The organism is Paenibacillus sp. J22R232 (assembly GCF_056269165.1).
Window position 1 is genome coordinate 57,672 of the sequence record NZ_JBWDNK010000011.1, and the last position, 115,343, is coordinate 173,014.

At 47.0% G+C, this 115,343-nt stretch carries 68 protein-coding genes and 5 pseudogenes (2 of these 73 cut by a window edge); 12 read left to right on the forward strand and 61 right to left on the reverse strand.

Annotated elements, in window-relative coordinates:
• The 3 genes from AC0YN3_RS24840 to AC0YN3_RS24850 form a co-directional block, all read right to left on the reverse strand.
• On the reverse strand, positions 1-409 hold the 5' portion of the coding sequence (locus AC0YN3_RS24840; protein ID WP_475777618.1) for a sugar phosphate isomerase/epimerase family protein. It extends 386 nt beyond the left edge of the window; only the first 409 of its 795 coding nucleotides appear in the window; it begins with the start codon at positions 407-409; its stop codon lies off the left edge, out of view.
• Between the two features lie 115 nt (positions 410-524).
• Positions 525-1,523: a phytanoyl-CoA dioxygenase family protein gene (locus AC0YN3_RS24845; protein ID WP_475777619.1), complete on the reverse strand. Its 999-nt coding sequence runs from the start codon at positions 1,521-1,523 to the stop codon at positions 525-527.
• A 94-nt stretch (positions 1,524-1,617) separates the two neighbouring features.
• The gene (locus AC0YN3_RS24850) at positions 1,618-2,520 is read right to left on the reverse strand and encodes a helix-turn-helix domain-containing protein (RefSeq protein ID WP_475777620.1); all 903 of its coding nucleotides are present in this window, start codon (positions 2,518-2,520) and stop codon (positions 1,618-1,620) included.
• A gap of 350 nt (positions 2,521-2,870) precedes the next feature.
• Between AC0YN3_RS24850 and AC0YN3_RS24855 the strand changes: the two genes are divergently transcribed.
• Complete coding sequence (locus tag AC0YN3_RS24855) at positions 2,871-3,122, forward strand: LacI family DNA-binding transcriptional regulator (protein ID WP_475777704.1); 252 nt, start codon at positions 2,871-2,873, stop codon at positions 3,120-3,122.
• 9 nt (positions 3,123-3,131) lie between these two features.
• Positions 3,132-3,470 (forward strand): substrate-binding domain-containing protein, encoded by a 339-nt coding sequence (locus AC0YN3_RS24860; protein ID WP_475777705.1) that lies wholly within the window; start codon positions 3,132-3,134, stop codon positions 3,468-3,470.
• Between the two features lie 623 nt (positions 3,471-4,093).
• Here the strand turns inward: AC0YN3_RS24860 and AC0YN3_RS24865 are convergent.
• Positions 4,094-6,538 carry a glycoside hydrolase family 27 protein gene (locus tag AC0YN3_RS24865; RefSeq protein ID WP_475777621.1) on the reverse strand — a complete coding sequence of 815 codons (2,445 nt, stop codon included), beginning with the start codon at positions 6,536-6,538 and terminating at the stop codon, positions 4,094-4,096.
• A 385-nt stretch (positions 6,539-6,923) separates the two neighbouring features.
• Here AC0YN3_RS24865 and AC0YN3_RS24870 point away from each other — a divergent pair, with 385 nt between their 5' ends.
• Positions 6,924-8,972, forward strand: a complete 2,049-nt coding sequence (locus AC0YN3_RS24870) for a Na+/H+ antiporter (protein WP_475777622.1) — start codon at positions 6,924-6,926, stop codon at positions 8,970-8,972.
• A 151-nt stretch (positions 8,973-9,123) separates the two neighbouring features.
• Here the strand turns inward: AC0YN3_RS24870 and AC0YN3_RS24875 are convergent, their stop codons facing one another.
• From AC0YN3_RS24875 to AC0YN3_RS24970, 20 genes are all read right to left on the reverse strand, one after another.
• Complete coding sequence (locus tag AC0YN3_RS24875; protein WP_475777623.1) at positions 9,124-9,438, reverse strand: cupin domain-containing protein; 315 nt, start codon at positions 9,436-9,438, stop codon at positions 9,124-9,126.
• A 34-nt stretch (positions 9,439-9,472) separates the two neighbouring features.
• Positions 9,473-11,896 (reverse strand): hypothetical protein, encoded by a 2,424-nt coding sequence (locus AC0YN3_RS24880; protein WP_475777624.1) that lies wholly within the window; start codon positions 11,894-11,896, stop codon positions 9,473-9,475.
• Entirely contained in the window at positions 11,893-13,758 is a 1,866-nt protein-coding gene (locus AC0YN3_RS24885; protein WP_475777625.1) for a heparinase II/III family protein, read from the reverse strand. Before AC0YN3_RS24885 ends, AC0YN3_RS24880 begins: the two co-directional genes overlap by 4 nt.
• An 87-nt stretch (positions 13,759-13,845) precedes the next feature.
• Complete coding sequence (locus AC0YN3_RS24890) at positions 13,846-15,252, reverse strand: ABC transporter substrate-binding protein (protein WP_475777626.1); 1,407 nt, start codon at positions 15,250-15,252, stop codon at positions 13,846-13,848.
• A 141-nt stretch (positions 15,253-15,393) separates the two neighbouring features.
• Entirely contained in the window at positions 15,394-17,022 is a 1,629-nt protein-coding gene (locus tag AC0YN3_RS24895; RefSeq protein ID WP_475777627.1) for a response regulator transcription factor, read from the reverse strand.
• Positions 17,019-18,785 carry a cache domain-containing sensor histidine kinase gene (locus AC0YN3_RS24900; protein ID WP_475777628.1) on the reverse strand — a complete coding sequence of 589 codons (1,767 nt, stop codon included), beginning with the start codon at positions 18,783-18,785 and terminating at the stop codon, positions 17,019-17,021. The genes AC0YN3_RS24895 and AC0YN3_RS24900 overlap by 4 nt, the downstream gene beginning before the upstream one ends.
• Before the next feature lie 29 nt (positions 18,786-18,814).
• The gene (locus AC0YN3_RS24905) at positions 18,815-19,651 is read right to left on the reverse strand and encodes a carbohydrate ABC transporter permease (RefSeq protein WP_475777629.1); all 837 of its coding nucleotides are present in this window, start codon (positions 19,649-19,651) and stop codon (positions 18,815-18,817) included.
• 13 nt (positions 19,652-19,664) lie between these two features.
• On the reverse strand, positions 19,665-20,555 hold the full coding sequence (locus AC0YN3_RS24910) for a carbohydrate ABC transporter permease (protein WP_475777630.1): 891 nt from the start codon (positions 20,553-20,555) through the stop codon (positions 19,665-19,667).
• Between the two features lie 267 nt (positions 20,556-20,822).
• Positions 20,823-21,818: an NAD(P)/FAD-dependent oxidoreductase gene (locus tag AC0YN3_RS24915; RefSeq protein ID WP_475777631.1), complete on the reverse strand. Its 996-nt coding sequence runs from the start codon at positions 21,816-21,818 to the stop codon at positions 20,823-20,825.
• A 107-nt stretch (positions 21,819-21,925) separates the two neighbouring features.
• On the reverse strand, positions 21,926-23,440 hold the full coding sequence (locus AC0YN3_RS24920; RefSeq protein WP_475777632.1) for an extracellular solute-binding protein: 1,515 nt from the start codon (positions 23,438-23,440) through the stop codon (positions 21,926-21,928).
• Positions 23,441-23,493: 53 nt separating this feature from the next.
• Positions 23,494-24,360 carry a carbohydrate ABC transporter permease gene (locus AC0YN3_RS24925; protein ID WP_475777633.1) on the reverse strand — a complete coding sequence of 289 codons (867 nt, stop codon included), beginning with the start codon at positions 24,358-24,360 and terminating at the stop codon, positions 23,494-23,496.
• A gap of 24 nt (positions 24,361-24,384) precedes the next feature.
• Complete coding sequence (locus AC0YN3_RS24930) at positions 24,385-25,335, reverse strand: ABC transporter permease (RefSeq protein WP_475777634.1); 951 nt, start codon at positions 25,333-25,335, stop codon at positions 24,385-24,387.
• Between the two features lie 169 nt (positions 25,336-25,504).
• Entirely contained in the window at positions 25,505-27,103 is a 1,599-nt protein-coding gene (locus tag AC0YN3_RS24935) for a response regulator transcription factor (RefSeq protein WP_475777635.1), read from the reverse strand.
• Positions 27,084-28,838, reverse strand: a complete 1,755-nt coding sequence (locus AC0YN3_RS24940) for a sensor histidine kinase (RefSeq protein ID WP_475777636.1) — start codon at positions 28,836-28,838, stop codon at positions 27,084-27,086. The genes AC0YN3_RS24935 and AC0YN3_RS24940 overlap by 20 nt, the downstream gene beginning before the upstream one ends.
• Complete coding sequence (locus AC0YN3_RS24945) at positions 28,835-29,707, reverse strand: helix-turn-helix transcriptional regulator (RefSeq protein ID WP_475777637.1); 873 nt, start codon at positions 29,705-29,707, stop codon at positions 28,835-28,837. Before AC0YN3_RS24945 ends, AC0YN3_RS24940 begins: the two co-directional genes overlap by 4 nt.
• Before the next feature lie 134 nt (positions 29,708-29,841).
• Positions 29,842-30,222: a Rieske (2Fe-2S) protein gene (locus AC0YN3_RS24950; RefSeq protein ID WP_475777638.1), complete on the reverse strand. Its 381-nt coding sequence runs from the start codon at positions 30,220-30,222 to the stop codon at positions 29,842-29,844.
• Entirely contained in the window at positions 30,219-31,349 is a 1,131-nt protein-coding gene (locus AC0YN3_RS24955; protein ID WP_475777639.1) for an amidohydrolase family protein, read from the reverse strand. The genes AC0YN3_RS24950 and AC0YN3_RS24955 overlap by 4 nt, the downstream gene beginning before the upstream one ends.
• 160 nt (positions 31,350-31,509) lie before the next feature.
• Positions 31,510-34,638, reverse strand: coding sequence for a fibronectin type III domain-containing protein (locus AC0YN3_RS24960; RefSeq protein WP_475777640.1), 3,129 nt, complete (start codon positions 34,636-34,638; stop codon positions 31,510-31,512).
• A gap of 306 nt (positions 34,639-34,944) precedes the next feature.
• Positions 34,945-36,351 (reverse strand): ADP-ribosylglycohydrolase family protein, encoded by a 1,407-nt coding sequence (locus AC0YN3_RS24965; protein ID WP_475777641.1) that lies wholly within the window; start codon positions 36,349-36,351, stop codon positions 34,945-34,947.
• A gap of 83 nt (positions 36,352-36,434) precedes the next feature.
• Complete coding sequence (locus AC0YN3_RS24970; protein WP_475777642.1) at positions 36,435-37,289, reverse strand: helix-turn-helix domain-containing protein; 855 nt, start codon at positions 37,287-37,289, stop codon at positions 36,435-36,437.
• A 573-nt stretch (positions 37,290-37,862) separates the two neighbouring features.
• Between AC0YN3_RS24970 and AC0YN3_RS24975 the strand changes: the two genes are divergently transcribed.
• On the forward strand, positions 37,863-38,408 hold the full coding sequence (locus AC0YN3_RS24975; protein WP_475777643.1) for a TetR/AcrR family transcriptional regulator: 546 nt from the start codon (positions 37,863-37,865) through the stop codon (positions 38,406-38,408).
• A 7-nt stretch (positions 38,409-38,415) separates the two neighbouring features.
• The gene (gene map / locus AC0YN3_RS24980; RefSeq protein WP_475777644.1) at positions 38,416-39,162 is read left to right on the forward strand and encodes a type I methionyl aminopeptidase; all 747 of its coding nucleotides are present in this window, start codon (positions 38,416-38,418) and stop codon (positions 39,160-39,162) included.
• A gap of 188 nt (positions 39,163-39,350) precedes the next feature.
• Here the strand turns inward: map and AC0YN3_RS24985 are convergent, their stop codons facing one another.
• From AC0YN3_RS24985 to AC0YN3_RS25020, 8 genes and pseudogenes are all read right to left on the reverse strand, one after another.
• Positions 39,351-40,541 carry a Ger(x)C family spore germination protein gene (locus AC0YN3_RS24985; RefSeq protein WP_475777645.1) on the reverse strand — a complete coding sequence of 397 codons (1,191 nt, stop codon included), beginning with the start codon at positions 40,539-40,541 and terminating at the stop codon, positions 39,351-39,353.
• On the reverse strand, positions 40,534-41,637 hold the full coding sequence (locus tag AC0YN3_RS24990) for a GerAB/ArcD/ProY family transporter (RefSeq protein WP_475777646.1): 1,104 nt from the start codon (positions 41,635-41,637) through the stop codon (positions 40,534-40,536). Before AC0YN3_RS24990 ends, AC0YN3_RS24985 begins: the two co-directional genes overlap by 8 nt.
• A 23-nt stretch (positions 41,638-41,660) precedes the next feature.
• Complete coding sequence (locus AC0YN3_RS24995; RefSeq protein ID WP_475777706.1) at positions 41,661-43,304, reverse strand: spore germination protein; 1,644 nt, start codon at positions 43,302-43,304, stop codon at positions 41,661-41,663.
• A 251-nt stretch (positions 43,305-43,555) separates the two neighbouring features.
• A complete protein-coding gene (locus tag AC0YN3_RS25000) occupies positions 43,556-44,491 on the reverse strand; it encodes an NHL repeat-containing protein (RefSeq protein WP_475777647.1) in 936 nt (311 codons plus the stop codon).
• 353 nt (positions 44,492-44,844) lie between these two features.
• Positions 44,845-45,317, reverse strand: a pseudogene (locus tag AC0YN3_RS25005) (IS3 family transposase); the annotation flags it as partial.
• Between the two features lie 119 nt (positions 45,318-45,436).
• Complete coding sequence (locus AC0YN3_RS25010; RefSeq protein WP_475777648.1) at positions 45,437-45,688, reverse strand: hypothetical protein; 252 nt, start codon at positions 45,686-45,688, stop codon at positions 45,437-45,439.
• 119 nt (positions 45,689-45,807) lie between these two features.
• Positions 45,808-46,260: a hypothetical protein gene (locus tag AC0YN3_RS25015; RefSeq protein WP_475777649.1), complete on the reverse strand. Its 453-nt coding sequence runs from the start codon at positions 46,258-46,260 to the stop codon at positions 45,808-45,810.
• A gap of 138 nt (positions 46,261-46,398) precedes the next feature.
• Positions 46,399-47,091, reverse strand: coding sequence for a hypothetical protein (locus tag AC0YN3_RS25020; protein ID WP_475777650.1), 693 nt, complete (start codon positions 47,089-47,091; stop codon positions 46,399-46,401).
• A gap of 134 nt (positions 47,092-47,225) precedes the next feature.
• Here AC0YN3_RS25020 and AC0YN3_RS25025 point away from each other — a divergent pair.
• Positions 47,226-47,631 (forward strand): annotated as a pseudogene (locus AC0YN3_RS25025) (amidohydrolase family protein); the annotation flags it as partial.
• 390 nt (positions 47,632-48,021) lie between these two features.
• On the opposite strand, the gene AC0YN3_RS25030 reads toward AC0YN3_RS25025, so the two are convergent.
• Positions 48,022-52,281 carry an InlB B-repeat-containing protein gene (locus AC0YN3_RS25030; protein WP_475777707.1) on the reverse strand — a complete coding sequence of 1,420 codons (4,260 nt, stop codon included), beginning with the start codon at positions 52,279-52,281 and terminating at the stop codon, positions 48,022-48,024.
• Positions 52,282-52,509: 228 nt separating this feature from the next.
• On the opposite strand from AC0YN3_RS25030, the pseudogene AC0YN3_RS25035 reads away from it, so the two are divergent.
• The 4 genes and pseudogenes from AC0YN3_RS25035 to AC0YN3_RS25050 all read left to right on the forward strand — a co-directional run.
• A pseudogene (locus AC0YN3_RS25035) lies at positions 52,510-52,734 on the forward strand (response regulator); the annotation flags it as partial.
• Positions 52,714-52,816, forward strand: a pseudogene (locus AC0YN3_RS25040) (DNA-binding response regulator); the annotation flags it as partial. The pseudogenes AC0YN3_RS25035 and AC0YN3_RS25040, both read left to right, overlap by 21 nt.
• 68 nt (positions 52,817-52,884) lie before the next feature.
• Complete coding sequence (locus AC0YN3_RS25045; protein ID WP_376769720.1) at positions 52,885-53,148, forward strand: helix-turn-helix domain-containing protein; 264 nt, start codon at positions 52,885-52,887, stop codon at positions 53,146-53,148.
• On the forward strand, positions 53,145-54,623 hold the full coding sequence (locus AC0YN3_RS25050; protein ID WP_475777651.1) for a HAMP domain-containing sensor histidine kinase: 1,479 nt from the start codon (positions 53,145-53,147) through the stop codon (positions 54,621-54,623). The genes AC0YN3_RS25045 and AC0YN3_RS25050 overlap by 4 nt, the downstream gene beginning before the upstream one ends.
• Positions 54,624-55,006: 383 nt before the next feature.
• Here the strand turns inward: AC0YN3_RS25050 and AC0YN3_RS25055 are convergent, their stop codons facing one another.
• The 3 genes from AC0YN3_RS25055 to AC0YN3_RS25065 all read right to left on the reverse strand — a co-directional run bounded on the left by AC0YN3_RS25055 (position 55,007) and on the right by AC0YN3_RS25065 (position 57,710).
• Complete coding sequence (locus AC0YN3_RS25055) at positions 55,007-55,948, reverse strand: group II intron maturase-specific domain-containing protein (protein WP_475777652.1); 942 nt, start codon at positions 55,946-55,948, stop codon at positions 55,007-55,009.
• 231 nt (positions 55,949-56,179) lie between these two features.
• On the reverse strand, positions 56,180-56,512 hold the full coding sequence (locus AC0YN3_RS25060; protein ID WP_475777653.1) for a hypothetical protein: 333 nt from the start codon (positions 56,510-56,512) through the stop codon (positions 56,180-56,182).
• 586 nt (positions 56,513-57,098) lie between these two features.
• On the reverse strand, positions 57,099-57,710 hold the full coding sequence (locus AC0YN3_RS25065) for a dihydrofolate reductase family protein (protein ID WP_475777654.1): 612 nt from the start codon (positions 57,708-57,710) through the stop codon (positions 57,099-57,101).
• 426 nt (positions 57,711-58,136) lie between these two features.
• On the opposite strand from AC0YN3_RS25065, the pseudogene AC0YN3_RS25070 reads away from it, so the two are divergent.
• Both AC0YN3_RS25070 and AC0YN3_RS25075 read left to right on the forward strand, forming a co-directional pair.
• Positions 58,137-59,057 (forward strand): annotated as a pseudogene (locus AC0YN3_RS25070) (IS110 family transposase).
• 595 nt (positions 59,058-59,652) lie between these two features.
• Entirely contained in the window at positions 59,653-61,584 is a 1,932-nt protein-coding gene (locus tag AC0YN3_RS25075) for a family 43 glycosylhydrolase (RefSeq protein ID WP_475777655.1), read from the forward strand.
• A 137-nt stretch (positions 61,585-61,721) separates the two neighbouring features.
• Here the strand turns inward: AC0YN3_RS25075 and AC0YN3_RS25080 are convergent, their stop codons facing one another.
• The 25 genes from AC0YN3_RS25080 to AC0YN3_RS25200 all read right to left on the reverse strand — a co-directional run.
• Positions 61,722-64,478, reverse strand: coding sequence for a family 78 glycoside hydrolase catalytic domain (locus AC0YN3_RS25080; RefSeq protein ID WP_475777656.1), 2,757 nt, complete (start codon positions 64,476-64,478; stop codon positions 61,722-61,724).
• 82 nt (positions 64,479-64,560) lie between these two features.
• Positions 64,561-65,388, reverse strand: coding sequence for a carbohydrate ABC transporter permease (locus AC0YN3_RS25085; RefSeq protein ID WP_475777657.1), 828 nt, complete (start codon positions 65,386-65,388; stop codon positions 64,561-64,563).
• Positions 65,388-66,260, reverse strand: coding sequence for a carbohydrate ABC transporter permease (locus AC0YN3_RS25090; RefSeq protein ID WP_475777658.1), 873 nt, complete (start codon positions 66,258-66,260; stop codon positions 65,388-65,390). Before AC0YN3_RS25090 ends, AC0YN3_RS25085 begins: the two co-directional genes overlap by 1 nt.
• Before the next feature lie 76 nt (positions 66,261-66,336).
• Positions 66,337-67,662 carry an ABC transporter substrate-binding protein gene (locus AC0YN3_RS25095; RefSeq protein WP_475777659.1) on the reverse strand — a complete coding sequence of 442 codons (1,326 nt, stop codon included), beginning with the start codon at positions 67,660-67,662 and terminating at the stop codon, positions 66,337-66,339.
• 133 nt (positions 67,663-67,795) lie between these two features.
• Positions 67,796-69,100 carry an ABC transporter substrate-binding protein gene (locus AC0YN3_RS25100; RefSeq protein WP_475777660.1) on the reverse strand — a complete coding sequence of 435 codons (1,305 nt, stop codon included), beginning with the start codon at positions 69,098-69,100 and terminating at the stop codon, positions 67,796-67,798.
• Between the two features lie 15 nt (positions 69,101-69,115).
• Positions 69,116-70,609, reverse strand: coding sequence for a response regulator transcription factor (locus AC0YN3_RS25105; RefSeq protein WP_475777661.1), 1,494 nt, complete (start codon positions 70,607-70,609; stop codon positions 69,116-69,118).
• Complete coding sequence (locus tag AC0YN3_RS25110; protein WP_475777662.1) at positions 70,590-72,491, reverse strand: cache domain-containing sensor histidine kinase; 1,902 nt, start codon at positions 72,489-72,491, stop codon at positions 70,590-70,592. The genes AC0YN3_RS25105 and AC0YN3_RS25110 overlap by 20 nt, the downstream gene beginning before the upstream one ends.
• A 282-nt stretch (positions 72,492-72,773) precedes the next feature.
• Positions 72,774-73,757, reverse strand: a complete 984-nt coding sequence (locus AC0YN3_RS25115) for a nucleotidyltransferase domain-containing protein (protein ID WP_475777663.1) — start codon at positions 73,755-73,757, stop codon at positions 72,774-72,776.
• A 222-nt stretch (positions 73,758-73,979) separates the two neighbouring features.
• Positions 73,980-76,349 carry a glycoside hydrolase family 95 protein gene (locus AC0YN3_RS25120; protein ID WP_475777664.1) on the reverse strand — a complete coding sequence of 790 codons (2,370 nt, stop codon included), beginning with the start codon at positions 76,347-76,349 and terminating at the stop codon, positions 73,980-73,982.
• A 181-nt stretch (positions 76,350-76,530) separates the two neighbouring features.
• Positions 76,531-78,411, reverse strand: a complete 1,881-nt coding sequence (locus tag AC0YN3_RS25125; RefSeq protein WP_475777665.1) for a hypothetical protein — start codon at positions 78,409-78,411, stop codon at positions 76,531-76,533.
• Between the two features lie 194 nt (positions 78,412-78,605).
• Positions 78,606-80,273, reverse strand: a complete 1,668-nt coding sequence (locus tag AC0YN3_RS25130; protein WP_475777666.1) for a type 2 periplasmic-binding domain-containing protein — start codon at positions 80,271-80,273, stop codon at positions 78,606-78,608.
• Between the two features lie 103 nt (positions 80,274-80,376).
• Complete coding sequence (locus tag AC0YN3_RS25135; protein ID WP_475777667.1) at positions 80,377-81,273, reverse strand: carbohydrate ABC transporter permease; 897 nt, start codon at positions 81,271-81,273, stop codon at positions 80,377-80,379.
• Between the two features lie 25 nt (positions 81,274-81,298).
• On the reverse strand, positions 81,299-82,156 hold the full coding sequence (locus AC0YN3_RS25140) for an ABC transporter permease (protein WP_475777668.1): 858 nt from the start codon (positions 82,154-82,156) through the stop codon (positions 81,299-81,301).
• Positions 82,157-82,477: 321 nt separating this feature from the next.
• Complete coding sequence (locus AC0YN3_RS25145; protein ID WP_475777669.1) at positions 82,478-84,772, reverse strand: helix-turn-helix domain-containing protein; 2,295 nt, start codon at positions 84,770-84,772, stop codon at positions 82,478-82,480.
• A gap of 343 nt (positions 84,773-85,115) precedes the next feature.
• Positions 85,116-87,839, reverse strand: coding sequence for a family 78 glycoside hydrolase catalytic domain (locus AC0YN3_RS25150; protein WP_475777670.1), 2,724 nt, complete (start codon positions 87,837-87,839; stop codon positions 85,116-85,118).
• A gap of 76 nt (positions 87,840-87,915) precedes the next feature.
• On the reverse strand, positions 87,916-89,592 hold the full coding sequence (locus tag AC0YN3_RS25155; protein WP_475777671.1) for an extracellular solute-binding protein: 1,677 nt from the start codon (positions 89,590-89,592) through the stop codon (positions 87,916-87,918).
• A gap of 100 nt (positions 89,593-89,692) precedes the next feature.
• Positions 89,693-91,363 carry a response regulator gene (locus AC0YN3_RS25160; RefSeq protein ID WP_475777672.1) on the reverse strand — a complete coding sequence of 557 codons (1,671 nt, stop codon included), beginning with the start codon at positions 91,361-91,363 and terminating at the stop codon, positions 89,693-89,695.
• The gene (locus AC0YN3_RS25165) at positions 91,341-93,104 is read right to left on the reverse strand and encodes a sensor histidine kinase (protein WP_475777673.1); all 1,764 of its coding nucleotides are present in this window, start codon (positions 93,102-93,104) and stop codon (positions 91,341-91,343) included. Before AC0YN3_RS25165 ends, AC0YN3_RS25160 begins: the two co-directional genes overlap by 23 nt.
• A gap of 65 nt (positions 93,105-93,169) precedes the next feature.
• Positions 93,170-94,051 (reverse strand): carbohydrate ABC transporter permease, encoded by an 882-nt coding sequence (locus AC0YN3_RS25170; protein WP_475777674.1) that lies wholly within the window; start codon positions 94,049-94,051, stop codon positions 93,170-93,172.
• A 19-nt stretch (positions 94,052-94,070) separates the two neighbouring features.
• A complete protein-coding gene (locus AC0YN3_RS25175) occupies positions 94,071-94,982 on the reverse strand; it encodes an ABC transporter permease (protein ID WP_475777675.1) in 912 nt (303 codons plus the stop codon).
• A gap of 167 nt (positions 94,983-95,149) precedes the next feature.
• On the reverse strand, positions 95,150-103,795 hold the full coding sequence (locus tag AC0YN3_RS25180) for an immunoglobulin-like domain-containing protein (protein ID WP_475777676.1): 8,646 nt from the start codon (positions 103,793-103,795) through the stop codon (positions 95,150-95,152).
• Between the two features lie 353 nt (positions 103,796-104,148).
• Complete coding sequence (locus AC0YN3_RS25185) at positions 104,149-108,372, reverse strand: LamG-like jellyroll fold domain-containing protein (protein WP_475777677.1); 4,224 nt, start codon at positions 108,370-108,372, stop codon at positions 104,149-104,151.
• A 208-nt stretch (positions 108,373-108,580) separates the two neighbouring features.
• Positions 108,581-112,306 carry a glycosyl hydrolase gene (locus tag AC0YN3_RS25190; protein ID WP_475777678.1) on the reverse strand — a complete coding sequence of 1,242 codons (3,726 nt, stop codon included), beginning with the start codon at positions 112,304-112,306 and terminating at the stop codon, positions 108,581-108,583.
• Positions 112,307-112,360: 54 nt separating this feature from the next.
• Positions 112,361-114,343: an alpha-amylase family protein gene (locus AC0YN3_RS25195; protein WP_475777679.1), complete on the reverse strand. Its 1,983-nt coding sequence runs from the start codon at positions 114,341-114,343 to the stop codon at positions 112,361-112,363.
• Positions 114,344-114,420: 77 nt separating this feature from the next.
• Positions 114,421-115,343: the 3' portion of an alpha-L-fucosidase gene (locus AC0YN3_RS25200; RefSeq protein ID WP_475777680.1), read on the reverse strand. 394 nt of this gene lie beyond the right edge of the window; only the last 923 of its 1,317 coding nucleotides appear in the window; its start codon lies beyond the right edge, outside the window; it ends in the stop codon at positions 114,421-114,423.

A 115,343-nucleotide genomic window follows, 5' to 3' on the forward strand; every position in this document is an offset into this window, starting at 1 on the left:
TAAGCAGCTTTGCGGTCGCACTCGGAGTAAACATTGCGCGCCCACGGTGGGTTTCATGCGCAACGGCTATACCAAGCTCTTCTTCCTTCCTCAAAGCAAAGGCAAATAAAGACAGCTGCTCTTCCTCTGACATATAATCTTTGCCGGTATGCGAATTTATGAAAACTGGTGAAAATGCCCGCGCTTGCTCTAATTGCTCCTGGAACGTTTCCTCATGATTGCCGTAAGTAAAGATCTGCGGTATGTATAATAGCTTGTATTCTTCCAGCAGCTCCTGAAACTCATTCTTGTCTTGATCCTGTGGAAGGGCTGTTTCAACACCTTGATAACCATGGTGGGCTGCACGCTCGAATTTCTCCCGCAATGAGCCTTCCATGCCCCAAAAAGCATGGAATAGTTGCAATTTCATTTGAATCCACCTTTCTTCATCTATCTCCTTACTACAAAAGGAAACCATATAAGTTGATAAGTATGATCTACTCGCGCAGCGCCTAGAACATAATTTTCTAGTTCTACTTATATTATTAGCTATCTTTCTCCATGCCCATAGGCAACATCATACCATTATCCATCCCCATCATCGTTACGCTGCTTGATTCTTCTTCTTCAGATGCCAAGTACACCTCTGTTCCGAATGCAGGCTCTGCGTAAGGTAGGCTAGTTTTCCCGCGGGCTAAAATTTGACGGTAATTCCCTGAATGGCCTTCGAATCCGTCATGGTCCCATGGCACCCACGAACGAGCGTTGCAATAATGACAAACATATGAGCGGCGATATCGGTCTTGTGTACGGTTCGGATAGGAGCGATGAAGCAAATGGGAATGGAAAAACAAAACATCTCCCGGACTTAGTGGAACGGGTATGGCTGGAGGATAATGGGCGACAACCTTAGAAAGCGTATTCACATTATCGTCCAAATGACTCACGTTTTGCACGCCGTTCAGATCTTCGAATGCATCCACCGCATGCACATTGCCTCCCCCCACGCCATCGGGAGGATAGATCGGTTCGTGGTTCGAACCGGGGACTACCCATAAACAGCCATTATCTTCATCGGCTTCCTCTAAGGCAATCCATGCTCCGATTAGCGTATCCGGATGCGTCTTAATATAACATGCATCCTGATGCCACCCTTGGCCGCCTTTTCCTGGAGGATTCAAAAAAAGCATGGATTGAAGAGCATATACATCCGGACCGACCAACGCCTCCGTAACATCGACAATTCGAGGGTTAAGCATCCCCCTCTCCGCTGCCGCGTTTAAACGAGACATCATATGGATCCGTGTCGCCTTTGCAAATTCCTCTTTGAGAGGATCTTGATTATCGGCATCTGCCTGCTTATCTAACTGCAGGCTACTAAGTCTTGATTGCTCAGCTAATTCATAGAGCTCTGCGATGTCTTCTTTTGACAATAGGTTTCGGACAATTAAGTAGCCTTCTCTATGATAATGGGAATATTCTTTCACGCTTACTAGATAGCGATTATTCCTTATACGTGATTTAGGTACGTAAAACTTACCCATCAGCCGGCTCACTCCCTACGTTGAGTTGCTTACCCGCTTATTGTAGCTTAATGCAGCAGCTCGCTCCATAGTTTAAAACCGGGAAATGATGTGTTTATTTGACCAAGGCATTCACCAAAATATTACGGTTCAAAGGATAAGATGTGTACGGGTCTACTACGGATACCGTGTGCCGGAACAATGGATCCTGACATCTTTTTATGTAATCCGAAGCCGTTATTCCACGAACTTTTTTATACATTTTCGAAAAATGGTGTTCATCCCTAAATCCGACCGAATAGGAGATTTGCTTCACTGTGCTTGAGCCTTTCATCATCAATAACTCAGCACGCCGAAATCGCAACTCCAGAAGCATCCGTTTTGGGGATATGCCTGTTGCAGTAACAAACATCCGTGTGAAGTATTCATGTGACCAGCCTGATGTTGAAGCAACCTCCTCTATCGTTACCGGATCTGTCAAATGCTCTTCCATATAGGTGATTGCATGTTGAATCGGAACTGGCAATGAGATCGTTTCTCCTTCGGCGACTTGGGCGGAAAAAGAAGAAAGTTCCTCTAGAGAAGCGGAAACCAATACGGAAAGCCTCCTGCGCCAATGCTCTGGCTGATGGTTCGCAATCCAAAGCATCTTCTCCATTAAGCCTGCTACGAGCATATGCCGCGCAGCCGGGAACATATGACCTTCACGGAGCAATGGCCCAAATCTATCGTCCGCTTCCCTTAAAGAGGCATAATCGAAATGTACGAACAAATGTCTTACGTTTTTTTTCGGCGCGAACCGGTAGGTATGCGATTCCCCGGGTCTGGTGAATATGAAGCACGGCTCATTAAGGACGAATAAGCTTCCGCCTATCTCGTATTCCGTTTGGGTACCATCGGGAAAGTAGACTAATTCGAAATCGTCAATTTCCCTGGGCCCGAGCACAAATCCGGCTTGAATCACGAAGTCTCCAGCATTATGTACAGAGGGCAAGTAGCTAAGCTCCTGTTCGCTCATGTTCTTCAGCTGCCTCTCTTTTGATTTATACTGACCCTTGTATTTTATCCGATTATCTTTTGCGGTGCCAACTTGTAGCCAAATAGGTGGACTCTAGTTCCCGCTTGGATCCGGCGCCTAGGCGTAGCCGGCCGCAAGCACATAACGAAGCGATTTGGTAAATGGCCTCGAAGATGAAAGATGAGAGAATTCAGAAGATTTACCCGTATTCCCCCTCATATTGACAACACGCCTAGGTGTCACTAGTATTTAAAGCATATAATAACGGACCGCCGAATCGCGGAATAAGGAATGATGAAATGGAATAAAAGAATGAACGAAACAGCGAAAAAGCTACCACGCTAAAGGATATCGCTGAGCAAACTGGATTTACGGTTAATACCGTTTCTCGTGCGCTTAAAAATAAAGAGGATATTTCCGCGTCCACCATCAAGCTTATCCAAAACAAAGCTCAAGAGCTCGGCTATATCGGCAATACGTTAGCCAGCTCACTTCGTTCGGGTATGACAAAAACAATTGCAGTAATCGTGGCCGATGTTTCGAATCCCCATTTCTCCATTGCTTTGAAAGAAATCGAAAAAGCAGCGAGAATGCAGGACTAAACGACGATCATTTTAAATTCTTATGAGGACCAAGACGCCGAGAAAAAAGCAATTCTGTCCGCTTTGTCCAAGAACGTAGACGGTATTATTATCTGTCCCTCGCAAGGAAATGACGATAATATGGAAATCCTTCAACGTAAGGGAACGCCTTTCGTGCTGCTCGGGCGCCATTTGGAGAATGAAACGATGGATTATGTCGTTAGCGATGATGAGAAAGGTGGCTATTTAGCTACCATGCACCTACTGGAACAAGGTCACATGGATATCCTGTTTCTGAATGCCCATCATACGATTTCTAGTGCTCGCGAACGGCTGGTTGGCTACAAGCGCGCATTGGAAGAGTACTGAAACCGAGTACGTAATAAAAATATGATGCTGTAAGCTTACTTCTCATCCTGTTCTCGCCCCTTCAAATTATGATATCGGGTATCCATGGATTCTTCCTCCAAAATGATACCGCTTACATTAAAAATGTTATCATATTCATTTGGAGCGGATAATGGATCACCCTTACATTTATAGTCTTACGATGACTATATCCACGCATATTTTGTCACAAAGGGAGTTTCTCTGTTATAGGCGGGGTTGATGAACCTCAAGGCTCCCTTGATAGTAGTTGCAATTGCATATCCCTCCGTAAAATTTCTGTATGAAGTTTATCATCCACTTCATACAACATAAAAAAGCCACCTTTAAAGGTGGCTTGCATTAACGGAAGAGATGGCGCACTCAACTTGACATTCCATCATGGAATAAAACGAAATTAATCAATCTGGCTATGTCTTTACATCAAGCTTAGATGGTCATGCTCTCCCCCTTCCACAAGCCGAAACAAACAATAAACACGCCCCCCGCCGAATTGCTTAGAATCAATTCGGCAAGTTGCGTGTAGCTTACTCCTAGAGTCCGCTTATAGGGGCTTTGAAACCACTTGTTCCACTTATTCCCATCCTTCTAAACCAAAACGGCGCTTACGGCGTTACCCGGATGGAATCCAGCAGCATGAATGTGCCCGATTTCTTCACCGCCTTAAGCGTATGGCTGCCATTTGTCAGGCCAGTCGCTTTATAAATGACCTGATTGGTCAGCCGCGTCGGATTGGCAGTGTTGACCGTGGTTTGCAGCACATTGTCCAAGTAGATGTCCACGTTGCCTTGCGAGACGTCCTTCTCCGTAATCAACTCTACGCCAGTTCCTGTGAAGGAGAATTGGAAGTAGTCGTTATTTGTTTGGGTGAAGTGGACGTCGTTGTTGAAGTCCCCGAATCCGCGGTTGCCGTTAAGCGACCATGAGCCCGTGTAGGAGATGCCGGCATCCGTATTATTGTATTGCTTCTGGCTGCTCTTGAACCGCAGTTGATCGAGCAGCATGTACGTGCCCGATTTCTTAACGACTTTGATGGTATGCGAGCCGCTTGCAAGCCCGTCGATGCTATACACGGTTTGTGCGGCTAATCGCGTGGCGTTGTACGTATTGACGGTTTGCTTGAAGACGTTGTCGATGTAGATATCGATATTGCCTTGGGAAGCCTCCTTCTCGGTGACGAGGTCAATGCCCGTTCCGTTAAACGTGTATTGGAAATAATCGTTGTTCGTCTGCGTGTAGTGGACGTCGTCCTGATAATCGCCGTAGCCTCTGGCGCTGCTCGTCGTCCACGTACCCGTATACGTTACGCCGGGATCCGTATCGTTCACGAGAATCGGCGAGGGCACGCTGAACTGCAATTTGTCCACTAGCATGAAGGTACCCGATTTCTTGACGGCTTTTATCGTATGCGGACCATTGGAAAGGCCCGTAATGCTGTAGACGGTCTGCTGTGCCTGTCGGGTCGCGTTATAGGTGTTGACCGTTTGTTTAAAGACGTTGTCAACGTATATGTCGATATTGCCCTGGGAAGAATCTTTCTCCGTAATGAGATCAATGCCTGTGCCCCGGAAAGTGTATTCAAACGCGTCGTTATTCGTCTGCGTGTAATGGACATCGTCCCCGTAGTCGCCAAACCCCCGGCTGTAGCTACGCTGCCACGCGCCTGTATATTTCATGCCGGTGTCGTCGTCGTTCACCGAAACGGAGCCGCCCGTCGCTGTCACTTTGAGGAGCCGGGAAGCATGTGCGGGCAAATTGACGGAGCTATAGCCGGTATTAAACGACCCGAGATCGCTGTGGGTCCACAAATCCCGAACCGTCGCGGCGCCGTTCAGTCCGATGTCGCTCCAGTTCACAGAGACTGTCGCGGCGGTACTGCCTAGATTGAACAAGCCAACGGTATACGTGCCATCCCCGTTATTGGCATACCACGCCTGTTGATTCGAAGCGATAGATACCGGATGGGCTGGCCGGCCCGCTTGGTTCACGGCAATAACTTCGTCATTCGTGAGCAAGGAGAGTCCGAAAGCGTCCAAATTGGTCAAGTCGTTGCCTGTGTAGAGCTGCGCCGATGACATCGCCCATAACGACATGGCGGTCCTCCGTTCATCCTGCGTCAAGCCGTCCATGGAGCCGTTCCCGACATTGAGCGAATCGAAGTCGTTCCAGCCGCCGGGTCCCGCATCGCGCCACCAGATCGCGGCCTTCGGGAACAGCCTGTCGATGTTCGCCCAGGCCGTCAGCGCGGTGTTGGTGCAATAGCATTCAACGTCCCAATCCACGCGCCAGCCGTTGGCATATTGTTTCCACGTGTCGACGTAGTTGTGGTCCAGCGCCCAAGAAAGCTCGAACCAAATATTGTGCGCGCTCAGCGCCTGCGACCAGGCAGCGACGTCGCCGCGCGAGTCGATTGAAGTGTCGTTGTGTCCGGAGCCCGGAGTGACGCTGTCGAATTTCACGAAGTCGACTCCCCAAGCAGCGAATAAGTCGGCAATCGAATTGATGTAGCTCTGCGCGCACGAGTTGCCGAAATCAATCTTATAGCCCAAATTCCAATAGTCCGCCGTCCTCAGCGGCTGAGCCGCGATGTCCTGCATCGAACAGCCGGGTGCGCCGTAGATTGGCAGATCGGCGTTATATGCCTGCGGCGAAATGCCCGGAATCATATAGAGGCCGAACTTCTGCCCGTTCGCATGCACGTAATTGATCAGCGACGTGAATCCGCCAGGATACAGCGTGGTGCTCGGAACCGGTCTGCCGTAGCCATCAATGCCGCCGTTCCAGCCTGCGTCAATATTGATGTAATTGTAGCCGTGCGATTGCAGGTTCGCATGCATGGCGTCGGACTGCGCCTTGATCTGCGTTTCGTTAATCCAAGCGGGATTGCCGGAGTACACTTGCATGCTGTAGCTGCTCCAGCCCATTAGCGGCTTGAGCGCAAGCCCGTTGTTGGCCGCGTTTGCGGTCTGTTTCCCTGGGATCGCGAAGCCCGCGAATGCCAGCCATAATGCAAATGCGAGATAGCCAGTTCTTCTTAATGCCGTCTTCATCAATTCATCTCCTTTATAATGGACGTGCGCGAATCAAGAGCGAGCGCCGCGGGCGAGGAGCAGAAGTTATGTAAAATGATAGCGCTTTCTTTGATCCGATCATAGCGGATTGCCGAAGCCGCGAACAAGGTACAATTAGGCATATTCAGGTACAACTTTCCATTTTTTCGTGATATTCAGCAGTTTATCCAGCAACTCGGCGGCTCGAAATATCGCGACCCGTATCGCAAGCTTTGTTAGAACTTTATTAACTGATGTTCAACGCAAACAAACAAATATATAATAATGATTAACTTTTCATAAACCCTTTCAGGAAATAGTTTGCATGAGTATTGCCAATTCAGACCATAATTAGTACGATCACACATCAGAAAGCAGGTAGTAAATGGAGTTTTTAATTTCCTTTTTAGCGTTAATTGCCGTCATTGTTATTGCTACCGTACTTAATAAAAAATATCCCAAAATACCGTTAGCTTTGTTTCAAATTGTTTTAGGCGCGCTCGTATCCTGGCTTCCGCTGCATATTTCCCTTGCATTTGAACCTGAGGTATTTATGATCTGCCTGATCGCTCCCCTGCTGTTCGGCGATGCCCGCGTCATCTCGCGCAAAGAACTTTGGACTTACAAGAAACCGATTCTAATGCTGGCAATTGGGCTCGTCATCATTACCGTTGTTGGGCTTGGCTACTTTATCCATCTCTTGCTTCCCTCTCTGCCTCTTGCAGCAGCCTTCGCTCTCGCCGCTGTATTATCGCCGACGGATGCGGTCGCGGTTAAGTCGATTACGAAAGGGCTCACTTTGCCGAAAGGCTTGATGTCCATTCTAGAGGGAGAGTCCTTGCTGAACGATGCGGCAGGCATCGTCTCCTTTAAGGTCGCTCTGGCTGTCGTGCTAACCAGTGTCTTCTCCATTCAGTCGGCGGCACTGAACTTTGCGTTTGTATCGATTGGAGGTTTTTTTGCCGGCCTCGTTCTCGGGTTTCTATTCGTAAAGCTAAGACTTACCCTTCGGCAGCGCGGATTTGAAGAAGTCAACTCGCTGGTCGCGATTCAGCTGGTTACTCCCTTCATCATCTTTATCATTGCGGAGGAGCTATCCGTGTCCGGTATCTTGGCTGTCGTTGCTGCAGGAATCATCCATGGCATCGAGAGGGACAGGCTGCAGCAGACATCGACCAAAATCCAACTCACGTCCATAACGACATGGTCTGTGCTGGGTTACATTTTAAACGGATTTGTCTTTGTTCTGCTTGGCTTTCTGCTGCCCGAAGTGCTTCAAGGTTTGATTGAAAGCAAAGAGATCACCATCGGTAAGGCGCTCGGATTGACCTTTATTATCGCAATATGCCTCTTTCTCATTCGTTACTTATGGATCTTCTTGCTCTATCGTAACTTTGCCGCGCGTGAAACGGATTCCCGAGGAAAAAGATTGAAGGCTAAGCTGGGCTCCAAGGGCCGCTACGCATTCTTGGCAGCGACTTGCGGCATTCACGGAACGATTACGCTGGCTACCGCATTGTCCGTTCCTTTTGAAATTTCGGAGGGCACTCCCTTTCCGCTTCGCAATACCTTTTTATTTATAGCCTCTGGCGTCATTCTGATCAGCTTAGTTTTTGCGACGGTCGTACTGCCTTTCATCAGCAGAAATTCGGAGGAGAAGGAAGCAGAGGAAATGCCGCTAACGGCGGAGGATGCACATAAGCTTATTATTAAAAAAACGATTCAGCACCTAAAGGCCGAATACTCTCCCAGTCAGCCCGGAGCCACTGCAAAGGTTATTGCCGATTTGGAAGAACAGCTGCGCTATATCAAAACAGGCAAGGCACTTCAATATTCCAGCTCCAAAATTAAAGAATTTCAACGCATCGGGCGCGAGGCCGAGCTGGACAAGCTGAATCAAATGATTGAAGAGGGGCTTTTGTCCCCGCAATTGAAGGTGCTGTTCCCGCTTTTCCATCAGCCGCAGGAGCTGTTTACGCTTCGCTCTATTTTCAGAAAGCTGTGGTACAACTTCAAAATGTACTGGATCAAACGCAATCTGAAGCGGCTGGATCAGGTCGATCCTTCATCGGATTTGTACAAAAAAGCAAAAGAAGCCAAGGATTTAATCGTGGAGTTAAAAGGTGTAGAGGACAAGCTGCAGCAAGCTGCCGTTGAAAAAATCCGAAGCCTGGCCGCAGAGGATGACCGATTCGAAGCGATGCTCGTCATTCGGCACTATAGCCGCCGAGTCGAGCAAGCCAAAGCCAATAAAATGGATAGCGAGCAATTCCAGCACGAAGTCAAAAGCATCCAGCTGAGGAGCATTCAAGTCAAACGCGACCAGATTCAAGAGCTGGAGGAAACGAAACAAATCTCTTCCGAAATGGTTTTTGAGCTGCTGCAGACAATCAACTTCGACGAAATGCTGCTGCTGGATAACGGCGAGGAATAAGGATGAATGCAAAGAGGTTCTGGATTATATTTTCAGAACCTCTTTGCGTTCAGACAAGCATGTCGGGACTTCTCTACTAGTCATTCGATTTTATGTGCTCTACAAATGGGCTAACTAGCGCCATCCGCTCTGCCGCCTCATATTAATTGCACTAAGTGATTAAATCCTGTCTTAGCGGAGTAAAGGTGTCCAGCAGCTTGCTCTTTTGAAGGGCACGGCAGCCATGCTCGGCAAGACTTGGAATATAAATCGTATCTCCAGCTGCTATGACCGTTTTCTCGCCATTAATCGTAAATTCCAGCTGCCCCTCTAAACAATAGGATAACTGCTCGTGCACATGGCTATGCAGATACCCTTCCGCACCCTCCTCGAAATGAACCTCCATCATCATGATCGTCTCGCCAGGCGCGAAAATTTTGCGCTTGACGCCCGGCTCGGCATTTTCCCATACGTTTATTCGGCTCATGAAGCACTCTCCTCTTCTATTCCATTAAACCATTTCAAATATATTGCGTCTTATTCTCGCATCGATTAAAGGTCAGTTCATATCCGTTCGAAGCAGAAAGCGTAAGGGTAGATCGGTCAAATACAGGAGAAAGCTCCTCGCAATAGCGCATGAAGCGGCTCAGGCTTTTAAACTCTTCTTTGGAGCCACATTGGCATAAATAGGCCGTTTGGCTGCCATATACCCGATATTCGCACTCAAACAAAAGACCGTTAAAAGGCACTTTGATGTCACTGCTCCAAATAGCTGCATAACCGTCATCCTTTTGACCGAACAACCACGAGCCTACCTGTGATACCGTATCAAATTTGCTTTTCGGGAAAAAGAGATGCGTGAACGAAACCGGGTGGTCTTCACCAATATCATAGACGGCTCCAAGCAGCTGGCCCTGCTGCTTAATCGCAGGCATGATGCCGTTCCCGTACCAATATCCCGGGCGCATGCCTCCATCATCTGACATCTCGCCTGGATGGTTCGTGAACACTACCGTATCATTATCCAGCGCGGCATACCACATATGCTGCTGATAGCCCTGCACGCCCGGTTCAAAGCGGGAGGTGCCGTGAAAACGCTCGTTAAAAGATTTGATATAATCATTGGATTCGATGTCGGCTTCGTCATCAAAGCTTATATTTTCCCAATAGGCCGGAAGCTCATCCGATCTCGGCGACTGCACGGAGGTAAGCATGTAATCCTTATGCTTTTTGAGCTTTATCCACGCGTTTCCTGTCTGATATCCCTTCTCCAAAGGCTCATTCATTAGACCGAGTAACGAATCTGGCAGCCGATACTTGCTGTTCATTAGGAAAACCATCCATTCACTGTTGCCGATTGGCGCTTTTTCATCCAGCAAACTTATTATGGATTGTGCCGCTTGGGTAAATGGCAGAATCACGGAACGGTATATTCTAGCCTGCGGCGCAATGATAGACCCGCGGAAAGTATGCCATGCAAAGGTTTCCAGCATCTTATCGACTAACCGGGCGGCTCGGGATGATTCCTCTTCCTCCATATAATCGACTACGTTCAGTAATGCACCTAGCGTCACGCACATATAATCCGTGCTTAGAAACTCCTCAAAGCCGTAATCCTCGATATCTTCCAGCCATTGCTGAATTCTAGCCTTAGCCACCTTGCTCACTTCCACCCCTGTGCGCCCTGACCTTGGGAAATTCTGATCCGGGTATTCGCGGCCTGCCATATAAGCGCATATATAGAACATTAACGCATGATTCTCGCTCCAAAAGCACATCCCGTCCGAGCCGTTCTCGGTCATCCAGTACCGGTAGTTCAGAATCGCTTGTTCTGCACGCCCAGATAGGACAGTGTTCAGCTTGTGGGACTGCATCAGGCGAAGCAATCCTGCTAGGAAAAAGTCCGAGCAATCTTCCCTTCTCTCTATTTGTTCCAATGCCTGTTCGATGTGAGCTTCATCATGTGCCGCCTTCTGCCCGAGCTCCCAGCGTGCTAGCACATAGAACAAGCCGAATCGCAGCGGCTTGAACGTTTGGCCAGCGCCCATACCCGCGAGCTCCTCGTACATTCTACTGCTTCGTTCCGAGAATGCTGCTGAATCTAGATAAACGGGCTTGTGGTTTTGCAGCAATTCGATTTTGCGTGACAGCTTTTTTTGTCCAATCTCTCCGTATACGAAGGCCATCAGCCCGTCCTCTTGTACGTCAATAAAGCTCAAGCCGCTAATATCCGTACGCTGCCCGTCATGCTGAAGATCACGATAAGCCAAATAGACGGGACAAGGCGGATTCGCAGGAAGGTGAATTCGCCTTCCGCTCATTTCGATTCCGGATAACCAGTGGTCCAGCGCGAGAAACGGCTGCACATTCTCCAGGTCAGGTAGCGAGGTATCGATCAAGTCCCACTTGTCCAATAATTGAACGCCGAATATGTTCCGGGTATCTCGCACCGCCAAATTTTGCATGCGAATCGTTAAAGCGTTATACCCTTTTTGAAGCATCAAGGTGATTTCTTTCTTGACGATCGGCTTGTACACCGGCTCCGTAACGGAGCATACCTTAATGTCGCCAAGCCACACATCAACGGCTGCGTATGTCCAAATCACTGCCCGTACCCTAATCGCTTCCTTTGCAACCAGTCCCGCAGATGCCAGCAGCTCGACTTTTTGCGGCGTGACCGAAAACTGACTAATGTTCACGAAACCGCTGCGCGGATAATAATACTCCCAAGGAAGTCCCAATTCGCTCTGGCTGCCTATTCGAATCTGATCGGATGGGGCAGGCATATCCCTTTCCGCAACGATGGATCTCAAATATTTCTCATAGCGAATCTGGTTTTTATCTGTTTTATCCGCTATAAAAGGCGTTAATTTCGGTCCTGATATGAGATAATGAGAAATAAATCCGTTGAAGCCCTCCACAGCCTTCACCTCCGTTGAATTCATTCAGGCATCACAAAACGGGTATGTCGATCCGCTCTTTTCAAGCTAAGCATGGGCGGATTCCAATCATCCAATTGGATGCTCCACTCTGCAGGCTGCCACTCGCCGCTTCCTTGACGAGGCCTCATTACGGTAATAAACCAGGTTCCCTCATTCGATGTCATCAAGCTCTGAAACACCTTCAGCGGCTGCATCGTCATCGGTAGAACAGATTCCCAGCTATCCTCCACGTCCACGGACATCGATTCGGGCCCAAAAACCAGCATCTCGCATGTAATGGGCGAATCTTTTCCCATCAGGCGGCTGCCAATTGCGTAATAGAGAGCTGACTCGGCGCCTGCTTGCTTCTCCACCTTCCAATCCAGCAGCCTGGTATGAAGCCGGTGCTGAAACGTATGCTCTCCCGTTCCAGTCAGACGATCGTAAATGACCCATTCGCCGCTTTCTAGGAACCAAACGGCGCGCCGATGCTTAATGCCGCGCACTTCGTAGCCGTCATGCTCTGCACAAATCATTTGCTGATCCGGTTCCCACGCGAGCAAAGTAACATTCGCCTCAGGCATTCCCCAGCTCTGCGTTCGCAAATATGGCGTTTGGTCCTGCCCGTCGACAAGAACGGTATTATGCGCAGATGTGCTTTTGAAATAACGTCTCCACGGGTTTTCCATGTACGTATAAGTGCCTGGGTCTACAAATAACGCTTCTCCGAATGCGCACCACTCGAAGGAAAGGGCATCCGCATGCCCATGCGGCCCGCCCATAGCAGCAGCGTCAAAGATCAGCTTCTGCTCGCTGTTGCCCAGCCCGTAATATCCCGCTTCCGGGAAAGAAAAGGGCAGCTTCGCGGCTGGCAGCTTCCCTTCTCCCCGTGCGGCAAGAAGCTGCTTTATCGCATCTGGGCCGACCGTCCAGAACTGCTCATGCAACTGCTCGGCAAGCATGAATTCCGGTATATTCATATAAAGCGCTGCCGCATTAAGATCAGGCGGATGCGTGGCATACGAATCCGCGAATGGCGCCATGCTGCCGTCCTGCCTCGTCATGCAACTCGCGAAGCGTACCATTCCCGCCACAATCCGCTCGTATTCGGCGGAGAACGCAAGGCCGCGCTTTTGCAGCATGACCGCACAATCGACAAACAGCTCAAGCGATACCATATGGTAATGCGGAGTAAGCTCGGAATGGACGCCATCGGACAGCACCTGCACGCGAATGCAATCCTCCAGCCGCTCAATCGCCTTGTTGCGCCATTCCGGACTTTCCTCCCATGAAATAAACGTAAGACCCGCGCTAAGCAATCCGATCATATGCATGATCGAATGATTGATTTCGATGCTTGCCGTGTAGGTCGATAGGAACCACGCATGCTCCTTCACCGAATCAAAAAACCGCTGTTCCAATTCACCTGTCCAGCTCGTTGACCCATGGAAGAAATGATAGGCATAGACCCATTGCCGCAGTCTCAGCCCCGTCTCCAGCAGCCGCCATGGACCCGGTCTTTGGAAATAGGCGAGCTCCTCCGCAGGCACACCGCGCGGACATGGCTGGGTGTCGATCCATCCCGTAATATGCGCTATAGCTCTAGCTGCATATTTCTCGTTGCCTGTGCACGCGTAAGCGATGCCTAAGCTGCGAAGATGCTTGAATCGATTAATGCCCCACGTAAATTCCTTGTCCCCGGTAGGATTATGAAGCCAGTCGATAGGATCGCCTAAGTCGATATTCAAGTTTTTCCAAACCAGGCGGTTTCCTGTACACCAACGGTCTGCCTCCGCAATCGCTTCCAATGCGTTCGCGGGAAATTGCCGATTAAATTGCTCTCCCCATTCCCTCCTCTGCCCGATGGTGAAAAATAAATGATCCATCCCTATCCCGCTCCTCTTCGCTCCGGATTAGATTCTGATAAAAAACAGAGGCTGCCCATGCAGGCAGACTCTATTTCCCTTGAATGGCTATTCGCCGAGCGAGCCTTGCAGACTCTTCGCGCTGAATGATGGATTAGCTTGTACATTCGTTAATCCTTCTTTGCGTGCCGTTGCCAGCGCTTTCTCATATCTCGTGTTCAAATCTGTGATAGCGGCATCCAGCTCTTGGTTTCCTGTCAAAATAAATTCAATGAAAACATCGCTGAACTTCTTGCCTTCTAGCTTCGTCTCTGTGATCGATAACGGCGTGGCTGGATAAATGCCGTCATATTTCGTTGGAAGAAATCCATCAATGCCGGCCAATTCCGGCTTGCCTGCCGCCTCGTTCACGTAAGGCAAGACCGAAAGGCCAAGACCCTTCTCCTGGTATTCTGAACGAAGCTCGAGGTTGTACAAATATTCCAGAAATTTGACTGCTGCTTCCTGCTTGGTCGATTTGGCGCTTATTCCAATATATCCACCCGCATTGACCCAAGAAACGCCGTTAATCTGACCATCCTTCGTCGGCACTAGCGCTGATGCCCAGCGGATGTCGGTCGGGAACTGCGAAGTATACACGGCTGGCTCACTGGAATGGTTAACATACATTCCGATTTTGCCTTGTGCGAATTGAGCGCGCAGCGGATCGATATCAAGCGACTCCGCTCCCGGAATCATGCTTCCGTCGGTTTTAATTTGGCGCAGCGCCTCCGCAATGTCGCGGTACATTTCAAAGTCGAACTCTCCCGTTTGGAAATTAAAGCCTTCATGGCTGGATTCGGAGCCTAACGAGCCAGCCGCGAACGCAGGGCGAGTAAAGCCCGATCCGTTTTTGAAATTGCTCGCAAAGCCATATACGCCTTCCGACTTGCCCATTTCCGTAATTTTCTTAGCCATTTGGACCATTTCATCCAGCGTCTTCGGCGGCTCTGTAAAACCGGCCTTCTCCATCAAATCAACATTATATAACAAGCGCCAGAACTGGCCGGTATTCGGCAGTGTGTAGACATGTCCATCCTTCGTGTAAATATCCTCAACCAGCAGACCTTCAAACTTCGCTAGGAACTCATCGCTTAGCAGCGTATCCAGCTGTGCATAGTAGCCCTTGTTCACATAGGTTTGGAAATCGCCGCTTCGGAAAATGTCAGGAGCCTGGTTGCTTGCGAACGCAACCTCTACCGCCTGATTGTAGTTGTCGGCCATAACCTTCATTTCAACTTCAATATTGTCGGTGTTTGTTGCGTTATAGTTATCAACCTGCTGCTGCATGTAATCCATGTCGTGACGATCAATGGTCCAATAAGCGATCTTCGTCTTAGCCGTTCCACTGCTGCCCTCTGATGCATTCGGCTTCTCGCTCGATCCATTATTCGTCGAGCATGCTGCCAGCATTAAAGCCATAACCAGTAAATAACAGACCGAAAGTGTACTCTTCGTTGCGAACCTTTTGTTCATCTGTCGTACCTCCCCTTTGTTTGGCAAGCGGCGTTCCTTTCGGGATAACCCGTCCGGCTCGCTTTGCTGACCTCATTGTAGCACCTAAGCTCGCCATGCCATGAAGGACAAAATCACGATTCTGGGAGGGGAAAATCACTCTTATTCGCCTTTTGAACCCGAGCTTTCATATTTGCCGCGAAATTCCGTCGGTGTCAGCCCCGTATGCTTCTTGAACAGCTCGCTGAAATACGGCCGGTCGCGATAGCCAAGCTCGAAGGTAATATCCTGTACCTGCATGCCTTCAAGCAGTAGCTTCTTCGCCTTCTCCATCCGCTCGCTCGTGACGTATTGCATAAACGTCATTCCAACTTCCTTTTTGAACAAATTCGAGAAATAGCTAGGGCTCAAATGTACGACTCCGGCACATTCCTGCACCGTGAGATCGCTTCCCAGCCGGCTGCTTACATAATTCACTGCTTGGTGAATAAGCTGGCCTACGTCGTTCTTCTGACGTTTCTGAACCCATTCACTCCCTGTTATTCCAAGGTCCTTCACATCTTGTATCAGCTCTGCCGTGGATAGATAGCGCCCTTTCTTCATCGCGCTTAACCGTTCGTCAAGCCAGAACCGTTGCTTTTCGTCCGCTTTCTCCGCAATGACGCGATACATGGAGAAAGCCAACCCATAGAATAAATTCGTCAGCACGTCGGGATCAGGCGGGGCCGGATAGCGCAGGCATTCCTCGGCAATGCTTGCCAGCAGGCGCTCTGTCCCTTCTTTGTTGCCCGAACGCAGGCAATAGAGCAGCTCAGTTTCCTTGTCCGCTGAGTATTGAGGTGTAATGTGGTCCTGCCGTTCAATGTCGCGATAAGAAATAACGCAGCCGCTTCCCGAATAAAATTGATAGCTGAGCGCTGTCTTTGCCTGTTCATAGGATAGGGCAATCTCCCCGATTCCCGCTACCCAGCCACCGACACCGACTGAAATATCTCGTTTGGCATACTGATTCACATGATGCCTGCAGTCTTCTGCAAGAGCAAGCACATCTACGTCCTTATCCGGATTCAGCAGGACGACGAATTGGCCCAAATGCTCGCGAAATACGATGCCCTTAGCTTGCTTTTTGATCGTTTCTTCCATAATATTCTGAACCGCGAACCTTGTAAGCTCAACCTCTCTGACTGGCAAAGGCGTACGCTCATTCATCAAGCCTTCTATTTGTACAGCCATAGCGACAAAACCGTACGTACCCATATCGATTCCGAGAAAATCCCACTTCTCGTACGCCCGTTCCGGAAGCTCGTCATGGCGGATCAGCAGCCGGAAGTACTCCTGGCGCAAATACGGCAGGCTCTCCCTCACCTTTCTCTCAAGCGCCATCTTATCCAATTGCTCCAGCCTCTGCGTCTCAATCTTGGCTTTGGCGCGAAGCACCGCATCTACCACCTGCTGCGACGTAAAAGGTTTCACTAAATAATCAAACGCGCCGAGGCGCACCGATTCCTGAGCATAGGTGAAATCGGAATATCCGCTGAAAAATATGATTTGCGGACCATGCTCTCCGCTCTCCTTCAGCTCGCGAATCATATCGATTCCGCTCTGCATCGGCATGCGGATATCCGTCAATACGATATCCGGATGCTTATCCTTAATAAGCTGAAGACCATCCTTGCCGTTCATTGCCGTACCGGCAATAGCAATTCCATGCTCCGACCATGGAATCTTTTTGAGAATGCCCTCGATTACCGTCCTCACATCATCAATGACGCACATCGTTATGCCGTTCATTCGTTGATCACCTCTTGAATAGGAATAATCAGCTTAACGGACGTTCTAATGCCCGGCTCGCTTTCAAGCTTCATGGAAGCCTTGTACCCGTAATATAGCGCTAATCTCGCTGCAACGTTGGATAGCGCGTAGCTCGTATGCTCCGTATCCGCTCCGTTCAGCATCTTTTCCACGCGAGCTGTATCCATCCCGCTTCCGTTATCCGTTACCGTCAGCATCAACAATTCTTCAGCCACGGCAACCTCAATGCGAATCATTCCCTTGTGCGGCAGATCCTGAAAGCCGTGCAGAATCGAATTTTCAACGAGCGGCTGGAGCATGATTTTGAGAACCGGAATATCCATCAGCTTCTCGTCGGCTGCCGCCAGCTCGTATTCAAACAAGTCGGGATAACACATCACCTGCAGCTTCAAGTATTGCGCGACATGGTCAAGTTCCTGCCGCAAGGTCGTGATTTCTTTGCCATTGTTGAGGCCTAGCCGGAACAGCAGGGAGAGCGAGACGATCATGCCGCTGACATCCTGCTGTTCCTCCATTTCGCTCTTCCAATAAATCGTATTCAGCGTATTGTATAAGAAATGGGGATCGATCTGAGCTTGCAGCGCCTTGATTTCGGATTTGCGCTTGGATTGCTCAGATACTTTAACCTCTTGGATTAACTCGCCAATTTGCTCCAGCATCCGGTTGAATTTATGCCCTACCTGGCTGATCTCATCTTCAAACACACTCTCAAATCGAACGTCAAGCTGGTTCTGCTCGACCTTAAACATAAGGTTTCGAAGCTTGAACAGCGGTTTTAGCAACAGTTCCGACAGCATGCTCGACATAATAAGCGCGAGCACGACGCATACGCCCATAATCGTAAGAATGGTCCAGCGCATGCGCTGAACGGGTGCAAGAAGCTCCGACTTTGATTGGTAGCCAATGAGAACCCAGTCCGGATTCATGCCCAACGCCACGTAATTGACCAAGTAAGGCTTATTGCTCTCGGTCGAATATTCAAAGTGGCCTCTGTCGCTGGCGGCGAACCGTTCATACAGCTCCTTGTCATGGCTTGGCAGATCAGCCTCGGAGGTGAAAACGGCGTTCCCGCTGCTTCGGTCAACAACGAGCTGTCTGAGACTGCCCTCCTGAAGATGAGCCTGGATCAGGTCCTGCAAATAATCTTCCCTAATATTAACAACAACATAAACGCCAGGCAGCTGCATCTCAAAGAGCGGTTTGATGATTAAGGATATCACCGCGTTTTTTCTGCTGAACAGCTGATCGGCATGACCGCCTGCCCATAACGTAGCCCACTGCTTCTGTGTATCAAGGGTCATGGCACTAAGCGCTGTATCGGTGAACGCAAACATGCTGCGCTTGCTCTCCGTAGGATAGAAGTCGCCTATTGGCGTATGCACCAGCACGGAATCGATTGATTGCTCCGCAATCATCATTTGGGCGAACGGGGTTTGCAGCTGCGAAAGCCGGTTATAATATTCGTTACCGTTGCCAGCTTGGACATCTCGCATCGCATGCTGGAACGGCTCACCCATCATGAGCGTGGAAACCGACACGACGATATTCCGAAGACGCTCATCGAACACCTGCGCCGTTTTGTTCAAGGTGTCCTGGCTTGTCTTGTTCGCTTGGGCTTTCATTTCACGAGAAAAAAACACGGAAACATAAGTTCCCGTGACAGATATACAAACGACAGTTAGCATAACAAAAGAGATCCATATTCGTTTTTTTAGCGACATCTTTCTAAATATATGTTTCATAACGTCCATCGCCTCAATATATGAAAGGATCAGCCCTTAACAGAGCCCATAGTAACTTGCATGAAGGAACGGTTGGCAAACAGGTAAACGATCAATAGCGGTAAAATCGAAATGCATGCGCCTGCAAGCATCAATTGGTTTTCTACGGCTGCCCCTGCTCCATATCTCAAATTCGCGAGGCCAACGGGGAGCGTTTGCAAATCAGGACGGGACAACGAGAAGACGAGCGGGAGAATGTATTCATTCCAGGCATTCCTAAAGGTAAAGAGTGCCACGACAGCTAAAGCAGGTCTAAGGAGCGGCAAAATGATTCGCCAGAAGGTGGAGTAAAAGTTGCAGCCGTCAATGAGCGCCGCTTCGTCCAAATCCTTCGGAATACCTCTGAAAAAGCCAATAATCATGAAAAAGGCGGTGGCATGCGCACTAATTAGAATGATTATGACACCCCATAATGATTTCTGCAAACCGATGGCAACCATAAGATTAAACTGCGGTTTTAGCACCACGGCTCCGATAGAGATAAACAGGGTGAACGATTGAAGAAATATGAATAGTTTCTTGCCTCTGAAAGCAACGCGGTCGACTGCATAAGCCGCCATTGCGGATACGAGCAGCGTTCCGATCGTAGCGAACACGGCTACATAAATACTATTGAATGTGAAGCCCGAGAAATCGGCTTTGCTCCATGCCTCGACGTAGTTCTGGAATTGCCACTTCAAGGGAAGCACCGTCGCTCCCGTCGTCAGCTCTAGATTAGTTTTGAACGAGCCGAGCAGCGCGATCACAATCGGGAACAGCATCAATCCTGCCGTGACGAGCAATAGTAACCATACCGGCGTACGGATCAGCATTTTACGAATCGTCATGTTCCTTCCCCCTTTAATAAATATTGTTCAGTTTTTTCGACATCCAGAAGTAGAGCCAAGTGACCAGGCCAACGATGATCGCTGTAGTGAATCCGACCGCGCTGCCGTAGCCGATATTCTGAACAGAGGTGCCTGTCGTGGTGAGCGGGAAAAACAGCTTGTATAAATAGAGATACATGACTTCCGTTTTGCCGAAAGGTCCACCTTCCGTCAAAACCATGATGCTCTCGTAGCCCTTCAAAGAAGTCGTGATAGCGAGCATGACGATCATCTGCAGCACAGGCCCAAGCATTGGAATCGTGATGTACCATAGGCGCTGCGCCGGATTTACGCCATCCAGCGAAGCCGCTTCGTAAACATCCTCGGGAATGCTCTGAAGCCCCGCGATAAAGAGCAGCATGTAGTTGCCTACGGCCCCCCAAACGGCAATGATAATAATCGTCAGCATCGCGTGGGCTGCGCCAAGCCAATCAACCGGTCCGGATACGACATTCAGCTTGATTAAGTATTGGTTGATAATGCCGTTGTAAGAATTGAATACGATATAGAAAACGATAGACATAACCGATGCACTGAAGATGGTCGGCAGGAAAAAGATAGCCCGGAAGGCATGCCGCCCCCGCAGCTTGCGATTTAAAATAACGGCAAGAATAAGCGATAACGGCAGCGTTATGATCAGTTTGCCTCCCGCGTACACGAACGTATTCACGACAGACTGCCAAAACTCAGTATCCCTTGCGACTCTGGCAAAATTTTCTAAACCAATGAATGTTGGAGTCCCATACCCCTGATAATCGTAAAACATATAGCGAAGCGCCCAAAACACAGGATATATGCCGAGGGCCATCGTCAGAAAAAAACTGGGAAGGCTGAACAAATAGGCACCTATTCGATTTCTTTGCATGAATCCATCTCCTCCCGTCTAATAGCTTCATTGTATAAGAAGCCAGCCTGATAACGGGATGGGACAATCCATCAACCTGGGGGGACGATACTACTTTTATGCCTTAAAAAATAACGTCTCCCCTGTAGTGCCCGAACAAGCAGCAAAAGAAAACGGCCATCCAAAATCGGCTGGCCGTTTCTATCGGAATTCCTTTTAACAATTAATTGCATGAGATGGGATGATTTCCAACTTTAATCGAATCGGTCGGGCATACAACCCGTGCATTTAAAATAGCTGTGGGATTTTCATGTGGCTGCTATGTCCGGGAGATAGCTTAGCTCCCGGGTCAATGTACGTCATCGCGTTATTAACAGCCGTTGGCGCTTCCCCGAATCCTACTGCTATCAATTTCACTTTCCCTTGATACGACGCGATGTCTCCCGCTGCAAAAAAGCCAGCAATATTCGTTTGCATCCGGCTGTCTACTTTAACAGCGTTTTGTTCAAGAGCAATGCCCCATTCCACAATTGGGCCAAGGGATGATACAAAACCATAATTGACGATAACGGCATCAACATCCATTTTCTCTACGATTCCCGAATGACAGTGCTGAAGCTGTACTTGTTGGATGCGGTCTTCACCATCCAAAGATAATACTTCCCACGGTGTGCGAATATGAACTGTTGAATGTCTAAGCCGTTCAACACTATGTTCATGGGCACGGAATTTATCCCGTCGATGGATTAGCGTTACCTGGTCAGCTATCGATTCAAGCATTAATGCCCAATCGACTGCCGAATCACCGCCTCCACTAAGCAATACTTTCTTCCCCTTGAATTTGTTGAGGTCGTTTACAAAATAGTGAAGATTCTCCTTCTCGAAACGCTCCGCATTGGGCAGCTCTATCCGCCGAGGCTGGAAGGCTCCTGCTCCCCCGGATAGAATGATCGCTTTGGCGTAATGCTCTCCTTTGTCTGTTACCACTTTAAACAGTCGCTCTTCAAGCTTCGTTACACTAAGTACTTGCTGGTTCAAGCAAACATCTATTGGGAATGGCTTTATTTGCTCGGCTAGTCGATCAACAAGTTCTTGAGCAGTAACCTTCGAAAACCCAGCAACGTCATAGATATGCTTCTCTGGGTATAAAGCTGCCAGCTGGCCTCCCAGTTGCGGCATGCTTTCGATCAGTTTTACGCTCGCTTTACGCATCCCGCCATAGAAACAGCTAAACATGCCCACCGGACCTCCGCCAATGACGAGAAGATCTGTCATATCGCTCATCTCATTTTCCCTTTCTATTCGTCATCTAACATCGACCTGTTCCTCGGGCTCCTATCGCACGGCAAGGAATCCCAAGGAACTTGCAACTGGTCTATAATGTCACTTTGTTATTTATTCGAATACCATTCATTCACCGCATCAATCGCAGCCTTCCCGCCCTTAGCATCAAACTCCTGTGTGAATTTATCGAACTCCGACAAGTCACGTTTGCCCATAATAAATTTCATGGCGTTTTCTTCGGCGAAATTACGTAATTCTGCGAATTTCGAATCAAACGCTTCAATGGATGGCGCAAAATTCGTTTCCTCACGCGATTTTTTGAATGCAAGCTGAGGCTCGTAATACGGCAACAAGCTTTTGGCTTTTAGCCTTGCATCAATGCCAAAATCCGTATCCCCTAAGCCGTACATCGAACGCCAGCTAATGTTGTCGCTCTGCTCTTTCGACTGCGTGTATTCCCCATTCGCTTCCGTGTAATCCTCGTCCTTAATACCGTAGTTTATCAAAATATCGGTTTCCGGCTGGTACAAGAAATTTAGATATTGGGCTGCACCCAGCTTGTTTTTAGCTTGCTTGGGAATAATAATGTATTGCGTTGAAATCGAAGCATCTTGAATCCCTGATTGTCCGTTGATCCCAACTGGAGGCGCGATAAACTGAACGGATCCGCCAGCCGTCTTTTCCTGCAAAGCCTTATCAACGTCAATGCCAGATGAAAAATACAAGGTATTAAATACGGCTGTTCCGTTAATCAGCTTATCTTTGCTATCTTTATTGACTGCAAATTCCGGATCTAATAATCCTTCGTCATACCACTTTTTGAGAGTTGTTATGAATTCCTTGTATTCCGGCTGCACCCAGGAGAAATGCAATTTACCGTCTTTTACGACTGTAGGCGTGGAAACGCCAAAGGCAGCCGCGAACGGGAAAAATCCATCGATAAACGATCCCGCGCTTGAAGTAGCCATGGTCAATGGCGTAATATTTTTCTTCTCTTTAATCGTCTTCATTGTGGAATAAAACTCATCGATCGTTGTTGGCGCATTCAAGTTTAATTCCTTCAGGATATCTGTGCGCGCGATAAGGCCGTTCCCTACCTTTAACGCATTCCGATAGGGAATCGCATATATTTTCCCTTCATATCTCAAAGCATCTAGCGACTCATTGCTTGCCATCGTGGACAAATTAGGAATTTGATTTGCGATTAAATCATCAAGAGGCTCGAGCGCACCTTGTTTGGCCAGCTTAAAGTAGTCGGATTTGCCAGAAACCATCATTAAATCGGGCACATCACCTGAAGCAAAGATAATGGATATTTTTTGCGATGGATTTTCGTTTGGAAGCGACTCATATTGAATATTAAAGCCTGAGTTCTCCCTTAGCTTATTAATGATTTTATTATCGTTCATCGTGTCCGAATCTTTGAATTGCTCCATGACGCCGTGATAGAGCCGGGTAATTTTCAAATCCTTAATCGCTTTGGCTTCTCCCCCGCTCGCACTCGTTGCCTCTGCCTTTTCAGTCCCGTCCTGGCCTGCTTCCTTGCTCGTGCTGCACCCCGACATTAAAACGATACACATGAATACGCTGATACTAATTGCCGCTGCTTTTCTAAAAACCATGATTACGACCCCCTTATTTAATTATACATATGAAAGTCCGGATTGGAGATGGATTATCCCTTGACCGCACCTAACATAACGCCTTTAACAAAATATTTTTGAATGAAGGGATATACACAAAGGATAGGAAATACCACGCAGATAATTGCCGCAGCCGTCGTAGATTCTGGTGTGAGTTCACTTAAAACTCCCCCCGTCGTCATGTCTCCTGTCTTGGAGTTCGTCACGATTTGCATGAGAAATACTTGTAATGGCATCAAAGCTCTATCAGTGATATACATCATCGCTTGAAAAAAGCTATTCCAATAACCTACCGCATAAAACATTGCGATCGTTGCAATAGTCGGTAGGGACAAAGGCAGGTAGATCCAAGCAAGAACCCGTATATTAGAAGCCCCATCCATAATCGCCGACTCTTCCAAAGCCTCAGGTAGGCTCAAAAAATAGTTGCGGATTAGAATTAGATTAAACGGTGCCAAGGCCATTGGCAGCATAACCGACCAGAGCGTGTTCAATAATCCTAATTGCTTCACAACCAGGTAGGTAGGAATGAGTCCACCGCTGAAGAACATCGTGATGACGAAGAACAGCATAAACCCTCTTTTAAAAGGAAATTTTTTCCTAGAGAGAGCAAACGCGGCCAGTATGGTGACAGCCATGCTGATTGCCGTTCCGACTACGGTAATAATCAAGGAATTCCAAAATGAAATGTAAAACTGTTTATATGAGAGTACATATTCATAGGATGCAATGTTGAATCCCTTCGGCCATAGCCATATTTCTTTGGCTAGAAGATACGTTTCGCTACTTAATGATTTCGCTACAATATGAATCAAAGGTACAACCGTTGATATGGAGAGCAACGACAATACGATGACATTTACGTAATTAAATATGGATTCTCTCCGAATTTTTCTCATTACGAGCCCTCTACTTTCTCTGCCTTAGAAAATTCCTTCTTCTCCCATCTTCCTCGCAAAAACATTGGCTAACACCAGAAGCACACAGCCAATGGCTGACTTGAATAACCCCGCTGCTGTAGTTAGACCGAATTGCATAGAGCCTAGTCCAACTCGAAACACATACGTATCAATGATATCCGCCACATCATAGACGGTTGGGTTATACATCACCAGTACTTGCTCAAAACCTGCATCTAAAATATACCCGATTCGCAATAAGAGAATGATAATAATGGTGGACTTAAGGCCAGGTAGAGAAATATGCCAAATTTGCCGAAACCGGTTCGCCCCGTCCACGGTAGCCGCTTGATACAGCTCCTCATTAATTCCAATCAGTGCAGCGAGATAAATGATAGCGCCCCAACCCGCTTCTTTCCAAATATCTGATCCCACGAGAATCCAGCGGAAAAGTCTTTCATCCGACATAAAGAAGATCGGCTGGAAGCCTAGCATTTCGATGATTCTATTAATGACCCCGCTGCTTGGAGAGAGCATGTCAATGGCGAGGCCGCCAATAATCACCCAAGAAATAAAGTGAGGCAGATAAGTGATCGTCTGCACCATTCGTTTGAACTTGACGAGTTTGAGTTCATTCAGCAGCAAGGCCAAAATAATGGGGAGGGGGAACCCTACGAGCAGTTTCATCAAGCTGATCATAACGGTATTTCTTACTACCCTCGGGAATTCATCAAAAGTAAATAATTCACGAAAATATTGAAGTCCAACCCATTCGCTCCCCCACACGCCTTGCATCAAATTGTAATCTTTGAAGGCAATGATGACGCCATACATCGGCATATATTTCAAGAGGAGGATAAGGATGACCGCAGGCAATACCATCAGATACAAATCCCAATACTTTAGATGTTTCACTAACCTCCCTTTTGTTAATTTCACTTCCTTGCTTACCGTCAATGAATTTGTCTTCATCATTTGTGATCTCCTTAGGTATCGTGCTCTTCTCTTGTATTAACTATATCCCTACAGGTAATGAAAATGTAGACTAATCCTTCTACTTTAATGACAACAAATTCTACGTTTTAAACACGCAAAAAAAGACACCAACAGTTTGTGTTGAATGCCTTTTTTCATCAAAAACGTATCACTTGTTCATTTCACTCGGCTTGATTCCCCAATACTTCTGAAAGCTCCGCGAAAAATAATTCCCATTCTTATACCCGACCCGTTCCGCTACTTCATACACTTTGCTCCCAGCTGCCAGCAGCTCCTTTGCCTTTTCCATCCGCAGTCTCAGCACGCTTTCCGAAAAAGTGCTGCCGGTCACCTCCTTAAAAATCCGGCTCGCATAGGCATAATTCATATACATCTTCTCAGCTACGAAATATAAACTAAGCTCTTCCTCATATAAATGGCGATCAACGAAAGCCAAAATTTCACTCACCGTAATATGCGTTCCAGATTTCCGCCGTTCGCTAATCGACCTGCTTATCCGCGTCATCATGCGATGCAGCCATTCCATAAGCTGTTCCTTCGCCAGCAACTGATTAAAGTTCATAAAATCCGAGTAATCCTCGGCAAGCGTTTCGCGCAAACTCCACCCATGTGAATTAACAATTCGCGTCAGTAATGCCGTAATGCGAAGAAGCATCTCTTTCGCATCGGCAATGGGATGGTACGGGGAGAAGCCGATGTCCATTACCTTGCTGATGAGCTCCGAGCGCTTACTCTCATTGCCCGTCTCCACGGCTATTTCAATGTCCTTCTCCAGATCATTCATATTCAGCCACGCTGTCTTTGATGGCGCATCGTTCCGATACGGAATGACGGTTTCATTGCCAAGCACGATGCGTTCCTGAAGTGCCATTCTACTCTGCTTATAGGCAATCGGAAGCAAGGCTTGATCTTCCACGCAAGTTCCAATGCCGGCGCTTGCTGACAGCTTCAAGCAGGATTTTACCGTGCTAAGCAGTCTGCCGAGCTGCTGATTGACTTTGAGTTGAAATCCTGATATTTCTACGCTTGAGGGAGCAAAGAAGATCATTGCCGTCAACCCGTCATCATCATGCAGGACGATACCATCCATATCCTCCGCGACATCCCGGGCAATGTTAAAGAGCGAATACTGAATTAAAGGCCGCTCGCCCGCATGAAAACGAATATCGGTTTCGGCAATCGGATCCATATCGAGCGTGACGGGCAAATACATGTTGCCTGCGAGGGAAATGCCGATCTCATGGCTGCTTTTCTCTAATTCCCAGGTAGACAAACGCCCGTTCAACCAATTTTTATAAAATGATTGTTTAAGATGCGGCAGATGCTCTTTCCATCTCTGCTTTAGAAGCGCTATATTGTGAATGCCATTCAATTCCTGTTCACGAAGCTGTTTGGCTCTTAACACCGTTTCCAGTACAAGCTCATTCTCCGCCGGCTTTACAAGATATTTAACAACGCCATAATCGATGCTGTCACGCGCATATTCGAAATGGTCAAAGCCCGTTAATATGATGACCTTCACATGCGGATATTCACGCTTCAGTACCTGCGCAAGCTCGAGACCGCTCATATCGGGCATGTGGATATCAGTAATGACGATATCAATGCATTCCTTTTCTACAGCCATGATGGCTTCCCTGCCGTTTCCCACGGCACCGGCAATTTCAATGTCATAGCTTACCCATGAAATCCCATAGGCAATCCGCTCTCTAACTTGAAATTCATCTTCAACGACGAGCAGCTTCATGATCTTTTTCTTCCTCCACTCGTATAGGAATGATTAAGGTGACCTTTGTGCCGAGTCCCTCTTCGCTTTCAATCAGGACGTCCGCTTCTTCTCCATAATAAAGCTTCATTCTCGATTTCACATTTTTCATTCCAAAAAATTGACTCGACGGGCTTTCTTGCGGCATTCGGTAAAGCTTGCTTGTCAGCATACCTAGCTCCAGTTGAATTTGCTTCAGCAAGTCGCTTGGCATTCCCATGCCCGTATCCTCTACATCAATAAATAAGAAATGCTGTTGAAGCCTGGAGCGAATTCGCAGTTCGCCTTCAAACGGGCATTTCTCGAGTCCATGAATAATAGCGTTTTCTACAACGGGCTGCAGCAGCAATTTGAGCACAGGGATCTCTTCCGAACCTTTTTCCAAATCAATCTCAACTGAAAAGTGCGCTGTTCGCGACTGTTGGACACGAATGTAATACAGCAGATGCTGCATCGTTTCTTCTAACGTAAAATGATTCCTTCCCTTTCCCAAGCTAACTCTGAAAAATTTGGCCAAATTCAACACCATTTCGCTGATTTCATTGATTTTGAATTTGACAGCAACTGAATAGATGGAATCCAGCGTATTATAAAGAAAATGAGGATTGATCTGCGATTGCAGCAAGCTAAACTCCGACTTGGCTAAGCGCAGCTCCTTCTCATAATCCTCCTCGATCATCATTCTCTGGGACTCCGCCATCTGATTAAAACCATTCATTACGAGTCCGAATTCATCTCTTCGATCATGCCTGATTTGATAGTTCAGATCTCCCTTGCGCACGAATTTGAAAGCGCTTGACAATTGACGCAAAGGTTTTAAAATTTGAATGTATAACAGCCAAGCCGTCCACACGGCAAGAAGCATGCTAAGTAGAATAATAAGGTAGGTAAAGAGTTGGAGCCGATGCGATTGCTTGAATATTTCATCCTTTGGCTGCTCTAATTGAATAGACCACGCACCGTTTGTTTCTTTCATTGAAAACATATCGGAAGCATAGTCTTGCTTAGCAGCGGAATTAGTCTCCAGAATCAGCCTGTTATTATAAAATAAAGAAATATTCATCCGTTCAGTCGTTTGGAGATGTTGAATCATACTTTGAAGCGACGACTTATTTACAGCAAAGATCAAAACATTCGGCTCTGGGTTATCTCTTAATACGTCAAGCAGTCGGATGTAGTAAATGTTGGAATCCCTTAAATATAGGTTCTGATCCCCGCTGGAATCCACAGTAGGAATATAAATGACCAAAGAACCAATTCCTTGAACGACTTGCTGGAACCAGCCTTCTTCTTTCACCTGAGGCCATCTGAATCCTCCCAGCGCTGTCGAAACGCCATTGCCGCTAGCTCCATGGACAATATATGCCTTTTGAATGGCTCCGTTAATATTGGCAAGTGAACTGAGCTGCTGCATAACGGTATGAATATCATATAAATGAGAGGGGTTAAGCGGATCTTCAATATCCCGAAAGATGTTTACGATACTAGGATTGGAGCTAATCAGTAGGGTTTGCTGATCCATCGTATTCGCAATTTGCTCCATATAAGCAAGTGACGTCAGGAGCGCGCCTTTCGTACGGTCACTAATTTGCACTTTCATGATGCCTTGCGAGTAATTATTTGCAAATATACTTACACTGACCAGCGGAATGAGAATAAGCAAAAAAGTTAAGGTAAGCTTGAGCTGTAAGGATATTGCACCCCGTGTGCTTTTCAAGGCTGTACCTTCCCCTCTATGCCTGAACCTCGTTGCGCGGCTCTCCAGCTGCCTGGGGGCCTGCCGAAATATTTGCTGAAGGCATGCGTGAAAGCATAGGAATCGGAATAACCAAGCATGGAGGAAACTTCACTGATCATAAAATGAGAGGAAAGTAACTCGGCCGCTTTTTCCATTCGCAATCGATGCAAATACTGGACAGGTGATACCCCCATTTCCTCCGAAAACATCTTCGAGAAATAAGTGCGATGAAGGGATAAGTAGTCGGCAACATCACGAACCGTAATATGTTCCATATAATACGTGTCCATAAAAGCAACGCTTTTAGGAATCCAGTTCTCTTTGCCGTTCTGATTCTTCTCGGACGGGTCCGTTGAAATCATAAGACCGAATATGCGGTATAGAAGCGAACAAATCTCATTATGCCGTTTTAAATCGTATTTCTGAGGAAGAAATAGCTGTCGGAACGTGGTTTCAAGCTCCTTGGACAGAACGCCTAGCAGGTAAGGCGATGCCTTGCTAAAGCCAGCCGCTGTAAAAAGTTCCGGTGCCTGCGGTCCATCAATGGAGATCCAAATCATTTGTAAATTTGTCTCACTCGGTGCTAGCCGATAACGGAACGTACTGCCCGGAACCATTGCAAATACATCGCCCTTGGACAAAATAATGTGCTCTTTGTCAAAGGTGAACTCTACCTTTCCCTCCATGATAAAATGCATATTATAGTATTCTAGAATCATTGGCCCTAATTGATAGCTAGGCTTAGCCATATTTCGACCAAGACGGAGCGGCCAGATACCTCCTTTTTTTGCGAATTCGTCAGGGACGAATAGCTTTGATTCAAAAAATTCCTTAGCGGTTTCCTGCACGCCGATCACCATCCTATCGTTAGTCACTTCTATTGTAGCAAATGGCGAAGATGATTGAACATGAAGTAAAAGCGAAATAAAAACCTCTCTCTTTGGCAGTTGCTTTGGCCTGTTTGAGAGAGGTCTTCATTTCCTTACATATGAATTAAGATCAGATCGTTATCAATCGAAACACCGAATTTCTCCACCGTGACATCATACGTTTTGGTGCGCATCACCGCATCCGTGATCATGCAGCCCGTCGGAATATCAAATTCCCACTGGTGCCAAGGGCAACGCACGATTTCGCCCTCTCGATCGAACTGAAAGTCACCCGGACCTCCAGAAGAAACGTAAGCTGTCACCAGTCCTTTGCACAGCTCTGCTCCCTGATGAGGGCAAACATTGCGCAGGGCATGAAAGACTCCGTTGATATTATAGATACCGACACTGCGTCCCTCAACCTCCACGATCTTATGGGTGCCAGGCGGAATCTCCCCTACCGTCCCTACAATGTGCTGCGGGCTTCGCTTCATTTTGTTTCCTCCGATTTGCGTGGAGGCAGGCCATAGAGCTTTGCTGCATTCTGATAATAGATGCTATCCCATAGTTCAGGCTCCAGTTTCGGCAATGCTTGACTCGGTGAATCATAATCCCAATGCGGATAATCACTGCAGAACATGAGTGTTTCTTTGGCATAGATGCTCTGTAGCAAATGATCGAAGATCTGACGGTTCGGTGTCTCCTCGAACGGCTGCGTGGTTACGCGGACATGCTCTCGGAAATATTCGCTCGGCTTCTTGCGAACCCAAGGCGTTTGGACCCGCAGTCCTTTCCATTCTTGATCGAGCTTCCACAGAAATGGGGCAAGCCACAGTACGCCGGCTTCCTGCAAAACGACCTTCAACGTTGGGAAGCGCTCGAAAACCCCATCGAAAATAAAGCTGGCCAAATGAGCGGCCATTACGGAGGGACGAGCACATCTTTGCTCAATGTAGTGGGTGACATACCCTGCCCCTGTATGCGGGCTATTAATACCTTCACCTTCTAATCCAACGTGGATGGTGAAGGGAAGATTATGGCGGACGCAAGCTTCATATATGGGATCATAATGCCTGTTCCCATAAGGTATGGAGGATCCGCTGGAAACAATAACCTGAACCATGTCCGATCGACCGCCGACACGATCAATTTCTTGCGCAGCAAGATTCGGTGCTTGCTTCGAGATAAATACGGAGCCTCTCAGCCTGCTTTCTCTCGAAAGCCAATGCTCGATCGTATATTCATTAATCGCCCGGCACATGGCAGCCGCGTAATCATAATTGGGAATCGCATGCACGGCATAACCCTCTCCAGTAAGGATGCCATATTCGACATTGTAGCGATCGAGATGCTGCTTTTGCATCAATTCCAGGTCACTGCCGGCAGAACCGCCGCCTTCGGGATACGAGTCAGCCATTCGGCCGCCTACGCCGCCATTAAAGTGCATGCCTCCGGGCAGCGCAGGACCGTATTGCTTCATAAGCTCTTGATAGGCTCGCGGCAAGTAAGGTTTTATTGCATCCAACCCCGTCGCTTGATGAATGTCGCAATCAATAATCGAACGTTTCAGCTTCGGACGTTTGTCCACCGTTAACTTTGCATCGGTATCAGAAGTTTGCATCTCTTTTGCTCCTCCAAAAGTTTACATTAGATAGCAGGATGTGCGGTTGTAGCTACCAAGCATCCTAGCTTCTTGACCTTAATGTTACGTTTCCGGCGGTCAAACAACAATGCTGTCGTGTCTTGTATCCTTTGCGATTTTGTAAGGTGGTTAAGCTCTCCTAGTTGATAGCTCTAACGTCAATATCATCGAAATAAGCCTGCGCAAAATGCGTATATACGCCAATTTTACCTTTGGGTAACGCACTCTCGGTAACATTAAGCTTGAGCTGTCCATTGACATACGCTTTAATTGTACTCCCGTTAACTTCGAGCTTGAACACATGCTGAACGCCTGTACTCAGAGATAATGGGACATATGAAAGGATACTTTCAACGCCATCGACAGTCTTTCTAAGAATGAATTGTCCGGCATGATCATCGTAATACGCATAAAAATAATTATTATTGTCACTAAATCTGGCAACCAGCCCCATACGGCCAACATTTCCGCTCCAGCTATTCGCCTTCACTTTAGCCTCTACGCTGTAATTCTGCCAATTTGTATCCCCGGCTGTGGATTTGGAACCGCCAAAGTTGAAATTGTCAGCCCGATACGCCTTCGAGCCACCTTCCGTTTCAATGCTGTAGCTTCCCCAGGAACTCGCAACAGTCCACGCTATGCTTGAACTCTCAAAACCTTCATAAAATAGGATGTCCGAGGTGGTTACCGATGCATGACTGCTCGCAGCCGACTCATTTCCAGACGGATCAATCGCTTTTATCACATAGCTGTATGTCGTTAGCGCAGTTACTCCCTTATCTGTATACGAGAGCACATTCCCATTCACTGCTGCAATTTCAGTACCATTGCGATAAATCTTATAACCGGACACACCCGCGTCATCTGTCGATTTATCCCATGATAGATTCACCTTAGATGAGAAAGGAGATACGGCTGTCACGTTGGCCGGTGTTGTTGGAGCGGTCACATCCGTACCGATGGACGGCGCATACACCAATTCGAAGCCGTACCCTTTGTCGGTCTCGATAGGAAGCGTTATCGTATCGCCAAGCACGCTTATTGGGATTTCCTGCAATCTTACGCCGTTCATCGTTAGTTTATAGGCTTTGTAGTCCCCCGCCGGCCGATTGGTCTGGAGTTGAACTTCCGCAGTGCCGTACTTAATCAGCGTCGGAGTTGTTCCCCGGTAATAATAGGTTGAACCGCCAACCGTTTCTTCATATTCACCCGTCGCTGCTGCATCCGTTGTATAGATAATCAGCATTCTTTCACTGCCATCTAGCGGCTGATCATCTAGTGAGGCCACGGATAAGGTTCCTTTAGGCAGATTCGCAGACATTGTGACGGGCCCAAGCTCATAGCTGTTGTTATTCAGCGTCCCTGCTGCGGCCACCACGTAAGGCGTGTTAATGAAATAGGTATTCAAGTTAAGATCAAAGAGGAGCTCTCCCGTGTCGGAAACCAGCTTATTATTATTTAAATGAGCTAACATACTGCTTTTAAGACCGACATCATCAATTGCATGGATAAAGGTCTCTGCTACTTCCTTCAACGTCATGCTATTCGTAATCGTAATCTTATTAGCAGCAGGAATATCACCGCTAGCGATCTGCTCATCCGTAAGTTCTGGCGTAATCTTATAGATCGCATAAGGCTCGCCTGGATGATCGGCATAGACCGTTACCATTTTGAAAAGATGAGGGATGTACATGCGATTCCTTTCGGGAGATTCATTTTCCGTAGCGGAGGCATGGGTCTTCACATAGGTTTTATCTCTCACAATGACAAATTTAGCATCCGCTGGCGTGAGATGGGCTTGCCTAAATACAAGCGTGCCCTGGTATTCGGACATAGTAGCAATCACATCGGTTAAGGAATCAAAGGAGGTTGATCCTCCTTGCGGCGTTTCATTAACGGCTTCATTAACTCGGCTCACATAATGGAAACGGTTAAGCATATCCCATCCTTGGTAAGCGCCGGCCGCTGCCGTCATCAAGCCAATGTCGTCTCGGCCCTTGTTCGGGAATTCATGATTAAATTCCGTCAACGCAAACGGCTTGTTATACAGCTGCCCCAATGCAAGACCGGGAACATAGTTTTTGAATATAAACGAGCCATATTGCGGCACATAATTAGCACTCGATTCCGGTGCAAAGATCATGCTGTAACGCGGATGTGTCAACGGATTGTATTTGAAGGAAGCCCCTCTGCCATCAACAATGCCGTTATAAAGATGCGTTTCATGAATATCGGCCTGCGTCCGCCAATAATTCGCTAAGGAATCATTGATATAGTTGATGCCGCCAATCGGTGCTTTTACGCCAATCGTGTCCTTGAGATACGACTTCATTTCACCATAGGTAGCAAACTGCTTCTCCGTAAAGTATTCGGCCAGATCGTCTCGAATGCTTGAATCTGCTACCCAGAAATTATTGGGAAATGTTGTGATTTCCGGTTTTCCTTTGCCAGCCAAGTAATGATTGAAATCAGCTAGCACCCATGCTTTAAAATTCGGGTTGGAGAAATCGGCATTGTAGAGAATCACTTCGTTTATGGGGGACACTCCCATGATTTGGGGCTCATCCTTCAAGGCAAAGCCGGTATACGGATTCACATGATTAAACAGCTGATAAGCAAAAGATTGCCAGATCGCTTTCCCATCCGGAAGGAGTGTAGCCAAATATTTGGATGCGGTTGAGCCATATACGCTTTCACCAATGCTAGGCACATTTTTGAAATTTGCAAAGGACATGATGTCCAGGTCAAGATAAATGCCGCGTGCCTTCAGCAAGGCGTTAAAATAATCAAAATTATCAAGTTTATACGTATTCAGGGTCACCGTGGTGGAAGTGAGAGGCTGCATGAGCCCCTTAGCCCAATCAAAACTTTGGTCTATGGACGAATAGCGCACCACATTGTAGCCCATCGCAGCAATCCGATCTGCCATGACAACCATTTCCGCTCTCGTTGGGTCGACCATGTAACTGCCGTTCAGATTTCCCCCATAGAACTTTACTTTCTGATTAGGCTCATCTTCAAAATAATAATCGCCGTATTCATCGATTTGTACGGAACCGTGCGTGCCTGCCGGCTCAGGATTCAAAAAGGACAAATCCATGGCACTGTCCGGGGCAACTGCCATAGTTGTATCCATGGCGCGCCAATTGGCATCTGCTACGATAGGTGCTGCGCCAACTGCCGGAGCATAACCTAAAGCACCACCAAAGGGAAGCAATACGGCTGTAATCATAATCGCCGCAAGCTTTGATATCATCTTTTTTCTCATCTTTCATACCTCCTGCTTTCGTTTAATTTTTTCAAACATCGAAATGAAAGCGCTATTAAAAATTTGTTTCATTCGTTATCTTCACATCACTCCCCTAGCGAATAGCTTCATTTAGAACGATATGCCAGACTAATATAAGGGATTTGCCAAGAAAGCAACAATGATCGTATGTCTTTCGATTTTGCGATTTTGTAAGCTAAGCAGATTGATAAATAAAAAAAGACCAGCCTATTAGGCCAACGTCATTAAGTTAATTAACTTAATGACATTGCCTTGTAGGCTAGACTTTGTTCACCTTACTTAAAGTTATGAAAGCAACTTACTAGCCGCATTGTCGGCTGATATCTTCTTAAACACCTCATAGCTGCGATTGGCGCATTCCGAAATCGCAATCGGATGAAATCCTGTCACTTCAGCGTATAGCGTATCGTGAAGCGGTTCGGCCCACTGTTCCGGAAGCTTATCGGCCCCTAGCTTAGCACCCATAATAGATCCCACGGTAGCTCCATTGCAATCGGTATCCCAGCCGCCTAGCACGGCTGTCGTAATGGCTAGTTCGAAATCATCCTTAGCGAAAATGAGCGATGCCGCCACTAAAGCTGCATTATTGTTCGTATGGACACAATGATAGTGCTTGAACGCTTCCCAGATCCGATCGACTACATCCAATTGATCAGCAGCCGTACGCGCAATGTCTACCGCTTTGCGAATATCATGAGCCAAACGGCAATCTCTCGGGATTTCGCTAAGTCCAATTTCTACGATACGTTCATTATCGGTTTCGTTAAAAGCTGCTGCAATCATGGCGGCCACAAACATTTCCCCATAAATACCGTTCTTCACATGGGAAAAGGAAGCATCACGCCATGCAAATTCAGCTGCCAGCTCTGGATTTCCCGCCGCGCCGTAAGCAAAGCCATCGGCTCTGATTTGAGCTCCAATCCACTCCCGATACGGATTTAACCAAGTTCGCACCCATTCGCTATCCTGTGCCCAGTCCTCCGTTTTTTCACCTTGCATATGGGAAGTTACTTGGGCGAAATTCAAATAAGCCTGCGTCTCTGCTGTACATACTTGCTGATAGCTTAAATATTTATGCCACAGCTTGCCAATATCCCAAGCATCAAAATCCATTCCTTTTTCCTCTAAAAGAATTAAGCCTAACACCGTATAACGTATATCATCGTCGGATTCCATAAATTGAATATGCTCTTTCCAGCTTTTCTGGCACCAGTCATTCACTTTCAAATCGTACTCTACAGACGCCCGCGAACTCCCCGGGGTATATCCGCGAATCGGCCAGGCATCTGCTCCTTTGAACCAGAGCTCAATGTTTTTCCATCCCGCTCTTCCTCCGCTGCCATCCATAAATTGGCGGTTTTCAAGCGGTTTCCCCAAGGCACACCCTATACTCCGGCCGAGCCACGCACCGTGAAATTGATTGAGCCACTCGGCTTCAGATTTATCTACAGTTAGCTGCCGCGGTCCTTCAGGCCTCTGCGCAATAATACCCGGTAAATCTGAGGGTTCGATGAATGGAAAGTCTGCACGAATCTCGAGCGACATCAACTGCTGATATACCGCCATCAGCATCGATTCATCTTCTCCGGCTGCATCCCACTTCGCTTGAAATCCGCTAACGTCGCAGCCCTCTTCTCCTCTTTGTACTATTTCCAAATATACAATGTCCTTCAATCGCTCCCAGCCCGCCATCGTAAAACCACCTTTATCGTAAGATTTTAAGCTGATTATACGGATTTGGCTTTAGCGAATCTTCTCAATTTCCTACACACTTCTCAAAATAATTGCTTCACGCCAAATTGTTTGCGGTACTCTTGTGGCGACGTGCCGACAGCAGCGTTAAATGCCCGATAAAAGGACGCCAAGCTCTGAAACCCGCTGGAAAAACTAATGTCTGCGATGCTATCAAGATTCGTGACTAGCTGTTTCTTAGCTTCGCTAATCCGCAGCTGTGTCATATAAGCAATAAAGCTGATGCCTGTATGCTCCTTAAAAAATCGGCTTGTCCGTGCGGTGCTCCACCCTAGATGCTCGGCAACATCGGTAAGTTGAAGAGGCTCTTGAAACCGTTCTTTCATAAAAAGCATGACTTCTTTAATCTCTCGCTTCGACTTGGACATTTTCATCCATTGCTCATTGCTAAATGCGCTCCGGTAATGGCGAAGCAGGATGACACCAAGCTCTAGCAATTTGCAACGTGCTATCGTGAGATAACCTTCCGTTTTTGCGTTAAGCTCTTCATAAATTTGCTGAATAAGCACCCCAATTTGTTGGGCAAGCGGTGTTCCGGCGGCAATATGATTCTCGAATCTCTCTGATCGATAGGCAAATGGGAGCAATAATTTTTCATCCTCTTCAAGGAAGAGGCTCGGATCGAAATTCAAAAATATATATTGGCTTGGATCGTGCAGCGCGGATTGAGCAATATGAAGTTCTGTATTATTGACAATAAAGACATCGCCTTTGCGAACCTCATAAAGCTTATTTTCGAAAATAAATTGCCCTCGCCCGCCCCGGCAATAGCCGATTTCCAAGCTTGAATGGAAATGAAGAGGCTGCGGATACGGTTTTGGACACCAAAGATACGCATTTATTGGAATGAGATTGTCATATTCTATCTTCTGCTTCATTTGGTTACAGTCCACCTTTAAGAGAAGCCGCCCTTGAACCCTACGTTGTGCAGCCCTAGATTGTCAAAGCCTCAATAGCATAAAATGTTCCGTTTATTTCGTCAAGACCGGGGTTCTTCGCTCCCGCTAAAGCACCAGTAACGATTGGCTTCAGTCCATATTTTAGCATATTTTGTTGATAATAACTGCCCGTCTCTCAGCTGAGCTTAACGAGCCTTAATTCGATAATTGGAATCCAACAGGGTCTTTCGCTTAAGGTTTCGCACGACCACGATAGATGCTGAAAACCGAGAAGGGAACCACGGCTAATACAGGATACACCTTTGGATCTATATGGATCAATATGGATCTATAGGTATCTCGATGTAGCAAGAATCGTAATATTTTAATAAACCGATTCTTCTGGCATATGCCAATCAATGTTGATAAATCCGGCGGCACTTAATATTTGACTGAATTGCATTTCTTCGCCCCATAGGTTAAACTCTTTATATCGACAAATTTGCAGGTCTATAAAAGGAGGTTCGCGCGCCCATGTGCCCCCGTACCAAAGAACAAAATGAGCTCATACGCATGCAGCGCAGAAAACAGATTCTGGACTTCGCTGCGCGCGCCTACTTCCGCACAGGCGGGAGCTTTGATATCCGCGACGTCGCGCGCGAAGCAGGACTCGGTTACGGCACGGTTTACCATTATTATCCTAACCGGCATTTACTAATAGAAGATGTGCTGGACAGCGGCTTCGAGCGATGCGAGCAAGTTCTGGCAGAATGGGCGAACAGCAGCCGCGGCAACCCGGATAACAGGCAGCTATTAACGTATTGCAAGGTGCTGCTTCGGTTGTGGCAGTCGGATGCGGGAGCATATCTCGTCTACAAAATGGCGGCGGAGCATTATGCGGGTTTGCCTGAGAAGGATCGGCACACCGCCAAAAGCCGATTCACGGAACGATTGTACGTGCCGCTCCAATCAATTGCCAAGCGTGAAGACGACAGCGTAGACTATTTGCTTGCGGTGCTGGTTGGCTGTTGCGGGCTGAACTACTATGCGAGCACTTCCGGGCTGGATGTCGATCGAATCGCCCAGCTCGCGATGCAAGCTATAACGAAGGAGTACTGATTCAAACATGATCATCTTAAAAAGCAAGCATGAAATCGAGGCAATCCGCAAGGCATGCCAAGTGGTGGCCGAATGTCATCGCACGATCGCCCCGCTCATCAAACCGGGCATCACGACGAACGAGATTGAACGCATATTCGAGGACACTATTCTGAAGCACGGTGCCAAGCCATATACGAAGGGTTACAAGGGCTATCCATATGCGACCTGTGCCTCCGTCAACGACGTAATCGCACATGGCTTCCCTACGGATAAGCCACTTGAGGAAGGCGATATCGTGACGCTCGACACGGTCGCTGAGCTCGATGGCTGGCTCGGCGATTCAGCCTGGAGCTATGCGGTCGGGAAGATCTCGTCGACGGCCGAGAAGCTGATGCGCGTCACGAAGGAATGCCTTGATCTCGGCATCGCGCAGGCGCAGCCCGGCAATCGTCTCGGCGATGTGACGAGCGTGATCCAGCGGCATGCCGAGTCGAACGGCTTCGGCGTCGTGCGCGACCTACTTGCCCATGGCATCGGTCGGGACCTGCACGAAGAGCCGAACTATACACACATCGGCAAGCCCGGTAGTGGTCTCCGCATTAAGGAAGGCATGGTGTTCACGATCGAGCCCATGATCACCGAGGGCACCTACTACATGACAATCGACTCGGATGGCTGGACCGCACGGACACGGGACCGCAAGCTTGCCGCCCAATACGAGCATACGATTGCCATTACCGCTGAAGGCCCACAAATCCTAACCGCGCAATAGAATAATAAGAGGCCGACCAACAAGATGGTCGACCTCTTTTTACGTATTCGGTGTAACATCCTGCTTCTACCGCTCTCTTAATGGGCCCAAAGGAGTTGAACAAATCTATCTGTAGCACTTGATTTCTAAACTCGCTGATCTCAAAGAAGAAAACGCCATTCTAAAATAGCAGGCAGGTCCATATATGTTTATTTTGTTGAAGAACCAAAATCAGTTATTTTAAGCTTAATATCGAAGGTAACTGGAATTTGACTGAATACTTCATCCCAATTACTTTTAACCTTTTTCCACTTATGAGGATATTTAATAGAGAGATGTTTCCCGAATCCTGCTACATCCACTTTGTATTTCGATTGCATCTTCCACATCAGATTTTCAATCATGATTGCTAAGCGTTTTTCAAAAACCTTCTCCGCCGCTTCCAAATAGGCCAGCTCGGATGGATTTTCCTTGGTATCCCAATTTTCAATTAATCTCCCGTTCGATTCAATGGATACGTGAAAGGAAATGTCTTCTCCCTGCAATTTTGCGGTCATTTTACTTTTCATGGATTTAATTTCATAGGTAATAGTCTCGTTTCTCCAATCATAACTTTTAAGTACTCCTCCTTGACCTGTACCTTGAATCCAAGACAAACTTTCCACGTTTTCCTGATTCAAGTTGCCAATCCACTTGCTTTTATCTCCCTTAATGATACCAGCACCTGAGAATTCAATTTCACCCTTCGAAGTGACGATCGTTTGTAATAGGAAGCTTTGTTTGGAATGAATCAATCCGTCTATCTGGGTTAGATTGACCTCCTTCATGACCTTATTGGTTCTGTAACTGTTTTGAATCATGGAGTTAATTCGAAAAGCAGGCACTTCTTCCGGTTGATCACTGAGAAACGTGTCAGAAGCCCTGCCCTTACTGAAAAACACCCTGCAGCTTGGGCGTATATCATTATCACGAAGCACAAAATCCATGAGTTGGTCCATATTCCGCTGTTGTGCTAATTGGGTTGATAATACGATCACCTTAAGATGATGTCCGATGACTGGACGATCGCGCCGTGTGGAGTATTGACGCATAATTTCGAATATGGAATCCCCCGTAAGACTCAAGTTAGAGAATTTTACCATCTGCTTTTCTTTTGACTTTTCTTGCCTTTCAAACGATTTTATCGGAACAATCTGAATCGTAGCCGTAACCAAATTTTTTTTGGCATACTTTGCATCCTGACTTTCCAAGTCCCGTTCAATTGTATCACGTCCCCCTACATCTAAAGCCAGGCCCGCATATACGCTTAAATCTTCGATTTCTTTGCTGCTCCAACAACCTGGCGTTACAACGAGCGAGCATAAGAGAATGGCAATAAGCACGCTTTTACGTCTATACATGATGCTTCAACACCTTCTTTCTAACGATCAAAATGAATGAAAGGAGGACTGGTACAAGGAAAAACAACACAATCCCCATATTGCCTATATTGTCGCCTAACTTAAACACTTCGTTTATTCGCTCGGGGAGCAGCGCAGTGATAAAGATAGCTGGGATTAACCCAAATATCACGGGATGTATCCTAACGTTAAATACTTGTGAAATACCTAACGAAGCATTGTAATAAAAACTGGTGAAGTTGCAAAATAACTGCATCATCCAGATCACCAAAAATGGGAATTCGAAACGTTCAAAAATTAACCCCGCTATTTCAAAGCTTCGTAGCAGGTCGATTGTAGGCCATGTGCTATTCATAACCGAATCTACGGACATTCCTCCAATAACGACAACTACGGTCATCAGGTACAGCACAAATGGAATTCCTATCCCTACAAAAGTGGCTTTGAACGCCCGTTCGGGATGCTGCATATGCGCAACAAGCATCATGATCACTTCACATCCTGTGAAAACAAGTACCGTTGACTTCAAGCCCTTGAATACGGGTAATAAGCCTTCACCTAGAACTGGGCGTAAATGATCAATATCAAACAAGCGAATGCTCAAGAAATAAGAAAGAACAAGGATTAGGATGCTAATAGGGAATATAATCTGAAATACTCGTGCAATGGAATTGATCCCTCCAAAGCAGATATAGGCACCTACCCAAATGAAGGGAATGACAATGGCCCAAATAGGCGTTCCTTCCAGCAAAAAATATATGGTAACCTCAGCAAATACCCTAACCTCGAAACCCGCAATAATAATGAAATAGATGATCAAGCATAGGCTTAATATCCCGCCCGGTACCGTGCCTACGATTCGTTTAGCAAATTGAAACACCGTTTTATTCGGAAATTGCTGACTTAATTTCACCATGACCATTGTTACCAGAATGACGATTATGCCGCCTAGAATTACAGATAGCCATACATCTGGTGTTTGGGCGGATTCGATTACACTTCGGGGTAATGTCAGGATACCCGCCCCGAGTACGGAATCTGTTATAAATATCGATGTTTGCGTAGTGGTGATTTTGTCATCTGAACGTATAAACATGATTCCCCCTCCTCTCTAAGCAGCTAAGAAATTCTCTTCTTGTCTTTAGTCTTCATCATGTTAGGTCGTTTTTTCATAAAAGGCAGTGGGGAACGTACAAACAAATCCTTCCAGTCATTAAAACGAAACGGTGAGATCGGCGTAACATAAGGAACCCCAAAGCTTTTCAACTTGCTTAAATGGCCGCATATTAACAAAAAGAACAAAATGGTTCCAAACATCCCGAGCACTGCTGCACAGAGCATGCCAGCGAAACGCAATATTCGCAATGTGATTCCTGCGCTATATACGGGTATTGAGAAAGAAGATATCGCTGTCACGGCAACGACTATCACCAGAAATGGGCTGACAATTCCAGCCTGTACTGCAGCCTCACCAATGATTAAACCTCCAACAATGCCCATTGCGGGTCCAATAGGTTTGGGTAAGCGGATTCCGGCTTCGCGTAATATTTCTATCGATATCTCCAGGATCAATACTTCTATTAGGGAAGGAAAGGGAACACCTTGCCTTGTTTCAATGATTGTGACAGCCAGTTCGGTCGGGATTAAGCCTGGATGAAAGGAAATAAACGAAATGTATAATGCTGGTGCCATAAGCGCCAAGAACGCTGCAAAAAATCGTAACAAGCGCAAAAAGGTTCCAGGGATCCAGCGATCGTAATAATCTTCCGGTGATTGCAGCAGCATGCTAAACGTTACTGGAACGATTAACGCGAAAGGCGTACCATCCAATAGAATTGCAATCCTTCCTTCTAATAAACTGTTAATGACACGATCGGGACGTTCTGTATTTTGAGTTTGCTGAAACGGGCTGAGGTAATCATCTTCTATCAGTTGTTCAACATAACCAGATTCAGCTACGAAATCTATATTGATTTTTTCTATTCGATTTCTAACTTCTTGGAGCAGATCAGGGTTGACTATTTCTTTCATGAAAGCAATAACCAGTTTTCGTTTGATTCGAGCGCCTACCTCATACATATTTATCTCTAAATCTTCACTGTAGCCTTGTCTTCGAAGCATCGATGTATTCTCGCTTAGTACTTCAGTAAAACCGATACGAGGGCCACGAAGCAAAGCTTCAGAGCCCGGTTCGTTAATCGCCCTGGACTTCATTGTTGACGAGTGAATCAGCAGTGCATTAGGCATGCCTTCAATAAGCAAAGCTGTAAACCCCATCAAAATGGATTGATTTAAATCATGAAGCTCTACGGCCTCATACGCCTCGCAAACGGGCAGTACCTCTTCTATCAGATAAGTGGAAATCTCCAATGGATTTATAGTTGAAATATCCTTTACCGTATATGACATTAATACCTTCATTACATGCTCACTGATCACTTCTTCATTCTGCATCCCATCTACATAAATGAGCATGGCTCGAGCATGGCACTGAGTGATTTGAAATTCACGAAAATGAACATCGCTGTTACGGCTAATGACTTGTTTGATTGCATTCAAATTTTCTTCATAATCGACAGACAAACCTGGATTTGGAGCAAGTTGACCGCCGCTTCTTTCTTTTATGTTAGGCGTATCCTTTTTTGCCGCTAAAGACCTCAGATATTTGTTTAGATAATAAATGCCCATGGCAATCAACATACTTATAAGAGCCTGCACACACATTTTCCAGTCAGGAAGATATGATATTATGAAGGACCACATGATCATCATCCCTTTCCAAAAAACCTTAAGCTTAACTTGTCCCATTATTTTCATTTAATCCGAAAATTTTCATTCTCTTTTCTCTGATTCAATATGCTTAATTTCTGGTTAACCTGAAACACGAAAAAAACCACCTTTACAGGTGGCTTCCAAGAATTAAGAGTATTAAGAGTTCCTTCTTGTCTTCGGTACCCTACATATCTGATAAAGCATATCCTTAAGAACGCCGGATCGCTTTATGTACGATACAATTATGCCAATGTTAGCTTAGTTACGCGTCCATCGAAAATCCATTCAGCAACATAAACAGAACCCTTGGAATCTACACAAATACCATGAGGTGAACTGAATTTATTATCTGCGTAGTATGTCTTAGGCAAATTCGGCCAGCCTTCTTGTTTGTAAGCCTGCTGATCTTCGCCTAGATGACAGATCAACCTATCATTTTTGTCCAAAATCGTTATTCGACTATTTAAGTCTGGGAAAAAGAGATCGTCCCCATGAAAATAGAAGCTGCAGGGCTGATCCATATCATCAACGATGACTCTTTTGAAATCACCCTGTAAGGTAAAGACTTGAATCCGATGATTGCCACGATCAGCTACATAAACCTCTTCTATACCGCTGCGTATATCAATGGAAATACCATGTGGACAGTTCAATTGACCCAATTCCGTACCATTTCCACCCCAGGAAAGGATATATTCCCCTGATGCCGTATAGTGATGAATCCAGCTTTGACCATAGCCATCAGATACATAAATATCGCCATTTGCCGAAACGGCTACATCTGTAGGGATATATTTAAGTTCCTCATTATATAAATCCGGACGATCAGGCGTTCCCAATGTCAGTAAGTGATTTCCGCTTAAATCCATTTTTACAACATTGCCTCGAGAGGTGTCCGTAATAAAGAGGAATTCATTGTTATGCTCTTTATGAAGATAAAATCCGTGTGCACCACCCTCGAACTCTTCACCCCAGGCCGCTAGAAATTCCCCTGTCTGATTAAATTTGAAAATGGAGGGTTTACCTGTATGAAAAACATAGACGTTATCCTGTTGGTCTACTACAATTCCATGTGTATAGCCAAACTTTAAGTGACTAGGAAGCTTTACCCAGCCTGGAACGACATCATAGCTTCGTGCCGTATTTCCTAATTGCGGAATTTTGTTTGTTATCATCATTATTCCTCTATTCCTTTGTAAGTGATTGGATATTGTTCTTTGTATGCAAAAAATCGATTAATTTCTATACTTTCTGCTCTAAAAGCCTAATCTTGACGGAATATTCTATTATGATAAACTCCCAAGCTTTTTTAATCTTTGAATTAACCAGACATATTTTTGCACTATAAGGACATTATCCGCTTGTTCACGCGTACCCCAGTTCGGAATTATAGCATTCTCTTCTGCAACCCAAAAAGGCTAATCGTCCGACGATTAACCCGTCGGACAATTGGCCCTCTTCAAAAAGCTCTTTCCAGGTTTAAGCATAACGGAACTAACCCCTGTTTTTGAGACAGAGATAAAACACCTAACTAACATGCCAGTTGCCAATACTGAATCGGTGACTGGTTATTTAGTTTCGCTTGGATACGAATATGGTTATAATAATGAATGTATCATTGACTATCTGTATCACGATGGCGGTCGTTTTACAGGTTAAATGGTCGAGATAGAATGTTTCGCACTTTAGAGAGACATGAAACGATTCGATGGGGGCATTATCAGCGGGCGTACCCTTACGGGACATGCTCATGGTAATGCCTTTGCTTTTTACGGCCTTCTGATAAGCCTCTGACGTATAGACCGAACCTTGGTCACTATGAAGCACACAATCTTCTGGCAACGCAGGAAGCTGATCTAGCGTGTCCAAAACAAATGCTGTATCCTGTGTATCCCCTATCGTAAAAGCAACCATTTCTCCATTAAACAAATCTTGAATGCTTGAAAGATACAACATTTTAGGCCCAAAGGGCAAGTAAATGATGTCCGTCACTATCATCTGCAGGTGTTTTGTTCTATCTCACGCTTTGGGGTCAGTTCCCTTGCAGAAAAGGTTCTTTAGTACACCTATTTTAGTATACTGCCATCGTCAAATTAATTTAAGAGAAAAATGTTGACAACATATTAGCTGGTTTTAGTTGAATGAAGAGGTTTTTTCAATCTGATTTTTCTAAATAAAAAGGGTACACAGATTAATGCTAAACCTGCAAGAACAAATATAGAACCGTAAGCTATGAGTAAAGGTGTAGTGGCTGGTATGAGCATTCCAAGTTCATATATTGATTCCCCGCGAGCTTGTGTTAATAAAACTACCAATCCTTTATAAATAACATATAGCCCAAAAACGGGGGCAATCCATACTAGGTTTTTTAACAATAAAACACCTCCTTTAGTCGTTAATAAGAACGCTATTTTTTGGAAAAAGTTGCTTTCACCATCTTTTCTATTTTTCGAATGTTTTCCGCTATTCTGCCAGATAGGTTAAACTCAGTACACTAAGCCCAAGGGAAGGTTCCTGAACCTATTCCTCTTGAAGATTTGATCACTCTTTCATAATTTTGTCGGTCAAATACAAAATCGTTAACTCCATTAAAATACTTGATCTTATCAGAGATACTGTCTTGATTACCTAAATTAGACCATCTAACTGTATTTTCCGTAAATTCTATATTGACTGTTATAGCACCACAACCTAAATCTGCGCATGCAGGGCAAATATAAATGGAGTTTCTATCATTCGGAAAGTCTGACGGACAACTGAGTAATAATCGTTTGATTTGAAGGTCTTGAAATTCTTCAGGTCCCCACCCAAGACAGGAGACAAAGTCGAAATCATGTGCGATACTTTCAAACAATGAAGTTCCATCGATAATGATATCCGCATAATCTATAATTCCTGGATATCCGTCTCGTTGTCTGTTCTTTATTTCAATTTGTGATACAGTCACGGCAAACACCTATTTCTTATATCTATATTTCAACTAAGAATGTTGACTTTTTCCTCGCTAAACTGACTGTTAGCTCAACGAGGCTGCCGATTTATGCCGGCAGCCTCGTTCTGGTGATTGTTAAGCTATAGTTCGCCGTTAGCTCAACTCATTACGTTGAAAATCGTTAAAATCATCTATAAAATAGCCTTCTGATTTCCATCCACTATTAGTTTTCTGTATTAATGCCCCTATAGACGATTTAGCTTTACCGAATCTACTCATAAGTTTGGCTTTATAATAATCCATATCGCGACCTTCAAAAACATAGTCTATCGCACAATAGTCATCTCCCATATATATTGCAAAGTTATAACCGAAGTAGTCAGCAAATTCTTGGCATATTCCCCTTAGTTCAAATTGTAACTCTTGATTTTCTATAAAGTGGTACCACCTAAAACAAGGACTGAACTCACAGATATACTTATTAAATATAAATCTAAACCCACCGGGGCCTCCAAGCTCAACATATTCTTCATTCCCAATTAGCACGGGATCAAATGGCCCAAAGTTGCGTGATTCACTAATACGATCACGATTTAATAACCATTGCATGTCAAGATGCGGGTTATGAAAATTAACTTCTTTAATACATTTGACAACTTTTGGGAATTTGTTCCCTTTAACAATCTCTTCTATAAAAACTTCTATGGCTGTAACATCTAATGAGTGTTTAAAAACAGCTGAGAAATCTATCCCCATTTTCCCACCCCACAATTCAAAATCCTTCCATCCCATTATATCATTTTTATTCCCACTTAAACTAAACTGCCAGTTCGTATTGAAGTTCAACTAAATCTTATACCATAGCTTTCAACAGACAGGACAATTCAAGAGCAATAAAAAAAGCCACCTGGAAAGGTGGCTTGCACTCAATCAGAGTACAAAAGTATAGATAGGAGTGGAGAGTCCTGTCCTGAACCTGTAGTTCAGATTGGATTGATATTATGAACTCAAGCTTCAATACGTTTCCGCTAGGCAATATGGAGAACAGCTTTAAAAATGTGATGGACTTACACCGTGCCGGAGTTGATTTTCTGGTAGGGACGGATGTTACGCCGGTTCCTGTCCGAATCTTGGCGGCCTTGCGCATGGAGCCAGCGTCCATCATGAAATGCAATTGCTGGTGAAGGCCGGGTTCACTCCGATAGAAGCTCTTCAGTCGGCTACCGCAAAACTGGCCCGTTGCTTTGGTCTTAACGATCGTGGTCGTATTGCCGAAGGTATGCGCGCTGACCTTTTTTTAGTAACCGGTGATCCGAGACAACCAACATCTCAGATACCTTGTCGATTAAATTCGTGTGGTTCAAAGGTATGCAACAACGATATTAATCAGAGTCGATATCCCCGTATAATGTCGTCAGAGCGATTGCATACGCTATTAAGGAACTAGATAATGCCAATGTAAACGATATAATTACATGGCCGCCCCCTACAAACATATAAAACATTAACCGTCCTCGAGATTCTAAGCCAGTGATGAGGGCCGGTATTTCCGGTCCGCATACCCGGTCTCCTTGTTTTCTTATGTTTTACTATCAACGGTATTTAGTGATAAGTGTATTGTGATGGGAATATTGTAATTTTTATTTTAAATTATCAAACTTCGTTTTAAATCTAGACGTGTACGTGGACGACGTGAAGCCGAGTTAATCGAAATCAAAATATTAATAAACGCCCCGGGAGCTTAAGCTTCCGGGGCGTTGTTCATGAGCTTCCCTTCTATTCCTTTTGTTGCGCCAGCATGTTCAACAGTACCGATACCGCTTCCGCACGAGTCGCAAGCGAATCGCCGTTGAACATATTGTCGCCCGGGCCTTTCATGATACCTAACTTCCTCATGGCCTCTGCCGCGCCCTTCGCCCATGAAGGGATGCTTGCATCGTCCGCGAAGCCGGTCGTGGCATTTGAATCGACCGCCAGCTTCAACGCTTTCGAGATCATTGCTGCCATCTCCGCGCGGGAAACGGGGGCGCGCGGACGAAAAGTACTGTCTTCGTAACCGTCAACGAGGCCTGCTTGCACCGCTCGCACGACCGCGTCTTTCGCCCATGTCGGAATGCTGGCCTTATCCGCGAAATCCGTTTCCATTGCTACGGCTGGTAGCTTCAAAGCATTCATCAGCATGACAACGAATTCCGCGCGAGTAACCGAATGGTTAGGTTTGAACGTTCTATCGGCGTAGCCTTTGACCCATCCTTCGCCGATCGCCTGCTTGACGAGCTTTTCCGCCCAGTGGCCCGAGATATCGTCGAATTCAATGTCCGCCGCGGCCTCGTCGGATAAGGCGAACACGGCGTATTTCTTAAAGTGATCGACTTCGACGACGATTTTATTGCCGTTGACGATGCCGCCGACTTCAACCCATACCTTCTGCTTTTCGTCATAATAACATACGGCTGCTTTTCGGTTTGGACCGATCGCTTTCGCGTCGAACGTGAAAGTCAGGGTGACCGGCTTCAAGAAATTTTCCGAGAAGTTTTTCAAAATCTCGTAGACCGGGCTCGCCAAAATGTCATCTTCCGTTATGAGCCCTTGCACGTCCAGCAATCTATTAATGGTTAGCTTCAGTACTTTGTCCGTGGCGTTCGCCGGAATATCGATCGTTACCGCATTCTCATAACGAACTTCGCCTGCCTTGCCTACGGGAAGCAGAAGCTCACCAATCTCCACAACGATTTTTCCGTTATCAAGCTTCGCCGGATCACCTACTTCGTGATCAGCCACAATCGCTGTCCACTTCGCGTACAGCGTCACGCTAGCCGTTACCGTATCCGTACCGAATTGCCATTCCGTAGAGCCAGCCGCTTCCTTGTACCAGCCCTCGAAGGTAAAGCCGGCTTTCGTTGGATTCGCAGGAGCTGTGATCTTCGCTCCCGCGCTCACGCCGGCCAAGTCTGCAACCACGCTGCCTCCTTGCGAATCGAATGCCACCGTGTACGTCGGATCCGGCATCCAATTCGCGTACAGCGTCACATTTGCCGTTACCGTATCCGTGCCGAATTGCCACTCCGTAGAGCCAGCCGCTTCCTTGTACCAGCCCTCGAAGGTAAAGCCAGCTTTCGTTGGATTCGCAGGAGTCGCGATCTTTGCTCCCGCGCTTATATCGGTCAAGTCCGCAACCACGCTGCCTCCTTGCGAATCGAACGTCACCGTGTACGTCGGATCCGGCGTCCACTTCGCGTACAGCGTCACGCTAGCCGTTACCGTATCCGTGCCGAATTGCCATTCCGTAGAACCAGCCGCTTCCTTGTACCAGCCCTCGAAGGTGAAGCCGGCTTTCGTTGGATTCGCTGGAGCCGCGATCTTCGCTCCCGCGCTAATATCGGTCAAGTCCGCAACCGCGCTGCCTCCTTGCGAATCAAAGGCAACCGTGTACGTCGAATCCGGCGTCCACTTCGCGTACAACGTCACGTTCGCCGTTACCGTATCCGTGCCGAATTGCCATTCCGTAGAACCAGCCGCTTCCTTGTACCAGCCTTCGAAGGTAAAGCCGGCTTTCGTTGGATTCGCTGGAGCCGCGATCTTCGCTCCCGCGCTAATAGCGGTAAGGTCCGCAATCACGCTGCCTCCTTGCGAATCGAACGCCACCGTGTACGTTGGATTCGGCGTCCACTTCGCGTACAGCGTCACGCTAGCCGTTACCGTATCCGTGCCGAATTGCCATTCCGTAGTGCCAGCAGCTTCCTTGTACCAGCCCTCGAAGGTAAAGCCGGCTTTCGTTGGATTCGCTGGAGCCGCGATCTTTGCTCCTGCGCTGATATCGATCAAGTCCGCAACCGCACTTCCTCCTTGCGAATCGAACGCCACCGTGTACGTCGGATTCGGCGTCCACTTCGCGTACAGCGTCACACTAGCCGTTACCATATCCGTGCCGAATTGCCACTCCGTAGAGCCTGCCGCTTCCTTGTACCAGCCTTCGAAGGTGAAGCCGGCTTTCGTTGGATTCGCTGGAGCCGCGATCTTCGCTCCCGCGCTAATATCGGTCAAGCCCGCAACCACGCTGCCCCCTTGCGAATCGAATGCCACCGTGTACGTCGGATCCGGCGTCCACTTCGCGTACAGCGTCACGCTAGCCGTTACCGTATCCGTGCCGAATTGCCACTCCGTAGAGCCAGCCGCTTCCTTGTACCAGCCCTCGAAGGTGAAGCCGGCTTTCGTTGGATTCGCAGGAGCCGCGATCTTCGCTCCCGCGCTAATATCGATAAAGCCCGCAACCACGCTTCCTCCCTGCGATTCGAATGTCACCGTGTACAAGTCAGGGATGACCGCTTGCAAGACGAGCCCGCTAAGCCCCACAGCCACGAACGCGCCGCTACCGTAGCTGACGTCCGTCAACTGCTTCGATGTCGTAAGTGTCTCGGTCGTCCAACTCGTGCCATCCGTGGATTTCGCGATTTTATTCGGTGATCCTACGGCCACGAACTCGCCGTTGCCATAGCTAACAGCCATAGGATACCCACGGACGCCCGTTGATGAGCTCGTCCAATCGATGCCATTCGAAGATGTCACCACGGCTCCGTCGGACAATGCCGCCATGAACTTTCCGTTCCCGTATACGACGCTATAGATCCCGTCCGAAGTATTCGAAGTCCGACTCGTCCAAGTCTCTAAGTCGCCGGAAGTCAAGATCGTACCGCCGATGCCGACGGCCACGTACATGCCGTCGCCGTATGCGATGTCCCAAAGATTTTGCGAAGTGCCAGAAGTTCGACTCGTCCAGCTTACGCCGTCGTCGGAGGTCGCGAGCGCCCCTGCAGCACCCACCATCACAAACTTGCCATTCACGAACGAAACGCCGAATTGCGAGCTGCCAAACGTACGGCTTGTCCAACTCGCGCCGTCGCCAGAAGTCAAGATGGACCCGTTGCTACCCACGGCCACGAACGTACCATTGCCGAAGCTCACGTCGTATAACGATTGCCAAGTACCTGAAGCTCGGATCATCCAGTTTGCGCCGCCGCTTGAAGACATAATCGTCCCGGCTTCTCCTACCGCCACATACGTACCGTTGCCATAGCTAATGGCATTAAGATCATAACTGGTTCCCACTGTTCGGACGACCCAACTCGTCCCATCCTCGGATGTCAATATCGTTCCCCCGTAGCCTACAGACAAGTATGTGCCATTTCCGAATACGATCCCATTCAAGATCGAAAGCGTGACCGCATCGCGTTCCTCCCACGCCACTCCGTCGACGGAGGCGTAGACGAGTCCGTTATGGCCCACCGCCACAAAATCACCGTTGCCGTAAGTGACGTCTTCCAGCGTTAATCTAGTATCCAAATGTTGCTTCGTCCAACTCGCGCCGTCGCCTGAAGTCACCATCGCGCCAGCAAACCCCACCGCAACATACGTGCCGTTACCGAAGGCAATGCCAAAGAGATCCGGAGTATTGCCGGGCGAGGCGTCACTCCAGGCCACTCCGTCAGAGGAAGTCAATATCGTCCCCGATTCCCCTACCGCCACAAATTCGGCCGAACCATACACGACGTCCGTCAGGTTCTCATCGGCACTCGAAGTACGACTCGACCAATTCTCTCCGTCAGCAGAAGTCAAGATCGTCCCGGCGTCTCCTACCGCCACGTACAAGCCGTTGCCGTAGCCGACACCCTCTAGAAATTCCGAGGTTCCCGACGAACGGGAAGTCCAGTTCAATCCATCGCCCGAAGAGACGATCACGCCTCTATCGCCAATCGCCACATACTTACCATTCCCATATACGATGCCATTGAAATAAGGAACTCCCGGGCCTGACCAACGATTCGTCCAGTTCGTTCCGTCGGCGGAGGTCAGCAGAGTACCGTTCCCCCCCACTGCCACGTATGTACCGTTGTTGTAAGCAACGCCTTGCAGATCCTCGGACGTCGGATAGGGACTCCGAATCGTCCAATCGAACGCGGCTGCCTGGTCCGCATAAGTCGGAATCATTCCTGTTAACAAGAGCAATGCCATGAATATCGTCACGTAGCGCTTGATCATCACTTCGAAAACACTCCTCTACCAATAATGTCGTCGTTAACTATAACAGGAAAATAGCACAGTATTCTTAATGAAATCTTAATAGCGACATCATTCGACCTTTTCCTAGCGCTCTTTTCCCGTTATGATGAGGAGAGTAGTAGGGAAGCAATAGAATCGGAGTGTGGTCGTGACATGCATCAAATTCTCGTTGTCGATGATGAGCCGGACATTCGCATGCTAATCCGCATGCACTTGGAGAGAGCGGGCATGCGCGTGGTCGAGGCTGCCTCGGGGCGACAAGCTATCGAAACGTTGCGGGAGCAGCCCATCGAATTAATGATATTAGACTTAATGATGGATGATGTGAACGGCTTTGAAGTTCTTCAATATGTGAGAGCTCGCGGAACCGACACGATCATCATCGCATTAAGCGCTAGAAGAGAGGTACAGGATAAGATCGATACGTTAGGGTTGGGAGCGGACGACTACGTCACCAAGCCGTTCAGTCCGATGGAATTGCTCGCCCGCGCACAGGCGCAACTCCGAAGGCATCGTCCCGGCAGCACGTCGCACCCCTACGGGGTCATTCGGATGAATAAGCTGGCGCTCGACATCGATAATATGGTGCTGGCCAACGGATCGCAACGTCACGAATTGACGCAATACGAATGCGAGCTGCTGCAATTGTTCATGAAGAATCCGGATCGCGTGCTGACCAAGCGAGACATCTACCTGCACGTCTGGAAGCACGATCACGTGAATGACAACAACTTGAGCGTATTCATGAACCGGTTGCGCGCCTTGCTCGACGACGACTCCGATACCGCACCGCAGATTCATACGGTAAGAGGCATCGGTTATCGATTCTCAGGAGACGGCATATGAAAAGTCGCACGAAGCTCTGGCTCGTCATGCTGATCAGCGCTGCAAGCAGTCTGGTTTTATTCTTGTTGTTGTCCTTCGTTGTCACGAAGATATGGAATGATGGGTATAATCTGAATCAATTGGAGTCGATCGCGCACGAGACGCTGCAGACCGTCGAAAGGCATAGTCTTGACGGCGTTCGACCGATTCTGGATGCGGTTCACGACCGGCATCCGGCGATACGCTTGGAATGGGTCGCGTCGGACGGCTCGACGATCTACGATACTACCGGCGGAACGGCCCGTTACGACTTCGGACAGTTGGCCGGACGCTTCGTGAATATGCCGGACAACCTCTGGGCCGAGCATGAAACGGCCACTCTCGTATATTCCCTGGCCCGGAACGGACAATCCGAATATCTGTTGTTAAGCTTACCTAGCGATGAGATGAAAACGGGGCAAATCTACTTCTTTTCACGATCATTCAAGCTGTTGTACGCTCTCATCCTGCCCGTCCTGCTATCCGCCCTGGTTCCCTATTTCCTGTCGATCTGGTTCTTCTCCTCCATTAATCGTCGCATCGGCAAGCTGAACAAGGCCTTGGGCCAAGTCGGCTTAAGAAGCGACGTCCTGGTGCTAGAGGACAAGTCGAAGGACGAAGTCGGCCAGCTCACCCGTCACTACAACGAGATGGCGCGCCGGATTCAGCAACAGGCCGTTCAAATCGAGCAGTTCGATAAACGACGCCGACTGCTGCTGTCCAATTTGTCCCACGATTTGCGAACGCCGCTAACCATGATCTTGGGCTATGCCGAGACGATTCGCACGAATTCGTTCCATGACGACGGAGAGCTTCGCAAAAGCGCGAAAATCATATTGCAACGTTCCCGCTACATGGACAAACTGTTGGATCAGTTGCTGGACATCTCGCGGCAAGACTCAGGCGCGTTCGAGATTCATCCCACCCCGACCAACTTGTCCGAATTGTTGCGAAAAATCGTGTCCGACTATCTGTTGCTATTGGATGGGCAAAACTATGCGGTCGACATTGAGATCCCGGAAAAGGACGTCGAGTCGGATCTCGATGCTTCCCTCATGGAGCGTGCCGTTCGCAACTTGCTGGACAACGCTTTACGTTATGGAAGCGACGGGGAGTATCTAGGGATCGGACTCGTCCAAGAAGACGATTGCGTGCTTATCATCGTGAAGGATCGGGGGAGAGGCGTCGACCCCGCCGACCACGACCGCGTCTTCGAACGATTCTATCGCGCGAACGAAGGAAGGCAAGGCGAAGGTCTCGGCATCGGACTTTCCATCGTGAAAGAAGTCGTCGAACTGCATCAAGGCCACATCCGCTTGACCAGTACCCCGTATGGGGAAACCTCGTTCACGCTCCTACTGCCGCAGCGTCGATCGCAGGAATTATCGTCGAACGGCCAGATTCCGCCCAAAATAAGACAAGCCTCCGCCCCAACTGGTTTTACCCCCGTAAAATAGACAGTGAGAAAGAGTATTCATTTATGCGGCGATCGCGATTCGGAATTCAACCGGAGTACAGTCGCCGAGTTTTTCTGGAAACGTTCTTGTTTTTAAAAGTCTATATATTCCGCATTTACAATTAGCCGACGGACGAAGCTTTATAACAAAGTTTGATAATTTCAAAGCTACATACCCTTGATTTTCTTTAAGGAGACCAAGTATTTTAATAATAAAGTTTGATAAAAACTGAACTTAATCGAGTAGGAGGAGGCGCCTAGCCTAGCCTCCTTCCTCTCACACCACCGTACATGCGGGTGCGCATACGGCGGTTCCAAAAGGTTAACAAAGCTCTAAGTAACCAGAGAGCAAACTCTTCAGCCCTTTCGCTTCCCAATAGGAAGTCAGAATAGCATTATTTGTGTTTCGAGACATTTCCCACGCTCCGCGTCTGGAGCTCTCCATGACAAAACAGGCCCATTCTGGAACGCCAAGTGCTCGGAGCTCACGGATTGGGGGCCTACCCGTTTCCACTGCTTCCACAGACACATGCGCAGCCTACGACGAATCCATTGGCCAAATTTCTCGCAGCGACTCTTTGCAGAGGCTAGCCGGAAATAGCCAATCCAGCCGATGAGATAGCGGTTTATCTGCATCATCCGGTTTTCCATAGATATCGATCGCGTTCGCTTCGTCAGCTCTCTTACTTTCGCTTTGAATCGCGAGATTGTTTGAGGGGCTAAACGAATGGTTGCCTTCTTGTCCCTTAGAAAGCTAAGCCCTAAGAATTTTCGGTTCCAAGGTCGGTCTAACGCGCTCTTATCTCGACTCACTTTCAGTTTTAGCTTTCCTTCTACGAAGCTTGTTACCGAATCCATAACACGTTCACCTGCACGTTTACTCGCCATGAAGATATTACAATCGTCCGCATAACGGACGAATCGCAATCCTCGTTCAGTTAGCCATTGTTCAAGTCGTCCAATAGGATGTTGGCTAGCAGCGGACTGAGCGGACCACCTTATGCGAAGCTTTGCATAGACCACCTTGGGGGTCCCTTTTGGGGTGGCATATTTCATCCCGTTTTCCATGTATCCGGCTTCGAGTATTTGCCTGACCAATTTAAAGATTCTTCCGTCGCTCACTTGCTCCGCGATCATGTCGATTAGCGGTTCGTGATGCACCGTTCCGAAGAAATCCCGCAAGTCCGCGTCGACAATCCATTCGCATCCGTCCATCAATTCGCGATAAATCTTCCGCATCGCTTGATGCGTCGATCCGCCTGGACGGTATCCGAAACTGTATTCGCCAAACAGCGGTTCGAAGATAGGCTCCAGTCTGTTTTTCAACGCTTACTGACATACCCGATCTCGTATCGCAGGAATGCTGACATTGTCAATTCCGCCGCTCCCACCATTCGCTTTCACTGATTCCCATGCCATTTCCAAGTTCGTGCGATGATACACCTTGTCAATTAGTGATTGAACCTTTTATCCTGTGCCTTCTGCTTTCATTCGTTTCGTATCCTCCACTTGCAAGTTATGGGTCTTTCACATAAGGAACTATCCGTCCCTTGTCGCTTACTCGCGAAACTTATTCCAGTTCCGGTCTTCATAAAGCGAGCCGCCTTTCGACTCTTTTAGTTCCAGTACCAACTTGTCATGATAAGGATTAGGATCCATATCTCCTCCAAATCCTATCCACGCATCTGGGGCTACTTCACCGTCTTTATCTGTATAAGCTATTTCAAGTGGTGCTGCTGCATGCCCTGAAAACTCACAATTTTCCGATAAACAATGGTACCCTAATTTACGAACTCCGTATTTACACAAAGGGGGAACAGGATTGACTGGATATTGGTTACCTATCCCGTAGAGACAGTGTAGCTCCACAATGAGATGTGCAAATGCCACTTATTTAACAGCCCACTTTCTCGATAAACATTCATGGAAATTAATTCTTTCCCCCGTTCGTATTATGAGGTCAACAGATCTTATATTGCCGTCAGTAGGCAGGACAATTCAAGAACAATAAAAAAGCCACCTGAAAAGGTGGCTTGCACTCAAAAAGAGTGCAAAAGTATAGATAGGTGTGGGGAGTCCTGTCCTGAACCTGTAGGTTTGAATAGTTTAATTTCATACCGGATACCTACCAAATTACCTTCAGCTGACTGATCTCTAACCTACTAATTCTTCATAATAGGAATGCTGCCTGTTACTTCAACAAGCAACGGCAACCCGTCGTGTGACCGGCTGCCGTCGTGTCGTGGTACTATCGTCCCCGTTTAGTTCAATCAGGCGAGCTCAATTCAGCTTCTCAATATCCACACTGATTACAGTCATTGACTTAGCACATAATGTTTAATGCAGAGACAGTCAAGCCGCGGCTGCACGTCTTGCTCCACAACCCGACACCTTCGCAGTCACGGAGCATGCGCCGTTTGCAGCGACGTGACTGCGAGGGTGCTATTCCTGCGTCTCCTTGGTTGGATGCGTCGGTTCAGACGCTCACTCGGTAGTGAAGATGAACAACGCCGCTTCGGAAGTGGCGCGCACCGAGCAGCTCGAGCCGCGTGCGGAAGTTGTCCGGCAATGCTCGTTTACCTCCACCCAAGACGATAGGATTAAGAAGCAGATGACACTCGTCAATGAGTCCCGCATTCATCGCCTGCCCAGCAAGCTCGGCGCCGCTAATCGTAATGTCAGCTCCTGAGGACTCCTTCAGTCGCTGGATCGCATCAGGATTGAATTCGCGCTCGATCCTCGTCCTGGCGCTTGAAACCGTCTGAAGCGTCCGGGAATACACGATCTTCTCAGCCGCTTGCCAGATCTGCGCGAATTCCCGCCGCATTACATCCGGTTGATCGCCGCTGATGCTTGCCGTCTCCCAGTACACCATCGTCTCGTACTGTCGACGCCCGTAAAGGTAGGCGCCAATCGGCCGCTGAAAGTCGTTCCAGAACGCATACGTCTCGTCATCGGAAATGCCCCACTCGAAATTGCCATGCTCGTCCTCAATATACCCGTCCAAAGATACGTTAGCAGCGTAGATCAGTTTAGCCATTAAAATATCGCCCTCCAATAGTTTGACCGTGTCGAACTGAATCTTCACCGAATGAACTTCATCCTTTTAACTAATAGACAAACGAGAGATAATAAAATCATCGAATTCCACGATTTTTTTATCGCGAAGGAATATTCCTGTCAGATTGTAGGTCTAAGTAATGGAAGCCTATCCGAGGAAAATTCCATTCCTCTGACTATTCGCGAAGAAGATTGAACTATCCTGCCATTCGTATTATGAGATCAACCATTTCTTTCTGGTTGATCCATTTTGCATTTGCTTCGAGGATTAGTGTAGCCGGGTCGAACGTACCTGCCCGTGGGACTTGATCCCGAGCGCTATAAAGTTCACCCCTACTTGTCATGACCATGATTAAGGCTGGTTGGGACATAGATCCCGTATCACATGCGATGCTGTGGAGCGACAAGGAGGTTCATAGGGGCTACCGGTAAATCTATTTCAAGGAGAGATAAAATGAACCCTGTTATAGGACTAGACATTTCTAAAGAAGAAAGCCACGGACAAGCTTTCTTAGATCGAGGAAAACCATACCGAGGAGTATTCCATTTCGAACATACTCGGATGGTCTCGAGATATTGCTTCAAGTTATTCATGACATTGAACATGAATCGGGGCATCGACCTACAATGATTCTGGAAGCAACCGGGCACTATCAAAGCCCTGTTGTTCAATTTCTAGAAGAGCATCACTATTTATTTATCTATATCAATCCACTCATTTCTAATCGGCTTCGAAAAACCAATCTTCGTAAAGTGAAAACGGATGCTGCTGACGCTTATCTTCTGGGCGAGTTTTACTATAGGGAGGAATTCGAACCATTCAAAAAAAGAGGTGTGCAACTGCTTAATATGCGTTATCTGACGCGACAACACGAGTCCTTCTCTAAGATGTGCGTGTGCAGACAAAGCTGCAATTCCAAGCCGTTCTGGATCAGGTTTTCCCGGCATACAAAGGTGTTTTCGGGGCTATTTGGCTACTAAGATTGATGAGTATGATTTAATCCAGTCGATTCCCGGTATTCGCCCTAAAATGGCTGCAACAATTTTAGCGGAAATTGGAGAACTCGACAGGTTTGATCATCCAAAGAAACTGGTTGCCTTTGCAGGAATAGACCCAATCGTTTTTGCTTCAGGCAAGTTTACAGCAACACGTAATCGAATCACCAAACGTGGTTCCAGGCAGCTTAGATACGCACTAGTTATGGCGGTACAGTGTGGCCTAATCCGTTCTCGCAACACGCGGATTAAAGAGTTTTACGAACGCAAAAGAGCTGAAGGAAAACCTCACAATGTGGCTCTAGTGGCGTGTGCAAATAAGTTAGTTCATTGGTTGTATGCCATTTTAAAAAGTAAGGAATCATTCCGTCCAGCATAACAAAACAATGATGGTTTAACCTTCCAATACAACTCAAATTGGAGGGTTGTTTGGCATGCTTATTAATCAATATAACACAAGTTCTCGAGTTGTTTTGCTTGTAATGTTGACAAGCTATTAGTTGGTATCGTATTAAAGTTCAACTAATCTTATACCATAGCTTTCAACAGACAGGACCATTCAAGAGCAATAAAAAAGCCACCTGAAAAGGTGGCTTGCACTCGTTCTGAGTGCAAAAGTTTAGATAGAAGTAGAGAGTCCTTTCCTAAACCTGTAGGTTTTTATGAAATGATACCTTCTCTCAATCCCAGTTCTTTTCTCTGTGTCCTTGTAATCAGAGCAAGGATATCCTGCTGTGAAACTTCTACCTTACAAAAGTAACCTTTAATTTGCTTTACCTGTTAATACAAGCCTAATGGATTTATTAATATGATGGGAAACTCTTTTGCCTAACTAAACACTGTTTATTAACCTCAAGTGCTTCATTGGAAAAGGAACCCACCAAAACAGGAAAATAAATACGCTTTCAAATGAAAATTATCCAATTATACTTAACTTGCTTGATAATCCAAACCAATGAAATGGAGATGAAAAGATGAACAATGAATGGATTCAACTATCAAACCGCAGGTTATTTCTCCCGCTTCGCAGTCTTGTATTAATCGCAGTATTGTTATCCCTGGTCATGTTTCACGTTAAGATCGCTCCAGCTAACGCACTCGCGGGGGAAACAAATATGCATGATCCAAGCGTCATTAAGGTGGGGAGCTGTTATTATGCGTTTTCTACCGGTCTCTATATTGGCATAAAGGCAACGAAAACTTGCGATTCCACAGGTACAACCAGTTGGCAAAGCGTAGGAACGATATTCAGCACCATTCCTGCTTGGATTATTGCTAGACTTGGCTCCAACCCGGGAAATCTATGGGCTCCGGATATCAACTACTTTAATGGAAAGTACTATCTGTATTATGGAGCTTCTATATGGGGTACGAATACGGCTACGATGGGACTAGCGACAGCGACGAACATTGAAGGGCCGTGGACGGATCAGGGAGAAGTAACGAACGTCAATTACCCCATTGACCCTAACGTAGTCTGGAGCTCAGACAACGTTCCATATATAACGTGGGGATCTTGGACGGGGAATGGCATTAATATGCATGTTCTCGATGGAACGACCGGCAAGCTGTCAACAACAAACAACAATCTATGGAATATTGCAACAGGCATCGAGAATTCATCTATCATTTATAACAACGGATACTATTACATGTTCGGTTCCAAGGGCAGCTGTTGTTCTGGTGTTAACAGCACCTATTACACCGTCGTAGGCCGCTCTGCAACGATTACCGGACCTTATCTGGATGAGAGTGGCGTTAATATGGTCAACGGAGGCGGTACGAGAATTATGTCCGGAGCAGGCACGGAGGTTGCAGCCGGCGGTGCTGATCCATTCAATGACGGGGGGAGCACTCGTCTTGCCTATCATTACTATGACGCGAATCGTGCTGGCTTGGAATCGTTGAACATACGAACGGTACATTTCGGTGACTCCCCGCGAACCGGGGCAGCGAATTGGCTCTATGTGAGTGCTCCCATTTATGCGCCTATCACGGGTGCAACGGTGACGGCCAGCAGCAGTGCCGATGTAGGAGGTTGGCTAAAACCGAATGTTGTTGACGGACAGGAGCAATCGACAAGCAGTACGATGGGCTGGAGCAGCAACAACAGCCTATCGTCTAATCATACAGAATGGGTACAGCTTGATTTCGGTCTAAATAAAAAAATAACCCAAATTCAACTATTTCCTCGAACAGACGGCGCGAATACCGGCTACGGATTCCCAATCGACTTTACTATTCAGTTATCTGCAGATGGGACCAACTGGTCCACTGTACTTACCAAGTCGGCAACACCTCTTCCTACCGGCATTCAAATCTATGATTTTAATGCGACAACTGCCCGTTATGTCAAAATAAACGCGACAAGTCTGAGAGCCAATCCCAATGATCTGAACCATTATCGGATGCAGCTTGCTGAGATTAAAACATTCGGCAGCAACACAGGCAATTTGTCGGAGCTTAAACCTGTCACTGCCAGCAGCTCCTATGAAGGAAGCGATTGGTTTACACATCGGGTAAATGATGGGCAGAAAGGTGCGGTCAGTGGCTCCCGAGGTTGGTCTAGCAATAATCTATTAACTCAAAACCATACAGAATTCATTAAAGTAGACACAGGTGCAATACAATCCATCAGCACAGTGAACTTGTATCCTAGAAATGATGCATTACAAGTGGGAAATGGGTTTCCCATCGATTTCACGATTCAGATCTCGTCCGATAACGTCAATTGGAGCACGGTTGTGACTCGAACGAATTATGCGAAGCCGGGAAATGCCGTACAGAGCTTCGGCTTCGCCTCACAATCCGCTAGATACGTGAAGGTTACAGGTACGAGTCTAAGACTGAACCCAACAGAATCTAATTATTACCGCATGCAGCTTGCAGAGATAGAAATATATTAGTTTGCGGGTAACGTATACTTAGGCCGAAAAGCTGCACGCTTGGGGCCTAGCCCAAACACACAGGACAAAGAAACACTCCGGCGCATATGGCTCCGGAGTGTTTCTTTGTCCTTTTCTACAGATCAAACATTCAACTTTTAGTTTAACGTAAACTTATAGCTGCCGGAACCAAGATCTTGAATCCAAATGGATTTATCCTGCCGTTGAACGTCAAACTCTCCGCTATCAGATGACAACTGCTCATTGCCTATTGCGGGCATACCGATATCTGCGGTTGTCCCGATAGGTATTTGAACTTCGAGATGCAAGCCCTCGTCATTGCGGTAATACCTCATGCTTATAACTCCGAAAGAACTGGTTATCTGTCCTTCTGCTTTTTCCACTGTCTGCATGAAAGCAGGCGCGATGACCATTTTCTTATAACCCGGCTCTGTCATTCTGATCCCTAATACGTAACTCGTAAGCCATTCTTTCACATGTCCCATCATGGCGTGATTTCTCGAACGCACCATAGTGCCAAGCCAAAGCTCTTCATAATTCCAATATTCTGGCAATGTAGTGAGGTTTTTGTCGACAAAATACTTATAACTTGGCTGTGTGTCATTCATGACCATTTTATAGACGACATCATTTTTCCCATATCGCCCTAATGAAGCAAATACTTGCTTCAAGCCTACTTCTCCCGATGACAAATGATAATCTCTTATTTCGACTGCTTCCTGAAGCTTTTCAATAGAGCTTTCCCTATTCTCCTCTAGAACAATTTCACTAAAAAGAACACATCCGTAGCTAGCTTGGCTCCCATTCCCATAACTCCTGCTCTCGGCCTGGTAACATTCCAGATGGCTATGAAATCGCTCACGTACTTCTGCAGCTATGGATAAATAATGATTTACGTCTTCCTGATGTTCGGTTAGTTCTGCAATGCTAGCCATCGTCTTCAACAAATAATAATAAGCGCAGTTCTCTACCAGCACTTTCGGCGTTGCCTCATTTAATTGCCCCCAGTCTCCCATCTGGGCATAATCGCTTAGAAGCCCGTCTATTGTCTGGGCTTGTAAGTAAGACATATATATATTCATGGTGGCATATGCGTTCTTCAATACGGTAGAATCCCCGTAGACCTGATAATATTCCCATGGGGTAAGAATACACGCACCGCTCCAGTTAGGGTCTCTATGCAAGCCGACGATACGATGGTATTCAGGCGCAATGGCAGGAATATATCCGATTCCTTCGGGATCACCGTTGACAAGGTCGGTACTGTCGGTTTGTGAATCGATTATATCTCTCGCGATTTTGGGAATCCATGTGCGGATATCATACCCGGCTGAGATGGAACGAAACATCAAATGCGAGGTTTCAAGCCAACCTAATTTCTCGATTTGAGGGCAGTCCGTGAAAGAGAAGAACATGTTGCTTTCAATGGAACGTTCCGTTATTTCATTAATTTGATTCAACGCTTCATTCGAAGTTTCGAATGCTCCGGTTTTCTTATTGGCGACACGCAGTACGCAGCAATTGAAATTTGCAACGGTTGCTTCGCCTATGAATCCAGAAACTTCAACGTACTGGAATCCTTGATAACAAAACAGCGGATGCCAGCCTTCGTTTCCTGTTCCTTTTACCGTATAACTGTTCGCAATGCTGCAGTGATATTTCTCCGACCAGCTCTGCGTACATGAAGACTGATCTACGCCGGACCCATCATCGAACAGCATTTCGGCCGGCAGCATCTTAATGGTCGTTCCTCTATCCTTTTCTGTCATCCCCTGCAGGACCAATTCCGGGAAACCGGATACATTCCTTCCCATATCGACAAGGAAATTGCCGTTTTCTAGTTTGGTTACGGACGCAGCGGGGAATTTCTCCAGCATCCTGACCGGATTGAACTCCTTGCCCTTTAATTTGCCTAGCGGCTGCCCCATTACTGCTGCGCTGCTCCAACTATTGCGATCTGCTCCGGGCATATCCCATCCGGCTATTTCCGCTGTCGCATCATAGTCCTCGCCGCCATACCAGTTGTTGAAGGTAATGGGACTGTCTGTTAGCTTCCAGCTGCCATCCGTTGCCGCGACATATTTCACTTCTCCGTCTGCATACGTAATTTCAATCTGCGCGATTACTTTTTTATCGCCATACAGCCCTTTTCTTACATAGCCGCCGTCGTTTTTCTGATAACGATGCTCCGGAGCTTCCGTGTGATCATCAAGCACCATAACAGGATTGACCAGAAAATTCACGTACTGCCCATTGCCAATAATGATTCCGATTGCGTTGCAGCCATCATGCAGCTGATCCCGAATATCGTAGGTCGCGTAATAAACGGTTTTCGAATAGTCGCTTTCGCCAGGATTAAAAAAAGTATCATCCAGCCGTTCGCCGTTAATGCTGGCATGGAACAATCCTAATCCACTCATGTAAGCTCGGGCCTTTACGATACGATCAACGTTGCCGACATTGAAATCAAATGCCACTTGGGGAGCTGCTGACTTGTTGCATGCCGTATGGTCGCCTTGTCCGATCCAGCGTGCTATCCAATCATTATCATCCAAAAGCCCCATTTCCCATGAATGGATTTGACTCCATCCTGAATCTATGTCACTCCTATCCCACACCTTCACTTTCCAGAATACTTCCTGTCTTGAAGCAAGAGGAATGCCGTCATATCCGATAGCAAAATTCTTTTCATTCCATACTTTTCCTGAATCCCATACATCTGCAATATCGCTCTGTAATAATGCAACCGTAGAAGACACTATCACACGATAGGCAGTTTGATACTGGTTTTTTTCGTCTGATTCAAGCGTGTAGCTCAGAATGGGGCGTTTGCTGTCAACTCCTATTGGGTTGAGCAAATACTGTGTCAATAGATTGCTAATTTTCATTGTCATGGTAATAACTCCCTTAGATTGCTATGGTTAATAGCGACAGCCTTGGACTGATTTCAAGCAGCCAACGCTGTCGCTGGAATAATTATCCTTTAACTGCTCCGCCTACAATCCCTTTAATGAATTGTTTCTGCAGCAATAGAAACGTAATCACTAGCGGAAGCGCGCCGAGCACGATTGCGGAGAAAATCATCGCCCAGTTACTGTTATATTGTCCGGTAAAGCTGAATATGGCCATTGGAATCGTTCGATTTTCCCTTGCTTGCAGGTAGAGTAGCGGAATCAAAAAATCATTCCAAATCGTTAGGCTATTCGTTATAATGACCGAAGCCGTAACCGGCTTCATCAACGGAAATACGATAGTGAGAAAAGTGCGCAGCGGGCCGCATCCGTCAATTAACGCCGATTCCTCCAATTCCTTCGGCACGCCTTTCAGAAATCCGGTGTATAGAAAGACGGAAAAGGGAATCGTTATCGCGATATAGATTAGAATGACGCCTTGATGCGTATTAATGAGGTCGAGCATTTTAAGCAGCTTATATAATGGAATCATGCTCAGCGGAAACGGAATCATAATCCCAGCGATGAAAAAAAGGAAGAACGAGCCTGTAAGCCTAGATTTCACTCTCGCGATCGGATAAGCAGCAAAAGCGCTTACGATAACAACACCGATGAGTGATAAAGCGGTTATAAGCAAGCTGTTTCCAAAGGCAGACAGCATATGGGCTGTTTGCCACGCTTCCGCGAAATTGCTCCACATCCAATCCTTCGGCCAAGAGAAAGTGCTTTCCAGCATTTCTTTCGGTGATTTCACCGTTACGGAGACGAGAATGAGAAGCGGAATAAGCACGATAAGCGCCCAGATCAGCAATAAGGTGGAGACTACGAATTTACTGGTTACGGATTTCTTCATTATGCCTCTAGCTCCCTTCTGCGAAGAATACGGAGCTGGAAGATGGAAATGATGAGAATGATCAAGAACATGACGATGGCAATCGCCGTTCCGTAACCCATTTCGTTGAAATTAAACGCTTTTTTATATAAAAGAATGGCTAGCGACTCTGTAGCCGTTCCTGGACCGCCTTTTGTCATGACGTAGATAATGTCGAAAACTTTAAAACTACCGATGATCGATATCAATATATTTACGGTAAATGCCGGAGCTATGAGCGGAAATGTTATTTTCACAAATCGACTCCAATTGCTCGCTCCGTCTATATCGGCCGCCTCGTACAAATCGCCGGGAATCGCCTGCAGCCCGGCAAGGTAAATAATCATCGAAAGCCCCATCCATTGCCAGATATTTGTAAATACTACGCTATACATCGACCACTTCGGATCTCCGAGCCAATCCTGTGCCCAATTTTCCAGTCCAATGTTTTGGAGTGCCATATTAATGACCCCTTGAACGGGATTGTACAAATAACTCCAGACATACCCGATAGCAAGAGCGCTGAGCAGTGCAGGAATTAAATACACAACGCGCAAAAACCGTTTTACCCAGCTTGATCCATCAACTAGTACAGCAAGAAGCAAAGAAAGAACATTTTGAATAACGGTAACCAGCACAGCAAATACGATCGTATTCTTGAGCGCGATCCACACCTCTGAATCATGAATAAGCGCTTGGTAATTGTTAATGCCAACAAAATTATATTTGGGATTCAGCCCATTCCAATCGGTAAAGCTGAAATAGAAGCTGCCAAGCATAGGAACCATGACGAAAAGGCTGTAAACGATAAATGCAGGCAGCATGAACAACAGTTGTAGTCTTCGTTTTTGCATTCTCTATCCCTCTAATCCTATGAGAGCCAGGCGGGAGAATCCCGCCTGACTCCCTTTGATTTGTCTAAAGCATCGCCTAGTCTGCTTTTTTCGCAGCAAACACTTTGTCCATTTCCTTTAGCATGTTGTCGATCGGGTAAGATTTGCCTCCGTCTACCAACACCTGCTGAATGCCGGTGAACATCGTATCTTGAACGCCAGAAGGCCAATTCTGATCAAGGAAATTATGCGTTCCCACGTTCAAATATGGAATCAGTTCTTTAAGCGTCTCATCCAAATCCGGATTCACGTCCGTAAATACCGGGAAAGCTTTCGCCTGCTTGAGCAGCATCTCATTATTTTCCTTCTCTGCCCAAAAGTCGATATATTTCTTCACTTCTTCAGGATGCTCCGTGTTTGCTGATGCTCCGATACCAAGTGCGATAGCGGATGATACGAATACTTTCTCACCGGCTTTTGCATAAGGCAGCGGGAACATACCGAGCTCGACATCAGGATTTACTGCTAGAATCGCTGGCAATGCCCAGTTCCCCATTACCATCATGCTTGCTTTGTCAGTAGCCATTAATTGAACCATTTGATCGTAGTTGGTACCCAAAATTCCTTTGTTGAAGTAGCCTTTGTCATCTAATGAAATATAATCCTCCATCATTTGATTCCATGCCGATCCGGCGAATGTGGCATTTCCGTCATACATTTGCTGATCGAAATCCGGATTGTCGCGATATATCGCAGACGGCGCCATCGCATAGGGAATAATTTGTGTCACCCATAAATCTTTATTGCCGATAGCTAGAGGCGTGATGTCGGCAGCTTTAATCTGCTCACAAAGCGCCAGGAATTCATCCCAGGTTTTTGGAATGGAAAGTCCCATATCCGCAAAAATCTTTTTGTTATAGATAACTCCGATTGCATTCTGATCGAGCGGCAGCGCATACACCTTGCCATCCATGCTCTCCATCTCTCTGGCGCCTTCCTGGAGGCGTGAAACCCATGGCCTGTCGGACAAATCCATCAAGTAGCCCGCTTCTACGAATGGTACTTTCCAAGTACCGGGAGCTACACCCACAATATCAGGTGCATCGCCGGAGGCGAAGCGCGTCTTGATCAATGTCTGATATTGATCGACCGGTGCGTTCTCGTACTCTATCGTAATATTCGGATATTTTTCATGAAACTTTTTATTGATTTCTTTCAGCGTAGGACCCGCTTCTGCTTCCATAAAGTGAAGCATCTTCAGCGTAACCGGCTTGGCTTCGGAATCCGCAATCGTTGTGCTTGGACTTGCTTCCTCTCCGCTTGATGAATTTGTCGAATTGTTGTTGCCGCATGCAGTTAGAACGATGGATAGAAGCATAATAATTGAGATTGCAGAGCCTATCATTCTCTTTCTTGCCAACATCTCATGACCCCCTAAATGATTATCGCTTACATGAATAGTGTAGCTTGAATCGTTAATGGGAAACACCGAGTCATTTTCCAAAAAAGGTAGGTTCATTTTCTAATCCCCATAAAAAATGCCCCTGCAGATTTCTCTACGGGACATCTTTCATGCTTGCTCTATTTAGTTTATACGCCAAATCCAATTCGCTCAGCGCCTTATCGATGGTATAGCCTTCAACGTCCACCATCAGTTTTTGAATGATGCGGAATAATGTATCTTGTACGGCAGGCGGCCAGTTCTGGTCAAGAAAGGGATAGGTGCCTACCTGAAAAGCAGGCTCAAGCTCCTTCTGCGCCGGATCGATGGAAGGCAAGACATCTTTGAATACCGAATAAGACTTCGTTTTTTCCAGAAACAGGGCATTAATGTCCGGTCTGCTCCAAAAATCGATGTACTTCCTTGCTTCATCCGGATATGCGGTTGAACTGGATGCACCAAGTCCTATGCTAACACCGGATGAAAGCCATACAGAGCTATCCCCATTGACATAAGGGAGTGGAAACATCCCGATTTCCGCATCCGGGTTCGTTAAAGCGATGGGACCAAGAGCCCAGTTGCCCATAACCATCATAGCCGTTTGGCCGGTTGCCAGCATTTGCACCATTTGATCGTAGGTCACGCCTAATATGCCTTCATTAAAATAACCTTTTTTACTTAAATCGATATAATTTGCAAGCATCTCGCGCCATGGGGATGTCGAGAAATTTGCCTTCCCTCCATACATGTCACGATCAAAGTCCGGATCATCCCGGTAGATGGTCGACGGCGCCATCGCGTATGGAATGACTTGCGTCACCCACTGGTCTTTTATTCCAAGAGAAATCGGAATACGGCCATCTTGCTTTATTCGTTCGCATAACGATAAGAAAGCGTCCCAGTTGCTTGGCGTTGTCAGACCTTTTTCTCTAAAATATTTCTTATCGTACAATACACCAATTGCATTACGGTTAACGGGCATCGCGTACAGCTTTCCGCCGGTGGACATCACCGCCTTTGCATGGTCCAGCAGCCTGCTCGCCCAACTGCCTCCGCTAAGATCCAGCAAATACCCCGCCTCGGCAAAAGGCTCTTGCCACGTACCTGGGAATACTCCGAGAATATCCGGAGCCCCGCCAGCAACGAAACGGCTCCGGATAATGCTCTGATATTGGTCTACAGGCGCATATTCGACCTGAATCGTGATATTCGGATACTCCTTATGGAACCGATCATTGATTTCCGATACAACCGGGCTCGCTTCCGTGCCGATCCAATGCAGCATATGAAGCGTAATCCGATGTTCTGCCACCAAAGTGCTAGCTACAGTCTCATCGCTTTTTGTTTGGCAGCCAATGCCGAATACCGCTAAGCAAACGATCATGATTATGGTCAAGCCAACTGTCTCACTCGTTCGCATATGATCCCTCTTCTACTATTTTCGCTTATATTCCTGTGGCGTTATGCCGCTCCAGCGCTTGAATGTTTGACTGAAAAACTTGGGATCATCATAACCGACTAGCCTGCTGATCTCGCTAATTTTTCTGTATCCTCCATCCAAAAGCTCCTTTGCTTTATTCATACGAATCCGAACGATGTAATCAGAGAAGTTAAAGCCGGTTTCCGCTTTGAACAGCTTCGATAAATATCCGATGCTCACATGATAGCGCACGGCGAAATCCCCGAGGTGGATCTTCTCGCTGTAATGCTGCTGCACAAAATCCATGAGGGCAGGAATAATTTGTTTAGGCTGAGGCGTCGTTTGTTCATTAGCGGACATCATGCCCATTAACCGATCAGAGATCCATTGCTGGAGCATAGCTTCATCCCGGCATGTTTTTAAATAATCGTATACGGAATCTGTACTGATCGCGTTTTTTCCATTGCGTTTGCCAGTCAGCGTATATTTCAGCGCATACAAGAAATCGGAAAGCAGCTCTGACACTTGCTTCAACGTTATGCCATCGCGCCGAAGGCCATCCAGCATACGGCGCAGCTCCAGCTGCAGCTTCGCATAATCCGATTCTCGGATATGCAGTTCAATGCGCCTTGCGCTATCCCAGAACGATTCTGTTTGATTGTTAACCGTAAGCGGCATAAACGTAGCTTCTCCTATGCGAACCTGCTGCTCTATCAGCTCTAGACAAACACGGTAAGTGTCTTTCATAGATTCGCCTGCTATGGGCATACGGTAAGAAGTATGGATAACGATTTTTTCCTGCTCGCGACAGAAGTCGTGTATGCCCTTTACTTTTTGCCGGATATCGCTCTCCCGATCTGAGGCTTCGGCAGAAAGAAGAATAACTCGAATATGTCCGTCCATGTCAAAACAATTAGCTGAGGAATGAACCTTTTGTCGCAGCCATGCGGTTACAGCTTCCGTTGAAGTTTCCATTTGCGGCCATAGATACGGGCTATTCCAATTCTCTAGAAGCATGACTATCATGAGCCACTGCGACGATCCATTCTTGCTGTCTGCATCCTCCCTGCCTTTAATTCCCCTTATCATCCCAGCTAAGGTCAAATCGAGCACATTACGGCTCTTTACTTTCTCCTTGTAGACAGCATCTATTAGCCGATCTACTGCAGCATGCAGCTCGCCAGCTGGCACAGGCTTTAATAAATACTCTTTAGCTCCTAGCTTGAGCGCGCTTCTTGCATATTCAAAGTCGTTATAGCCACTGAGCATGATGGTTTGTACTTGTGGATATTGAGCAATTAATTGTTCGATTACTTCCAATCCATCCACACCTGGCATCCGAATATCCGTAATTACAATATCAGGAGCATAATGTCCTGAAAGGGCATGGGCAAGCGCATCTTCACCGTTGTCAAAGCTGATGATGCAATGCTCTTTCTCGTAGGGCTTCATAAGGTGCAAGAGTTCATCCATCGCAAGCCATTCGTCTTCAATCAGGATGATGTTCATTGATTTCTTCCTTCCCATGCCATATAAGCGGCAGCCTAAGAGTCATAACTGTTCCACCTGATTGGGCATTAGTACATATGAGGCCGTACTCTGTGCCATATAGCAGTTGCAATCGCTTCTGGATGTTCACAAGCGCAATTCCCAAATGCTCCTCGTCTGCATTCGGTCCATGCATATGGGCCTCCTCGAAACGTTTTCGAAGCTTCTCTAGAACCTCTGCCCTCATGCCCATCCCATTATCCGAGACGGCAATCTCCAGTATATCTCCGAGCGCTCTCACTCTTACGGTTATCAGACCGCCAGACTTCCGGTTCTCCAGTCCGTGAACGACGGCATTCTCCACCAGCGGCTGAATCATGAGACGCAGCACTTGCACTTTATAAAGCTCTTCAGGGATGTCTTTCTCGAACGAAAACCGGTCGCGGAATCGATATTTCTGAATCTTAATGTAACTCTCGACTAGATTCAGCTCCTCCGTAAGCTCGACGGTTCGATTCCAATCATATAGGCTGTAACGGAATAAATGGGCTAACGATTCGGTCACCTCTACGACGTCTTCCGATGCACCTTTTCTTCCTAGCGATTTCAATATCGTTAACGTATTGAAGAGGAAATGAGGGTTAATCTGTGCTTGCAACGCAATGAGACGTGCTTCCTTTTCCCGGATTTCTGCAACATACACTTTGGCAATCATATCCTGCAAGCTATCTAGCATTTGATTGAACACTTTACCAAGAAGGCCGATCTCATTACGGTTGCCCTGATTGTCCAATCGAACGGTAAAATCCCCACGTTCTACGTGACGCATCGTTATAATCATTTTTCTAAGCGGTTTGGTAATGCCCGTTGCTATAAGCCATCCGACGACAACGACAAGCATAAGCATCGCGATCTCGATCCAAAATACAGTATTTCGAATATGATTCAGCTGTTTTGTAATCGAATCCATCGGCGTCAAAATCAAGGTTGTCCATTTCGTATAATTGGATCGGTCCAGGCCATATAGATATGGCTTCCCCTGCCAATTGATCGTGCCCGTATCGCTGAAACGAGGCAGATCGGACATTTGAATGCCGGGCAAGGATTTTCCGGTGAGTGTGTCGTGAATGTCATATACAACCTGGCCGTCATCCGTCACGACGAAAAGCATAGCATTTGAAACATTTTTATTTTCTTGAAACGACACCAAATCCTTGAACACGTCCGCATGAATATCAATTTTCATATAACCGATGTGCTTGCCAGTTGAAATATGGTTAATCGGACGAATGAGTGCGAAGACTTGTTCCCCCAGAAAGTTCGTTATCGTATTCTCCTTCATGGTCGGCCACAATAAAAAGGTAGAGCGCTTGTCCATCTCAAGCGGGTACCACGGCTCCTGCTCGATTGTATGCCCAATTGGCGGACTTCTTTTGGACCAAAAGTACGTTAATTCCAACTTCCGTGCGGTATAAAGATATATGCCTTGCACATCCGGCCATGAAATGGTCATATTCATGAGGTGCGCCGTTACTTGCTGGGCAAGTTCCGCTTGGTCGGCCGCTCGCAGTTCTTGCTCCATCCCTACCGTTTTTTGAACAATGGAATCATTGAAAACGGAAAGGGAAAGCTTTTCTAAATCCTCGGTATAAAGCTCTAGCGAGCGAGTTATTTGTGTGCTATTCGTGCTTAACAACTGGCGTGATTGCTTTACCAGTTCATTCACGCTGCTGTAATAATAGAATATCCCTGTCAAAATGAAAGAAAAGGCAAATAATACGGTAAAACTAATGACAAGCTTCGTTTTTAAATTCCATGTTTGCCAATGCTTCATAGCATCCTCAACTGCGGCATTATTTTTTAGCCCCCAATATGCGATTAGCGACTTACGGTGAATATTCATCCTTACGTTACTCTGATCCATAAATTAGCGTCAAGATAAATTTTCAACTAGCATTTGAGGTAGAGCATTGATCGTATACTGATCATCCTCTCTTGACTCCCTGAAGCCGTTCCAACTGGAAAAAGCATTACCATGAGCATGTCCTATGGAGGACTGCCTTCTGATAATGCCTATTCAAACCTTTCATTACCTACCAATCGTTGCATTACGATTATCCGAATCGATAGCTGAATAGCCCGCGGCGTGAATATGGCGTTAGGTACGATTACTGACTCCATGCCTTTACCTGCTCGCATGAAATGCATCCTCGTACATCTGAATCATGTCATTCACTTGCTCTAAATCAATGTCGTACATATCTAAAAATACATTCAACTCATGATACTCAGAATTGAAATTCTCATAAATGGCTTCGTTATGAAGATTGTTACCGTGCAATAGGTGAACGCACCACTTATAGACATACACGACACTCCGTGGGTGACCCCACTCGAAATTACTATCAACGGCTTTCTGCAAAAACTCTGATGCATTATTCCCCCAGCCCTCTGCTGCGAGTTTAAGAATATCTTCCCTCGCTTTAAAAACTCGGTTCTTCATCTCTGCTTCCGTTTGATTGGATAGGCAATAAATATGCAAAAACGCATGATAAAGCTTGTTATGACCCAAAATAGCACTATTCTTCTTCAACAAATGGATGGTCCGGCTTTGGCTTCTTGGCAAAATCCCTTTTGCCCAGTAAGTACCGAGCAGCATATCATTAAGCCCTAACCGCAAATGCGCAAGCGCCGTTTTGAAATTGCCCTCCGTCAATAATTTCTTAGCTTGAGCCAGCTTATCACCTGCATGTAATAGTGCTTCATCGGCTTTCATCTTTCTTATTCGCTCATGAAATAATAGAACATCATATCTTCGTTTAAAATGATGCAACAAACCTGTAGGATCATAAACGATCTTACATTTATAGATTTGTATCGGTATTTCTAGCATATTCGAATCTTCCAAATGATCAGTTTCAATAAACTTAACCATATCGTCCTTTTTGAGTTGAATAATTTCAACGCCCATTTCTTGTATGAAATTAAAATATTGAAAATCATCTAGGTAGTCATCAACCAAGATACAAAGTTCCAAGTCGGAATGCTTCCACGTTTCTCCTCGGCCAATGCTGCCACCGATTGCTACGCCTTGAATTCTTTCATCCTTTGAAAACTGATCGGCTATTTCAAACGCTGTATTATAAATCTTTGTCTTCCAATGCAACATCGACCACTCCTTAGCTGTTTCTTGTTATGGCTTTGTTGTAATTTCACCCATGTTGTTGCCTTCGCGAGGTCCATTCCACATAGATAGCCCTTATCTTAGGGGAATGGATCTGTTTGGCTCGTTCAACGTAGAGTCCAAGTCGATCTTAGCAAACCGACTAACGAAAGTTAAGCAGGCATACCTGGCGTTTCTTCAAAAACTGTTTTAGGCAGGCTAAGATCGTCAGCTATTTTGTCCTTCTAATGTAAATATCTCACCTTTATTCAGCTGAACGCTAGTTGACGTCTGATTGTATATAACGGCAAACGCAATCCGTTGATCTGCTGTTGCCGTGAGTATCGCTTTCGTAAGTTTGCCACCGCTGAAATAAATGTCAACGATAAGGCCATCCTTAGCGCGAAGCCCCCTTACATAGCCATCTTCGAATTCGTCTGGCAGAGCGGGCAAGAGCCAAATGGTATGATTGCCGTTTTGCAGAAACATCTCCGCAATACCGGCACAAGCACCAAAATTGCCGTCAATCTGGAAGGGAGGATGCGCATCGAATAGATTGGCATACGTCCCGCCGCCGTTAGAATAATCCGTTTCATTGGTATGCACATATTTGAGTTGGCGCTTTAAAAGTTTTAAAGCGTGGTTGCCGTCATGCAGTCTCGCCCAAACGTTAATCTTCCAGCCTAGACTCCAGCCTGTGCCGTCATCTCCCCTTAACTTAAGCGTTGTCCGGCACGCTTCCGCCAATTCAGGAGTATCCGTAACGTTTATCTCATGCCCGGGATGCAAAGGGTACAGATGCGAAATATGCCTATGGTCCGGCTCAGCTTCTTGGAATTCTTCGTTCCATTCCAATAGCTGCCCTTTACTTCCGATTTGGTAGGGAAACAGCCGTTCTGCCTTTTCCTGCAATTGGGCCGAGAACGCTGCATCTACGTTCAGCAGCTTTGAGCTTTGAATACAATTACGGAATATTTCTCTCACAATGGCCATCGTCATCGTTGTTGTCTTCGCAACATTGCTGGTTTGGCCATCGATGATAAAAGCGTTCTCCGGTGAAGTCGATGGAGAAAGAATAAGGTAGCCATCCTCGTCCTCTACCAGCAGATCGACGTAAAATTGCGCTGCGCTTTTCATAATCGGGTAAGCTGTTTCTTGCAAAAAAGCGTGATCCAATGTGTATTCATAATGCTCGAACAAATGCTGGCATAACCATCCCGACGACATTGGCCAGAACGCATAACCCGCGGTGCCGCGGCTTTTATTGCCAACGGGACTTGAATGCCCCCAAATATCGACGTTGTGATGCGCGGTAAACCCACTTGCATTGTAGTGCGTTTGGGCAGTAACCGAGCCTGTTACTTTCAACACGTTAATAAGGTCAAATAACGGTCGGTGCAATTCGGATAGGTTCGTTATTTCTGCTGGCCAGTAGTTCATTTGGGTATTGATGTTTACGGTATAATTCGAACTCCAAGGCGGCCGAAGCTCCTTATTCCAAATCCCTTGCAAATTGGCCGGCATCGTTCCTTCTCTCGAACTTGCGATCAGCAAATATCGACCGTATTGGAAAATTAGCGTATATAAACCCTTATCATCCTGAGTCTCTCCAAATTTCTTCAATCTTTCATTCGTTGGGATGTGATAATAAATATCTTCCCCAAGATGAATATCCACTCTATCATACAGCCTTTTATAATCCGCCACGTGTTTTTGCTTCATTTCATCATAGCCTTGAAGGCGAACCTGCTGCCAATCGGTTTCACAGTTTGCTTTGTAGTCTTTTCCGTCGAGGAAAGGAAGCTTATCGAAGCCATTAAAGCTTGATCGAACGCATATTTTAATGACAACACTGTCCGCCATAGCCACCTCAATGGCATTCGTCGTAGTGGCAACGCTGCCGCCAACAGCTTCAATTGCGGCAATGGTTCGGAATGATATGCCTTTCTTCCGATCATCCGTCTCGTAAATAATCGGATTGCCCGAATTCACATAGTTAGGGTCTACATGCGACGGGCAGAGTCCGTCAAGAATAACGCGATGGTCTTGAACACTTATCGAATGTTGTAATTGACTATTTAAGGTCATATGGAAGCTAATCGATCGGGATTGTTGCGCGCTAAGCTTAATGACCATGCACTGGTCTACCGCAGAAATAAAAGCTTCGCGATGGTAGCGTACTCCTTGATGCTCAAAAGAAGTTTTGGTTACGGCAGTGTCCACACTCAGTTCTCGGAAGTAATCCGATACTAAACTTCGATCAATATGGCTGAAGCTCAGCTGCAAATCGCCTAATGGCATATAAGACTGGGTAAAGGGCCCTAGCATATGATCCTCAATCAGTTCCTGCCCTTCTTTGTACTTCCCCTTGTTGATAAGGCTCATTGCTTCAGTATAATAATGGCTAGCTCCTGGTACGTTAGTATTCTGGGGATAACCGGACCACAGCGTATCTTCGTTCAACATAATCGTATCCATATCCGGTTGCCCGAATAGCATGGCGCCGATTCTGCCGTTCCCTAACGGTAATGCTTCAACCCATTCGCTTGCAGGCTCTTGATACCATAATCTTGTAGGTTTATTTGATTGTAAGGACATTAGCAGCCTCCGTTTGTCGTTTCATTTATCGTTATTCTTTTTTCCATAATTAGGTTGACACTCTGACGCCATTAATGACCTGCCTTATTCATTAATTGTAGGATTACCCTTCCGTTCCTGCCAGTGGGTTATATTGACTTTGCGGTATCTTCCCTTTACCTTGCCAAAACAGAGTGTAGCGCTATTCGAACATAGACCAATCCTTTGTTTTCCGAAGCACCTCCAGCCGGAAGGCCGATGGCCACGCGACAAGCCACTCCGAAACGTGAAAAGCATTTTTCCACCGGGTGTGATAGAAACCTTCATCTTGGCTGCCGGCAGGGCGAAGTTTACCCATCATGACCAGATTTCCATCCGAAATGCCTTGCGACGCATTTGACCAGACGGCTAGTGCACGCTCGCGCCATATTGAATTTCCAGTAATATCCGATAAACGAATCCAATCCTCTACAAACGCCAAGGCGTAAGAATCGAGATGATGATGCTGTGTCGATACGGCAGTTCCTCCAAACGTATCATAGCCAATCCTGGCTAATTCGCTATCTTCCGGATAATTCACAGTATAATGCCATTGCCAAGAAGACAAATACCAAGCGGCAAGTTCAGCCCACTCCAGGTACTCTGCGTTTTCCGTCATTTCGTATAACGACAGACCCGCTTTGAGCAGAGGAATCGCTGATTCCTTATCAATGCAGTAGGTATCAAGCGCGCCTCCCGTTGTGTAGCCTTTCTCTATTAATTCCGAGATATAATAGCGGTATCCCTTTTCTGCCGCTTCCAAATACTCGCGTTTGTTCGTTAATCGGAATGCCATGACAAGGGGAGGAATTAAAAAACAACCGACGGTCCCGTTTGGATCAACGATATCGCCTTCATTCGACCAGGTTTTTCCGATCTGTCCGTTTAGCGCTTGCTTCCTTACAGCAAAATCACATATTCCTAATGCCGTTTCCAAATATTCGGGTCTTTCTGCTCCGCATTTCCTTGCTAATGCTTCCGCTTCCATGAAGTTCATAGCGGCAGTGCCTAGGTTGCAAGCATCCTGTACTTCGCTTTCACGCGATTTAAACAGGACATAATCGTAATGGCAGTGAATTAAACCATTCTTCATTCTCGCATGCCCTGTCCAACAATCAAGCACGGCAAGACCTTTACGAAGGGATTCCTCATTGCCAGATTTTAAATAATCAAATAAAAAAGAGTTGGCATACGAAGCGTTCTGGCCGCACCAACCGATTTCATAGTGCCGGATCTGTTCCCATCCCGAACCGTTATGCATAAGCCCGATGCATAAGCCTTCAAATAATCCATCGTTGACCCATAACGACTGCTGCGCAAAGGTCAAGCTTAGTTCCCATATTCGTACAGGTGAATGCTTAGGACGCATAGGCTTACGGTTCAGCGTCCATGCCTCTTCAAGCATTTTGTGCCAAGCTTTTTTAGGCTGCTCTACAGGAGCTACGACCAAGTACGCCGTCATCGTCACCTGTTCCCCAGGCATAAGATGCAGTTCAGTCGATAGCGCTTCTCCATATGTATCCCTGTCCTTATAAACAAGTGGAGCCTCCTCTTCAGGCCATATTAAGCGATGAATGACACGCTCCTCTTCCCTCTCTAACGAGCAAGAAAATCGCTGCTGCTGAAAATCAGTGCTTCCGAATAAGGCCACTGACCAAGCATGGCCTTCCGTGTACGTCGCTCCTGCTACTGCCGTACGGTGCCAAGCAAATGTCCATGGCTCTCCGTTTATGGATAAACCTCTGGGCTCGTTCCCCTTTCCCCAAGCATTCCCATTGTAAGAAACTGACGGAATCATAAAATAATGCAGCTCATAATGAGCCGCAAAGTCCATGGTCAGCCTATAGCTTGCCTTATCTTTCTTGTTAGCCGTAAATGTCCGCTTCCATATAAATAAACCGTCCCTTACCGTTTCGATATGGTCTTCATAGATAACCTCATCCGATTGAGACGGTATCATTTCACCGATAACTCGTTGTTCATACCACAATTGCAGGTTATTTTTATTGCGCCAACTTAGCTTATCAGTAAGCACGATATTCATAGACTCCTTTTCATCCCCTTAGGAATGCGCTCGCTTTCGTTCCATTAAAAAGTAGCGCTTCTGTCCGTGCTTTCGCGAAATCCTGTAAGGAAGATTTATCTTTTTCCTTTTATTACCGTTTACTTCTTCTATGCAAGCGTCTCTATCTCATAGAGACGCTTGCATAGCGGCAAGTCACTAATTCTTATCCCGATTTATTTGGAAATCGAGGAAGAATCGTAAGCCTTTTGCATAGTTTCCAGGTAACCTTCTAGGTTTAACGAATCTAAACCTTTCACATAAGCATCCCAATCCTTATCTAGGTTTTTCGCACCGGTTACGAATTGAAGTGCATTTTGATCGATATAATCCTTAATGTTCGTTTGCATCATGCTTACTTCATCTGCGTGTGCAGGGTCTGTCCATAAAGCCCAGTGCGGGAATATCTCCTTTGGCTGCTTTCCTTCAAATAGGTAAGTAGCTTCTTGAAGTCGGCGTTCGTATCCGTTACTGGCATAAATATCAGTTCCTTGCACGGCAGCATCCCGAAAAGCTTTGTGCTGATTGTACTGTGCCATCGGCCCCCAGACATTGCGCGGCTCTTCGCCTGTCTTAACCGGGATTTCAGCATAAAGCGGCGTTACTTGCTCATTAAGGGCAATGTCTCCTTCCTTCGGCTTCGTCCATCCTACATTTTCTTCACCGAATATACCCTGCATCGATCCTTCTTCCGTATAGATCCAATCCAACATTTTAATAGCCGCAATTTGAACTTCTTTACTTGCTTTGTTCGTCAACACGAAAGACGCACCTGGATCAACCGGGTAGTTAAACGTAGCATAATTAGCATAGGGACCCTGCAGTGGAGCAATTGGATTGTAGTCTTTGCCATACGGGCCATCCTGCGCGGTGTTAATAAAAATAGCAGGATGCATGCCAGCCCCGGCTCCGAGCAGTTCTGCGTCAGCATTATCGCCGATTTTTTTGAATGCTTCGGCATTTTGCGTAAATGCCCCTGGATCAATCAGTTCTTCGTCATACAGTGACTTGACATAAGCCAAGCCTTCTTTCCATTCTGGCTTGTTGGCAGCCAAACTCACTTTACCGTCAACGATGTTCAAATAGGTTCTGTCGTCGTTATAGATGAAGCCATTCATTAGGTACGGAATGATGTGCACGCCGAATGGTTCGGTGGAGCCGCTTAGCGGTACTTCATCAGCTTTGCCATTGCCATTCGGGTCTTTCGTTTTGAATGATTTCAATACGTTCTTAAACTCTTCCGTCGTTTTCGGTTCTTCCAGGCCTAACTTCTCCAGCCATTTCGTGTTTATCCACATTTTGTTCGGGTAAGAGCAGTGGAAACACTCATTTAAGCCGGTCAAACCATAGATATTACCGTCCGGTGCCGTGTTCATCGCCTTATAATATTCATTATTATCTAGCGTTGCCTTGATGTTTGGCGCATATTGTTCAATTAACTCGTTCAGCGGCAAGACAACTCCTTGTTGGCCGAACTTTAGCAAATCCGTTTGCGAGAATCTATCCACCCACGGAATAAGCATGTATAGGTCCGGATAATCCCCGCTGGCAAGAGAAATTTGCCTTTTCTCGGCAGCGCCATCGAATGGTACTGTTGTCCATTTAAATGTAAGATTGAATTTTTCTTCAAGCAGTTTAGTGAATGTACTCGTTGCCAAATTGGTGTCCGTGCCCTGCTGCGCAAAGACAGAGATTGTTACTAAAGGATTGCTCTCGCCGCTTGCATTAGTAGCGTCATTGTTTGAATTGTTCACTTCTGCATGATTTCCGCCGTTTGAACAGCCTGCCAAGATAAGACTGAGAATCAGCACACATGCCGTTATCGTTGTCCATGTTCTTTTCAAAGTAACCTCTCCCTTATTCAAATTTGTTTAACCCCCAAACACAAAGCCCAGTCCGCGAATAGCCGTTTTCCTACATCGGAATTCCCCCTTTCGGTAACCTCTTTTACCCTTTTACCGAGCCGATTAGCATGCCTTGGACGAAGAAACGCTGTACGAACGGGTAGATAACGAGCACCGGCAGACTCGCGACGACAATGAGCGAGTACTTCATCAGCTCAACCATTTGTTGTCTTTTTACCATTTCGCCGGCATCGACGGTACCTGCCCCGTTATTGAGAACTAGAATGCTTCGCAAAATCAACTGCAGTGGATAAATCGATTGCGTTTTCAAATAAATCAATGCGTCGAAGTAAGCGTTCCACTGCCCGACTGCGTACATAAGAGACAAAACCGCAATGATTGGCTTGGCAAGAGGAACAATAACGCTAAAGATGAAACGCCAGTCGCTGCAACCATCAATTTCGGCTGCTTCTCCCAGCTCGTCTGGAATCGAAGTTTGGAAAAATGTCCGCGCAATGATGACCTGCCAAACCCAGACCGCACTCGGGATTAGAAGCGCCCAACGCGTGTCGATCATTCCAAGCGACTTTACAACCAGATAGGTAGGTATTAGCCCTCCAGAAAACAACATCGTAAACGTAATGAACATCATCACCGAATTGCGCCCATAAAAGGTCTTCTTCGACAACGGGTAGGCGATCATAATCGTAAGAACCACACTAATTAATGTACCGAACACTGTATAAAACAAGGAATTCGCATAACCTTGCAGAACCTGTTCGTTTTTAAACACCGTCTTATATCCGTCCAGCGTCATATCCATCGGCCAGAGCCATACGCGACCAGAGGATACGGCCTCAGGACTACTTAAGGATGAGCTCAGAATATAAACGAGCGGATAGAGAACCAGGAGGAGGACAATCGTTAAAAGCACATATATCATTCCAAGGAAAATGCGGTCTCCCATCGATTCCTTTATTGTTTTTTTCACGGCAATCATAAACTTCCCTTCCTCTCCATTAGCTTTACCATAGGCTGGTTCTGAAAACTCGTTTCGCGACTGTGTTAACCACTAAAAGCAAAACAAGGTTTACTACGGAGTTGAAAAGCCCTACAGCGGTTGCGAAGCTGTAATTGGCGTTCAACAACCCGATCTTATACACGTAAGTCGAAATAATCTCCGATGTAGACAGATTTAGCGGGTTTTGCAGCAGATACATCTTTTCGAATCCAATCGCCATAATATTGCCTACGCTAAGAATCAAAATGATAACGGCAGCGGGCATCAAGCCAGGAAGATCAACGTTTATGATTTTCTGAAAACGAGAAGCTCCGTCGACTTTCGCCGCCTCATATAGGGAAGGATCAACGCCTGCAAGCGCCGCTAAATAGATGACGGCCGAATAGCCCGCGGTTTGCCATACATCAGAAAATACATAAATGGACCGAAACCAACTCGCATCGCCCAGAAAATTGATTGAATCGATTCCAACTGCATGCAAGATTGTATTGATAATTCCAAGCCGAGGTGCGAGAAATAGCATGATGATCGAAACCATGACAACAGTCGAGATGAAGTATGGCGCATAGGTTACCAGCTGAACCGTACGTTTGAAACGCGCGCTTTTAATTTCGTTGAGCGCTAATGCAAGCAAGATCGGTATCGGAAAACTAACGGCGAGCTGAAACAAAGAAATACTCAATGTGTTTTTGATTAAAGGCAGGAATGACGGGTTATGGAAAAACATTTCAAAATATTTCGTGCCGACCCATGGGCTTCCCCAAATGCCTTTGATGACGTTGTAATTTTTAAATGCGAGCACCGCATTAGCAAGCGGAACATATTTGAAGACGAGAAAATAAAGCACTACCGGAAATACCAATAGGTATAGCTGCCAATGTCTCTTTACACTCTTCTTCGCTGACTGCCAATGATACGATGCTTTTCCTTTAGTCTTCCAAACCCTCTTCCTTATGACTACAGTCTCCAGAAAAACCACCCTCCCCCATTTAATTGTTAGTGGTGTGCCCACTAAAATGATAGCGCTTTCTTAAGCCATATCTTAAAATAATGGTTCGCATTCCGTAAAGGTACAATGAGATTTCTACCGTACAATGACCCCAAACCGCCCATAAACATTGATATCTTAACGTTTTCTGCTGCCTATGAAATACGAAAGACCCGTCCGGAGACAGGTCTTAGGTTAATTCACTGATTTTCGATACGAGCTTGGCGAGACCCCTTTCACACGCTTAAAGGCTCGCCGGAAGGAGTGAGCGCTGTTGTATCCTACTTTGACCGTGATTTGATCAATCGTCAGAACGTTTTGGATCAATAATTCGGAAGCATGATCGATTCGAATCCGTTCGAGATAGTCAAACAGATTCTCACCCGTATGTTCCTTGAACAAATGGGAAATATCCTTCTCCGGCCGGCCAATCTTATCCGCAATGCAGTAAAGAGTCAGGTTAGCATCTCCAAATTCTTTCTCAATAAAATGAATGACTTCACGGACGGTTTCATGATGCAGCTCGAACTTCTTCTTCATGATCATGTCGCATATCGCTTCCATTATTGCTTCGAATTTCTCTCTAAGCAGAACGGCTCCGTCAATCGGAAGCGCCTGTACAATTTGATTTTTTACTTTCGCGGAAAACGTCTCGTCATGGTATGCCTTTTGGTCGATCAATTTGAGCAAAGTTCCTTTCAATTCAATAATGAATCTCTCTTTCATTTCGTACAAGAGCTCTCGCTCGACAAAGTTGCGCGTGAATAACTGCAGAAGAATCCGCTTTCCTTCCTCGATCTCGCCCGCTTTCAATGTATTCAGCAGACGATGCTCTAAATCAATGGGATAATCATACATGGCCGTATCCCTGATTGTATCCTGATACCAGGTAATTCCGGTATCTCCGATATAAACCGCATACTCAATCGCCTGTTTCGCTTCATCGAATGATTGGCTGATATCACGAAGATGCTGAAAGGGTAAACCTATTCCGATATGAACCGAAAGATGGAATTTAGCGTTGGCGATATCAACAATTTGATTCATTACACCATCTATATCGCTCCCCTGGCCGGTTTTCGGCTCATTCTCTTGGAAATAAATGATCGCGATTTTGTCAGTGCCCCAATCCGTAATGAGAAACGCTGAGTCAAGTTCATGTATGGCTTGCCTCATAATGATTCGCACTACGCTTAGTTCTTGGATAATTTCCTCTTTGTCGATATCACTGTAGCCGTTAATTTTTATAATGGCCAAATAGCCGTGCACACCTTTGAATTCAATGCCGGTTTGGGAAAAAGCCGCACTTATTTCTTCCTTGGAATGAATCTCGCCGACAAGCAATCTTTTAATAAAAGCATCGCGCAGCAACGGAAGCTGGTTATCCAGCTCCGTTTTCAGAAGCTTGTTGCTTACGATTAAATTAGAAATATTGCCCGTTATGAAGTCATATTCGTTTCGATCTCTCCCTCTTTCCAATCCGACCTGCTCGCTGAACACCTTTATTAAACGATTGATCGGCGCACTATTGCGATAGGCCAGTACCAGTCCAATTAAAAGGCCGAGCAGTAAAGCTCCTGCGGTGAAAACTCCCGTCACCTCTTTAATCTTATCTGCTTTCGCCATTAAAGCTTTCTGAGGAATCCCAGCCGTATACACCCATCCGCTCAGGTCCGAGCGAATTGAAATCAGCAGCAGCCCATTTTGCATCCGAATCTTGTCGTCTGACTCACCGGTGGGTATGTCGGCAAGTTTTGCAATGTCCTGTTCCTGAATTCCGTTAGACACTAGCGTGTTGCTCTTGTTGTCGGTAATAAAAGACCAACCGCCGTATTGTTTAAAGATATTGTCTAGCAGACTGCCAATCTTCTTCTCGTCAATGAGCACCACTACGTTAGCCATCGGTTTGTTGAAGCTATTCAAGGGAAGCGATTGCGCGAACGTGATGACCGTCGATTCCTTCCTGTTTCGGATGAAAGGCCGCTGGGGCATAATCTCGTTTTGATGATTCTTATTCAAAAGCGTCTCTTCCCACTGGCTGAAGGTCATTCCGGTATAATGATTCAGCTCAAAAAAGTGTTCAGGACGATGATAGATCGATTTTGGCGTAATAATTACATTATAATTACTTAGGTATATGTAGAAGTTGGATAGATAATCATTCGTTTGGCTGTAGCTAGTTATGTCGCGAGCTGTTTTCCATAATCCATAGACATTATAACGATTGTCTTTTTTTCGCTCACTGATCAATTGGCGCAGATCCTCGTTAATTGCCAACTGCTTCGTAAAACCTTCAACCTCCGCAAACCTTTGTTCCAATATTTCTTTGGTCTGGTTAAGTGTCATTAAGCTGTTGTCAATGAAAATCGATTCCGCGAAATTTAATGACGTTCTGTACGACGCGTAACCTGCAATGAGTGGGATTAGCAGCACGATAACATATGATATCAAAAAATTTCTAAATATCGGTGAGAAGCTGTGCCATTTCATAGAAACCCTCCCGGCGAGAAAGCGTATACAAAAAAAGTAAGCGTGAATCGCGCATATATGTAATTTGCAAAGGTTGATTCCGATTTGGATTTAGGATGTATATCTGAATGCGAAGCACATTAGACGGAGGAATTGCATTTTTTTGAATATTCCTATGTGTACCATTATAACGCATTCAGGTCTTTTTTTAAGCCTAGAAGCAGAAAAGCTTTTACTAGAGCTAATATCGGGATGAAATCCCACATCGGAGAGCGTATTGAAAGTTTCAAATTCTTAAGAACAAGCGAATGCTTCACTTTATAGTGAAGCATCTGCTTGTTCCATAACCGCATATTAAATTTTGCTAGATTTGTGAATGAAACGAATACGTACCCGAACCAACACGTACGAATAAATGGCCGTTTTTCTCCTCCATAACCTCAATATCCCGCACGGTATCAATTAATCTTCCGTTTTCTTTGATGTTACGAGCATCTATAGTAGAGATAGCAACAACGATAGATGCCGAAACAGGAACCGTCAAATGTAAAGCCAGCGTTCCATTATCCTCTTTCTTCCATAGAACATCCAGCTTTCCTTGCGGCAGCACTTGAGAGCCTTTGACCCAGTCTACCCCTTCCGCCAAATAAGGCTTGATAAGGAGAGTCTGCTCTTTTGTTCCGTCATAATCAATTGCAATGCCGGCAAGAGAGGAATAAAACCATTCCTCAATATGTCCCATCATAAAATGGTTCTGCGAATGGCCGTCTGTTGGCCCATCCCAATATTCAGTCAAACTGGAAGCTCCGTGTGCTACTTGATAGGCGTAATAAGGTTTCTTTGTTTGCTCCAGCATCTTCTGAATAATATCCGAGCGTTCCTTGCGGGTTAAGGCCATAAGGGTAAACCTATGCCCGATCTCACCGCTCGTAATCGCATAATCCCCTTGCTTCAAATTCCCGATAAGTGCTTCAAGTGCTGCTTCGTCCGTCTCAGGAGTCGTAAGCCCGACTGCAAGAGGCGCTGAGCTCGCTGTCTGGGTGCCCGTAGCGAAAAACTTTTGCTCCTCATTGAACCATTCCCGCTCGAATGCCCCTTTAACGTTAGCAGCGAGCTGTTCATAATGACATGCGTCCTGCTCCTTACCAAGCAAGCGAGCAATCTTGGACATTATGATGCCATCATAATAAAAAATGGCCGTTGCCGTTATGCCGATTGGCGTCTGATCCGAAGCACCGTCCAGGTTCTGCCATACATTTCCCCAATCCCCTAGCCCATGACGCACGATATAATCAGTTGATTTGGCATGCAAATATTCCACATAGCGCTTCATAGAATCATAATGCTCCGACAATAAGCGAAGATCGCCATTATACCAATTATAGTAATACCAAGGAGCAATGATGAATGCGCTTCCCCATTCAGGAGAATCACGAAATCCTTCTTCAAAGACAACATACTCTGGCGCTATGTCCGGCACAAGACCTTCTGTCGTCTGCGCTTCTCTCATATCCTTGAACATCTTTACATATAAAGCGGAGAGGTCGTAATTGTACATAATGGATGGCCCCATCAGATGGGACTCCTCCAGCCATCCCAGCTTCTCCCGGTGGGGGCAGTCGGTTAGCACGCTCTTCATATTGCTTAGAACCGCTTGCATAATGAGCTTATGAATGCCGTTCCAATCGTCTCTTGAGCACTCGAAGTCCCCGGTCGAAGTTAAATCTGGATAAATCATCTCACCAAGCATCTCCAGCACAATCGGCTTTCCATTCTGAGAGGCAGCTGCACCCAACGGCAAGCTCGCTTCAACAGTCTCGATTTGAACATATCTAAAGCCATCATAACTAAACCTTGGATACCAAACCTCTTCTCCTTCGCCCTTTAACGTGTAGGAAAAAGAACGTGGGGCACCCGTATATTCCTGACTTACTTTGCCTTGTTCGTCTAGCAATTCTCCAGGTACCAAACGGATCTTCATTCCCCGCGTGCCTTGTACGCGAAGATGCGGCCTACCTGAGAAATTTACGCCAAAATCATACACAAACACATCAGGTGTAGGCTCTGAAATAAGCTTTACTTCGTAGGTCTTCATGACTTTGTTGGCTGGGAATGGGTAGGATCGCAGTTTGCCACTAGGCGGTAAAACCAATGCTGTTCTTGCCCAATCGCCTGACGTCGTGAAATGCGGCCTATCCCAGCCTTGCTCCTCCAGCCTTGCATCATAATCTTCTCCTCCGTATACGCAGGAGAAATAAATGGGACCCGGTGCCATCTTCCATTCGGGACCGCTTGTGATCTGAAGCGTCTCTCCGTTTTCCAGTTCAATCTCAATCTGAATAATGGCTTTCGGCAGTCCATAGCTGCCCTTGAATTTCGTATAACGAGTACCTGTTACGTTATAGAACCCATTGCCAAGCATGATTCCAACTGCATTGCTGCCGCTGCGAATATGTTCCGTGACGTCGTATGTGCAGTAAAGGCAAGTATGGTCATAGTCGGTCCAGCCTGGCTCCAAAACATTGTCCGTTACCGAATCGCCATTTATCCGCAGCTCGAATTGGCCCAGACCGCATATATATGCCGTAGCCCGAACGACAGCATGGTCAACATCGAATTCATGACGGAGCAGCGGCATAGGTGTTACGTCTGAAGTACCGCCTTCTGGTGTCCAAGCTTGGGCGAGCGGCTCTGTAAGACCGATCCACTCGGCCTTCCAATCACTAGGATGAAGCAATCCCATACTCCATGAAGCGGCCTTGCTCCACTCGCTTTTGCGTCCGTTTCCGTCAACAATCCGTACTTTCCAGAAGTAACGGGCTCCGCTCCTAAGCTCACGGCCGTGATAGGGGATGGATGTATGCTCCTTTGAAATGACGACCCCGCTGTCCCACATGTCTGCTTTCTCCGGTTCCAGAACGTCCGGCTGGCTTGCGACTAAAATATGATAACCCGCCTGGAATAAACCACGTTCCATCGAATCGTTGTGGAATTTCCAGCTCAATGCGGGTTGGCCCGTTTCCAGACCAAGCGGATTAGGTGCATGCTCCGTTTGCAAGGAAATAACTACTATTGGACTTATAGACATGATTGTTCCTCCCAGTATCCATAAACATAGCCACTGGTAATAATACCAGTGGCATGCCATTATTCATTAGATATGCCTACTTCTTTAACGCTTCATTGACTTCTTCCGTAATTTGATCGCCGCCAAGCTTCTTCCAATTTTCAACGAATTTATCAAACTCATCGATCGATACTGCGCCATAGATAATTTTCGTGAACGTTTCCAGCTCAAGCTTATCCAAGGTTGCTTTCTTGCTATCCATCGTTTTGGTATTCGCAAAAATATAATCATTCGCTATCGTTACATTATTATCCATGTAATCCTTCAGGACGCCTTGAGAGCTTTCTGGACCAAATATCCGCTCGTTCCACCATTGTGTCATATCTCCGGCACGATATTTAAGTATGCCATCGTAATAACCCTTCTCTTCTGTGTTCAGCTTAGATGGATCATTAGCTTTAAGCGCTTCCGACACATTGATTTGTGCCTTTACGTTTTTATTCGGAGGGAGCACGGAAACGACTGCCGCATGCCAGGCTTGATCACTTTCACCGGTGTACTTTTTACGCTCCGTTACGGAGCTTTCTCCATACATTTTCTCGACTTGGAAATTCAACAGCTTAATCAACGCCTCTGGGTGCTCATAGCCTTTACGGACGACGTAAGCATTGGAATTCGGTGCAGGCGTCTGCGCGTAAGCCGTTTCAGCGTCGATTGAGACTACCGGATAGGCCTTCCAGTCGGCTTCCTTATTCGTCTTAATGACTTCGCCGATGTTGAACGGCGCGTACATCGGTCCGAAAATCATGCCAGCTTTGCCCGAGTTCACAGTCTCAAGCGCTTTATCAATGTCTTTTGTGCCAAATTCCGGATCAATGACACCCTCTTTATAAAATTGCTGCAGTTGAGCCAACGCCTCTTTCACTTCAGGCTGAATACTGCTGTACACATAGCTGCTGCCTGAAGCATCCTTTACCCAACTTCCCAATTGGGCATGGTAGCCGTTGAAGAACGATGTCGGCTGAAGCATCCAATCTTGATGAAGGCCTTTAGCTATGACAAATCCAAACGTGTTGTTCTTTTTGTCGCCATCCGGATCATCATTCGTGAATGCTTTCGCAATAGCGATGATATCCTGCATCGTCTTCGGCGTTTCCAGACTCAGCTTCTTTAACCAGTCTTGGCGAATCCAGATCATTGGAGCTGAATCCAGCACACCCGTATAATTGGCAATGGCGTATAGTTTGTTTTCGAAAGTAACGGCTTTCATACCCAATTTATCGTCTGCTTCAACCATGCTCTTCAGTAGAGGGGACGCATATGTCTCGTAAACGCTCGTCAGATCCTCCACTTTATCTGCTTCGATCAGCTGTTTTAATTGCGTGCCATTCACGCTCATTAGATCCGGCAGATCTCCGCCAGCCAGCGTGACATTCATTTTATCGCCAAAGTTAGCGGTCGGCACAACCCAATCATAAGTCACCTTAATACCTAGCTCATTCTCGTACCCTTTTGTCCAAACATTATTTTCTACCGTCTCGCCTTCAACCAGGAAACTCTTGGATGCATCGTCTTTGACTGCCGTAAGCGTAATCGGCGGATCATATTTGGACAAAGGACCAACATCCGCAGGAGCATTCGTTGAAGCATTGCCTGGACTGCCGCTTGGATCTACTTCCTTGTTGGAATTGCTGCTGCATGCCGTTACCAATATTAATGAAGCAACGACTAGCAGGGCAATCCATTTTGCACGTTTATTTTTTTGTGTTTGCACGCTTGAAACCCTCCCAATGGATGAATGACTATCTTCTTTTATTGTAGGGTTGACCAATCAATCCCGATAGTGGGCTGAGTTGACATCAGGTATCTTCTGTTTACTTTTTCTCAGCCATAAGGTCCCGGTATTCATTTGGCGTGCATTTCATTGCTTTTTTGAAAAACCTAAAAAAATAATGGGGGTCCGTGAAGCCTAGTTTCGAAGAAATATCATGAATTTTCAGCATGCTGGAACTGAGTAATTCCTTCGCTTTCTCTATCTTCAAACGGATGATGTAGTCGGATATTGATTCACCTGTGTGCTTCTTGTACCATCTGGATAAGTAAGAGGGATTCAGCGCTACTTTCTCCGCAATTCGGGTCAACGACAGATCGTCTTCCAGATGGGTATGGATATAGTGATGGACAGTGGCTAGCATCGGCAAGTCGCCTTCAACCAGTTTTCCTTCCCAGTAGCCCCTTTCAAGAATAAGATGGATCCATCTCTGAAATACATGTAAGGCTTTCATCCATACAATCTGGGCATCAAATCGTAGAAACAAAAACCAATCCTCCCGGCTTTCTGCATGCTCCTTAAGGTTTAAGGCATCGATCGCCATCAATAGATGATTGGAAACACCATGCAAAATTTGCATTTTATCGAACGGGTCCTCGGGTCCTTCCTCTTTATATATACTGCAAAAATCTTTGAAGTGCCTTTCCGTCTCCAAACGATCGCCTTTCATTAACGCTTGAAATATCAATTGCATGCACTGCGTAGCAGCTTTTTTGTGATCCCGTTCTTTATCCGCGCTATCGGCGGCATCCAGGTTATCCATAGGAACTAACATCCACTTCTCCATTCCCGCGCTTGGACCTTGCAATAGAGCCAATTGAAGTTTGCTAGCGGTTTTGGAGGCTTGTCCCCAATCTACGAAACTATCGATTAGCGCGACCGATACCGATATATTTAAATATTCTCGGCACGCCTCCTGAAACGTTTCGAGCGTACCGTGAATAAAACGGAGCAGGTGATATTCGTTCTCCTTCATGCTGAGGAACCAGTCTGCCGACTGCATGAAACACATCAGCGACGTTTGATCGATATCCGTGCATTTAATATTAGCCTTCTCCCCGAGCAATTCTTCTGCAATGTTGCCAATACCGTACATCATTAATCTACGGTCTTCGTTTCCGACGTATTTTCCCCAGTCCTCGACCGTAATAGCCGCTAAAAGTATAGGTTTTTCCATACGAAACGGCAGCTGCAGCGTATCAAAAGCAGCTTGCTCCAAGCGGGCTGAACGATGGTTTGATTGAAGGAAGTCCTTGAGCAATTGATTTTGCAGACCGGTAATGACCTTTGGCATTTTTTCCTTTAGGAGCACCCTTTGATGGCTAATCTCCAGTTCATCCCGTACAAGCTGCGTAGCACGCAATACGGTCTCTTTTATTCGGTCCATTCCTTCTGTCTTCAGCAAATAATCGACGACGACAGGGCTTCTTATCGCTTGATGGGCATATTGAAATTCATTGTGTCCGGTAAGCAATACTACTTTGCAGCGTGACCATTTCGTCTCTATTTCTCTAACCAGCTCCAGCCCGTCCATGAACGGCATGCACACATCGCTCAGTACGACATCTATCTTCACCTCATCCAGCCAATCCATCGCTTCCGAAGTCGAATAGGCTTTCAATACGTCTAAATCATAACGGCTTTCTTTTAAAAAATATTCATAAAGACCATCCACGATATGCGCTTCATCGTCAACGATCAGCAGTCGGAACATCTGTCTCCACCTCTTCGATTGGAATTTTGATTTCTACCCGCATTCCTCCCCATTCGCTTCTGGATATTGAAACGCCATAGGGAGCGCCATAACGGATAACAATTCTCTTATGCACGTTCAAAAGCCCGGTTGTTTCCTTATGGGTAGAAAATATCGAGGTATCGGTAAGCAAACGCGATAATTCAGAAAGCCTCGAATCCGTTAAGTTTTCTCCGTTGTCATCAACGATGATGCTTGCGCTGTTTTCCTGTGACTGAAAGCTCAGCCTCAATAGCCCTTTGCTCTTGTTTTCTTTCACCCCGTGCTCAAACACGTTCTCTGCGATCGGCTGCAGGATTAACCTCGGAATAAGAATACGTTGGAGCGCCATCGGAATCTCTTCATAGATTACTGATATTCTTGGCGCAAACCTAATTTCCTGTAAAGACATATAATTAAGGGCATGTGCGACATCTTCCTCCAAAAAAACGTCCTGCGCTGCATTCCGGGTAATATATTGAAAGTATTGACCCAAATAACCTGAAAATTCTTTGATGCCGTCCACGTCTTCCAGCTCTGCCATTTGCTTAATCGTAAAGAGGCTGTTATATAAAAAATGAGGCGTAATTTGTGACTGAAGCTGCTTTAGCTCCGCATCCTGCGAGCGAATTCGCTGCAAATAATTGTCCTTTATGAGCATATGCAATCGTTCAAGCATGTCATTAAACCGGGTGTACAAAAAACCGAATTCATCTTTGCGATTATGCTTGATCTTCCCATTCTGTCCGAACTCCACTACTTTGAACGCAGTGGTCAGCTTGCCTAAAGGCTGGTAGATGAGTCTGATGATCCAATAAGAAAACAAGATGATTACGAAACACGAAAAGAACGTAATGATCCAAAGCCACCGGGTATAAATTTCGATTGGCTGCTGTAACGTAGACTTTGGAATGACTTCCGCAAGTCGAATGCCAAACTCCTCATTGTTAATCGTATATATTCGATTATTCTCCGTTTCCAACCGTCGAACGTCATTGGGCAATTCCTTCGTCTCATTCAAGTCATCCGATAATAGGATACTTGTATCCGTTTCTGATAGGCCATCGGAATGTAAATTATATTTGCCTTCTCCAAATAGAAGCGAAGCTCCTCCTGAGCCCGTTTCTGTAAAGCCGTTCAATGTCCTGATCATTTCGTTGGCGTTTATCTTGAATGCAAGCAGAAAGTTAGGCTCCATCGAGCTGTCCATTATATACGGAATGCTCATAGTATAGTAAAGGCTTCCTTCATATAGAGAGATCGAGCTCTGTAAATTGCCTCTGCTGTCCAACAAGCCTTTCAATTCTTCTCCCCCGTAGCTTGAAATGTACGAGAGGGCGCTAATTTTTTTCCCAACGACAGGCACATAATACATGACATCTTCAATATAAGGACTCGATTGCTGAACTTGACGGAGCTTGCGATGGATTTCGTTCAATCGCACCGAAACCTCATAGCCATTCAATACCGGGTATTCAGCCTGGAAGCCTACCAGCTCGTAATCATTGGAATACTCCGTAATGAGGCTGGACATTCTCGTCATTTCGAATTCGAGATGATTATAATGAAACAACAGCTTGTAAATGTTAGACTTGTCAATTTCCTTCCGCATCTGTTCCGATCCTATGAAGGTTGACCATATCCCGAGTCCGTAAAGCGGAATAATAACGAGAAAGAAAGCGACAAACAATTTTGTAAAAATAGAATTCCATTGTATTTTCACGAGCATCCCCACCTATCGCGATACGACAAAAGAGCCGTATTACGGCTCTTTTTTTTTATATAAAATTACCCTTTAACGCTCCCAACGACGAGTCCTTTAACGAAATAACGTTGGAAGAAAGGATATATGAGCAAAATGGGCAAGGCGGACACAAAGATTTGAGCCGCTCTAGCTGTTCGATTGGAGACGAATTGCTGCATCTTGGCTTGTTCCAAGCTCATATTCGTTTGGTTCATACTATCGAATTGGAGCAGCGATTGCAAATACGTAGATAGCGGATAATGCTCGGGCCGGTTCATATAAATCATGCCATCGAACCATGCGTTCCAATGCGCTACAAGAGAGAACAGAGCTACGGTTGCCAAGCTCGGCAAGGTCAGGGGCAAATATACCGTCCATAACGTCCGGAAATGGCCTGCTCCATCCATAAAGCTTGATTCCTCCAGTGCCTTTGGCAACGTCCTCATATAATTCATGATAAGAAGCACATTAAAAACAGGTATGGCTCCCGGTAATACCAACGCCCATATCGAATCCATGATTCCGGTTTCTTTGACAACCAGGAATCCCGGTATCAATCCGGCTCCGAACAACATCGTAAAAACGAAAAACCATGCATACCAAGTCCTGCTGCCAAAATCCTGAGCCTCCTTCGAAAGCGGATAGGCCACGAGCACGCTAAGCACCATATTGATTCCGACTCCCAGTATTACGCGTTTTATGCTAACAATGAAAGAAGTTAGGAAGCTTTCATTATTGAATACGTAAGCATAGGATTTCAACGTAAAATCAACCGGCCACAAGGAAACCTGTCCCGCACTTACCGCGGCTTTCGAACTGAAGGATACAGCGAGTACGTTCAGGATCGGGAATAAACAAGCCACCGTCAGTAACAACAACAGAACGGCATTCACGATTAAAAAAAAGCGGTATTTTTTCGATAACATTGTTTACTCACTCCTTTCTTTAGAAAATGCGGTATTTGGCAAACCGGTAAGCTAGCCAATACCCCGCGCCGATCAGCACTAAGGAAACGACCGACTTCACTAATCCAACCGCTGTCGCAACTGAATAATTATTATCGACAAGACCGATTCGGTACACTAGCGTATCCAGGATATCACCCGACTCGTATACGACCGGGCTGTACATATTGAATACTTGGTCGAATCCTCCGTTGAGCACATTGCCGAGGCTTAAGCAAGCAAGCAAGATAATAGTAGGGCGTATGCCCGGCAGCGTAACATGCCAGGTTTGCTTCCACCGGCCTGCGCCGTCAATGACGGCTGCTTCATATTGCGTTGGATCGATGGATGTTAGCGCAGCTAAATAAATAATGGTACTGAATCCGACTTCCTTCCATTCATTCGCAATAACCATTACATAAGGAAACCATGTGTTATCGGATAAAAATGAAATAGGCTGGAAACCGACCGCTTTAATAATCTGATTGATTATCCCTTCTGACGGGGATAGAATATCGACCACAATTCCGCCTAAAATGACCCAAGAGAAAAAATGCGGCATATAAATGACCGTCTGAACGTATCGCTTTAATACGGATTTCCTTACCTCGTTCAGCATCAGAGCTACCGTAATTGGAGCAACAAGCCCGGAAACAATTTTCATGATTGAAATAAACACCGTATTCCATACCACTTGATAAAATGACGGGAGCTCCATCATATATTGAAAATTGTCCAAGCCTACCCAATCGGCTTTGGCGAAGCCCATCAGCGGCGTAAAATCTTGAAAAGCAATGATATTGCCAACCATCGGAATATAACAGTAAATCAGAACAATAATGATTCCCGGAATCATCATCACATGCAGCGGAATATTTCTTTTCATCCGCCTTAAGCGCCGTCGCGTTCCCATAATAATCCCCTCCTTGCTATTCAGTATAAATTCGGATGCCGGTTTGGGGACAGTGGGACGTCTTTACAAAAGGTATCTTTTAATGACCTTTCATGTAAATACGTTGACGAAAAGAAAAGCAAATCAGTAGCCTTGGCTCCTGATTTGCCTTTCATGCATGAACGCTATTATTTCCCGATCAGCATCAATAAGTTATAAATCGCCTGAGCCGTTTCTGCACGAACGGCTTCTGACCTCGGATGAAACATCCGTTTCCCGTCACCCTCCATAAGCCCTGCCGTTATCGCTTTGGTTACATCCTGCTTCGCCCATAACGATACTTTTGCTTCGTCTTTGAAGTCGCCAAGCCCGTTGTCAGGCTGAACGCTATTGCCCGTACTGTACGTATAAGCACGAACGAGCATTGCTGCCATCTGCTCCCTCGTGATGGTGGCATTCGGGTCGAATGTGTTATCCGTTGTCCCTTGAATCAATCCGGCATCATGGGCTGCCGCTACGTCAGACACATACCATGCATGTTCACTGACATCCGAGAATGGCATCGTTTTACCCGTACCGCTTAAACCAAGCGCTCTTGTCAGTAAAGCGGTAAATGCTGCACGCGTAGTGTTATCGTTTGGTTTAAACGCTTCTCTCGTCACCCCGGTGACGATATGCCTCGCAGCCAGCACCTTCACCGTTCGGAACGCCCAATGGCCGCTAGGCAAATCAACAAACGATTTGTCATATTCCAACACCGCGTATTTGCTGAAATGAGTTAATTGTACCGAAACAGTCCTATTGGCTTTATGAACGGTACCTCCTACATATTCCCATGATGCTGACAAATCATTGTAATGATAAATGCCGATTAATTGATGATCCACCTTGCTTTCAACATACGGAAGCACTAGGTTTACAGGCTTAGCGAATTCGCTTAAACGGTACTCCTTCTGTTCATCCGTACGAAGGAACAGATCTAGATCATAAGCGCGCCCTCCAGACTTTAATTCCGGATGACTGCTGTCTATCGAAAGCTCATCCGTATGTTTCAATCGTATAATGATTTGTAATTTTGATGCGTTCACGCCACCCGCTAGACCCGTTAGTTCCTTCAGCACTTCAGTAGGAAGCACGATGGTTACGTCTCCGCTTTTTACAGTCAATGGCGTTTTCCCGAGAATGGCAGCCGTGCTGCCAGGCAATGAAATTTCTGTTTTGCCGGCTTTCACTTCAATCGTCACGCTTCCGTCCTTCACGTTGCGAAGCTCTTGTTCGCTTACATCTGGCGATCCGGTTCCGGTATCCGCGTTAGGAATGCTAGGATTGGGGTTTGTGCCAGGTTCAACAGCTTGGCCGCTAATGATCACAATTGCACTGCCCGTTACGCCCGTTCCATCTCCTGCTGCTGCCGTCACTTTTACTTTGCCGTTTTTCGAAGCCGTTAATAATCCGCTCGTATTAATATCTGCCAAGTTTGTCGTCGTACCGTCCTCGTTAGCTACCGTCCACGTCAGAGAAGGGTCGGTTGCATCGGAAGGCTGTACTTCCGCATGTAACTGCAGGGTGCCTTTATCCTCCGTTATCTCAAGCACGCCGTCCAAACCGCTTATGGTAATCGCGTTTACCCGTACTAATTCTTTTGTCGTTGCCTTTGCGATATCCGAGAAAACGGATTCTACGCCAGCATTGATCGCTGTTATCCGGTACTCATAAGCTGTACCTGGCTGCAAGCCCGTATCCGTAAAGGAGCCTGAACCGGCTGAAGCCGCGTTGACTTTCTTGAAACTGCCGTCCGTCGCCGCTTTCCGGTATACATTGTAGCTTATGGCATCCGGCAATATTGACCAATCCAGCTTCACGGTCGATGCCGTCAATGCTTCCGCGCTTAGTCCTTCCGGTTTTCCGGACATGTAACCGAAAACCTTCACTTCCGCCATCTGCGGCGTATACCAGTTGTTATTCGGATTATTATGCAGTACCGCATCCACTAGTACGATTTTCACATACCTTGCGTTCGCTGCTATCGAATCCGTAGTGAAACCATATTCCGTTATCCCGGTTCTATCCAGCGACACCTCGTAATGGACATCGTCGCTGCTCGTTTCGATACGGTACTTATAATAGCCCTCGGAGCCCTGTACCATCGGCCAAGAGATTTGGACATTCGTTAGATCGTAGTTGTCTCCAAGGTCTACTTTCCACCATTTCGGCCATGAGTAATTGCTAGTCGCCGACCATGTAGTCGAATAATCGCCGTCATTTGCAAGGCTAGCCGGATTCGATAGCGCCTCATTCTCGGCAGTCGCAGGCTTGCCTTGGGATAGCAGGTCCCCATTCGAGATCGGTACCACTACTCCCGATTGGAAATCAACCGATAATTGCTCCGTATAGTCTACGTAAGCCGTTGTTCCGGAGAGGATAAGCGGCATCCACATCTGTTTCGCGTCGCCTAACCACCTATATACATTCCATATGTAAGAGGTTGCCGTATCCCCTTTGACCGTAACGACTCCTCCGCTCTGGGCGCTGAATGACGATCCATTGCCCAGCTTTTTCAACTCCGACCATGGACCCTCCATCGAAGCCGCGGTAGAATACATCGCTTGATTCGGGTACCAGCCCGATGCTCCGGAAGTAATTAGGAAGTAAATCCCGTCCTTTTTCACGATGGTAGGCGCTTCTCTAAACTTACCGGTATAAATCGTCATGATCTCTTTCTCCACCGACAGATAGTCCGAAGTCAGTTTATAGAGCTTTAGATCCGCATTAACGCTAGCGGAAGAGATTAAGTATGCAGCGCCATCGTCATCCACATAAACCGTCAAGTCTCTTGACTCATTGCCGTTTGGCCTAAAGCTTTTAGTAAACGTATACTTCCCGTCAGGCGTATCGCTGTAAGCAACCGCTACTCTCGCCAACCCGTAATCAATTCCGTTCTCATAATGCATCCACATCAAGTACTTGTTCGTGCCCTTGTTATAAACAATCTGTACGCCTTCTAGATTAGCTTCTGCCAATTCCGGATGATCACTTGAGTCGAGAACGATCTGGCTAAAGGTCCAAGTCTTCAAATCAGCCGATTTATACATAGCCAAATTTTTGAATTTCCCATTTTCCTTGGAGCCTATCAGGAAGTAATAGGTAGAACCGGCCTTGAAGAATCCGCCTAATCCCAGACTATTGCCTTCGTCGTCCTTCCACCAATTCTCGCCGTTCGTAAACGTCATCGATGTCGTGGGAATGCTGAATGTCGTAGCGCTTGCCGCATTAGACATTTCCGATTCGCCTGCGTCATTGTGGGAGCGAATCTTGTAATAATAGGTTTTGCCAGACTGCAATCCCGTATCGCTAAACGCAACGGTGCTTCCGCTATAGATCTCGGCATAGGGACCTACCGCATCTTCCGCTCGATATAGCTTATAGAGAGATGCACCCGTTACTGAATTCCATTTCACGTTAACCTTCGATACGTCTGCGCCTTGGGTTTGTACGCCGATCGTTCCTAGCCCTGTCGGTACCGCAGGCGCACGCAGCGTGCCATATACTTTAACTTCGTACAATTGAGGCGTATACCAGTTGTTCGGGTTGTTGTGAAGCACCGCATTAACCAAGTTTACCCGCACATATCTGGCTTTGCCTTTCAGTTTGTCGGACGTGAATCCGTATGTCTTATTATTCGTACGATCCAGAGCAACCGTATAATGGAGATCGTCATCGCTAATCTCGACTTTATACGAATAATAAGCTTCTGAACCCTTATACATAAACCACGAAATCTGTATATTGCTGAGATCGTATTCCGCGCCAAGGTCAACGCGCCACCAGTGGGGCCATGTGCCTGTGGAAGCTGTCCACGAGGTGTCGTAGCTTCCGTCGTTCGCCTTTCCTGGAGTGAAATCCTCTTCTGCTGTCTTTGGCCTAGACGACAGCGCGGCCGCCGGTTTGCCTTGAGAGATGAGCGGGTTGGCTGGCGGAATGGTAATTGTCCCCTTCGCCGCATCGATATCGAACTGCTCATAGAACTCCATAGAAGCATTGGTTCCATTAAGCGTTAGCGGCAGCCAAATGTATTGGGAGTCGCCAAGCTTTGCAGGATTCCATCTATCTGCATGAAGGATGTACGCTGTCTCTTCCGTCCCCTCTACGGCAATAACATAAGAAGATTGCGTATAGAAAGAAGAGGTATTGCCGATATTTTTGAGCGGTGTCCACGAAGAAACGTCCGCAATTGTCTTGGTTGTTGAATACATCGCCTGATTTGGGTACCAGCCGCTCGCTCCCGATGTAATCAAGTAATAAAGCTCACCCTTTTTCACCACAGCCGGAGCTTCACGGTAAGGACCCGAATAAATCTTGCCGAGCTCCGCGGCCACGCCGGTATAATCGTCTGTTAGCTTATATAGGATCATATCCGCATTGACGCTCGAAGAGGAAAACAAGTAGGCCGAACCGTCGGTATCTTTGAATACCGTCATATCACGTGAATCTTTGCCAGCTTCCGGATTCCCCTCATGATTCGGATCGGCTGGATTCGGCCTAAAGCTTGCAATGTAAGTATAATTTCCGTCAATGGTGTCAGACGTGGCAACCGCTACCCGCGCCAGGCCATAGTGCTCACCGTTCTCGTAATGCATCCACAATACATATTTTTTTGTTTTTTCGTTGTATAATACCTTCGGTCTTTCAATGTTGCTATCTGCCAGGTCCTTGGCCGGTTGTCCGTCCAGTCCACGGGATGTCTGCGTCAAAACGTTATTCCTGAACGTCCAGCTCTTCAAATCTTTCGAGGCATACACTTTAATATTGTAGAAATGCGCCTGGTCCGTCGTCTTATCTTCACCGAACCAATAATACGTATCCCCGACTTTTATCATGCCACCGCCGTGTGCTTGAATCTTGTCTCCGTTATCGGCATACCAAAACGCGCCATTCTCAATGATTGCAGCACCCGTTCTGGCTGTTGCGCGGTCGGACTTTACCGATTCTCCATTGGAATTGACCCCGGTTACCGCGTAGTAATAAGTAGTTCCCTCGTCTAATCCCGAATCTTGGAAGGTCGTACGGGTAATCGCTTCGCTATTGATTCTCGTGTAGGTGCCAAAGAGCAAGCTAGAACGGTATACGTTGTAGCTCTCCGCTCCCTCTGACGCATTCCACTTTAAATGCATCGTGCTGGTGCCGTTCTCCGTTACGGTAACGCCGCTAGGACGCTTGATGGCGCCGCCGCCAACGGTAACGGTAGCTTTCGCTTTAATCGCGCTGTTTGCAACGGCCCCGAATACGTCGAAGGTGCCTTGCGTCGCATAAGCCTGAGGATCGATTGCATGCCATTTCACATTTACGCGCCCAATTGAGCCATCGCTATATTCAGCATCTACTGACGCCGGAAGCTGCAGCGATTCTCCCGTATCGATGGCAATCTCTATTGGAGCAATATTTACCATTGTCGCGTAGCCATTAAGCAGCGTCTCTATCTCCTCATTGGAGATTTCCATGATGCTGCCATGCCGGATATCCGTAGGAAGTTGATAGTCGTCCACATTTAGTTTCGTCCAAGCTCCGGAAGCGAGATCCGTGGCGCTGTAACCCGCATATGTTCCTTTATTGTACTCATCGGCATACATATACCAAATGCTCTCCGTGAACGATTTAATAACCGTCGGGCCTTCCGCTTCAGGTACGATAACCGCGTTCCGATAGCTTGCCGTATCGTACGATCCGATCAATCCATTCTCCGATACCGCCATTTTGATTCCTTTACCCGTTGGTGTTCCCGCATTATTCTCTCGCTCATCCTTATAAAAGGTGTAAAATTTACCGCCATCCTGGGCAACAGTCGGATCGATGATGTTATGACCCGGATCGAGGAAAGGCTTTGGTGCTGAGAAATTCACGAAGTCAGCTGTCGTCCGGTAATAAGCCCGATGCTCGCCGGATACAGGAGTTCCCGGTACTTTGGAGGACCAAATGACGACATAATTATTTTTGGCGGCATCATAATACGCCTCCGGCGCCCAAGCATCCGTGCTGTTCCCTGGTGCGAACGGCACGGAACGTCCATTTGTCCAATGCACCAGATCCTCTGAATCATAAATTAACAGATTTTTGCTCGTCCACGAATCCGTGGATAGAAGATGATACTTGCCGTCTTGATCGCGAATGATGAAAGGATCGCGAATCGACTTGTTGCCTATCATCGGTTTAAGAACACGCTCGCCTTTATTCAATGCCGTCCAATGAAGACCATCCCTGCTGTACGCATGATAAAGAGATTCATCGGCCGTCTTGAAATAGGACAGCAGGTATCCCGCGTATGCTTCTTTTGATTTCACGACGACCGTAAACGATTTCTGGGCTTGAATGGTTCCTTTGCTAATGGTAGCCGTCAACGTTACGATTGCGTCAGGCAACCCTTGGGCTGGCCGCGATACCGCACCCGTATCCGCATCAATTACTTCTGGATGGCTCGAAGCCCACACGACCGCCGATTGTTCCATTCCTTTGGCAGGCAATAGAAGATCATGCCTCAATGCCAAAATATCATTACTAAGGTTAAGCGCCGCTTTGTCCGCTGCTACCGACTGCTCATCGCTTAATTGTTCAAGAACCGTAACCAAAAATGATTTCGTTTGTGACATTCCCGCTTTGCTTAGCGTAGCCGTTAACGTTAAGGCTATATTACCCGTACCCGCTTCCGGACGGTTAACTTCCCCCGTCAACCCGCTAATGACGGCATCGTTCTCCGAAGCCCAAGTTAAAATTGTGCCATTGTCCCCTGCGTTTGGGAGAACAAGCGTCGTTTTTACCCCTCCGATGTCTCCTAGCGTAAGTGAATCCGCATCTTCTTGGATATCCTGGTAGCTTAATTGATTCGCAAGCTCGCCAACCTCCGCTGCGTTTAATGCCCTGTCATATAGACGGAAATCGGATACTTTCCCGTTGAACCACCGGTCTCCGGAATAAGGCGCGCGGCCGATATAATTAAATAGCGTATTCTCTAAATCCTTTGGCAATATCGTAATTCCCGCATTGCGGCCAACTTCAATGCCATTCTCGTACAGAATGGCCGTGTATTTAGAATCAGATGAATTTTTCGCTATGGTAACCGTTAGGTTTTTCCACTCACCTGCCCCAAGCGGTATATTCGTCCTTGTCGCCGATTGCTCTAATGTCCATTTGTCAGTCGAAATCGTAAATCGGAAGTTGCCGTTGCTGCCTTGATTGTCCGCAGCAAGGAGACCCAAATATTTCGAGCCGTTCACATTCGCGTCCGCTACGCTGCCGAATCCGAATACCCATGACGGACGGCTTACGGAACTCGCGAATACGTTCGTTGATATGGTTATATTCGTGACGCCGCTCAACATACGATCCGGCATTTTAATTGACCCGTTGGAACCGTTCAGCGCTACCGCGCCTGATCCTCCCTTGCCTGTCGTCCATGTAGCGCCTGCGCTGAGCGTGCCATCGTTGCCGTTGCCGGAGGAGTCCGCCGCGGTTGTGCCCGTCTTCTCATCCAGTTTGTACCATAGCTTTAGGTTAGGCTCCTTTACGACATTAACCTGTACGAAGTAGTCCTGCCCCTTGTAATTCAGCGTTATTGTTGCATGGCCTTCCTTTAGTCCTTTGACTAATCCCGCGTTCGAAACAGAAACGACCGCTGGATCGGAAGACGTAATAGTTGCTTGGTTCGTAACATCCTCAGTTGTGCCATCCGCATAGGAGGCCGTCAGCACGGTAGCATGCGTAGCATGCACAAAAGGAAGCGTATAGGCGTCCGAGTCTAACGTGATCACCGTTTTCGCCTGCAAGACCGTAACTTGAAGGGTCTTCGTTTCGCTAGCGGAGCCACGGCTAATCGTTGCGGTTAATTGCACGATCGTGTCTCCGCCTGGTTGACGATGAACCGTTCCGTTATTTTCGATCACGCTCTTTTGGTTCGATTCCCACGTTGCAACGATTCCGCCTTCAAAAGAAAGGGGGAGGATCAAGTTCCCTTTCACGGCGGACAAGTCGCCAAGGCTAAGCCTATCTTTTAACCGTTTGACCGCTTCGGCATCCGATAGATTCTCATAAACGATTGTATTGATTTCAGACTCGCTAAGCGCTCTGTCGTACAATCGGAAATCAGATATTTTCCCCTTGAAATACTTGTCCGCATTATAAGCCGGCCGGCCGATATTATTTTCCGTCGTCACCCCGCCGCCCAAATCTTTCGGCAATGTGACCATATTCGGATTAGTGCCTACAACCACTCCGTCTTCATATAGCGTACCCGTGTACTTCGCATCGGTGCTATTCTTTTTTATCGTGACCGCTATATTTTTCCACTCGCCCGTACTTATGGTTCCCGACTTTTTGACTGATTGCTCGTCCACCCACTTATCCTTGGATATGACGAATCGGGCGGCTTTGGGATTGCCTTCCGACGATGTAGCCATCAGGTAATTCGCCCCCCAGCCGGTGTTTTCCGTGCTTCTATTTCCGAAGCTGAAAAACCATGAAGGATCTTGTTTGTCTGGACTCACATATACGCTCGTTATTACGGTAATTTCGGAGATACCCGCCAAAAGGTTATTAGGCATACGCACATTGCCGTTTACGCCATCAAGAGCGACCGCACCATCAGACCATGCAGCGCCTCCAGATAACGTGGCATCTTGTCCGTTGCCTGAAGAATCTTTGGCAACCGTGCCTGAGGTTTCCTTAAATTCATACCATAATTTCAAATTCGGGTCAGCTGCTGCAGCTGCCCTGACCATGACCAAATCCGGCAGCATGCTGCTTAATAATGCGATGACCAAAAACATAGAAAGCCATCTTTTGTACATGAGTTCTCCTCTTTTCGCACCAAAATGGTAAGCGCTAAATGATTCCGGCTCTGCCTACTCCATGGTGGAAAGCGCTTTCTCACTGATTGTACGGCTGGCTGCTCCGCTCCTGCTAGTGGCTTGTATCGACTTTTAGTATCTTTCTTTTACTTATGGCACATTTGTAGAAACGAGCCTATTTAACCTTTTAATAAACCTGTTTTCATATGCTCTCTTTGTAAAGAAGATATAGATTATCCGTGCGCAACTCCTTTTACTGGTTAATCAGAACCTTTTTACGTTAACTCGGCTTTTCATCAAAGCAGACTAAAAAGACCAGTCGCCGATTAAATTCCGGCGACTGGCCGCTCACATTACGGGGACTGCAACGCCATAATTTCTTCCCCGGTCATCGCGTAGTCGTAAATGGTAAAATCATCGATCCTGCCGTTCATCAGCGGGTCCGGAAACCGGCTCTTGCCGATGTAATTATCATTGGCAGCGAGACTGATCGGTGCGGTCGAGTAGCTATCATCGGTATCCTGCAGCACTCCGTTGACGTACAGGCTTCCTGTATTCCCGCTAATCGTTACCGCGATGTGTGCCCATTCATTCTGAGGAAGCGGCTTCTTGCTCATCAGAGGGTGGTCGGCCCCGTCATACATGCTGAAATGGACAAGCCCGAGGCCCGGATTCTCCCAATTATCGCTTGGAGTGAGCCAGATGAAACCGCCTGGTCCGCCCATGTCGAAGATGCGTTGGAAGGCGCCTCCACCACGCCAATAGACCCAAGCGGAAATCGTAATATCTTCCGTAGCGATCACGCCTGCAGGCAGCTTCAGATAGCCGGAGGAACCGTCGAATTGCGCCGCAGAGCCGATTTTTCCATAAGCAGAACCAGTAACGGTGACATTGCCAAACAATTCCGCATCATATCCGCGATCGCTCGCATCGGTTGCAACGTCTTGATCGAACGTATATTTCACTCGCAATTTACCCTGCTGCGTTCCTCCAATCATATCGCGCAGCTCCTGCTGGGTTAGCGCTCGATTATATAGCTTCATCTCGTCCAAGCTGCCATTGAAATAAGGATCTCGGTCGAAAACGCTCTTGCCCACGTAGGCTTTGTTAACCTGTAGATCAACAGGGCTAAGCAAAATATTATTTTTTAACACCATAAGCTCACCGTTGACATATAGCTTGGCCGTATTGCCCGCTATCGTAAGAGCGATATGCGCCCATTCATTTTTGGGCAAAAGTGTCGGAGATACCATGTAATAGTCCTTGTCTAAGCTTCGGATATTGAACTGCACAGAACCGTTGCCCGTGTCCGGGGTGAGCAGCATAAAGTTCTCCTCTCCATTGCTAAAGTTGAAAATTTGCTGCCACGCGGCTCCTCCCTTAAAGTTAATCCATGCAGCGAACGTGAATTCCTCCGCAGCGGTCGCTACACTTGGGAGCTGAACATAGCCATTGCTGCCGTCAAACGCAAGCGCTGATCCCTCTTTGCCATTCTTATTTTCGGTTACCCCTCCATGCATGCTTGCATGATAGCCATTTCCCGACACATCCGTTGCTGTAACTCCGGTCCATTCATCGAAAGAGTAATAGCTGGTTAAAGGGGCAGATGCCGGTTGCTGCTCAACGGCGACCGTAAACGATTTGGTCGTGCTTGCTGACCCCTTCGCCATTGTTGCCGTCAGTACGACCGTCTGATTGCCCGTTCCCGGAGCTGGACGGGTCACTTTACCCGTTTCCGAGACGTAAGCTGGCGCGGAGGATGACCAGGTAATGTTTATATTGCGGAACCCTTCTACCGGAAGAAGGATATCGTAAAACACACTGCCCGTATCGCCAAGGCTTAGCGCTTGTGCTGCGTTGTTTACGATTTCCTGATCAGTCAAATCCGCCATTTGGCTTCCCCAGATTGCTACTCCTTTATCCGAAACTGCGCTAAAGGTCAGCGCTTCGCTATTGGTAGCATTATCCCATTGACGAATAAACAGACCTTTGTAGACGATATCGTCAATCGTTAATTCGACCTGGCTATCGCCGCTTCTCGTCCATGTGCCGCTAACCGAACCGGTAATTGTACCATTCCCATTCAGAGCAATCGACTGCGATACTTTGATTTGTTTGGTAATATCCTTGCCGTGGTTAATGAGCTTGTAATCCCCTACCGGATTGCCTATGCTTTTGGTGTTGACCGTGTCTCCTGCAAATCGATATGGAGCAACCACCAGCCAGCCGTCTTCATTCATGAACATCTCGTGTACGCGAATTTCATGTTCTTCCCCCCGACCCAGAAACCGCGCATGGAAAATAAGCATATATCTGTTGGTCGCTTCATCGTAATAAGCGGAGTTATGTCCCGGCGAAACATAGCCGAAGCCGCTTCCAGAGCCTGGCTCGCCAAGCTTTCGTTCGAACATGAAGTTACCCATCAGCTTGACGCCATATGGAGCTATGCTCTCATTTCCCGATGTATTTGGCTTGATCTTGGCATGAATCATGTCGTTGCCTTCCGCGTCATAAAAGGGACCATCCGGCGTTCGCGAACGAGAAATCCTGATATTATAACCACCGTTTGCATCCAAGCCTCCAAATGAGGAGAACAAATAATAATAATCAGATTCCGGGCTATAGAGCATATATGGCCCTTCAATATTGGCATGGTAACCGCCCGTCAGCTTCTTCCCGTAGCCTTGTCCTGGCTTAGGCTTAGCGGTTGCGGAATCCATCTCCAGAATAAAGATTCCTCCGGAGTAAGAGCCGTATACCATCCACAGCCTGCCCTCTTTATCATAGAATACGTCCGGATCGACCACGTTAGGATCGAAGTTGGCATCATAGATGGTTCCGCCTTCACCTGGCTGCCCCCACATGCCGGATTTCAATATAATGCCTAAATCCTTATAGGGTCCTTCGATGTTGTCTGACACCGCAACCCCAAGCGCCGAACGAGGCGAATCTCCCTTGCATGCATTGTAGTAGAAGTAGAACTTGCCGTCGGAGAGCTGAATGACGTCAGCCGCCCACAGCGTGTCGGCTTGTGCCCAATCGAACGTTTCTTTGAGCTCTGTTTTTACATTCGGTATAAGCGGATTGTTATCCGTTACACCTGAAGCCACGTTCTGCCAATTCATTAAATCGCTTGATTTCGCTGCTTGCAGGTGAGACCCAAATACGTAGAACATGTCTCCGACTTTAATGACGGACGGGTCATGTACTGCCGCATTCGTGAAGGTCGGTATTCCGTCGTTCGGATTTGGGCTTGGTTCTGGGCCGGGATTCGTACCTGAACCTGCGGACCCGGGCTGATCGTCGAAAATTATTCCAGACTTATCGTTGCCGAGCTTGCTCTGCGAAACTTTCCCTTTGCCGCTCACATGAATGACTGCGTCTTTCCCTACGTCAAGCAGCTCTATAACCGTGTTATCATTCAGCTTCAACGCTGCCGAATACAGCAGCTCCATCAGCATAATTCGCCCTTTATTAAGAACGATGCTAGGGGAATGATTCGTTTCGCTCCGAATTTGATTGAAGCTGCCTGTCAATTCGACTCGCGCATGTTTCGGTATCTGACTATTTAGCTTTACGTTGTTGAAGCCTTCATCGCTGTCGATTGCTTTCTCTTCCAATACGGCTCCAGATAATAGATCCACTTCCTGCACGGTTGCGCCATCTTGCGCCACGATACGAACCTTGCCATTCTTCTTGTCTACGATTAACTTACTAATCATGGCGCCATCCAGTACTATGCTATGGTCACCACCGCCATAAATATGTACTTCCCCTTTGACCGACACGCGTTCAAGATGAACATTTCCTTCTCCGATGCCTTCTGTCAAATACAGATTCCCTTCAATAGTCGTATCTTTAAGCACGACATCGTGTTTATTAATGATGGCATTCCTTGTCTTAACGGCGCTGTGTTCTCCCTCATTATGAATGACGGTCCCTGCCATTCGGTCGATCAGCGTGAGCGCTTCAGCACGTGTTAGCGAACGGCTGCCGCCAAAGCTGCCATCGGCATAGCCATGAATATAACCAGAGTCATGAAGCGTCCGTACTGCTTCCTCGCTCCAAGCCTGCAGCTCGTTTCCATAAGCAAGTTCTCCCAAAACTGAAGTCGCTTTTAATTTAAATGCTCGAAACAGCATGACCGCGGCTTCTTCACGATTAACGGGTTTCATGGGCATAAAGGAACCATTTGCATAACCAGCAATCACGCCCGCTTGCACGGCTTTCTGAACCGCATCAAAATAATAGGCTTGAGAGGACACGTCCTTGAAAGCCGCGCCGCTCGATGCTGGTTCGTAATTAAAAATCCGGTCCAGCAGAATGACAAACTCCGCTCGAGATATAGCCGCATCCGGCCTGAAGCTTCCATCGGAATACCCCGTTACGAAACTTTCAGCTTGCCATTTTTGAATCGTATCCTGAGCCCAATGCCCTTCAATATCCGGCAAGGATGCTGACGATGAAGGAACCTCTGGACTCGATGCGAATACAGCTCCCGGCAGAACAAGAATAGCGGCTAATAGCCAAATGATAGATTTGTGAAATAACCTTTTACGATTGATACTGAAACGCATGTGCATTCTCCTTTATTTTTAATAGCCATCAATGGAGGTGCTGCCAATATCGCTTCCCTATAGGGTGAACGTTGCCTTGTTCAACCTATTGGCATCGTCTCCGAAAGCGGAGAGGTCAACTAGTATTTCAACCATTAAGGGATTCCCGCAGCTCCAGCCCTAACAAGCATCAGCTGCGCCCCTCCCCTTAGGTAGATAAGTTCATATGTTATTTTCTGCTCATATGGAGCCGTACTGGACCGAGAAGGCCTGAAGTCAAATCACCGCGGTAACGGGTCGGAATCGTAACATAGTGATTCGCAAGCGTATTAAACACCTTCACCTCGATCGTATTGCTGCCCTTCCCAAGCCACTTCGCAATATCCGCATGCCATGGCGGAGCAAGGAGGGTCTGGACATGCTGCCCGTTAACGCTAATTTCTGCCGTAGCCGAGACGGCACCCAAATCGAGCTTTACATGGTAGGCGTGAGGATCGTCTTCCAATGTCCACTCTACTTGCTTGCGATAGGCAGCTCCGCCCGAATAACAGGCTAAGCCGTCGATAATGGACCAGTCGCCCAGCCGAATCTTCCCTTCACCGCACTTAAGCTTAATCGGTTCAGGCAGGGCAGCGCCGGCATAAGCCGAATGATCATAAGCAATGCGGACGGCTATTGAGCTAGTGCCGTCCATACCGGGGTTGATCTTTACCCAGTATGCGCTTGCGCCGTCAGCGAAAGATTGCTGCCTCTCCGTCGCATATACCTCACCATTCACCCATACCCTAATTTCCCCGTGCGCCGCGATTTCCATCTCTTGCAGTCCCGGCGGCCCGATAAATCGGTACCAACCCGATAAGGGCTTGCTCTCTCCTGGAAAAGCTTGATATGGGATGACGCCCGGTTTGTTATACCACGACATGGCGAGCGGAATGGTCTGCTCCCAGTCATCTGGCGCCGTCGTTCTTTCGAACACGACATGCCCCCTGCCGGGATGATTATATTTGAGCAAAACCCGATTAACCCCTTTTTGTACCGTAACGACTTCCTCAGCACTGTCGATTGGTTGGCCGTTGAGCCAAATGGACACAGGGCTAATGCCTCCGATGCGAAGTTTGACAAAGGATTCTCCCCCCGCGTCAAAAGATGACCAGAAATACGTGACGGAGCCCTCCTCCAAAGCATCATATTGCGTCCCCGTCTGGGTAAAGCTCGGACGTCCAACTGCTATGAAATCATCGGACATTTCTCCCTTGAGCCCATGATATCCCTGATGGCCAGGATCGCCTTCAATGCCATACCGCATTGAGAATTCATACAGCTCCCAATTATATTCGCGGCCTTGCGCAGAAACGAATTGTCCTTGCGGCGCTGCTTGCAGGTACCCCCATTCAGACTCCAGCGCATCCGAGCAGCTTGATTCCGGCAGCGGACCAAGCTTCCAGAAATAAGGACCGTACCCGTACGTGACCTGCTTCCATGCGGAATCATCCAGCTCTGGATCACTCCAGTCTTGCGATAATCCATCCTCTTCCCATGCGTAACGGAACTGCCTAGCTTCGGCACCAATGATTGTATCCTCCGGAGGCTGACGGAAATCACCGAATCGATTGTCCATCGTCGGCTGCAAGGCGAACGCCCACTCACCGTTCAACTCCATTTGCTCCATTTGCTCCATTTGCTCCACTACCTCAACAGGACGTTCCGGCAGCATCTCTTGATGAACGTATTGCTCTGCCTGATCATGTGCCGGCGAGAAAACGACCAGCTGCATTTGCATCCGATCAAGCGGAAGCCTCACGAAAGATCCCTCCTGCGTTATTCGGGAAGCTTCGATCGGCGTGGCTGATCCGTCCCACGCATTCCAAAGCTCTATGGCCCCATGGCACCGGAAGAAGCATTCTGTATGCTCAGGCACACCATAGATGGCATAGACATGGCGTTTGCCGATTCGGCGATGCATCACGTAAGGAAAATAACTGTCGGTAAGTTCGCTCATGCATGCGAAGTCACGCGGGAACGCACTGTTTATAAGGTCAGCTGCTTCCCCGAACGAATAGGCAGTCACGGCCATGCCTCCGGCAGCATTCCGATTAGTCCGGCCTATGGAATTCGCTGCAGCCTCCGCCGCAGACCAGCCGAATAAGGATTGAACGATTCCATCCAATACCGAGTCGGCAGCGCCATGTCGGTCGCTGGCTTCTGGAAGCCGGTCGAGCGCAATGACGATACCTCCAGCTTCATGAAACGCATGCGCTTTCTGCAGCGTCGAATAGCGAAGCACCCTCATGGAAGGCAGCACCAGAACGCGGTATGCCTCGCCTGCTACGCGCAGCTCCCGGTTCTCCAGAACCGCACGGTCCAAAGACTCGAAATCAATAAAATCAAAATCGATTCCACGTTTGTACAAATGCTCGCCAACACCGAATGCAGACTGGACCGCTGCCTCACCGTCCATTCCCGCTTCCATGCTTGCAACCGGATAGACAACGGCTACATCGCATGCATGGACGCCTTGGCTGAGAAGATAGCTGAGGCGTTCCGTGCAGGCCAGGAGCGACTTCATATGCTCCCAATAAGGCATGCGGAAATGATTGCACGGCGGCGCCCATTCCCACCATCCGCCATAAGTCGTGTAATAAAGGCCATGAAGCGTCAACAAATTATGCCCGGACACGAAGTTCCTGAACACGGCATCGCTCATATCCGCCGTATTGGTCCCCCAACCGGTTCCGTAGAAGCCTTCCAGCCATGTCCGGGGCCGCTCGTAGAGATGGGAGATTGAACTCGCCACTTTGTTCTTGATCAGATCGCTTTGGAAGCCTGGCTGATCGCAGCCGGGACCTTGATTCCACCGCTGAGTGCGGAAATAATCGCCGAATTCCGTAATATCCTTGCCTCTGCCCCCATGATCGCAGCCATAGATCATCCCACGCTTCTCATGCCATTCGAACACGGGTATGAAATAATGCTCCTCCGACAACGCCACCATGACATCACCATAATCGAGCCTGATTTTAGGAGTCCTCGGACCGATATCGATAAATAGCGCGGCAAGCTCGGGAACGATGTCGTAGCCTTTGCGCAGCATGAATTGTTCCCTGAACCGTTCGTTCCACAGCTGGCCTTTTATGCCAAATTCCAGCTCGTCGGAGAAGAAAAACCCAAGCCGAGCCGATGGTACACCCGAAAGCCGGTCTTCAAAACGTTGAAAAAAATGTTCGATGACCATACCTCCGCTCTCTGGATGCATGGGATCGATCGAACGCGGCTTCGCCTCCGAATAGACAGCAATAACCTGCCAAGCGCCTTCGGGCTGCTCCCATCTGAGGATATCTCCATCCACAAAGGATAAGAGGTCCATCCAATCCCCTATTTCTCTGCCGTCACCAACTGTACGGAATGCGGACGCGCTTACCGTATGCTGAGGAAGTACCCACTCTGCACGGCCCGCTTCTGCCTCCCATACTTTATGCTTCAGGTTCGAGCCCGCCATTGAAGGCTTCTTCGCCAGTATCTCATCCGCAAACCAGCCTTGGCCGGGCGAGCACAACGTATAATCGCTCAAGCTGACCGCAATGCCGTAAGTGCCCGCTTTCTCTGCGAACCATGCAAACAGCTCCCACCAGGCTTCGGAAAATAATGGGGGATCGCTGGCGACCGACAACCCAAAGGAATCTCCGCCATGGTCAGTGTGCGCATAATTAATTTGCAGCGCGGTTACATAATGGTCCTTCAATTGCTCAAGCTGCCATTCCAATCTTTCTCGGGTGAGCGAATCGCCTACCCACCAATAGAAGGCAACCTCCCCGTACCCTTCCGGAGGATGTAGAAACCCTGGATATACATCCAAATCCGGGTCCCTGCTAGGAAACCCAATGGATTTGGCATTCGGATCGAGCTCTCCAACTCCGCTCTCCGCTCGATTAACGGACATTTCTTTTCTCGAATGCACGGCAGCACTCGCCCCCTTTACAGGAAATAGGAATGAATTTCACTTTACCCAACTCTACATTTGGATAACTAATAAAGCGTGACCGTCAAGCACCGTTACACGGGTCGAAACATATCCCCCAGCATAATCAAAAGCAAGCTCCTGTTCATTAGGCGCCAAAAAAACACGCACCGGCTTCTGTTGTACTCTTACAGAAATCGGCATTTCGAGCAGCGGAAAAGCATCTTCAACGATATCCAGATTGTCCGCTCTTCTTTGCGGGCTGAAGCTGAGCAAATGAACAACAACCGTGTTATCTTTATGAATGACGGTTGTCTCCAAAGTCGATGGCCCTTCATCCCTAATTAAAGGCTGCGGAATCAATAAATGGATGCAATTGCCCAGCAATTGCCGATAATTTGGTGCGGCATGCTTCCCGTAAGCTTCTAGAATCGGCACAGAGAAGGTGATCACATTGCCGTTTTTCACTACCGCGGAATATGGGGATAGCTGATCTTCAGGCGTATACTCATGGCCAGAAAACCGATTATATTCCCGCTGGAAATAAGGCTCGCCAACCGCAACTAAACTGTCCGCTCCGCTTTTCGGCGTCATTCTGAAGCCCTTTTCGTACATCACGTATCCATAGTCGGCCAATCCATCGGAAGCCTCCGCTGAAGCGTGAAGAAACGTATGGCTGTAGGGGCTTGATCCATGCACTTCGATACCCATTTCGGTTAGTATTGGCTGGCCCATCTCGTCCAATGCCGCAGGACCTGACACGATGAGCGCACCTCCGCCTGATAGATAAGCTTGCAGACTGCTTTTCAAGACGTCATCTACCTTGGTCGATTCGGGAATGATGACTAGCTCATATTCGCTTATATTGGATTCAGGCGGCACGATATCAAATTGTTGTCGCAGCTGCTGCAGAGCTCTGGTCACGCCAAGTCCGGAAGGACCCGGATTATCTCCTTGCTCCGGATCTACGATTACCGCAATCTGACTGATCAATTTACCCTCTTCCACATAAGGCTCGCACGCTTTAATATGGCTGTATACTCGGCCAATCAGTCTATAAACGGCTTTACTCGGAACGCCGCGCGGATGCAGGAGATCTCCAACGCCGTTCGTCATTCCCTGACTTAGAATTTGACAGCATTCATATTTCAAAGCCATCTCCGGTTTAAGAGAGGTATTGTCTCCCCAGCTTTTGAAAAACCTGCCGGTATGGCTTAGAGTCGGCAATCCCAAAGGCCTGACAAAACGGGCCACGTACGGAAAATACGCATATCCCCAGCCTCCGGTTGGCAGCGCTTCGATTTCCACATGCCTCAGCAGCTTCTTCTCGATATGGAGATTCGTTTTGGGACGGCTGTTAAACCAAATTCCTGCAGGTTTATGTTTAGATTGCGCCTCCTCAACCATCTGTCGGTATCTCTCCATATATTGCAGCGATACTTCTCTAGCATATCGTGACCGATGCTCTTCCAGGCGGGGATCGTACCCTTTCTTCAGCATCCCCTCGATTGCATATTTGGAGGAACTGGGCTGATCCCAGCACATATCCATGAAAATGCCGTCAACGGGAGCAAAGCGTTCCAACACTTCAGCGAGAATAGCTGCTAGATAATCCTGATATGGGCTCGACATATCCATAATCTGCCAACCTGCAGTGAACGCGGATGAGCCCCATTTCACCTGCTGCAGATCAGGCTTAAGCGCAATCCAATCCGGATGCTCATTGGCGGCATACTCATTGCATTGAACACTTAAATATATAGGTGCCCGGATGCCGACTCGATGCAGCGCTTCTATCTGCTGCTCCAGCAAGTCCATTCCACCCGCCAGCCCGGGATGGCGGGACGGATGCTTGGTATCGTAATACAGATGTCCATGATGACACAGCGCAAATACAGTCACGCTATCTACATTCGCATCTTGGAATGTACGGGCGAATGCCTCAGCATCAAAATCTCGCGCGAGATCATGAATCGAAGGGCCTGTATGAAAATCCAGATGAACGGTTCTTTTTGGAAATAGGAAACTCTTATTCATAGAACTCTAATCTCCTTTCTAGTGTTTGAAGGCCTCTGTATTCCATATGAATGCCAGTCTCCGCACTCTTTCGTCCGCTAGACCAGCTCGAATTTCACGACGGTTACTCTATCATCAGGCAGAGGATAGCTAAAATGCTCCGGACGAGCAAGACTGATGAACGCATCATTGGGGAACATGGCCGTATTCCAAGGATTGGATAGGAACACCTCTGACCCGTCACCAAGCATGCGGGCTTTCTCCAACTTGCCTTTAAGTCCCGGCATATGGATAGGCCCGATGCTCTCCTCATAAATATGGGCATACAGTTGATTGCCATTTTGGGTAAACCGTCCCCAGTCTGGCTTAGCGAATTCGGACCCACTGCAGCCGTAGATGCTTTCGCCGTTTAAGCTCAGCCACTCCCCAACCTCTGCTAGAATGTCTAGCGTTGCCTTTGGAATATTCCCTCTCGCATCAGGTCCTACGTTCAGCAGCATGTTGCCGTTCTTGCTGACGCATTCGACCAGCTTGCGAATAATGGTTTTTGCAGACTTGTACAGTTGGTCGGAGGAAGTATAGCCCCAGTTGTTGTTCAGCGTAATGCAAGCCTCCCATGGTATCGGGACGCCCTCCGTATCAACCACGCCTGCAGGAGGTATAATCTGCTCGGGAGAGGCGAAATCTCCAGCGTAACTAGATGGCTCCTTCGTGAAAATACTGCCCAATTCTTCCCCGTTCGCTTCCAAGCGATTGTCCATAATGAGATGCGGCTGAATGGAACGGATGGTCTCCATCAGCTCGCTCGCCCGCCACTTCTCGCCTTTCATATCGTCATAGGAAAAATCGAACCACATCAAATCAAGCTTTCCGTAATTTTGCAGCAGTTCGCGCACCTGACCATGCATATAATCCACATAACGATGGAAGTTCTGAGGATCGCGACGGTACTCTTCGTTGTCACGCATCGGATGATACCTGTCACCATACGCCGGATAGTCTTCATGATGCCAGTCGATGA

Coding starts and splice junctions, on each gene's coding strand:
- AC0YN3_RS24845 (WP_475777619.1), bottom strand. CDS start 1,523: ATGGGTAAGTTTTACGTACCTAAATCACGTATAAGGAATAATCGCTAT.
- AC0YN3_RS24850 (WP_475777620.1), bottom strand. CDS start 2,520: ATGAGCGAACAGGAGCTTAGCTACTTGCCCTCTGTACATAATGCTGGA.
- AC0YN3_RS24865 (WP_475777621.1), bottom strand. CDS start 6,538: ATGAAGACGGCATTAAGAAGAACTGGCTATCTCGCATTTGCATTATGG.
- AC0YN3_RS24870 (WP_475777622.1), top strand. CDS start 6,924: ATGGAGTTTTTAATTTCCTTTTTAGCGTTAATTGCCGTCATTGTTATT.
- AC0YN3_RS24875 (WP_475777623.1), bottom strand. CDS start 9,438: ATGAGCCGAATAAACGTATGGGAAAATGCCGAGCCGGGCGTCAAGCGC.
- AC0YN3_RS24880 (WP_475777624.1), bottom strand. CDS start 11,896: ATGAATTCAACGGAGGTGAAGGCTGTGGAGGGCTTCAACGGATTTATT.
- AC0YN3_RS24885 (WP_475777625.1), bottom strand. CDS start 13,758: ATGGATCATTTATTTTTCACCATCGGGCAGAGGAGGGAATGGGGAGAG.
- AC0YN3_RS24890 (WP_475777626.1), bottom strand. CDS start 15,252: ATGAACAAAAGGTTCGCAACGAAGAGTACACTTTCGGTCTGTTATTTA.
- AC0YN3_RS24895 (WP_475777627.1), bottom strand. CDS start 17,022: ATGAACGGCATAACGATGTGCGTCATTGATGATGTGAGGACGGTAATC.
- AC0YN3_RS24900 (WP_475777628.1), bottom strand. CDS start 18,785: ATGAAACATATATTTAGAAAGATGTCGCTAAAAAAACGAATATGGATC.
- AC0YN3_RS24905 (WP_475777629.1), bottom strand. CDS start 19,651: ATGACGATTCGTAAAATGCTGATCCGTACGCCGGTATGGTTACTATTG.
- AC0YN3_RS24910 (WP_475777630.1), bottom strand. CDS start 20,555: ATGCAAAGAAATCGAATAGGTGCCTATTTGTTCAGCCTTCCCAGTTTT.
- AC0YN3_RS24915 (WP_475777631.1), bottom strand. CDS start 21,818: ATGAGCGATATGACAGATCTTCTCGTCATTGGCGGAGGTCCGGTGGGC.
- AC0YN3_RS24920 (WP_475777632.1), bottom strand. CDS start 23,440: ATGGTTTTTAGAAAAGCAGCGGCAATTAGTATCAGCGTATTCATGTGT.
- AC0YN3_RS24925 (WP_475777633.1), bottom strand. CDS start 24,360: ATGAGAAAAATTCGGAGAGAATCCATATTTAATTACGTAAATGTCATC.
- AC0YN3_RS24930 (WP_475777634.1), bottom strand. CDS start 25,335: ATGATGAAGACAAATTCATTGACGGTAAGCAAGGAAGTGAAATTAACA.
- AC0YN3_RS24935 (WP_475777635.1), bottom strand. CDS start 27,103: ATGAAGCTGCTCGTCGTTGAAGATGAATTTCAAGTTAGAGAGCGGATT.
- AC0YN3_RS24950 (WP_475777638.1), bottom strand. CDS start 30,222: ATGAAGCGAAGCCCGCAGCACATTGTAGGGACGGTAGGGGAGATTCCG.
- AC0YN3_RS24955 (WP_475777639.1), bottom strand. CDS start 31,349: ATGCAAACTTCTGATACCGATGCAAAGTTAACGGTGGACAAACGTCCG.
- AC0YN3_RS24960 (WP_475777640.1), bottom strand. CDS start 34,638: ATGAGAAAAAAGATGATATCAAAGCTTGCGGCGATTATGATTACAGCC.
- AC0YN3_RS24965 (WP_475777641.1), bottom strand. CDS start 36,351: ATGGCGGGCTGGGAGCGATTGAAGGACATTGTATATTTGGAAATAGTA.
- AC0YN3_RS24970 (WP_475777642.1), bottom strand. CDS start 37,289: ATGAAGCAGAAGATAGAATATGACAATCTCATTCCAATAAATGCGTAT.
- AC0YN3_RS24975 (WP_475777643.1), top strand. CDS start 37,863: ATGCAGCGCAGAAAACAGATTCTGGACTTCGCTGCGCGCGCCTACTTC.
- map (WP_475777644.1), top strand. CDS start 38,416: ATGATCATCTTAAAAAGCAAGCATGAAATCGAGGCAATCCGCAAGGCA.
- AC0YN3_RS24985 (WP_475777645.1), bottom strand. CDS start 40,541: ATGTATAGACGTAAAAGCGTGCTTATTGCCATTCTCTTATGCTCGCTC.
- AC0YN3_RS24990 (WP_475777646.1), bottom strand. CDS start 41,637: ATGTTTATACGTTCAGATGACAAAATCACCACTACGCAAACATCGATA.
- AC0YN3_RS24995 (WP_475777706.1), bottom strand. CDS start 43,304: ATGTGGTCCTTCATAATATCATATCTTCCTGACTGGAAAATGTGTGTG.
- AC0YN3_RS25000 (WP_475777647.1), bottom strand. CDS start 44,491: ATGATGATAACAAACAAAATTCCGCAATTAGGAAATACGGCACGAAGC.
- AC0YN3_RS25030 (WP_475777707.1), bottom strand. CDS start 52,281: ATGATCAAGCGCTACGTGACGATATTCATGGCATTGCTCTTGTTAACA.
- AC0YN3_RS25045 (WP_376769720.1), top strand. CDS start 52,885: ATGGTGCTGGCCAACGGATCGCAACGTCACGAATTGACGCAATACGAA.
- AC0YN3_RS25050 (WP_475777651.1), top strand. CDS start 53,145: ATGAAAAGTCGCACGAAGCTCTGGCTCGTCATGCTGATCAGCGCTGCA.
- AC0YN3_RS25075 (WP_475777655.1), top strand. CDS start 59,653: ATGAACAATGAATGGATTCAACTATCAAACCGCAGGTTATTTCTCCCG.
- AC0YN3_RS25080 (WP_475777656.1), bottom strand. CDS start 64,478: ATGACAATGAAAATTAGCAATCTATTGACACAGTATTTGCTCAACCCA.
- AC0YN3_RS25085 (WP_475777657.1), bottom strand. CDS start 65,388: ATGAAGAAATCCGTAACCAGTAAATTCGTAGTCTCCACCTTATTGCTG.
- AC0YN3_RS25090 (WP_475777658.1), bottom strand. CDS start 66,260: ATGCAAAAACGAAGACTACAACTGTTGTTCATGCTGCCTGCATTTATC.
- AC0YN3_RS25095 (WP_475777659.1), bottom strand. CDS start 67,662: ATGTTGGCAAGAAAGAGAATGATAGGCTCTGCAATCTCAATTATTATG.
- AC0YN3_RS25100 (WP_475777660.1), bottom strand. CDS start 69,100: ATGCGAACGAGTGAGACAGTTGGCTTGACCATAATCATGATCGTTTGC.
- AC0YN3_RS25105 (WP_475777661.1), bottom strand. CDS start 70,609: ATGAACATCATCCTGATTGAAGACGAATGGCTTGCGATGGATGAACTC.
- AC0YN3_RS25110 (WP_475777662.1), bottom strand. CDS start 72,491: ATGAATATTCACCGTAAGTCGCTAATCGCATATTGGGGGCTAAAAAAT.
- AC0YN3_RS25115 (WP_475777663.1), bottom strand. CDS start 73,757: ATGTTGCATTGGAAGACAAAGATTTATAATACAGCGTTTGAAATAGCC.
- AC0YN3_RS25120 (WP_475777664.1), bottom strand. CDS start 76,349: ATGTCCTTACAATCAAATAAACCTACAAGATTATGGTATCAAGAGCCT.
- AC0YN3_RS25125 (WP_475777665.1), bottom strand. CDS start 78,411: ATGAATATCGTGCTTACTGATAAGCTAAGTTGGCGCAATAAAAATAAC.
- AC0YN3_RS25135 (WP_475777667.1), bottom strand. CDS start 81,273: ATGATTGCCGTGAAAAAAACAATAAAGGAATCGATGGGAGACCGCATT.
- AC0YN3_RS25145 (WP_475777669.1), bottom strand. CDS start 84,772: ATGAAATGGCACAGCTTCTCACCGATATTTAGAAATTTTTTGATATCA.
- AC0YN3_RS25150 (WP_475777670.1), bottom strand. CDS start 87,839: ATGTCTATAAGTCCAATAGTAGTTATTTCCTTGCAAACGGAGCATGCA.
- AC0YN3_RS25160 (WP_475777672.1), bottom strand. CDS start 91,363: ATGTTCCGACTGCTGATCGTTGACGATGAAGCGCATATCGTGGATGGT.
- AC0YN3_RS25170 (WP_475777674.1), bottom strand. CDS start 94,051: ATGTTATCGAAAAAATACCGCTTTTTTTTAATCGTGAATGCCGTTCTG.
- AC0YN3_RS25175 (WP_475777675.1), bottom strand. CDS start 94,982: ATGGGAACGCGACGGCGCTTAAGGCGGATGAAAAGAAATATTCCGCTG.
- AC0YN3_RS25180 (WP_475777676.1), bottom strand. CDS start 103,795: ATGTACAAAAGATGGCTTTCTATGTTTTTGGTCATCGCATTATTAAGC.
- AC0YN3_RS25185 (WP_475777677.1), bottom strand. CDS start 108,372: ATGCGTTTCAGTATCAATCGTAAAAGGTTATTTCACAAATCTATCATT.
- AC0YN3_RS25195 (WP_475777679.1), bottom strand. CDS start 114,343: ATGAATAAGAGTTTCCTATTTCCAAAAAGAACCGTTCATCTGGATTTT.